Source organism: Agrobacterium sp. CCNWLW155, from assembly GCF_036888815.1.
GTDB lineage: Bacteria > Pseudomonadota > Alphaproteobacteria > Rhizobiales > Rhizobiaceae > Agrobacterium > Agrobacterium radiobacter.
In genome coordinates this window covers 1-115343 of record NZ_JBAKFW010000004.1, presented here as the reverse complement: position 1 = coordinate 115343, position 115343 = coordinate 1, and the positions used below count along the sequence as shown (strand labels likewise).

Below are 115343 nucleotides of genomic sequence, written 5' to 3'. Positions count from 1 at the left end.
TCGTGGTGGGATTTGATCCGGCCCATAACGCCCGCCGGCAAAGTGCCAAAGCCTCCCCGTCGTCATCCTCGGGCTTAACCCGAGGATCCACGATCCGACGCGCATGGATCCTCGGGTCAAGCCCGAGGATGACGTCGAGTATAAATCAATCCCTCAGATCGGCGGAATCTTTCCAAGCGGGATAAAGCCGCTGACCGTGGCGCGGCCGCGGTCCACCACGAGATCGACGGACGCCCGGTCACCACCTCCGGCGAGCGCGCCGAGCAGCTTGCGGGCCGTATCGATGGTGGATTGCAGCTGCGGAAAGGCCTGCTTGGCATTATCAGACCATGAGCCGAGCTTTTCGATCTCAAGCTTGAACTGGCCGGAGAGATAGCCCTCATTGTCGAAAGAGAAGGGGCCGCTGATGCGCATGGTGCGGCCCTCGCCAATATCGGCCACCAGACGGCGAAGCTCGCCGCTTGCGCCATAGAGACCCGACTTGTCGCTGCCATCCACCATGCCTGCCTTGCCCGCGAGCGTGACATCAACGATGGCATCGAGGCGGGGAAGAACCTGCGGCCAGTCCTTGATGACGGTCGCCGAATCGGTGAGCGTGATTGCGCCATCGAGATCGGCCCCGTTCTGGCGCAGATGCATTTCCGTCTTGACGGCATCAAAATCGATGGTCTGGCCGGTGACCGAGGAAACCGCCTGCGCCTTCAGTCCGTCGATGACGAGCGAGCTGCGGTCAATGCCCTTCAGTTTGGTGACGATGCTGGACTGCATGTTCTTCCAGGCAGCCGAAATCGTCAGGCCGTGGGCGGAACGGATTTCCGCGGGCGAATCGAGTTCCCAGACGATATGGCCGGGATTATAGACCTGCGCCGCCGAGCGAAGTTCGCCGAAGGAAGCGGAAACGCCGTTCTGGCTGTCATCCACCGTCACCTTCGAGCAGAAGAGGCCGATGCGGAAGGGATAACCCTTGAAGGCGATATCGCCGCATTCCCCGCTGACGCTGCGGGCCTGCGAAGGAGAAATGACGTTCAGCACCGTCTGCTTCAGCCTGTCGGCGGCATAAAACCATCCGGCAGTGTAAAGTCCGATGACCACCACAATGGCGATGGCGAGCCAGAGGAATTTTTTGGTCGTGCCGGATTGGCTTGACGCTGCCATATTGATCTCCGATGAACAGACTTCAGGGAATTTTGATTTGGCTTGGGATATGGACGATTTTTGGGTCTTTGGCTACGGTTCGTTGATGTGGAACCCCGGCTTTGCCTTCGAGGAGAGGCAGCAGGCGCGGCTGCACGGTTATCGGCGCTCGCTCTGCATCAGTTCCAACTTCTATAGAGGTACGGAAGAAAAGCCCGGTCTCGTTCTCGGTCTGGAGCGCGGCGGCTCCTGCCTCGGCGTCGCCTTCCGCGTGCGCGGACAAGACCGCGACCCCGTGATGGTCTATCTGCGCGAGCGCGAACTGGTGACCAATGTCTACAAGGAGCGGATGGTTTCCATCGCACTGTCAGATGGCAGGCGCGGCAGCGCCGTGACCTATGTGGCCGACCCCGCGCATGAGCAATATATCGGCGGTCTCGGCGTTGCCGAATCGGCGACCATCGTCGCGGCGGCAACGGGCCGGTCCGGGCCGAATACGGATTATGTCTTCAACACCGTGCAGCATCTGCAGGAGATGGGCATTCGCGACTCACTGCTGGAAAGCATTGCCAAAAATGTCGGCACGCTCGCCGCTCAGCCGGCCGTGGTTTCCTTGCCCTGAAGTTCAGCGATCCGCTTTACGGCAGTCGGCGGCAGCGGCAGGTGGGGATTGTTGCGCACGGTTTCCAGCAGCAATTCGTCGCTCGCCTTTTCCGTCACATCGATCAGACGCTTGAAGAACACATCGGGGTCCAGCCCCGGCTCGATGGCCGGCAGGATACGCACCTTGAAATGGCCGGGATAGCGCATCGTGGAACGGCGCGGCCAGAACAGGCCGGGATGCATGGCAACGGGAATGACCGGCACCTGCAGATCGCGGTAAAGCCGGGCGATACCGTAACGGTATTCAGGCTCGGCGCCCGGCGGGCGGCGCGTGCCTTCGGGATAGATGATGAGTTCGCGGCCGGCGGCCATTTCCTCTTTCGCCCGCTCCATGACCTTCAGCATCACCTTGCCGCGTGCGGCGCGGTTGACCGGTATCATGCGCTGTTTCATCACATACCAGCCGAACAGCGGAATCCACATCAATTCCCGCTTCAGAATGTAAACGGGGTCCGGCAGATTGGGTAGCAGCGCATAGGTATCCCAGAAGGACTGGTGCTTCGGCGCAAAGATGCAGCCGGTCTCGGGAATGTTCTCCAGCCCCTCGATCTCGAAGGTGGTGCCGACGATGGTTTTCATCAGCCAATGGTTGGACCGCGCCCAATTCTTGGGAATTTCGAATGCGATCTTGCGGGGCAGGATGAAATAGATCGGCGTCAGCACGATCATGCGGACAATCAGGTTGAGATAAAACAGCGTATTGAAAAGAAAAGAGCGCAGCTTGAGCATCAACAGCCTTCCCGGGATGCAGCCGTTCCGAAACTTTGAGCGCCTCGATGCCGGATGCCGATGCCAGACGCCTACACGAAAACAAGGGGCCGCAGCAAGGGTGTTCTCGCGGGTCAGGGCGAAGCGGTCGCCACCTTCGGGGTGGAGTGGTCGGCGGCTGCCTTGCGCAGCCCGTCGCCCTTGCCGAAGCCGGTGAGGTCGCGCCCGGCCGCGGCCACGAACTTCAGATATTCGTAGAGCATGGTTCTCACCACATCCGGCTCCACGAACCAGTTGGTGCGGGCGAGATCGGCGCTGATGACGGGATAGGCGATGAATTCCGTCTGCGGGCTGGCGCTGCGCAATTCATGCAGGCTGCGATGCATATGATAATTGTTGGTGACGACGACGATGGAGGAATAGTTGTGGTCACGTATCCAGCTTGCCGCCTCATTGGCGTTGCCGATCGTGTCTATGGCCTTGTAGCCCATATCCACGCAGCAGGAGAACATGTCGGATGACCCTTGAGTCATCTTGCGAATCTGCGAGCGGGTGGTGGCGGGGTTGACGCCTGATATCAACAGCCGCTTGCCCACGCCGTCCCTGAGCAGGCCGACCGCCTGTTCGATACGCTGATAGCCGCCGGTGAGCACAATGATGGCGTCGCCTCTCGCCCCTTCCGGCGGGCGCATGGAGGCTACGGAATCGGCAAACCACAGGAAGCCGCCTGAAAAAACACCAAGAAGAACGACGCAGAGCAGGATGAAGCCGCGAATAAAACGGCGCAAAGGACCACGCCGCGACAACAGGCACTTTCTGGCCGGCCGCGCCGTCGTCTGATCCTGGTCCATCCGACTCACAAACATTCCTCCTGAATACTCGCCGATTAAGGCAAGGAACAGGCATTTTTGTCCACCGTCTGCAGGTTACATCCGGCCTGTGACGGTTTCAGTTCTACCGCAGGATTCCGGTGGTATCCTCACGACGCGAGGCCGTCACTTTTCGATGGATCGGAGCGGACGCGGTCAATATCGTCGATGGTGCGGATGACGGTCATGCGCGCCGTGATGGTGGTGAGAAGCGCGATGATGATCATCGTCATGGCGATGCCGAGATAACCGCCGAGTCCGACCGAAAACGAGCCAAAAAGCGCGCTTGCCTGATCGCTTTGCGGTGTGGCGACCGTGCTCGATTGCCAGAAGCCGGCGACCAGGAACACGGCGGCTGCCAGTGCGCTGCCTGCCGCTGCCCCCTTGAGGCTGATCTTCAGGAAGTGCTTCTGGAATTCGCGCGCCACGAAGCTGCTTTCGGCACCGACGAAATGCAGCACCTCGACAATATGCCGGTTGCCGGAAAGCGCGCCGCGCGTGGCGAACACCACCGTCAGCACCATGGCCGTGAAAACGAGGATGAGGACGCCGACGCCGATCATGACTGTAGTTCTGGCCATGGAGACCAGCCTGTCGACCCAGGTGCGGTGATCGTCGAGAAATGCCTGCGGGATTTCCGCTTTCAGCATATCCCGCATGGCCTGGAAATCGGGCGGATTGCTTTCATCGATGGTGATGACGACGAGACGCGGAATGGGAAGTTCGGAAAGGTCGAGACCGCTGCCGAGCCATGGTTCCAGCAGGCGCGATGTCGCCGCATCGTCGAGGATCGTGCCATCCCGCGTGCCGACAAAGGTGAGCGCCAGATTACGCGCCTTGTTCAGCGCCGCATTCATGTCCAGCCCGTCCTCAGGCTTGATCTGAATGGTAATCTCGCGGGAAATCTGGCTCTGCCAGGTGGCGGCGGTGGCGCGCACCATGGAGACCGCGCCGAGCGTCAGACAGGCAAGGAAGGCCATGATGGCGATCACCACCATCAGCGCATTGCCCTGAATGTTGGAGGGCGGCAGGATGGGCGCCATGGGGCGGATGCGCATGGGCGGGCGCTTCGGCTGCGCGGCTTCCGGTTTCAGCTGTTTGCGGTTGATCTCATTCATAGATATCGAGCCGCCCTTCGGTGAGGATCATCCGGCGCGCATCGATCTGGTCCATCAGGCCAAAATCATGGGTGGCGATGACGACGGCCGTGCCCAGCCGGTTGAGCTCCAGGAAGAGGTTGAGCAGGCGTTTGGCCATGGGCGGATCGACGTTGCCGGTCGGTTCGTCGGCCAGCAATATTTCCGGCTGGTCCATCAGCGCGCGGGCAATGGCGGCGCGCTGCTTTTCCCCGCCGGAAAGAATGGCCGGCAGCACATTGATGCGCTCGCCGAGCCCGACCCATTTCAGAAGCTCGATCACGTCGTTGCGATAGGCGCTCTCTTCCTTGCCGCGCACACGCAGCGGCAGGGCGACATTCTCATAGGTCGTCAGATGATCCAGCAGCCGGAAATCCTGAAACACGATGCCGACACGGCGGCGCAGCATCGGCAGCTCGCTGCGCGGGATGCGCGACACGTCGCGGTTGAACATGCGGATATTGCCGCGCGTCGGCTGCAGCGACATCAAAAGCAGGCGCAGAAGCGTCGTCTTGCCTGCGCCCGACGGGCCGGTCAGAAACTGGAATGACCCCTTGGGAATGTCGAAGGTCATATCCCTCAGGATCTCGGGTCCCATGCCGTAACGCAACCCGACATTTTCGAAATGGATCAACGGACTTCCAGTCTCTTCGTTTCGTGGTGGTTCGCAAGCCGCTGGCGCGTTGGGTTCGGTGTCGGGGGTTAACCCGGATCCGGTGACCCGTGCGAGCCGTTTTTGCGAAGCATTAACCAATTAAATTTAAAACTTGGCAGGATTCGTTGCAATGCCCAGTTTTGCGGGCCGGAAAACCTGACCGGGGAATTCTATGGCTATGTTCCGTTCATCTCGCCGGCAAGCGGCATTCGATTTTGACCTCCTGATGCCGGAAACGCCGGTGCGCCGTTCGGCGCGGGCGGCAAATCCCGACCGCGACGTGGTAGACGCTGAATTTGTCACCATCAAGGAAAACCGTGCGCGCCAGCCCGGAAATGACAATCGTGGCGCAGCGCGCCGGCAGGCGGTAAAGCCGCCCATTACCCTCCCCATGCTGGGCCTCGCCTTCATCGGCTGGGTGGATCGCAGATTGTCGCGCCTTTCGGCGGATGCCTATTCGGCACTGGTGGCCGGCCTCGCTATTTTTGTCTTCGTATGCTCGGGTGGTCTCTCGGTCGTAGTACCGGAAAAGACGGCCGCCGCGGCCCCGGTCAGCCCGCTCGCCATTTCCCATGTTACCGTGACCCCGCAGGAAGCGGGCGGCATGGATATTCTGCTCATCAACGGCATCGTGGAAAACAATGGCGGCAATCTGGAAGAGGTGCCGGCCCTTCGCGCCGATCTCTTCGCCGCCAAGGGGCAGCTGGTGGCCAGCATGGTCATCGAACCGCCGGTGAAAGAGATGCAGCCCGGTTTCAGTCACGGTTTTTCGGCAAAACTGCGCCATCCCGGTGGAAAAACGCCAGAGATCAAGCTTTCCTTCGTCGAGGCGGGTGCGTCCGAACGCTGACTGTGCTAACGCCTGTCTTCTATTTTTACTGAAAGGTAAAATCGGCAAGGCGCAGCACAGGAGTAAGAATGCCCGTCGTCCGTGGAAAAAATATCGAGCCGCTTTATACCGCCGAGCAGATCGCCGAGCGCAATCGCGACATGGCCAAGCACATTGCCAGCGGCCCGACCAAGGATTTGCTGGTCATTGCCGTGCTCAAGGGATCGTTCATTTTCGCGGCCGATCTTATCCGCGCGCTGCATGACAGCGGCCTTGCGCCCGAAGTCGAATTCATCACGCTGTCGAGCTATGGCACCGGCACGGTTTCGCAAGGCGTCAGGATCGTCAAGGATATCGACAGCGATGTGAAGGATCGCGATGTGCTCCTGATCGACGATATTCTGGAATCCGGCCGCACGCTGCGTTTCGCCAAGGAACTGCTCTATGAGCGCGGCGCGCGCCACGTCACCATCGCCGTGCTGCTCGACAAGAAGGTGAAGCGCAAGGAAGATCTGGAGGCCGATTATGTCGGTTTCGAATGTCCAGATTATTTCGTCGTGGGTTACGGCATGGACGTGGCCTATGCCTTCCGCGAACTGCCTTTCGTCGGCGTCGTGACCGGCGACGCCTGACTACTTCTCCCGTGCCGGAACGGCACAGGGCGGAGACGCCTCATTAACCATTCACCCAGCCAAAGCCTGGGTGTTTACCTCTTGAAAAGAGGAGCCTGCGATGTTGCTCACGGCTGGAAATGATGCCCAGGAGCAATGATTGATGGCGAAGATTCTGATTACCGAAGATGAGGATGCATTGCGGGCTTTTGTCGCCCGCGCCCTGCGTCTCGACGGTCACGAGACCCATGAGGCGGCAGACGGCGAGCAGGGGCTGGAGAAGCTCCAGGAAACCAGTTTCGATCTTCTTCTTTCGGATATCCGCATGCCGGTCATGGATGGCATCGAGCTGGCGCACCGCGCCGCCGAAAGCTTCCCAGCCATGCGCATTTTGTTGATGACCGGTTATGCCGAACAGCGCGAACGCGCTGATGATCTGGCCGAAAAGATTGTCGATGTGGTTTCCAAACCCTTCGCGCTTCCCGATATCCGCAAGGCTGTCGCCCGTGCGCTCGCGGCGTGAGCGAAGGTTATAGAAATTTGAAAAGGGCGGCCGTCGGCCGCCTTTTTTGTTGACCAGACTTACCCGATGGTCTTTCCGCTTCCACTTCCGTCATCCCGGCCTTGAGCCGGGATCCAGCCAGCCCAAGGACTTGGGCTGAAAAAAGTCGTCTCGCCGCGCAGACGCGCGTCTGCTGGATGCCGGATCAAGTCCGGCATGACCGAGAAACTTTACTCTTTAAAACTGGCTGTACTGGAGCGCACTGAGTAAATCGGGCATGCGCCTCACTTGATATCCAGCAACCGCTCCAGATAACGCCGCTCGATTTCCCCCGGCGGGTTGTTGCCGAGCTTTTCACGGATAGCCTCGAGGATTTCGCGGGCACGCTGAACGTCGATCTCGTCAGGCACCTTCACCTGATCGCCGAAATCCGGGCCGGTGGTGCTGCGCGGACGGCCGAGCGGGTCGCGACCGTTCTGGCCGCCCTGTCCGGCCATGCCTTCCTGACCTTGCCCGGGCTGCTGACCCTGCTGGCGCATGGCCTGCATGATCTGGCCCATCATGTCCTGCGCGCCCTGTCGCAGCGCGTTCAGCGCATTGCCCTGGCCTTCGACAGCCTGTTCGCCCTGACCCTTGCCCAGTGCTTCACCGGCGCCCTGCATTTCCTGCTGCGCCTTGCCGAAGTTTTCGCCCGGTTCCATGCCGAGATCACGAAGACCCTGCTGCAATTCGCCGAGTTGCTTGCCGAGTGCATCCTGCTGGGCCCGCAGGTTTTTCAGCGCTTCGCGCAATTGTTCCGCAGTCATCTGGTCAGACTGTTGCTGCCCACCCTGCTGGCCATTTTCGCCCTGTTCGCCCTGCTGTCCCTGTTGCGGCGGCTGGCCGTTCTCGCCCATCTGGTGGTCGTCTTCGCTTTCGCCGCCCTGCTGCGGGTCGCCGCGCTGCATGCGGTCGCGCAGCGCCTGATCGAGCTTGAAAGTCTCGTCCATCAGCTTCTGCTGCTGCTGCAGGATTTCGCCCAGCTTGTCGATCTGCTGGCGCATCTTGCTGCTCTGCTGCTGCCCCTGCTGGCCCTGACGCTGCGGCCTGCCTGCCTGCAGATTGTTCATCATGCGCTGCAGCTGCGAGAGCATTTCCTGCGCCGCGTCGCGGTTGCCGGAGCGGGCGAGGTTCTCGATCTGGTTCATCATGTTTTCCAGATCGCGCTGGCGCAGCACGTTCTGCGCCTGCTGGTTCATGTTGGCTTGCGGCGCGTTCTGCATGCGCTGCGCAAGCTCGTTCATGAATTGTTGCATCGCTTCCCGCAGTTCCTGCATCAGCTTGGCGACCTCCTCGTCGGAGGCATTTCGCTGCAACGCTTCCGAAAGCGCCGTCTGCGCATCGCGCAGGCGCTTTTCGGCCTGCGAAAGGTCGCCATCCTCGATGCCGAGCGCGATTTCCCAGAGGTAATCAGCCGTATCCTTCAGCATCTCCTCATTATAGGCGAGCCGCATGCGGGTCTGCGCCGATTGCAGCAGGAGATAATGCGTGGTGTTGGGAATGGTCTCTTCCGGGCGCAGGCCTACCGCCTCGTTATAGGCGATGGCCTTCGGCATCTGGCGCGTGTCCAGTGAGAAAATCTGCCGCTGTTCGGCGATGGAGGCCGCCAGCGGTTCGGAGAAGTTACGGCCCGGCAGCACCATTTCATGCGCGGGGCTGCGGCCGGTCTGGCCGGCGCCGTCGGTCGCCACCAGCGTGATGCGCACGCGCTTGCCCGCCATCGGATGTTCGGTCAGGTTGCGGCTGGTCAGGCCCTTGATTTCGCGATTGTTCTGCCGCGGCAGATCGAGCTTGAATTCCGGCGCCGGGTAAAGTGCGGTTGCGCCTTCCGCTACGCCAAGCGGCTCGATGATCGCATGGGCTTCCTTCAGGCCGTAATCGTCCTTGGCCGTGAAGCCCACTTCCAGCGCGCCGTTGACGGCCCGGCGCGGCATGTTGTCGAAGGCGATGCTGGGCGGCTGGTCGGGAATGACGTTGAAGACCCATTGCTCGCCATTGGCGGTAATCATGCCGCTTTCGGTGACATCCATGGCGAAGGTGCGCGGCGCGACGGGCTGATCCGCCGAACGCACCGGCGCCTGAACGGCGACCTCGCCGCTTGCACTGTCGGCGCGCGCCGCTTCCGGTGCAAGCTTCTGCAATGCGCCTGCCATTTCCGGTTCGAAGGTCACCTCCTCGCCGCCATCGCCGCCGGTCATGCGGATCGTCAGCTTGGAGGATTGCGGCACGGAAACCGCGTCGCGGTTGGTTGCGTCACGCCCGGTCAGGAAAATCGGTGCGCGGCCGGTATAAGCGGGCGGCGTGACCCAGGCATCGAGACGAATATCCGGATTGAGCGGACCGACGACCGGCCGGCTGCGGAAAGCATCGGCAACGGTGCCCGCGCCGTTGGAATAGGAAAAACCGAAAGCAGTGACCAGAAGCAGTGCCGGAATGGCGCGCAGCGCCAGCCGGTCATAACGGGCGATATCGGGTTTCGGCAGGCCGGCATTGAGCGCGGCGATGCGCTCCGCCATGCGAATCTGGTGTTCTTTCCAGAGTGTGCGGGAAAATGGTGTGTCAAAGGCAGGTTCGTCTTCCTGCACGCCGACTGGCTGGTGCGCGAGACCGTTCCGATCCTCGAGGAGGCGCGACGCGTCATTATCTGTCGGCCATTTCAGCCTGAGGATCGGCAGAAGCGTGGCGATAAAACTGAAAACCAGCACAAAAACGATGCCAAGCCGCAGGAAATCCGGCATGTGTCGGTAAAGGCCGAACCAGGCGAGCGCCAGAAACACGGCGGCGATGGAGAGCGGCCACAGGGTTTTAGGTGCGATTTTCTCGCAGAGCAGCACGATTTTCGCGAAGAAGCGCTTGGCGGCAACCAGACGGGCAAGGTCCGGCCGCTGCGCGAATGCGCCGGTCGGGCGCTTTCTGCCTGTCCTGTCCTCTCCGGTTGTGGTCATCAATCCGTTCTCCCGGTTCTGGCCACGTCAAACGCCATTCCCGGAACGGCGAGCTGCTTGTATCCTGAGGGGCAAGGATAACATTCTTTGTGGCGAAGACGAGGGCAAGCGGATGCTCACCCCCATTTTTTAGGCAACTTCGCTTGATTGTGATCGGTCACGCGGTGCGACAGGCGAAATCAATCGAGCCAGACGGGTACGGAATCGAGAGCGATCAGCTCTTCATAGGTGCCGCGCGGGCGGATGACGTGGAACTTGTCACCTTTCACCAGCACTTCCGGCACCAGCAGGCGCGAATTATAGGTGCCTGCCTGCACCGCGCCATAAGCACCGGCGGAGCTGACGGCAATCAGATCACCCGGCTGCGGTGCGGCCATCTCGCGGTCCAGCGCCAGATAGTCACCGGTTTCGCAGACGGGGCCGACGATATCGGCCTTGATACGCGGCGCGTCTACAGCGGGCTGCGCGACCGGGCGAATGCCGTGATAGGCCTCGTAAAGCGTCGGGCGGATGAGGTCGTTCATCGCGCCGTCAACGATCACGAAGGTCTTCTCGCCGCCATCCTTCACATAGATCACCTCAGTCACCAGAATACCGGCATTGCCGACAATCAGGCGTCCCGGTTCGGTGATGATCTTACAGTTGAGGCTTTTCAGTTCATTCTTGACGATATGTGCATAGGCATCCGGCAGCGGCGGCGGGTTGTTGTCGTCGCGGTAGGGAATGCCGAGACCGCCGCCGATGTCGACATGACTGATCGTGTGTCCGTCGGTGCGCAGCGCCTCGACCAGTTCGCGCAGTAGCCGGAAGGCATCCTCGAAAGGCTGCAATTCGGTGATCTGGCTGCCGATATGCATGTCGATGCCGGTGACCTCGATGCCGGGCAGGGTGGCGGCATGGGCATAGACTGCACGCGCCCGCTCATAGGAAATGCCGAATTTGTTTTCTTTCTTGCCGGTGGAAATCTTGGCATGGGTGCGCGCATCCACGTCAGGATTGATGCGGAAGGAGACATGCGCCCTTTTGCCGGCCTTGACGGCGCGCAGGTTGAGGACTTCCAGCTCCGGCTCGGATTCGATGTTGAAGCAATAGATGCCGGCTTCCAGCGCGTAATCCATTTCCGCCACGGTCTTGCCGACGCCGGAAAACATGATGCGGCTTGCCGGCACGCCGGCGCCGAGCGCCCGGCGCAATTCGCCGCCCGACACGACATCGATGCCCGCGCCGAGCTTTGCCAGCGTCTTCAGCACCGCCTGGTTGGAATTGGCCTTCATGGCGTAACAGACCATGGCGTCCACATCGGCAAAAGCGCCTGAGAACACCTTGTAGTGGCGTTCCAGCGTCGCGGTCGAATAGACATAGAACGGCGTGCCGACCGCCTTGGCGATCTCAGGAACGGGCACGTTTTCGGCGTGCAGCACGCCGTCGATATAGCCAAAATGGTTCACGGCTTTTTACCCGTCAGAGGAGCTTGTCGAGAATGAACGGACGCTCAGCCGTTGCCGGCTTCGGCTCGCTTCCATCGGCGGCGCGTTTGTTGCGCATTTCGACCGGCGTGCTCGGCGGATCGATATCGCCTTTTCGCCCGCAGGCACTGAGAGCAAGGCTGACGGCGAGCGTCATGCCGATGGGAACGATGAGTTTGCGCGCGGTTTTTGAAAGCATGAGCCTGTCCAAAGGAAATATGTGCCTCTCTGATAACGAAAAACAGGGCGCTTGTGCACCCTGTTTCTGGTGATCGCAGCGTAACGCGATTTTATCAGTTGCGTCCACGCCACCAGGCGATCTGCTTTCGCACTTCCGAAGGAGCCGTGCCGCCGAAGCTCACGCGGCTGGCAACCGATGCCTCGACCGAAAGAACGTCGAAAACGCTGCTGGTGATGGCGGGGTGGATGGCCTGCAGGTCTTCCAGCGAAAGATCGGCCAGATCGCAGCCTTTCTTTTCCGCCAGCGCCACGGCATTACCGGTCACATGGTGAGCATCGCGGAAGGGCAGACCCGCCTCGCGCACCAGCCAGTCGGCGAGATCGGTTGCGGTGGAATAGCCCGAACCGGCTGCTGCGCGCATGCGGTCCTTGCGCACTTCAAGGTCGCGGATCATGCCGGTCATGGCGGCAATCGCCAGTTCCAGGCTTTCGGCGGAATCGAAAACCTGTTCCTTGTCTTCCTGCATGTCCTTGGAATAGGCGAGCGGCAGGCCCTTCATGACAGTCAGAAGCGCTACCAGCGAGCCGTTGATGCGGCCGGTCTTGGCGCGCACCAGTTCGGCTGCGTCAGGGTTCTTCTTCTGCGGCATGATCGAGGAGCCGGTGGAAAAAGCGTCCGACAGGCGGATGAAGCCGAATTGCGGCGTCGACCAGATAACGATTTCTTCGGCGAGACGCGACAGATGCGTGGCGCAGATCGAGGCGATCGACAGGAATTCCAGCGCGAAATCGCGGTCGGAGACGGTGTCGATGGAATTGCGGGTCGGCTCGCGGAAGCCGAGCGCCTTCGCCGTCATGTGGCGGTCAATGGGGTAGCCGGTGCCGGCAAGAGCGGCAGCACCGATCGGGCTTTCATCCAGATGCTCGATGGCGTGGCGCACGCGGGCGCGGTCACGGCCGAACATTTCCACATAGGCCATGCAATGATGGCCGAAGGTGACGGGCTGGGCTGTCTGCAGATGGGTGAAGCCGGGCATGACCGTATCGGCATTTTCTTCGGCGCGATCGAGGAAGGCGGCGATGAGCGCGGTCAGCATGCTCTCCGTCTTCTGCAATTCTTCCTTGACCCACAGGCGGAAATCGAGCGCCACCTGATCATTGCGCGAGCGGGCGGTGTGCAGACGGCCGGCCGCCGTGCCGATGAGGGTGGCAAGCCGCGCCTCGATGTTCATGTGAATATCTTCGAGCTTGCGCGAGAATTCGAAGGTGCCGGCCTTAATCTCTGACAGGATCGTGTTCAGGCCGTGAACGATCTTGTCTTTATCTTCCTGCGAAATAATGCCTTTTTCCGCCAGCATGGCGGCATGCGCCATAGAGCCGCGGATGTCCTGGGCGTAAAGCTTCTTGTCGAAGCCGATGGAGGCATTTATCTCTTCCATGATGGCAGATGGCCCGGAAGCGAAACGTCCGCCCCACATCTGGTTGGAGGATTTCTGATCTGTGCCGTCAGCCATGTTAAGTGCCCTGGAGTATTCGATGACAGAAAAAAGGCCGTTCAGGCTTCCTTCCGCCAAATTGGTTGCAATTGCTGCCGTGGCCGGTGTGCTCGCCGGTGCTGGCGCGGTCTGGTTCAGGCATATTGGGTCTGAGAGCCCGGTTCAAGGGGCAGCGGTGGCCGAGGGCGGTTTATGTGAAGGTGCGGCAAACCGCATCGCTTCGCTGAAGCCGTTTCTGAAAGGGCAGGTGGCGGCCATGTCGGCGGCGGACAAGCCGCGCGTCATCCCGCTGTCCTTCAAGGGACCGGAGGCTAAGGACATGACGCTTGCCGACCTCAAGGGCAAGGCGGTCCTTCTCAACCTCTGGGCCACATGGTGCGTGCCCTGCCGGGAAGAGATGCCGGCTCTGAACGCGCTGGAGAAGGAAAAGGGCGGCGAGAATTTTGAGGTCGTTGCCGTTAATATCGATGTCGGCGCGGATGAAAAACCGAAAGCCTTCATGGATGAATATAAGATCGACGCTCTGAAGCACTACCGCGACAGTTCCATGGGCGTCTTCAACGTTTTGAAAAAGGAAGGCCTCGCTTTTGGCCTGCCGGCAACCCTGCTGCTGGATGAAAATGGCTGCCTGCTCGCGGCCATGAACGGCCCGGCCGCGTGGGACAGCGAGGATGCCAAGGCGCTGGTGACCGCCGCGACGGGAAAATGATGCCGGTGGCTGGATCCATGAGTTGAGAGCCGCAACCGCCCTCAAGACAGGCCTGTCCAGCGGATGGGCCGGTGCAGACAAGCCGGCACCCGCCCCGTATAATGATCCTGCTTCCGCCATGGAATAGGTGCCGACATGGAGTTGCTTATCCCCCGGCTTGGTCTTGCCCTTGCCATCGGCCTGCTCGTCGGCCTTGAGCGCGGCTGGCGGGAGCGTGATGCGCCGGCGGGCAGCCGTACCGCCGGGATCAGGACCTATGGCATTGCCGGCCTGCTCGGTGGCATCTTCGGCATCTTGGCCGATGAGCAGGGCAATGCCTTCGCCTTTGCGGCGGGTTTTCTGGGATTCGCATTCAGTTTTTCGTGGTTCAAGCTGCGTGAGGCGCGCCATGACAATGATTTCAGTGTCACCGGCGTGGTTGCGGCGCTCTGCGTCTTTGCCCTCGGCGGGCTTGCGGTAACGGAACAATATCAGGCGGCGGCGGCTGGTGGCGCGGCCCTTGCGGCATTGCTTGCGGGCAGGGAAGTTCTCCACCGTCTGCTGAAACGGTTGACATGGATCGAGCTTCGCTCCGCGCTGGTGCTTGCAGTGATGACCGCCGTCGGCCTGTCGATCCTTCCAAACCGGACAATCGATCCGTGGGGCGGTTTCAACCCCTGGGAAATATGGCTGTTCACCGTGCTCAGCGCCACGATTTCCTATTGCGGCTATATTGCCGTGCGGTTGCTCGGCTCAACCCGCGGCCTGCTGGTGACCGGGCTGGCGGGTGCTCTGGTTTCATCGACCGCCGTAACCGCCAGCTTCGGGCAGAAGGCGAAAAGCGGTGAAAACGTCTGGCCTCTTGCCGGTGTGGCGGCGCTGGCCGCGGCTGTATCGCTGCTTCGGGTTCTCGCTATCGTCCTCGCCCTCTCGCTGACGACGTTTTCCCTCATCGCACCGGCAACGCTGACCGCTGCACTGGTTCTCGGATTGAGCGGCGCCGGCCTGATAAGGCTGCAGGACACGCAGCCCGGACAGGAAATCGACGCAAAAAATCCGTTCGACTTGGTGCCCCTTGCCATCTTCGCCGCGCTCTTTGCTGCAACGCGAACGCTGAATGCCGTTCTTCTCGTCTGGATCGGCACGGGTGGTTTCATCGCCCTCACGGCTTTGTCGGCCATATTCGATGCCGATGTCGCCGTTCTCAGTGCGTTGCGAGCCAACGCGCAGAATCTTTCGCCTGATATCGTGGCGAGCGCAATTCTCGCCGCTCTCGCCGCCAACGCGGTAGGCCGCGTATTCGTCGCTGCCGTTTCCGGAACGCTCGTTTATTGCGGGTTGCTCACGGCCGCATCCGTCCTCGCCGCCGGCGCTGGCGCGGTCATTTATCTGCTGATTGCCTGAGAGTTCAGCCGAAGGCAGAGACGATATTGGTCCGGGCTCAGCGCGTGGGGACCGGCGTCTCGCCGCGATAGTCGTAGAATCCGCGGCCGGACTTGCGGCCGAGCCAGCCGGCCTCGACATATTTGACCAGCAGTGGGCATGGGCGGTATTTGCTGTCGGAGAGGCCATCATGCAGCACCTGCATGATCGACAAACAGGTATCGAGACCGATGAAATCGGCAAGCTGCAGCGGTCCCATCGGGTGGTTGGCGCCAAGCCGCATGGCGGTATCGATGGCTTCCACCGAGCCGACGCCTTCATAAAGCGTATAGATCGCCTCGTTGATCATCGGCAGCAGGATGCGGTTGACGATGAAGGCCGGGAAATCCTCGGCGACGGTGATCGCCTTTTCCAGCGTCCGCACATAATCCTTGGCCGCGTCGAAAGTCTTTTCATTGGTGGCGATGCCGCGCACCAGTTCCACCAGTTTCATGACCGGCACCGGGTTCATGAAGTGGATGCCCATGAACTGCTCGGGACGATCGGTGGCGGATGCAAGGCGAGTGATGGAGAGCGAAGACGTATTGGTGGCGAGCAGCGCTTCGGGCTTCAGGACCGGGCAGACCTGCGCATAAATCTTGCGCTTGATCTCTTCATTTTCCGTCGCGGCCTCAATGACGAGATCCATGGCTGCCAGATCATTGATATCAGTCGATCCGCTGATCAGCGCCAGCGCCTGCTTGCGGGCGTCGTCCGAAAGCTTGCCGTTGGTGACCTGGCGGGCGAGATTGCCGTTGATCGTGGCGAGACCGGCCTCGATGCCTTCCTTGGAAAGATCGTAGATATGGACCCTGTAACCGGCGATGGCGGAGACATGTGCAATGCCGCATCCCATCTGACCGGCTCCGATGACACCGATGTTTTTAAAGGGGGCGGTCATAGGTTGGTCTCCTCTCAGGGATTTTGTCTGCGTTATTGCCGGCGATGTTACGCATATCGCCGAAAAAGAGAAGGCGGCGCGTTTAAAAAACGCGCCGCCTCCAATTTATGCTTAAATTACAGCGATTTTTCGAGTTCCGGCAAGGCTTCGAACAGATCGGCGACGAGGCCGTAATCCGCAACCTGGAAGATCGGCGCTTCTTCATCCTTGTTGATGGCGACGATAACCTTCGAGTCCTTCATGCCGGCCAGATGCTGGATGGCGCCCGAAATGCCGGCGGCGATGTAAAGCTGCGGGGCAACCACCTTACCGGTCTGGCCCACCTGCCAGTCGTTCGGCGCATAACCGGCATCGACGGCTGCGCGCGATGCACCAACGGCTGCACCGAGCTTGTCGGCGACGGGAAGGATGACTTCCTTGAACTTCTCGGAAGAACCAAGCGCACGGCCGCCCGAGATGATGATCTTCGCAGAGGTCAGTTCCGGACGGTCGGACGACGCCAGGGCATCGGAAACGAAGCTGGAAAGGCCGGGGTTTGCCGCCGCGCCGATGGTTTCGACCGTTGCCGAACCGCCTTCGGCCGCTGCCGCAAAGGCGGTCGGACGCACGGTGATGACCTTCTTGGCGTCGGTTGCCTGCACCGTCTGGATGGCGTTGCCGGCATAGATCGGGCGCTTGAAGGTATCAGGGCTGACGACTTCAATGATTTCCGAGACCTGGGCCACGTCGAGAAGGGCCGCAACGCGCGGCGTCACGTTCTTGGCGGATGCTGTCGCCGGGGCGATGATGACGTCATAGGAGGAGCTGAGCGAAACAACCAGCGCCGCCAGCGGCTCGGCGAGCGCGTTGGCATAGGATGCGTCTTCGGCGAGCAGCACCTTGGACACACCGGAGAGTTTCGCGGCAGCGTCGGCAGCGCCCTTGGCATTGGCGCCGGCAACCAGCACATGGACGTCGCCGCCAATCTGCGTTGCCGCCGTCAGCGTCTTCGCCGTCAGGTCGGAAAGGGTTGCGTTGTCGTGTTCTGCCAGAAGAAGAATGGCCATAAGAATATCTCCCTTTTCCGAAACCTTAGAGGACGCCGTCGGCTTTGAGCTTTTCGACCAACTCGGCAACCGAGCCAACCTTGATGCCGGCCTTGCGGCCCGCAGGTTCTTCGGTCTTCAGCACCTTCAGGCGCGGCGAAACATCGACGCCGAAATCGGCCGGAGCCTTCTTGTCGAGCGGCTTCTTTTTCGCCTTCATGATGTTCGGCAGCGAGGCGTAACGCGGCTCGTTCAGGCGCAGGTCGGTGGTGACGACGGCGGGAAGTTTCAGCTCGATCGTCTGCAAACCACCATCGACTTCGCGGGTGACCGCGACCTTGCCGTCTGACGGTACGACCTTGGAGGCAAACGTGCCCTGGCCCCAGCCGAGAAGGGCGGCCAGCATCTGGCCTGTCTGGTTGCTGTCGTCATCGATCGCCTGCTTGCCGACGATGACGAGACCGGGCTGTTCAGCCTCAGCGACACCCTTCAGCAGCTTGGCGACGGCGAGCGGCTCAACCGTTTCGTCGGTCTCGATGAGGATGGCGCGGTCGGCGCCCATGGCGAGCGCGGTGCGCAGCGTTTCTTCCGCCTTGGCCGGGCCGATGGAGACGACCACGACTTCTTCGGCCTTGCCGGCTTCCTTCAGGCGAAGGGCCTCTTCCACCGAGATTTCGTCGAACGGGTTCATCGACATCTTCACATTGGCAAGCTCAACGCCAGAACCATCCGATTTCACGCGGATCTTCACGTTGTAATCGACGACTCGTTTAACGGGGACAAGGATTTTCATCGGCGGCTTTCCTCAAACTCCTGTCCGCTTTGGCCAGTTGACCGCGCGGACCTCCAAAAACAGGTTGGCGACATGGATAAGCATTTTTCCCGCAAATACAACGGAGCAATCTTCATTATCACATGCACGTAAGGCATATCTTACGTTGACGTTAACGTAAATACTCTATCTCTCACGCAGGGTCTCATCTACCCCCGTCATAGCCCCGTTCGATTTGCGACAACCCTGCCGTTTGCGACGTATTCTTGAACTGCGCCGCCCTCGGCGCAACAATGGTGCGGTCAAACAGGGGCACGCCTCGCCTGCGCATGAAAACCACCAGGATCGCGCCTGCTATTATGCCGCCGACATGGGCGCCCCAGGAGACGTTTTCCTCGAGCCCCAGCGCCAGCATCAGGAACTGCTGGCCAATCCACAGAGCCAGCGGAATGAAGGCGGGCAGGGGAAGCGGAATGCGCATGAGAACCAGCACCCAGACGCGCACCCTGGGATGCAGCAGGAAATAGGCCGCGACCACGCCGGAAACCGCACCCGAAGCGCCGATCAGCGGTCCTTCCGACGTGGGTGAGACGACGCCGTGAAACAGCGCGCCGACAATGGCGCAGGCAAGATAGAAGATCAGGAAACGGAAATGGCCAAGCGCGTCCTCGACATTGTCGCCGAAGACCCAGAGAAACAGCATGTTGCCGGCCAGATGCCAGAAATCGAGATGCAGGAATGCGTAAGTGATGACGGTCAGATCGTCAGGCACCACCTGCAGGGCCGGTTCCAGATAGGCGTAGTCGAACACCACGGCCGGAATGAAACCAAGGCCGAGCGCTGCGGCATTGGCCTCGGTATCGCTGGCAAGCACGCCGGTAAACAGCCAGACCAGCACATTGACCACGATCAGGCCGATGGTGACATATTGCAGCCGGATATGCTTGAGGGAGTTCGCATCGTGCAGCGGTATGAACATCGAACGTCCTTCATTTGCGCAAGCGATGCGATCTAGCGGTTCTTGCCCGGAACCCACAATATGTCGGCCTTGCCGGCATCATTGGCGAAACGGGCCGCGACGAACAGGAAATCGGACAGGCGATTGGCATATTTCAACGCTGCCGGGCTGACGATCTCATTCTCGGAAACGGAAAGCTCTACCATCAGCCTCTCCGCCCGGCGGCAGACGGTGCGCGCCAGGTGCAGATTGGCCGCTGCCGCGCTGCCGCCCGGCAACACGAAAGAGGTCAGCGGTTCGAGGGCGGCATTGAGTTCGTCGATTTCATTTTCCAGCCGGGTGACCTGGCTTTCAACGATGCGCAGCGGCTCATAAGAAAGCGGCTCGCCATTATCGGGCGTGGCGAGATCGGCGCCGAGATCGAACAGATCGTTCTGGATGCGAAAGAGCATGGCATCCAGCCGTTCCAGCCCGCCCGTATGCAGTCGCGCGACGCCGATGGCCGAATTGGTCTCGTCCACCGTGCCATAGGCCTCGACGCGAAGATCGTGCTTCAGCCGGCGCGGGCCGGAAACCAGCGCGGTCGTTCCTTTGTCGCCGGTGCGGGTGTAGATCTTGTTCAGTTTCACCATGTCAGCGGCCACCGCCGGTGAGCCAGAGGGTGAGCATGATCAGCACGATGGCGATGGCCTGCAAGAGAAGGCGAAGCTGCATCAGCTTGTTGGACCGGTTGGCATCCTGCCCCTTCAGCATGTTGAAGAGGCCGCGTATCAGCACGATGACGACGAGGCCCATGACGATAAGGGCCAGAACGGTGGTGAAGCCGGACATGCGGTATTACTCCTCCTCAATCGAATCTGCGCAGCAGACGATAGAAAAGTCCGGCAGGCAAGAGCCGTTTCAGGATAAGCCCCTGTTTGGCTGGCACCGTGACGGGATAATGCGGCTTCGGTTTTGCCGCCGTCAGGGCGTGTTTCAGCACGGCATAAACCGCATCGGGACCAAGCTTGTGACGGTTGACTGGACCGGAGCCATCCATGCGCGCCAGCTGGCGTTTATATTCCGCCGCATGGGCCGAATTTTCGAGATCGATATGCTCGTTGATATGGGCAAGCGCCGTCGCGGTGAATTTCGAGGTGATGGGACCGGGTTCGATCAGGCTCACATGGATGCCGCTGCCCTGAAGCTCCATGCGCAAGGTGACGCCCAGCCCCTCAAGCGCGAATTTCGAAGCGGTGTAAGCGCCGCGATAACGATAGGGCACGAGGCCGAGAATGGAGGAGCAATGCACGATGCGGCCGACGCCGCGGGCGCGCATGAAGGGAATGACCCGCCGTGTCAGATCGTGCCAGCCGAAGACATTGGTTTCGAACTGGGCTCTCAGCGCTTCGACAGGCAGGTCCTCCACCGCGCCCGGCTGGCCATAGGCGCCGTTGTTGAAAAGCGCATCGATGCGGCCGCCGGTTCGGGCGGCGACGGTATCCACCAGCGCGGCGATGGTTTCGGGCTTGGTGTAATCCATGATCAGGGTTTCGATGCCCTGATTTTCAAGCGCGGCCATGTCGGCGATACGGCGCACGGTGGCGAAAACCCGCCAGCCGTCCCGGTGGAGCGCGCCGGCGCAATAAGCGCCGATGCCCGAGGAACATCCGGTGATGATGATGACGGGCTTTTCAGACATCTGCCGCTCCGGGAAACCGACTATCGCTCTGGCCCGTTTGACCGGCCCATGGAAAACGCATTGCGCAAAATCCTTCTCAGTGACGGAACCGAAAGCCGGGCTTGCGCGCTGTACAAAGCGAAGCTGATTTCCCATATTCGGGACGAAGTTACAAATGAAATGCCGATGAATGGAGGTGACATGGTTGCCGCAGTGCGCCTGGCAGGCAAGGTTGCCTTCGATGCCTATTCCCATTTCGCCGAGGATGACGGCTGGGCGATGGCGAGCCATATGGCGCTTTCCATCCTGCTGGCGTTGTTCCCCTTTCTGATCTTCGGTACGGCGCTTGCCGGTTTTCTCGGGGCCGACCAGTTTTCCGAAACGGCGGTGCATCTGATTTTCGACACCTGGCCTGAGGCGATTGCCGGGCCGCTGGCGGCGCAGGTGCAGCAGGTGCTGACCATTCCGCGCGGCGGGCTGCTGACGATTTCGGTGCTGGCCGCCGCCTATTTTGCCTCCAATGGCGTCGAGGCGCTCCGAATTTCGCTCAACCGCGCCTATCGTGTCACCGAAACGCGATGGTGGTATGTGACCCGCCTGCTCAGCCTGCTTTATGTGCTGATCGCCGTGGTCGTCTTTGCCGGCATAAGCATCGTGCTTGTTGCCGTGCCGGTTGCCACCTCTTTTGCCGAGCAGCGGTTCCCGTGGCTGACGGATGTGCTGAACACCATCTCCAGCCTTGGTCTTTACGGCACCATCGTGGTTCTGACGGCGGGGCTGGTGGCCGCGCATCTTTGGCTGCCCGCCGGCAAACGCCGTATCTGGGATGTCTGGCCGGGCATTCTCTTGACGATGATCTTCTGGGTCATCGGCGCGGCGATCTTTGCCTATTATCTCTCCACCTTCGCCAATTATGCCGCCACCTATGCCGGTCTTGCCTCCGTCATGGTGGTTCTGGTGTTTCTTTACATGGTCGGCGTCATCTTCATGCTCGGTGCGGAGGTCAATGCCGCGCTGATGAAATACAAGGTGCGGCAGATCATCCGCCGCAATATCGGCGGCAGCGGCGCGCGCCGGGAGCGGGCGCTAGAAGAGACCGACAAGCCGGCGGATATCTGAGGGCGTCGCCCCTTCCGCCCGCAGGGCGGAAAGGCCGGTGCTGCCTTCGCTTTTCGAAAGCTTGCGGCCGTCTGCACCCAAAATAAGCCGGTGATGGTGATAGGCGGGCTGCGGCAGGTCCAGCAGGTGTTGCAGCAGCCGGTGGATGGCGGTTGCGTGGAAGAGATCCATGCCGCGCACCACATGGGTGATGCCCTGCAGCGCATCGTCAACCACAACGGAGAGATGATAGCTCGAAGGCGCGTCGGAACGCGACAGCACCACATCGCCCCAGAGCGCGGGAAGGGCCTCGATCTGCCCGGTCTCGCCGTCGCCGCTCTCCTGCCAGAACAGGGGGATGCCGGCGGCGCGCATCGCCTTTTCCATGTCGAGCCGCCAGGCATGCGGCCGGCCGGAGGCCAAAAGCGCATCCCGCTCCGCCTTTGGCCTCTCCCGGTCTATGGTCGGGTAAAGCGGCGCGTCATCAGGATCGCGTGGCCAGAGCCTTCCCTCCGCCTCAAAAGTACGAACGACGGCCTTTGTTTCCCCACGGCTGAGAAAAGCCGGATAGGCGAGGTCCGCGTCGATCAGCATGTCCAGCGCCGCGCGATACTCATCGAAATGTTCCGATTGCCGCCGCACCGGTTCTTCCCAGTAAAGTCCCAGCCAGCCGAGATCATCATGGATCGCCTGCTCCAGCTCCGGCGTGCAGCGCGTCTGGTCGATATCCTCGATGCGCAGCAGAAAGCGGCCGCCATTGTCACGTGCCATGTCATGGTTCAGGAAGGCGGAAAGCGCGTGGCCGAGATGCAGCAGGCCGTTGGGGCTTGGCGCAAAACGGTAAACCGGTTTTTGACGGAGAGGCGAAGGCATGGTTTCTTCTGCCATGTTTTAAAGCGCCCCACCAGCCGGCTGGCGGCATATGGAATGACGGATATGAAAATCATCACCGGGATGGATGACATCAGCGAAGGGCTGGAGCATCTCGCCCACCTCGATCCGGCTCTCAGCCTCATTATCGAAAAAGCCGGTCCGCTGGAGCTGCGCATTCACGAGCCCGGCTTTGCCGGCCTTGCCCATATCGTCGTGTCGCAGATGGTGTCGCGCGCCAGCGCCAACGCCATATGGGCGCGTATCCTTACCGGCACCGGCGGCGTGGTCACGGCGGAAAATTATCTCGGCGCACCCGAGGAATTGCGCGCTGGCTTCGGCCTTTCCCGGGCCAAGGCGACGACGCTGGAAGGGCTGGCGCGCGCCGTCACGGAAGGGCAGATCGATCTTGATGGCGTGGTGCGCAAGGAAGCCGCTGCCGCCCTTTCCGAACTGGTTGCGCTTCGTGGTATCGGCCCGTGGACGGCGGAGGTCTATCTGATGTTCTGCGGCGGGCATCCGGATATTTTCCCGGTCGGCGATGTGGCGCTGAGATCGGCGGTGGCTCACGCGCTTGATCTGGAGGTGAGGCCGGAAGCGAAATGGCTGGCGGAGCGTGCGGCACTCTGGTCGCCTTGGCGCTCCGTGGCCGCGCGGCTTTTCTGGGGCTACTACGCCAATATCATGCGGCGCGCCATGGTGCCTTTACCCTGATACTCCCGCGGCGCTAGAAGTCGGCGATCCTGTAGGGCAGGGCTCCGCGCGAAAGATGATCGAAATGCAGCTTGCGTTTCAACGGCGGCACGGCGCGCTGCACGCAGTCCACCCTTTCGCAGACCCGACAGGAAATGCCGATCGGCTTGAAGGAGGCCGCATTGCCGAGATCGAGCGTATCGGCATAAACGAAATTCTGTGCATGGGAAATTTCGCAGCCAAGCGCGATGGCGTAACGTGGTCTTTCCGTATTGAAACCCGCGCCAGCTTTCTCGATTTGCGTGGCGATGGAAAGATAGCGCACACCGTCAGGCGTTTCCGCCAGCTGCCGCACGATCCTGTCGGAGCTTTCGAAAGCCTGATGGATATTCCAAAGCGGACAGGCCGCTCCGAAACGGGCAAATTGCAGCCGCGTGGCGCTGTGGCGTTTGGTAATGTTGCCGGCGCGGTCGATCTTGGCGAAAAAGATCGGCACGCCCTTCATGCCCGGGCGCTGCAAGGTGCTCAGCCTGTGGGCAACCTGCTCAAGGCTCGCGCCGAAGCGCACGGCGAGAAGCTCCAGATCGTGACGCAGTTCCTGAGCCGCCCGATGAAATCGGCCATAGGGCAGGATGAGGGCTGCGGCGAAATAATTATGCAATCCGATACGACAGATTTCCGCCGCTTCCACATTGCGGAATCCGGCACCGGCCAGCACTCTGTCCACCGTCGCGCCGGCGTGAAGCTGGGCGATCTGCAATGCAAGCTGAAAACAGCGGGTCGGCGCGGCCATGTAGGAGCTGAGAGCGAGCGTTTTGCCGGTGGGGTCGAAGTGCCGGATCAACCCGCCTGCCGCCTCCGTTCTTGTGATATGGATGCCGTAACGGTTGCGCAGTTGCGCGGCCAGAATGCCGTAGGTCTCGCCGCCTTCTATCTCCAGTTCTTCCGCCAGCTCTTCGGCCAGAAGGTCGATCTCGGCGACGTAATTGTCGACGAAGTGGAAGAAATCGCGCACCTCCTCATAGGGGGTTCTTTCCACCTGCGCGGTTCCGCGGCCCAGCCGGTCATCCAGCTGCACCAGCTGCTCGCTGTTCTGGCGATAGGCCTGATGGGCGCGCAGCAGCGCATGGGCAAAACCCGGCGCGTTCTGGGCGATCAGTTTCAGTTCCTGAAGGCCCGGTTCGTAGTTCATGAAGAGCGGATCTTTCAGTGCCTCACGCACGGCGGAAACCAGCCGGTCGCTTTCGCCGGTCGCCAGTTCCGCCATGTCGAGCTGGAATTTTTCCACCAGCGTCACCAGAACGCTGGCCGAAACCGGGCGTTGATTGTTCTCGATCTGGTTCAGGTAGCTCGCGGAGATGCCCAGCCGCTCGGCAAATTGCGCCTGCGTGGCGCGGGCGTTTTCGCGAAGGCCGCGCACCTTGCGGCCGATGAAGAGTTTTTCCGTCGCCATATTGCAACTTTGCAAAATTAAATATTGCAAATATTTATGGCACGCATACGCGCACGATCAAGGCTTCTGGCAGACTATTTTCTGGGTTATGGATCGTAATGACAACGCATGGAGGAAACATGCCCGGCATTCTGGAGCAGTTGGAAACGCGGCGGGAAGAGGCGCGGCTCGGCGGCGGCGTCAAGCGCATTGAGGCGCAACACGCCAAGGGCAAGCTGACGGCGCGCGAGCGTATCGATGTGCTCTTGGATGAAGGTTCCTTCGAAGAATACGACATGTACGTCACCCACCGGGCGGTGGATTTCGGCATGGCGGGCCAGAAGATTGCAGGTGACGGCGTCGTCACCGGCTGGGGCACCATCAATGGCCGGCAGGTCTATGTTTTCTCGCAGGATTTCACCGTGCTCGGCGGTTCGCTGTCGGAAACCCATGCGCAGAAGATCTGCAAGATCATGGATATGGCGGTGCGCAATGGTGCGCCGGTGATCGGGCTGAACGATTCCGGCGGTGCGCGTATCCAGGAGGGCGTGGCCTCGCTCGGTGGTTATGCCGATGTGTTCAAGCGCAATGTCGTCGCCTCCGGCGTCGTGCCGCAGATATCGGTCATCATGGGGCCTTGTGCGGGCGGTGCGGTCTATTCGCCGGCCATGACCGATTTCATCTTCATGGTGCGCGATACCTCCTACATGTTCGTGACCGGGCCGGATGTGGTGAAGACCGTGACGAACGAGATCGTCACAGCGGAAGAGCTTGGCGGTGCCTCCACCCATACGAGAAAATCCTCCGTCGCTGACGGCGCTTATGAAAACGACATCGAGACGCTGGAACATGTGCGGCTGCTGTTCGATTTCCTGCCGCTCAACAATCGCGAAAAACCGCCTGTCCGGCCGTTTCATGACGATCCGGCGCGGCTGGAAGCACGTCTCGATACGCTGATCCCCGACAGCTCCAACAAACCCTACGACATGAAGGAACTGATCCACGCGCTGGCCGATGAGGGAGACTTCTTCGAGCTGCAGGAAGCCTTTGCCCGCAACATCATCACCGGCTTCATCCGCCTTGAAGGCCAGACGGTGGGGGTTGTCGCCAACCAGCCGATGGTGCTGGCCGGCTGCCTCGATATCGACGCCTCGCGCAAGGCCGCCCGTTTCGTGCGCTTCTGCGATGCCTTCAACATTCCGCTGCTGACGCTGGTGGATGTGCCGGGTTTCCTGCCGGGAACGGCGCAGGAATATGGCGGCGTCATCAAGCATGGCGCAAAGCTTCTCTTCGCCTATTCGGAAGCGACGGTGCCGATGGTGACGCTGATCACCCGCAAGGCCTATGGCGGCGCTTATGACGTGATGGCATCCAAACATATCGGCGCGGATGTGAACTACGCCTGGCCGACGGCGGAAATCGCCGTGATGGGAGCAAAAGGAGCGGCGGAAATCCTCTATCGTTCCGAGCTTGCCGATCCCGAGAAGATTGCCGCGCGCACGAAAGAATATGAGGAGCGTTTCGCCAATCCCTTCGTGGCGGCGGAACGCGGTTTCATCGATGAGGTCATCATGCCGCATTCCTCACGCCGCCGCATCGCCCGCGCCTTCGCGTCGCTGCGCAACAAGAGCGTCGAAACCCGCTGGAAGAAACACGATACTATTCCGCTCTAATTTGCTGCAGGGCTGGAAAAATGCTTCGGCCACCTTACTATATGGATGTTCAGGCGCCCGGATTTCCGGATGTCCTCCCGAAACGTACAAGGACACATTTTCATGGCCGAAAATTCCTCCGCAGATAATTTCCCCGCCGGATATGAAGTGCCCAAGGTCTGGACCTGGGATAAGGGCAATGGCGGCCAGTTCGCCAATATCAACCGTCCGATCGCCGGTCCCACCCATGAAAAGGAACTGCCTGTCGGCAAGCACCCGCTGCAGCTTTATTCGCTGGCGACGCCGAACGGCCAGAAGGTCACCATCATGCTGGAAGAATTGCTGGCCGCCGGCCACAAGGGCGCAGATTATGATGCGTGGCTGATCAAGATCGGTGAAGGCGACCAGTTCGGTTCCGGTTTCGTCGGCGTCAATCCGAATTCCAAGATCCCGGCGCTGATGGATCATTCGACCCCTGAGCCCACGCGTGTTTTCGAAAGCGGCTCCATTCTCGTTTATCTCGCGGAAAAATTCGGCGCCTTCCTGCCGAAGGAGGGCAATGCCCGCACGCAGGCGCTGAACTGGCTGTTCTGGCAGATGGGCTCCGCCCCCTTCCTCGGCGGCGGTTTCGGCCATTTCTACGCCTATGCGCCGGTGAAGATCAAATATGCGATCGACCGTTACGCGATGGAGGTCAAACGCCAGCTCGACGTGCTGGACCGGCACCTCGCCGACAACCGTTATCTCGCCGGTTCGGAATATACGATCGCCGATATGGCCGTCTGGCCGTGGTATGGCAAGATCGCGCTCGGTCAGGCCTATGGCGATGCCGGTGCGTTCCTTGAAGCGGACAGCTATAAGAACGTCATGCGCTGGACGCTCGAAATCGGCGAGCGCCCGGCGGTCAAGCGCGGTGTGATCGTCAACAAAACCTCGGGCGATCCGTCCGAACAATTGCATGAACGCCACGATGCCTCCGACTTCGAAACGAAGACTGAGGACAGGATCGGCAAGGCATAACGAAAAGATTAGAGCGCTAAAAGCGCTCTAACTATTTGAATTGACGCATTTCCGGACGTAAAAGCGATTCCGCTTTTACTGGAAATGTTCTGGAAGGACTAAAGATGGCGAACCTGCCCGAAATGACCAAACACAAGGGATTTCCCTCCGGCATGCCGAGCACGGGCGTCCAGTTCACCATCCGTCGCGCCAACCCCAAAGGGGTAACACCTATCAAGATGATACCCCGCCGGGCGCGCAACGATACCAAGGAGCATCGCATCGATGCCGCCTTCCTGCACTCACTCTGGCACCATTTTGGTGCCGAGCCCTTCGAGCGCGGCAATCTCGACGCCGCCCGCCTCAACCTGCTTTTCGGCCGTGAGGTCATACCTGCGGAAAAGAATTTCGATCCGCTTTCCTATCAGGCGATGCTGGTCATCGATGAGCGCGTTGCCCGGCAGAATTTCCCGGAATCATTCGAGAATTTTTTCGAGATCTGAGGGCAGGCGACGGCATTTTTCCTGAGGGGGAGGAGGAACATGATTGTCGACATACTCCATATGGACCTGCAATGGCTGCGACGCTGGGTGAGGCAACGTCGCGGCGGTAACGCGGGCAGAGCATCGGGCAGTCGTGATCCAAAGCCAAAGATGACGCCGGAAGCTGCCCGGCTCGATCACCGGCAGATGCTGCGTTTCATGGCGTTCAATGCGGCGGTCGGCGTGCTGATCGGCGTCTGCGTCGGTGCAGCGCTGATTTTTCTCGACATTGGCGGTTTGGGCGCGCGCATCGGCCGCGCCGCAAATCCGGTTGTGCCGGTATTGCTGGTCGTCGTGCCCATCGCGTCCCTGTTCGGCGCGGCGGCCACCGCCTCGGCGATCCTGATGATGCCCTATGAAAAGAAATTCCGCGACGATGATGACGATGCGAGGGGAGAATAACCGCATGATCAAGAAAATCCTCATCGCCAATCGCGGCGAGATCGCCTGCCGGGTCATCAAGACCGCGAAGAAGATGGGCATCGCCACTGTCGCGGTCTATTCGGATGCGGACGCCAATGCGCTGCATGTGAGACAAGCGGATGAAGCCGTTCATATCGGCCCGGCTCCCTCGTCGCAGTCCTATATCGTCATTGACAAGATTCTCGAGGCGATCGCGAAGACCGGGGCAGATGCTGTCCATCCCGGTTACGGCTTCCTGTCGGAAAATGCTGCCTTCGCCGAGGCTCTGGAAAAGGCGGGTGTCGTCTTCATCGGCCCGCCTGTTGGCGCCATCAAGGCCATGGGCGACAAGATCACCTCGAAGAAACTGGCCGCAAAAGCGGGCGTTTCCACCGTTCCCGGCCATATGGGGCTGATCGAGGATGCGGATGAGGCGGTAAGGATCGCCTCCCAGATCGGTTATCCGGTCATGATCAAGGCGTCCGCCGGCGGCGGCGGCAAGGGCATGCGCATCGCCTTCAACGACACCGAGGCGCGCGAGGGGTTTCAGTCCTCGAAAAACGAGGCGAAATCCTCCTTTGGTGACGACCGCATCTTCATCGAGAAATTCGTCACCCAGCCGCGCCACATCGAAATTCAGGTGCTGGGCGACAAGCACGGCACCATCCTCTATCTCGGTGAGCGCGAATGCTCGATCCAGCGCCGCAACCAGAAGGTCATCGAAGAAGCGCCGTCACCCTTTCTGGATGAAGCGACCCGCAAGGCCATGGGCGAGCAGGCCGTGGCGCTGGCAAGGGCGGTCGGTTACCATTCGGCCGGCACGGTGGAATTCATCGTCGATGGCGAGAGGAATTTCTACTTTCTGGAAATGAACACTCGCCTGCAGGTGGAGCATCCGGTGACCGAGCTTGTTACCGGCATCGATCTGGTCGAGCAGATGATCCGTGTGGCATCAGGTGAAAAGCTTTCCTTCGCACAGGCGGATGTGAAACTGAATGGCTGGGCGATTGAAAGCCGGCTTTATGCCGAAGACCCCTATCGCAACTTCCTGCCTTCCATTGGCCGGCTGACGCGCTATCGACCACCGCGGGAAGGTGCGCAGGAGAACGGAACGGTCATCCGCAACGATACCGGCGTCTTCGAAGGCGGCGAAATCTCGATGTATTACGATCCGATGATCGCCAAACTGTGCAGCTGGGGCCAGGATCGCGAGACGGCCATCGACGCCATGGGGCAGGCGCTGGACCGTTTCGAGGTGGAGGGCATCGGCCACAATCTGCCCTTCCTGTCGGCCGTCATGCAGCATGAGCGGTTCCGGGCCGGAAGGCTCACGACGGGCTTTATCGCGGAAGAATTTCCGGAAGGGTTTTCCGGCGTCGAGCCGGATGAAGCCGCGGCGCGTAAGCTTTCCACCATTGCCGCCATCATCAACCAGCGCGTACAGAACCGCGCGGTCGAAATTTCCGGCACCATCGGTAATCACCGCCGCATTGTCGGCCATGACTGGGTGGTTTCATTTGACGCATTGCACCAAAGGGTCAGCGTTGAAACCGGTCCGGATGGCACGGTGGTCTGCTTTGAGGACGGGGCGGCTTTGGCCATCGATACCGGCTGGCTTCCGGGCCAGAGTCTGGGTCTGTTCACGGTGGCGGGCGAAGTTATCGCCGCCAAGGTTGATCTTGCCGGCGCGGCGGTTCGCCTGCGCTGGGGCGGCATGGATATTCTTGCCCGCGTGCGCAGCCCGCGCGTGGCGGAACTGGCGCTGCTGATGCCGGAAAAACTGCCGCCGGATACATCGAAACTGCTGCTCTGCCCCATGCCTGGTGTCATCACCGGTATTTCGGTGGGTGAAGGCGACGAGGTGGAGGCCGGGCAGGCGCTGGCGACGGTGGAGGCCATGAAGATGGAAAACATCCTGCGCGCGGAAAAACGCGGTCGGGTTGCCAGGGTGGCGGCAAAACCGGGCGACAGCCTCGCGGTGGACGAAGTCATTCTCGAATTCGAGTGATAGCCGCTGCCGTTTTCCGGAACGGATGCGGGCCGGAGCGGTTTACGGGGTCGGGCCTGCGGGCGGCCGTTCGATTTTCGTCACGATCACCGGCCACGGTGCTAGAATGAAATGCAGAAGGGGAGAGATGCATGTCGGGTGAAAAAACGGTGCGGGATTGGCTTCACCTTGCCGAAAAAGAGCTGAAGCGCTCACCGGACATACTCGTCTGGCACACGCCTGAGGGCATCGAGGTCAAGCCGCTCTATACGGCTGACGATCTGCAGAAGATTTCTCATCTTGATAGCCTGCCGGGCTTTGCGCCTTTCACGCGCGGCCCGCGCGCCACCATGTATGCCGGGCGGCCCTGGACCATCCGCCAATATGCCGGTTTTTCCACGGCCGAAGCCTCGAATGCCTTTTACCGCAAGGCGCTCGCCGCCGGCCAGCAGGGTGTTTCCGTGGCTTTCGACCTCGCCACCCATCGCGGTTATGACAGCGATCACCCGCGCGTGGAGGGCGATGTCGGTAAGGCTGGTGTGGCGATCGACAGCGTCGAGGACATGAAAATCCTGTTCGACGGCATCCCGCTCGAAAAAGTCTCGGTGTCCATGACCATGAACGGCGCGGTCGTTCCCGTGCTCGCCAGTTTCATCGTGGCGGGCGAAGAACAGGGCGTTCCCCGCGCCGCCCTTTCCGGCACCATCCAGAACGACATCCTCAAGGAGTTCATGGTCCGCAACACCTATATCTATCCGCCCGAACCCTCGATGCGGATCATTGCCGACATCATCGAATATACGGCGAAGGAGATGCCGAAATTCAACTCCATCTCCATTTCCGGTTACCACATGCAGGAGGCGGGCGCGACGCTGGTACAGGAGCTTGCCTTCACGCTGGCGGATGGGCGCGAATATGTGCGGGCTGCTTTGGCCAAGGGGCTGAATGTCGATGACTTCGCTGGCCGCCTGTCGTTCTTTTTCGCCATCGGCATGAATTTCTTCATGGAGGCGGCGAAGCTGCGCGCTGCGCGCCTGCTCTGGTCACGCATCATGGAGGAATTCAAACCGCAGAAGGCCTCGTCGCTGATGCTACGCACCCATTGCCAGACTTCTGGCGTCTCGCTGCAGGAGCAGGACCCCTATAACAATATCGTTCGCACCGCGTTTGAGGCCATGTCCGCCGTGCTTGGCGGCACGCAGTCGCTACACACCAATTCCTTCGATGAGGCGATTGCCCTGCCGACAGAGTTTTCCGCCCGCATTGCCCGCAATACCCAGCTTATCCTCCAGCATGAAACAGGCGTTACCAAGGTCGTCGATCCCCTGGCCGGTTCCTATTATGTCGAGAGCCTGACCGATGAACTGGCTGAGAAAGCCTGGGCATTGATCGAGGAGGTGGAGGCGCTTGGCGGCATGACCAGGGCCGTGGCGGAAGGCCTGCCGAAACGGCTGATCGAAGAGGCCGCAACACGCCGCCAGGCGGCGGTGGACAAGGGCGAGGAGGTCATCGTCGGCGTCAACCGTTACCGTCTCGAAAACGAGGAAGATATCGATGTTCTCGATATCGACAATGCCGCCGTTCGCGCCGCGCAGATCCGCCGCATTGAGGAGACGCGCCGTCGCCGCGATGGCAAGGACGTGACCTCCGCCTTGGCAGCACTTTCCGAGATCGCCCGCAGCGGCAAGGGCAATATTCTCGAAGCCGCCGTTGTCGCCGCCCGCGCCCGCGCCACAGTGGGAGAGATTTCCGATGCACTGCGTGCGGTCTTCGGTGACCATGCCGCCGTGCCGGAGGTGGTGACTGATATCTACGGCGAGGCCTATAAGGATGAGCCGGAACTCGCCACGCTCGCAGCCCGCCTCTCCGGCGTTGCTGAACGGATCGGCACCAAACCGCGCATCATGGTCGCCAAGCTCGGACAGGACGGGCATGATCGCGGTGCGAAGGTCATTGCTTCGGCCTTTGGCGATATCGGGTTTGATGTGCTGGTCGGCCCCTTGTTCCAGACTCCCGTTGAAGCGGCGGATCTCGCCGTTCAGAACAGGGTTCATGTGGTCGGCATGTCGTCGCTCGCCGCCGGTCACAAGACGCTTGCGCCGCAGTTGGTCGAGGCGCTGAAACAGAAGGGTGTGGAAGACATCATCGTCGTGGTCGGCGGCGTCATCCCGCGGCAGGATTACCAGTTCCTGCTCGACCACGGGGTTTCGGCGATCTTCGGACCCGGCACCAATGTCATGGACGCGGCCAACAAGGTTCTCGACCTGCTCGAAGGCGTCAGGCGGAACGCGTGAGGGGAAGATGGCCATGTTCGGAAGATTGAATCACGTCGCCATCGCGGTGCCCGATCTCGAAGCCGCCATTGCCCGATACAGGGCGCTTGGCGCAGATGTCTCCGAGCCGCAATCCCTGCCTGAACACGGCGTGACGGTGGTTTTCATTCAGGCTGAGAATACCAAGATCGAACTCCTTCACCCCCTCGGAGAAAATTCGCCGATTGCCGCCTTTCTCGAAAGAAATCCGGGCGGCGGGACGCACCATCTCTGTTTTGAGGTGCCGGATATTGACGCGGCTCGTGATGATCTCATCAAGAAGGGCGTTCGAATTCTGGGCGATGGCAAGCCGAAGATCGGCGCGCATGGCAATCCTGTTCTTTTCCTGCACCCGAAGGATATGGGCGGCGTGCTCTATGAGCTTGAGCAGGTTTCTCAGACACACGGCTGAAACATAAATCTCCTAGAGCATTTCCAGGAAAAGTGGACCCCGGTTTTCCGTCCGGAAATGCGGCAAGCACGAGTTGGAGCGTTTTCGCGATTCGAAGAAAAGCGAAAATGCTCTAGGAGGCTGACGTTGTGAAGCGCTGCCCATGGCGGTGCTTTCATTTGCGTTCGTATGGTTCGTTTGTTTTCTTTTGACATTCGTTTTGTTTTCGTTTTTATATAATTGTCTTTCCATAAGGGGTTTGTCCCCTGCATTGTCGCGGAGGCTTCATGTCCGGCGAAAACATTTTTGATCTTTTTGTCATCGGTGGCGGCGTCAATGGCTGCGGCATTGCCCGCGATGCTGTGGGCAGGGGTTATTCCGTGGCGCTTGCGGAAAAGGGCGATTTTGCCTCCGGCACATCTTCGGCGGCCACCAAACTCATTCATGGCGGTTTGCGTTATCTCGAACATTACGAGTTTCGTTTGGTGCGCGAAGCGCTGATGGAACGCGAGATCCTATGGGCCATGGCGCCGCATGTCATCTGGCCCATGCGTTTCGTTCTGCCCATTCAGAAGGGCGGAGTACGCCCGGCCTGGATGGTCCGGCTCGGCCTGTTTCTTTATGACAATCTCGGCGGCCGCAAACTTTTGCCGGCGACCCGTACGCTCGATCTTCGCAAGGACCCGGCGGGCAAACCTCTGAAGCCGGCTTTTGCCAGGGCTTTCGAATATTCCGACGGCTGGGTGGATGATGCCCGTTTCGTGGTTCTCAACGCGCGCGATGCGGCGGATCGCGGCGCGACGATCATGAACCGCACGCGGGTCGTTTCCGCACGGCGCGAAGGCGGGCTGTGGCGCATCGAGACGCTGGACGAAAAAACCGGTCGTTCGGCCACGCATAAAGCGCGCATGCTGGTCAACGCTGCCGGTCCCTGGGTGGACACGGTGCTTTCCGGCGTCTTCGGCCGCAAGGATGTTCACAATGTCCGGCTCGTGCAGGGCAGCCATATTATCGTGCGCAAGAAGTTTTCCGATCCGCGCGCCTATTTCTTCCAGAACCCTGATAACCGCATCATCTTCGCCATTCCCTATGAGCGGGATTTCACGCTGATCGGCACCACGGATCGCGATTACAAGGGCGATCCGGCCAAGGTTCGCATTTCCGAGGAAGAGATTTCCTATCTCTGCAACGCGGCGAGCGACTATTTCAGCGAACCCGTTCGGCCGGAAGACATCGTCTGGACCTATTCCGGCGTGCGGCCGCTCTTTGATGACGGCGCTTCGAAAGCGCAGGAAGCTACACGCGATTACGTGCTGAAGGTTGAAGAGACCGAGGGTGAGGCTCCACTCCTCAATATTTTCGGCGGCAAGCTCACCACCTATCGGCGGTTGGCGGAACACGCGCTGGAAAAGATCGGCGCGGCGATCGGCGAAAAGGGTAAGCCGTGGACGGCGGGCTCGCATCTGCCGGGCGGCGATTTCGGGGTGGAGAGATATGAGGTGCAGGTTCGGGCGCTCGTCTCCCGATATCCTTTCCTTGATGGACGCCATGCCGAGCGGCTTGTCAGAAACTACGGCACGAAGGCTGCAGAACTGTTGGGCAGCGCCACCGACGTGTCCAGCCTCGGCCGGCGTTTCGGCGGCACGCTTTACGAATGCGAAGTGCGCTGGCTGGTGGAGCACGAATGGGCCTTTGCGGCCGAGGATATTCTCTGGCGCCGCACGAAGCAGGGCCTGCGCCTGAGCAAGGACGAGGCCGCCGGTCTCGATGAATTCGTGGCCATGCTGACAGGCGGCAAGGAAAAGACCGAAGCCGTGGCGGAGCGAGCCTGAGCTTCCGCCAGGTTTTAGGTCAATTCCCCGAACTCCTCGGCGGTCTCTCGGGGCCGTCGGCGCTCAAGATGTAGTCGTCGGCAGCGGAAAGGGCGTGTTCCATATGTCCTTCGAACACCAGTTCCGGCTCATGGGGAGCGATTGCGATTTTTGGCATGCCACCGAAACGCACTGCCTGTGACTGTGCAAGTCCATCGCGCAGGCCGCTTTCCAAAAGATCGAAATAACGCGTGCCGGGACCGGTAATGAAAACCGGCATATGGCCGTGCAGGCTGAAGAGGCGTGAAAGACCGTTGCCGAGCGCCAGCCCGGCGGTGCGGAAGGCAAACCGCGCCATGCGGCCCCCGGCGCGGGCCGAAGCGGCGATCTTGTCGACCTCGGCGATCGGTACGAATTTTGCGGGTTCCGCCTGTGGCGGGGCCTCGAAAGCCGAGCGCAGGATGGCGTAAAATCCGGAATAGGCCTCAATGCAGCCCCTGGTGCCGCAACGGCAGAGAGCACCATCGGCTAGATGCAGCATATGACCGAAATTGGGGGCGCTGACTTCGATTGCGCCGCCCGTTGCGCGGGCAATGCCAAGGCCGATGCTGTGGCCGAGCGACAGGGTGACGAGCGCTTCCGGCGCCGGGGTTTCCCTTGCGTGCTCCCGCATCCAAATGGCTTTTGCGGCCAGCAGCGTCTCGTTGTTCAGCGTCACGCGGGTGCGGCCGTCTTGCGAAATAAGCTGCTGGAAATCTATCTTTTCGTTGCCGAGCACCGGCGACCAGACGAGCACTGCCGTTGCCGCATCCACAAGCCCCTTGCTGCTAATCGAGACCTGAAGAATGTCGTGGCGGTTGATGCGCGAGCGGTCCGCAAGTCTCGCAAGGCCCGCCAATATCGAACCTCCGAACGAGCCTTTTTCAGCCGTGATCCTCTGCTCGGTAAAGCGGTCCACCAGCTTTCCGGCATAATCGACCAGCGAATATTGCACGCTGTCCGAGGAGATGATGACGATGGCGACATGGCAGAAGGCACTATCAGGCCCGAAGAGGATACGAGGCCGCCCGCGGCCGGCCGTGGCAAGCTGCTCTTTCCTGAGAATGAGCCCCGCACGTTCGAGTTCCATGGTGATGGCGGAAACGGTTGCGGAGGCAAGCCCGGTGAAAGTCGACATGTCGGTGTGGGAAAGGCTGCCGTGCAGACGCAGTGCCGCCATCACCGACAGGCTGTTTTTCCGGCGCACCAGTTCCGTACTTGCAATGGCGGACATGGGCTGGGGCATGCTCCCTGAACGGCCTTTTTCCTGTCGTGCTGATCCCCTCTGATGGCGCATGCCAGAAGCAAGATCAAGGCACCCGGATGCTGCCCGCAGCCGTTGTTGACAGCATGGGGAATCTCTGACATTAATTTTCTCGACTGTCGAGAAAATTGTGAAACCACAGAGACCGACAGCTTTTTCCGGGCGTTTTTCCTGCATGGAGGTGCAGGCTTCGCCCTTACCGGGAGGACATCATGAATTCTTTTGCCAAGCTTTTGGCGGGTACGGCCGTACTCGTTTCCCTTCATACTGCCGCTATTGCGGCTGATCTCGTCGTTGGCGTTTCCTGGTCGAATTTCCAGGAAGAACGCTGGAAGACGGATGAGGCGGCCATCAAGGCAGCGCTCGACAAGGCCGGCGCGAAATACATCTCCGCCGATGCGCAGTCGTCCGCTGCAAAGCAGCTGACCGACGTGGAATCGCTGATTTCCCAGGGCGCCAACGCGCTGATCATCCTGGCGCAGGACAGCGACGCGATTGGCCCGGCCGTTGAAAAGGCCGTTGCCGAGGGTATTCCGGTCGTTGGTTATGACCGCCTGATCGAAAACAAGAACGCCTTCTACATTACCTTCGACAACAAGGAAGTCGGTCGCCTTCAGGCAGCCGAAGTCTTCAAGGTGAAGCCGGAAGGCAACTATGTCTTCATCAAGGGCTCGTCTTCCGATCCGAACGCGGACTTCCTTTTTGCCGGCCAGCAGGAAGTGCTGAAGGCCGCCATCGACGGGGGCAAGATCAAGAATGTCGGCGAAGCCTATACCGATGGCTGGAAGCCGGAAAATGCCCAGAAGAACATGGAACAGTTTCTGACCAAGAATAACAACAAGGTCGATGCAGTTGTCGCCTCGAATGACGGCACGGCCGGTGGCGCAATCGCCGCTCTCGCCGCGCAGGGCATGGCGGGTTCGGTGCCCGTTTCCGGCCAGGATGCCGATTTCGCCGCGCTTAACCGCGTCGCACTCGGCACGCAGACGGTTTCCGTCTGGAAAGACAGCCGCGAACTCGGCAAGGAAGCGGCCGGTATTGCGCTCGCGCTTGCTGGCGGCAAGAAGATGACGGAAATCAAGGGCGTCACCGCCTTTGACGGCGGCCCGAAGAAGGTCACGATGCAGTCGGTCTTCCTCAAGCCGATCGCCATCACCAAGGACAATCTGAACGTCGTGATCGATGCCGGCTGGATCAAGAAGGAAACGGCCTGCCAGGGTGTGAAGGCCGGATCCGTCAAGGCCTGCAACTGATCGACTATGTCCCGGTTCGGGCGCTGCGCCATGGTTCATGGCGCAGCGCCTTTTAAGATGTGAGGAGCACCGGCAGTTCATGGCCGATATGACCCAATCCAATTCCCCAGCGTCCGCCAAGACGGAAAAGACAGGCTCCATCGCGCGCTTCATCAGCGCAACGGAGCTTGATACCCGCCTGCTCGGCATGGTCGGCGCGCTTCTTCTGATCTGGATCGGATTTCATATCCTGTCCGGCGGCCTGTTCCTGACGCCGCGAAACCTCTGGAACCTTTCCGTGCAGACCGCGTCCGTGGCTGTCATGGCGACCGGTATGGTGCTCGTCATCGTCACCCGCAACATCGACCTGTCGGTCGGATCGATCCTTGGCTTTTCCGGCATGATCATGGGTGTCATGCAGGCGGAAATCCTGCCGCAGCTTCTCGGCTTCGAACATTGGGCGACATGGATCGTCACGCTTCTGGTCGGCATTCTTGTCGGCGGCGCCATCGGCATGCTGCAGGGCTCGATCATCGCCTTCCTCAACGTGCCGTCCTTCATCGTCACGCTCGGCGGTCTGCTGGTCTGGCGCGGCGGCACCTGGTTCGTCACCAGCGGCCGCACCGTGGCGCCGATGGATTCCACCTTCCGCCTGATGGGCGGCGGCACCAGCGGCTCGATCGGCGCGACATGGAGCTGGATCGCTGCCATTGTCGCCTGTGTCGCCATCGTCGCGGCAATCCTCAATTCCCGTCATCAGCGCCGCCGTTTCGGCTTTCCGCTGCGGCCGGTTTGGGCGGAGTATTTTCTGGTGGCGCTCGGCTGCTTTGTCGTCATCGGTTTCGTGGCTGTCGTCAACAGCTACCCCTGGCCGATCAACATCGCCCGCAATTATGCCGATGCCAATGGCATCACCTGGCCGGATGGCGGCCTGTTCATTCCGCACGGCATTGCCGTTCCGGTGCTGATGGCGCTCGCCGTTGGTGCAGTGATGACCTTCATCGCCACGCGGCTGCGCTTCGGACGTTATGTCTTCGCCATCGGCGGCAACCCGGAAGCGGCCGAACTCGCCGGCATCAAGACCCGCTGGGTCACGGTGAAGATATTCACGCTGATGGGCGTTCTCTGCGCCATCGCGGCGGCAATCTCCACTGCCCGCCTCAACGCGGCAACCAACGCCCAGGGTGAACTGGACGAACTTTATACGATCGCGGCGGCGGTCATCGGCGGCACCTCGCTTGCCGGCGGTGTCGGAACCATAGCGGGCGCGATGCTCGGCGCGCTCGTCATGCAGTCGCTGCAATCCGGCATGGTGCTGGTGGGCATCGATACGCCCTTCCAGCGCATCGTCGTCGGTGTGGTTCTGGTCGTCGCCGTCTGGCTCGACACCATCTACCGCGCCCGCGCCAAGTAAGAACCGAGGAGAATCCCAATGACGGAACAAGTCACGCCCCTCGTGGAAATGCGCAATATTTCCATTTCCTTCGGCGGTATCCATGCGGTGGAAAACGCCTCTGTCGACCTTTTCCCCGGTGAGGTGGTGGCCCTTCTCGGCCACAACGGCGCGGGCAAATCGACGCTCATCAAGATATTGTCCGGCGCCTACCGGCGCGATGGCGGCGATATCCTCATCAATGGCGAGGATGCGGATATCCGCAATCCCCGCGACGCCAAGAAATACGGCATTGAAACCATCTACCAGACGCTGGCGGTGGCGGATAATGTCGATGCGGCGGCCAATCTCTATCTCGGCCGCGAGCTGAAAACGAAATGGGGCACGTTGGATGATGTCGCCATGGAGGCCTCGGCCCGGGAGGTCATGGGGCGTCTCAACCCCAATTTCCGGCGTTTCAAGGAGCCGGTGAAGGCATTGTCGGGCGGCCAGCGGCAGTCCGTCGCCATCGCCCGCGCCATTCTTTTCGACGCCCGCATCCTCATCATGGACGAACCGACGGCGGCGCTCGGGCCGCAGGAAACCGCGCAGGTCGGTGATCTCGTCAAGGAGCTGAAACGGCAGGGCATCGGCATCTTCCTCATCAGCCACGATATCCATGACGTCTTCGACCTGGCGGACCGGGTATTCGTGATGAAGAACGGCAAGGTGGTCGGCCATGCCCGCACGGAAGATGTGACGAAGGACGAGGTTCTCGGCATGATCATTCTGGGCAAAGTGCCGTCAGGTGCTGTGGCAGGTCCGGGCGCGGTCGTGTCCTGACACCTGTCTTCGAATGAAATAAAGATATAAAGATTTCTTTATGTCTATTGACATTGTGATACCCGTAGTGAGAAATGCGGGTGTCATGGTTCTCCGGGCCTGATTATTTCAATCCCGGAGCTAAGAGGGAATCCGGTGCGCCGACGATCTGCAAGACCGGAGCTGCCCCCGCAACTGTAAGCGGCGAGCCTTTGTCCAAGACGTCACTGGGGTGAACTCCGGGAAGACGGACAAAGGCGACGACCCGTAAGCCAGGAGACCTGCCAGGACAAAATAACGTCCACGGGCGGGGTGTCCCGGTGGTTGCTGCAATGGTTCGGCAAAGGCCGGGCCTGCGCGCGTCCGCTTTACCCATGCCCCCACAACCATCTGGGGTATGACAATGTCAAACAAGACCATTCCAGTCGCATCGCTCGGTTTCCCGAGGATCGGCCGTCATCGCGAATTAAAGTTCGCGCTTGAAGGCTTCTGGTCCGGAAAGATTTCCGAAACGGAACTTCTCGAAACCGCCGCCAGGCTGCGCGCCGAAAACTGGGTGCTTCAGCAGGAGAAGGGGATTAGCCACATCCCCTCCAATGATTTTTCCCTCTACGATCATGTGCTCGATACGGCCGTGATGGTAGGCGCCATTCCATCCCTCTATGGAAGGGCGGGTGGAGATGTTTCCCTCTCGACCTATTTCGCCATGGCGCGCGGCAGCCAGAGCGACGGGCATGCAGGCTGCGGCCATGCGCATGAAGGACATTCGCATCATGGTCATGGCGTTCCGGCGCTGGAAATGACCAAATGGTTCGACACCAACTATCATTACATGGTGCCGGAGGTTTCAGAGGATCAGCATTTCGAACTCACCTCGCAAAAGCCGGTTGACCACTTCCTTGAGGCGAAGGCGCTCGGCATCCATACGCGTCCGGTCATTCTTGGTCCGGTCACGCTCCTGAAGCTCGCCAAGGCGCGCGAGGCAGCCTTCAAGCCGCTTGATCTGCTGGCGCGGTTGCTGCCCGTTTATGAAGAGCTGCTGCGCCGCCTGCATGCGGCCGGTGCGGACTGGGTGCAGATCGACGAGCCGGTCGCCGTGCTGGACCTTTCCGAGGGGGAGCGCCATGCGCTGGCTGTGACCTACCAGGCTTTGTCGAAGGCCGTGCCGGATTTGAAGATCCTGCTCGCCACCTATTTCGGTGGGCTTGAGGACAATCTCGAAGCCATCGCGGCGCTGCCGGTCGCCGGCCTTCATGTCGATCTGATGCGGGCACCCGCTGCGTTGGAGGCGGTGTTGAAGGCGCTGCCGGAAAATCGCGTTCTGTCGCTGGGCGTCATCGATGGCCGCAACATCTGGCGTGCTGATCTCGCCGCAATCGTCACCCGATTGGAACCCATCATCGCGTCACGCGGTGCGGCGGCGTTTCAGATTGCGCCGTCCTGCTCGCTGCTGCATGTTCCGGTTGATCTCGAACTGGAAACCGGTCTCGATGCTGATCTGAAAAGCTGGCTTTCCTTCGCCACCCAGAAGCTCGACGAGCTTGCCACGCTTGGCAAGGCTCTCGGTGAGGACAAGGCCGCTGTAACCCCGGAACTGGAGGCTGCCTCGAAGGCGGTCGCCGCACGCGCATCCTCGCCGAAAGTAACGGACGCCGCCGTGCAAAAGCGTATCGCGACGATTGGCGAGGCCGACAGGAAGCGGGTAAGCCCCTTTGCCGAGCGGCAGAAGCTGCAGTCGCAGGCCATTACGCTTCCGCTTTTCCCGACGACCACCATCGGTTCCTTCCCGCAGACGCCGGAGGTGCGCAAGGCCCGATCAGCGCATTCGAAGGGTGCCCTGACCGATGCGCAATATGAAAGCTTCCTGCAGAAGGAAACCGAAGCGACGATTCGCTGGCAGGAGGAAATTGGCCTCGACGTTCTCGTGCATGGCGAGTTCGAGCGCAATGACATGGTGCAATATTTCGGCGAACAGCTTTCCGGTTTCGCCTTCACCCAGCATGCGTGGGTGCAGAGCTACGGCTCGCGTTACGTGCGTCCGCCCATCATCTTCGGTGATGTGTCGCGGCCGAAACCGATGACGGTCCGCTGGTGGGAATATTCCCAGTCGCTCACCGACAAGCCCGTCAAGGGCATGCTGACCGGACCGGTGACGATCCTTAACTGGTCCTTTGTCCGTGATGATATCGCCAGAAGCCTGACATGCCGGCAGATCGCGCTCGCCATCCGCGATGAGGTCAACGATCTCGAGGCAGCCGGTGCACAAATGATCCAGATCGATGAGGCGGCTCTGCGTGAGGGCCTGCCGCTTCGGCACCGGGACTGGCAGGATTATCTCGGCTGGGCGGTGGAATGCTTCCGCATTTGCTCCAGCGGCGTGGACGACCGCACACAGGTGCACACCCATATGTGCTATTCCGAATTCAACCAGATTATCGATGCCATTGCGGCGATGGATGCCGACGTGATCTCCATCGAGACCTCGCGGTCAAAGATGGAGTTGCTGGATGCGTTTCGGACTTACAAATATCCGAACCAGATCGGTCCCGGCGTCTACGACATCCACTCGCCGCGTGTGCCTGATGTCGGAGAAATGGTCGATCTTCTGGCGCTGGCGCGGGAGCGGCTTGACGACCGGCAGCTCTGGATCAACCCGGATTGCGGCCTGAAGACCCGCAAGTGGGAAGAGGTCAGGCCGGCACTCGTCAACATGGTTGCCGCTGCCATCGAGCTTCGCCGCGCGGTGCCCTGATAATGAAGTGAGGCCCGGAAAAACCGGGCCTCACTCATGGCTTGCGCCAATAAAATGTGGAGGAAGATATGCAAATGACTCTCCGGCTGGATGGAGCCAGCCGGACAGGCAAGAACGTTCCCAAGCTTTCACGACTGGAGGCCGGCGCGGAAACGCTCACTCCTGCGGGTTCATGCCGTTACGAAAGCGTTCAATGCAGGTCGGCCTGTGCCAGGGCGCTGACATTGATTTCTGTGCTTACCGACGGCAGACCCTGCTGATTGATGTCCTGGGCCAGCGACAGCAATGCCATTTCCAGAAAATAGGTCGACATGCCCAGTTCCAGAGCCTTCGAGCGCTGGCAAAGATAGGAAACCATCCGCCCGAGCGCCAGAATCTCGTCTGCATTGTCCTGTTCAAGTATAGCTGTGGTAGACGCCACCATGATTCCCTCTCGACAGTCGACAGTATGAAAACGCTTTGATGTTGCGTTGTTCATTTTCGACCATATCGAGCGTCACGCGAGCGTCACACCTGCGTCAATTGTCGTTTTTGTCTGCCGGGGCGCTGGCATTTTCCGCCGCTTCAGTCGCCGCGAGCGATGTCACGAGGGCGACGATGCTTCTGCGCACGGCGGCGCTCTTGATGCGCGAAAAGGCCTGGTTGAGCGAAAAGCCTTCGTTCGAAGCCACGAAGGTCTGCATGGCATTGATCGTGCCGAGGGCCGGATTGGCCGGGTCGCCATCGGGCGTGGCATTGGCGAACAGGGAGCTGACATCCACGCCGAGGATCGACGCAATGGCCTGCAGACGGGACGCGCCGACGCGGTTGGCGCCCTTCTCATATTTCTGGACCTGCTGGAAGGTGATGCCCAATCGCCCGGCCAGCGCACTCTGACTCATGCCAAGCGACTTGCGGCGCATTCTGATCTGTGCGCCGACATGGACGTCGATCGGGCTGGGTAGTTTGGCCTGCATTACAAATTCCTCCGGTTGAGGTTCTTAAATCCGATGATTATCAATTAATATTGTTGAAGGTATACATTCAACACAATTTCCACGGGTATTATGAAGCTTTATTGACAAAATAGCACGGTTTTTTGTTCATAATCGCGTGTCCGGGCCGCGATTTATTATTTTTGTCGCGCAACGCAACGCACCGTTGCGGCTTGAAAGATGGCTCCATCCGGCCACACCGATGGCCTGAAAGCCGAATCTGTCCCAAATTTTCCGATTCATCGCGTCGAATTCCTCAAGCGCTTCCCTATCGCCGAAATGCGGAATCCAGACGAATGGCCGTTTCTGACCGGAACGTGTGACATTTTCAAGAAGAACGTTGTTGTAAAGCCTGGGCAGGCATTTGTTGGTATCGATGGCCGGTGAAACCGGGATGGGATTTCGTTCAATCGCAAAGCCTTGCCGCACAAGCGAAAGGGCCGAGGCGTCCAGCTTTCGTTTCAGATCGGTTGCGGCGCGGGCATTGCATCCGCCATGCGCGACGGGATCGGCAACGAGCAATAACGGCCGGCCCCCGCTTCTCAGACCGGTGACGGAAACGAACTGATCAACGTGGAAGCCGCATTGGTGCATTCTTTCGCCGGCAATCTCCGCTCCGCAAATTGGAGTCGCGGAAGGAGTCAGAGATGCCGGGATATTGCCGAGATCTCTCGGCCGATATCCGAAACTGAACACGCTTCGGCCGTCGAGAGCCTCAACCTTTCGCCATCGTTGCGACGGGATGGCCGCATTTCTTCCGATCCCACTGTCATCCTGCAGGCTAGAATGGCCCACCAGCCGAAAATCCGGGCCGACGAGCTGATTGCCCCCCGCCAAGGCGACATCGGAATACCTAGTTGCCGCTCCCAGATGCTCGGCCAGACTGACCCCGACGGCCTTTTCCGCCGCCAAAACAAACTCCGCACTGGCATATCCGTCGCGATCATTTCTCCGCACATGGAGCATATCCTGCAGCCATGGATGCGAAACGCTGTCGTTTCCGGCAAGGGGTATCAACTCGGTGGGGCAGTGGGTTGGCAGGCCGTCGAGCCAGCTTTGTGCCGGCGCAACACAGGCGCGATCGACCACGATAGCGGCAGCGATATCCGCAGGCAGGGCCGAAAGCAGGTTTCCGATGGGAATGAGCGGAGAAACGGTGTCAGCGGGTCCGTTGTCCGCAAAAAAGGCGGCAGGCAATGCGAACGCGATCGTGCGGATCAGCCCACCGCAATCGGGCACCAAAGGCAGTGCCGTGGACTGGACGGCGTTCAAGACGTCTTGTCCCCTGCCGTCTGCCGTGCGGTCAATTGCTGGAAAAACATCGTGTTCTGCAGTTTCCATGATGGCGGCGGGAATGGCAGCGTCTCGCCCGAGAGCACCGCCAGAAGCCTCGTCGCATCGTTTCTCTTGACGGAAACCGCATTGGCCGCGAGCAAATCTGCCGTCACAGAGCCGAGGCCGGCTTCGGCAGCGATGGAGCGCCATGTCCTGCGGGTAAAATGCAGGTTGCTGGCGGCACGCGCGAGCGCGCCATATTGCTCCGGGGTGAGCGTGTCGCGGCAGGTCGCAAGCGTCGCTTCGGCGTCGACCAGCGCGACTGTCAGCGGGCGGTAGGCGAGTTCGCCGGGTGCATGGCTCACTGCCACATCGGCATCGGAAAAACGTTGCCCGTCCCGATAGGCTTCGAAAATCTCACCGATGCCGATCATGCCGAAGGAAGCGCATTCCGCCGCCCGGAGCGCACCCATGCTGGCGGCGCCGAAAACGCTGACGCCGCTGGACAGCGCATAGAGGATTTCCTTGTGCCAGACGGCGGCGCAATCGCCGTAAAGCCCGTCGATCAGCCCGATTGCCCCGATGCCTTGCCGGACCGCATCGAAAATATCGCCGCAAGCTGCCGGACCGCGAATATCGAGGCCGGACATATGTTCGCTGGCGATGCCATGGATGGACGGGCCTGCAAAAACCACCGGCTTCATCCGAGGCCTCCGACAGTCAGCAAGTGATCGAGGGTGCGCTGCGAGATGTGCTGGAGCCCGCCGCCGGCCGGGGCAAGGCCACTTGCCAGAACCCGCACCACATGCAGGCCGGCTACGTCCGTTTCCAAAGGAAAGACATAGATATCCTCGATGCCGCCGGCGAAAAGGTGCGTCGCAAGCTGGCGCCATGGCGGCGAAGATGCGGCGCCATGGGCAAAATCGAGATTGACCGGCACCCTTTCCACCGGCGGTGCGCCGGAGGCCGAAGGCCCGGCCGCAACCATATCCCGCTGGTAGCGGAGAGGGGAAAGATCGTCTCTCGCGCCGCTGATATCGGTCAATCGCGACTGGATCGCCTCCAGCAGCGCAGCAATCGCAGCGCCATGCATATCAAGCCGGCAGGCCGCGCCCGCGGCGTTGCGGGTGGTCGGCCCGTCCTTAGCCTGAAGAGAGCGGGGCAGGCTCGCCATCACCACCGGCACGCCAAGCCCATTCGTCATGTCGAAAAAGGACGGCGGCAGGCCGATATCCGACAGGCGTCGAACAAGGTCGTCGAGGGAAGGATCGACGCCCGCCGGAATGAGGATCGGTTGAGGTGCGATGGCGCGTGTTTCGAAAGTGTCGACGAGGAAGCAGGCGTCATTTTCAATGAGTTCGAGCAGGGCATGAAGAACCGCATGGTCATGGTCGAATCCGGCCGCGAGCCCTTGGGAACTCATGCGGAAGGCCTGCCGGTCCCATGGGAAATCCACGCGGAAATCCATGCCGACGAGTTCATAAGGGGCTAAAACCTCCCGCTGGTGGCGAATGGATGTTCCCTTCACCCAGGCGCGTTCTTTTTGCGGATCAAGAGTGTCCGGATCGACCCGGCCAACGGTTTCGAAAGGAACCAGGGGAACGCCTTTGTCCCGCATCTCCTGAATGGAGCCGAAAATGGCGATATGTTTGCGGGTGTCTTCGGCAACCGCGCCTTCGATTGCCTCCATGATCGCCGATAGCCGGGCCTGTTCCGCGACAAGCCCCTTGCCCTGCGATACCGACAGCCCGCGTGAATTGGGCCGGGTCGCGAACCAGACGGGAATGCCGATGATGTCGAGGCCGGTCACATCGCCGACACGGGTAATCCCGAACCGCCGAAGCAGTCCGGGATCGAAGAACGAGGCGTCGGCATGCCTTGAAGCCGCTGTCGCTGACATGGGAGCACCGGCGCCGGTCAAGGCTGCGCGACCGCGATCAGGGTGCCGTGTTGCCGTCGTCGGCAAGGATGGCGTCGAACAGCTCGCCGGTGACGGAGCCGGCCGGGCCGACAGCCTTCAGGGCGGCTTCGATCGGCGCCTGTACCATGCGGTTGAAATCCCAGCCGGCGTCGCTCACTTCGCCGATAAAGGCGAAATCGGCTTCGGAAACCACGGCGCCACCGGCGACGAGGGCTTCGATGCCCTGAATCTGAACCTGGTCCAGTTCCGCTTCAGGCTGGCCGTTCTGACGAACGAGCATGGACTTTGCGGCGGCTGCCACGCGGGCATAACCATCCACGCCGGGATGGTTGGCTTCATAGGCGGCAATCGTCTCATGCGACACGGACGCAACCCGCAGCGGCGCCGTGCGAATGAAGAGAACGCCGAAACCCTTTTTTCCGACAATGAAGAAATGCGAGGACATAATATCTCCTATTTGATCCCAGCTAATCGAAGTGCGTGATAGAATTTTTCATTCGCTACCGGGTCCCGGTCTGGAGACAGGCTGCTGATCTCCCTCGCCGTCATACCCGGATAGTTTTCCTTAAGCCTGCTGCCGGTTTCGCGGGCGGCGACCAAATCGCCATGCAAAGCGTGGCTTGCGGTCAGAACGCGCAGCGCCGGCTCGTCATTTTCCATCCGCCCGCACAGTTCCACCGCCGTGCCGTAATCCTCGCGCTTGAACGCGATGCTGGCGCCGGCCCACCAGTAGATGTCGGGCGCAAGCGGATTGAGGTCGATGGCCTGCTGAAACTTCTCCCAGGCGATTTCCGCATCGCCGAAATGGGCGAGCGCATCGGCATGCTGAAGCAGGAGGTCGGCGGAGTTGGGCGCCAGCGCCTCCGCCTCGAAGAATTTTTCGGCGGAGATGTCGAAATCCCGCTGGTAGAGCGCCACCACCGCGCACATCCAGTGGCCGACGCCAAGAGCGGGGTCGATCTCGATGGAGGAATCCGCTTCCGCCTTGGCGCGATGCAGGAGATGGGGATCATTGCCGCCAAGCATCAGCCATTCCAGCTGCAGGCTCTGCGCCACGCGGGCGCGGGCAACCGCCAGGCTATGGTCGAGATCGACCGCCTTGCGGAACATCGAGCGGGCTCTTCGAAGAAGCGGCAGGTCGCATTTGCCGCGCAGAAGCTGCTGACCCTCCAGCAATTGCCGATAGGCCTCGCCGCTATGGTTGCGGTCGGGCTCCACCTGAAGCCGCTCGATTTCGCGGGCAAGTGCTGCGGCCACCTGTTTGGACAGCAGCCGGAAGGCGGCGTGGATATGCCGCTCGGTCAGGACTGCCTCCAGCGACCAGACGATTTCACCGCTTGCATCCTCGATCAAGGCAACCGACATGCGGGTTTCGTCGAACACGGTCGAAATGATGCGGTAATCCGCCCGCAGCATGGCGTAGCTGTCATCGGCCCGCTGATGCGCCAGTGCAAAGGTGCTGTGCGGCGAAAGGACGGTGAAGGTCCGGTATCGGACAAGGCTGTTGGCGACATCCTCGACGAAGGCCTGCATGACCGGCGAGACCGGTTGCCCGTCAACCCTTGCCGGACGAACGAATGCGACGCGGGGTTTAGCCAGGGATTTTCGGCGGTTGCCCTCTTCCGGCTCGGCGGCGACCGTTATCGTGGCGGTCAGACTTTGTATTCTCCGCCGCAGCGCCACGGTTTCCGCTTCCGGGGAACGACCTTCCTGGCGGAGCTGTTCCATCAGAAGCTGGTGCATGCCCTCGCAGGCGCTGATGTTTCCGATCCGCGCATAGGCCGCCATGGCGGCGCGGTAGGTTTCTTCGCGCTCCGGCTCGATCTTGCAGGCGCATTCGGCAAGCCTGGCGATATCGTTCGAACTGGCGCGACCAAAACGCGTCAATTCTTCCAGAAGCTGGGTGTAGCTGGAAAAGAACAGGTCCCTGAGACGACGGCGCTCGGAAAGCAGCCAGAGATAAAGATGATCCTGTCCGGCCTCCAACCCCTCCAGCAACTCGCCGCCGAATTCAAGCAGCGCATTGAGCCGCCGCATCGGGTCTTCGGCCCTTGCGCCGGCAAGGAAGATGGCAAGGTCGGTTCGCTGCGCCAGCTTGCCGGCCTTCAGATCGTTTCCTTCGGTCAGAAGGATCGCCTCATCCTCGTTGGGAAGCTTCTGCAGGCGCAGGATCAGCTGCCGCAGGTTGCCGAGAGCCCTTTTCTGCTCGACATTTTCCCACAGCAGCGATGCGGCGTGCTGGCGGGAAAGGGACTGGTTCGGCGCAAGGATGAGGGCGGCGGTGAGGGCGAAACCCTTGGACGGAAAAAATGCCTCCCGCACCGCATCACAGCGCGGGGTGCCAAAAAGCCGGATCGGTATCAGTTCAGCGTTCCCAGCCACTTTCGTCCCCTCATGAATCATCATCTAACAACGTGCCCGGGAAATTGAAAGTCATCATAGCGTTCCATTTGACGCTGGTGTGACGCGGCCTGCCTATTGTCGCAGACAGAAGCATGAATGACGGGTGGAAAACAGCGGACATGCGGCGGGCAGGCATCGGGATTTTTCGAAAGTGATAGCGTTTAACGGAAGCTACATGGCCTTCGAGCCGCGCATCGAACCTTATCAGCGTGCCGACGATGTCGGATATGCGGTGAGTGAATTCATGTGGTTCAAGGGCCGTCCGTTCTATCCGGTTTCGGCGCTGGTCCATGCGAAGGTCGCGCATGCCAGGCTGTCGGCGAAGAAAGGCGATGAGGAGGACGAGGATAATCTCGATATCCTCTTTCGTATGCCGTTGGTGGCGGGCGGGCATTTTTTCGAGATCGTGCTGCGGTCGAATGAAGGAACGTCCTACGGCGGCTGGGTGTGGGGAGAAGAGCTGGAAATCCTGAATGAATTCGTCAACGGCTATCGCGTTCTGGCGGGGAAGTTCGACGACAGGTTCATCCGGTTCGAATACTCAAAGCGGTTTCAGCGTTATCGGACGATCGAGCCGCTGCCGGTGGAAAAATCCGTCTTCCTGATCCAGCGGGAGACAAAGCCCTATGCGGGCGGGCGTGGTCTGCCGGGAGCCCTGGTGCCCTGATCGCGGGGACGTCTTTGGGGCGTGAAGGCGTGGACTGCACAGATTGCGGCATGCCCGGTAAAGCGCGGCTTTATCGGAGGTCGTCAGGGAATATTTTTATTTTTATTGTGTGGAAAATTATGATGCTCAATAGAGGTAAAGTGCGTAACAGGGGGATGTCACCGCAACTTGCGGCGGTGAATTGCGCTTCCAGCGACGATACGCTTTCCGATGCGGAGAGCGTTGATGACGAGTCGTGCCCGCCTCTGCGCAATGACAGGCTTTATGTTGTCAGCGAACCGATTTCCCGGACATTGCCCTCACCCGCCCTCGGAGATGATCAAGCGCGGGAGGAGACGCCGGCCAGGACCGAGATCCGCAACAGGGTCGTCGATTCCGATATCAGGGCGGCAAAATGGGCCTGGGCGATATTGGCGATCGCGCATTGCTGGCTGATTTATTTCATGGTGCACAATCTCGGGGGGTGAAACATCCGTCGCCACCCTTTGCACGCCCTCAGTCCGTTTCGCCAATACTGTGCAGGATCATTGCCGCCGCGCCGAAGGCCACGGGGTCCGTTGCGACGACCCCGGGCAGCAGGATTTGTGGCTGGATGACCTTAGCGCCGCTGAACGGGTCCGAAACCTCATAATCCAGCCACTTCGCCAGTTTTTCGCGCACCATTTTCGGTAAGGTGCCGCCGACATAGATGGCGTCGGGCGCCAATACCGCGCTGACGGCAAAGCCAAGGCGGGCAACCTGTGGCCCGGCCCGGTCCAGCCACGCGTCGAGCACGGCGGTGTTGCGGGACAGGTAGTCCGTCCAGATGTCAGGAGCCCGTCCGGAGGGTTTTTCGCCGACATGCTCGAGGCACCAGGCCGCCAAATCTTCGAAAGAGGGCCGTGAGTTTCCGCGACCACGCAGGGCGCCGATCTCGCCGGCATTGCCGAGAAAACCGCGATAAAGTTCGTTCCTGATGATGATGCCGCCGCCGATACCTTCGGATAGGTAGAGATAGGCGAAATTTTCGTGCCCCGCCGTATTGCCGAGCGTGAGTTCGCCCATGGCCGCCGCATTGGCGTCGTTTTCGATAATCACCGGGCAGCGCAGCGCCTCGCGCAGCATGGTGGAAAGGTCGGAACCCGCCCAGGAAATGACCTCGTCAGCAAGATCGAGCGACATCGCCTCGTTGCGAAAGCGGGTCGGCATGGCAATCGCCGCACCGATCAGGTCGTTGCGGCTAATCGCGTTTTTTGAAAGCAGCTCTTCGGATCCTTCCTCAAGTGCCCGCTGGACATCGGAAAACGCGTCATAGGAACCGCGCATCTGCAATTCGCCAACGATCTCCCCGCCGAAATTCAGCAGCGTCAGCATCACCGAATAACGATTGGCATGGGCGCCGAGGGCATAACCGACGGTTTTCTTGAGCATGAGGTCGATATGGGGAGCGCCGCGGCCTTCCTGCCGGCGCGCGCCTTCCTCGATAAGACCGCGTTCCAGCAGGTTGCGAGTCATCATGCTCACGGCAGCCGGTGTGACGTTGCAATATTCCGCAAGTTCGACCCGCGATGCCGAGCCCTTGCGCCTGATGTAACCCAGAAGTGCGCCCTGTGTCGCGCCGATACCCGCAAATCCGCCGTTTCGTTTCTCAGCCAAAGTTCTGCTCTCCCAGCTCTAGTGCCGGAAATGTCATAAAGCTGTAAATTAAGCAACTTAATTAAATAATCAGTTTCAACGGGAATGCACCTCATGTTTAAATCTCTTTCCCTGGCGGCCACGGTCGCCATCGGCGCACTTTTGCCGACCATTGCCTTTGCCGAAGACATCAACGTCAAACTCTGGACGCTCGCCGACAAGAACGCGCCCGCCCGCGTCACCAACATCGAAGCGGCGGCCGGTATCATGAACGCGCAGTTCAAGGCTGCCGGCGTCGACAAGCGCATCGTCATCGACACAAACAATAGCAGCGTGCAGGGCTGGGACGGTTTCGCTCTCGATACGCTGAAGGCATTTTCGGTAGGGCAGGGGCCGGATATCTACATTCTGCCGCATGAATGGATCGGCCAGTTCGCGCAGGACGGTTATGCCATGCCGATGGAAGACAAGATCGCCGCCGCCCCGTGGGTCTATGGCGATATTCTTCCGGTTCTCTGGAATTCGGCCAAGGGCGCCGACGGCAAGATTTACGGCATTCCACAGGACGCGGAAATCCGCATGTTCTTCTACAACAAGGACATGCTGCGTAAGATCGGCAAGGACGAGGCCTTTATCGAAAGCCTGCCGGCCAAGGTTGATGCCGGTGAATTCACGCTCGATGATCTGACCGCGCTGTCGAAGGAAGTGGTCGACAGCAAGGCCGCTCAATACGGCATGCTGCATCGCCCGAATGTCGGTATCGACTATCTGATGGTGTTTCAGTCCTATGGCGTGAAATTCATGGACGAAAAGACCGGCAAGCTTGTGTTCCCCAAGGCGGAAATGGTGAAGGCGCTCGGCTGGTACGAGCGCAACGCCAAGCAGGGCGTCACGCCGGTCGACAATACCGCCATGAGCTGGGAAGCCATCCAGACCGCCTTCAAACAGGAAAAGGCCTTCATCTTCCATCAGGGCGTGTGGGCCGTTGCCTGGCAGGTTGGTGACAAGAACGGCGCAACCTGGCCGACCGATCGCGAAGGATATTTCAACAAGATCGGCTGGATTTCCGCACCGGCAGCCGAAAAGGGCGGCAAACCGGCCAACCTGTCGCATCCGTTGCTCTATACCGTCAACCCGAAGAGCGCCAATGCCGATATTGCCGCCGATCTCGTGGCGCTGGCGACCTTGCCCTATTTCAACAACGAGCACGCCGTCACTTCCTATCACACGGCCATCAGCAACGCGCAGACGGCCATGCCGAAATACCGCGACAACTGGGTTCTTTCCGCCGCTTCGCCGATGATGAAGGACGCACAGTTCGTGCCTAATCACACCAAGTTCGGCAGCTACAACAAGGTGCTGTTCAGCGGCCTGCAGGCGGTCGAGACCGGCAAGATGACGGCCGAACAGGCAGTCGATTTCATCGCCGACGAACTCGAACTGCAATTCGGCGCGGATATCGAAATCCGCGAAGCCGCAAGCAACTGAGTTTTGTCCGACACCACGCCGCCCGGTTACGCCGGGCGGCTTTCCCGTGTTCCCACCGGTATATCCCAATGTCTCAGTTCCAGCTCAGGGCGCGTCGTCCGGCCCGGCCGATTTTTTATCTGGCGCCGGCTCTTGCCCTGCTCGGCGTCTTTTTCCTGGCGCCGATCGTCGTCAATCTGGTGATCGCCTTTACCGATATGGGCGCGAATCTGAAGGTCGGCAAATTCACGGTCGAGAATTTCCAGCGCATGGTGCAGCGTGATGTACGCTTGCCGGTCGTGCTTTTGACGACATTCATCTATGTCGGCGCAACGCTGTTTCTCTTCAATATCGGCCTCGGTGCACTTCTGGCGGTCACGACGACGGCGATACCCGACAGGCTGGGCAATTTCTTCCGCGGCCTGTGGCTGCTGCCGCGCATGAGCCCGGCCGTGCTTTACGGCGTGCTCTGGATATGGATTGCCGATCCGACCTCCTCCGGCCTGCTCAACCAGTTCCTCGGTATGCTCGGCGCACCGGCTCTCAACCTGCGCAACGACTTTCCGCTGTTTCTGGTGGTGGTGGCGAACGGCGTCGTCGGCGCATCCTTCGCCATGGTCATCCTGACATCGTCGATCCGCTCGATACCCTCGCATCTCGCCAATGCGGCGCGCGTCGATGGCGCCAGCGAATGGGGCGTGCTCCGCCACGTTATCGCACCGGCGCTTTCGGCTCCGATCCGTTTCATCACGCTCTATCAGGCGCTGTCGCTGATGACGACCTATGAATATATCCTGCTGATCACCGGCGGTGGCCCTGTCTACGACAGCACCACCTATGCGCTTTATATCTACCGGCGCGCCTTCGAAAACGGTGCTTACGCCTATGGCGCGGCGCTGGCGCTCGGCCTGATGGCCATCGGCGTCGCCGTGACCCTCGTTCAATGGCGCGTCAGCAACATGCGCGCGACCTTTGCCCCCGCCAAAATCGAGGTGCTGTGATGACGCTCGTTCAAAGCCACGCCCGGCGCGCCTCCGATCTGAAACCGGACTGGGCGCATCTTGAAAGACGCAGCCGCGCCCATCGTGTCGGCTTCCTTCCCGTCATCCTCGTGTTTCTCACGGTCGTCTCCGTCCCGGTTCTCCTGCCCTATCTCTGGCTGCTGGTGAAATCGCTGACCAGTTCCGACGACAATCTCAGCCGGCTGGTGCTGTGGCGCAGCGGCGCGATTGCCGCGCTGGCCTATTTCGGGGCGATTGCGATCGCGCTGTTTTCAGCACGCCTGCGTAACCCCGCACTGCTCTGGCTCGCGCTCGGCGTCGTGGTGGCGGCGCTGGTCTTCGTGCTTGTGCTGCCGCATCTGACCATCGAGAATTACAGCTTCCTGTGGAGCCGTGACATCGAGAAAACCGGTAATACCCGCATTGCGCTGATGCCGTCCGTCTGGACAGCCATGCGAAGCTCGCTGCTGTTTGCCGCTTCCCAGACCCTGATCGTTGCGCTGGTCGCCACGCCGGCCGCCTATGCGCTGTCGCGCTTTGCCTTTGCCGGACGTGAAAACATCCTGCGCGGACTTCTGCTGCTGCATGCATTTCCCGCACTGGCGCTGACTGTCGCGATCTTCGTGCAGCTGCATTATATGGGCCTTCTCAACAATCTCTTCGGTGTCGTGCTGGTCATGAGCGCGCTGGAATTGCCCTTTGCGATCTTCGTTCTCAAGGGCTTCTTCGACAATGTCCCCTGGGACATCGAGATGAGTGCCGTCACCGATGGCGCGACCCGTTTCCAGGCCTTTCGCATGGTGGTTCTGCCGCAGGTCAGAAGCGGGCTGATAGCTGTCGCCACCTTCACCTTTCTGCGTGGCTGGGAAGAATATGTCTTTGTCCAGACCCTGCTCATCGAAAAAAGCCAGATGACGATGAGCCTCTACCTCTTCTTCGTGGCACAGGACAGCGTGGGCGTGAATTACGGCATGATCGCCGCTGTCGGCATCATCTATCTGCTGCCGGTGCTGATCATTTACATCTTCACCCAGAAATACATCACCCAGATGAGTTTCGGCGGGATCAAAGGATAATCGCCATGGCCAGGATCACCCTCGACAAAGTCACCAAAAGCTGGGGTGACACCCGGGTTCTGCAACCCATGACGCTGACGATCGAAGACGGCGAATTCGTCGCCGTTCTCGGCCCGTCGGGATGCGGAAAATCGACCACGCTTTTCCTGCTCGCCGGGCTTTACGCGCCGACCGGCGGAGAGATCGCCTTCGACGGCCACAACGTCAACCGCATCGATGCGCGCGACCGCAATGTCGGCATCGTCTTCCAGTCCTATGCGCTTTATCCCAATCTGACGGTACGGCAGAACATCGCCTTTCCGCTGCGTTTCAAGAATGTGCCGCGCGAGGAGGCGGCGCGGCGGGTGGAGGAGGCGGCAAGCCTCGTGCAGATCAGCGCGTTGCTCGACCGGCGGCCCTCGCAGCTTTCCGGCGGTCAGCAGCAGCGTGTGGCGCTGGCTAGAGCGTTGGTCAAGGAACCGAATATCCTGCTTCTGGACGAGCCGCTCTCCAATCTCGATGCGACCCTGCGCATCACGATGCGGGCCGAGCTGAAAAACCTGCAGAAGCGGCTGAAGATCACCACTCTGATCGTCACCCATGACCAGATCGAGGCGATCACCATGGCGGACAGGATCATCTGCATGAATAATGGCGCCATTGCACAGATCGGTACGCCAGACGATCTTTATCGCCGGCCCAACAACCTGTTCGTCGCCGGGTTCATCGGCACGCCGCCGATGAACCTCTTGAAGGGGCAGGCGCAGGGCGAGCAGCTGCGGATCGGCGATGCCCGCCTCGACATCAATGCCCGTTGCGACGGTGAGATCACCTTCGGGCTGCGCCCCGAGGATATCACCCTTACCAAGCCAGCCGAAGCGTGGCTTGAAGGGGCGGTCGCCACCGTCGAGCCGATGGGGCGCGAGGTTTTCTACAGCATCGACACACCCGCAGGTGTCATCCATGCGCTGGAATATGGCGAGACGATAAGGCATGCGCCCGGTGAGCGGGTTGGCATCAGCTGCAAATCCGGTCTGACCCTTGTTTTTGACGCAGCCGGCAACCGCATTGCCGGACTGCACGCCGATCTTTCCCACAATTCGACCACGCCGGCGCGTCAGCCGGAACCCGTAAACTGACAGGACATTCCATGCCCAAAATTGTCTCCCATCGCGGCGCCAACCGTTTCGCGCCCGAAAACACCTTTGCCGCCGCCGATCTCGCTCTAGAGCAGGGTGCGGATTATATCGAGCTTGATGTGCGCGAGAGTGCGGATGGCATACTGTATGTCTTTCACGACGAAACGCTTGACCGCACGACCGACGGTACCGGGCCTATCGGCCATGCCCTGTCGAGCGAGATCGATGCGCTGGATGCGGGCAGCTGGTTCGGGGAAAACTTCAAGGGCGCTGTGGTGCCGCGTCTTGATGCCTATCTTCGCCATTTGCGCGGCCGCTGCGGCGTTTATGTCGAGCTGAAATATTGCGATCCCGTCAAGGTCGCCGCCCTGGTGCGCGATCTCGGCATGTTGCGCGATACTTTCTTTTTCTCCTTTTCCGAGGAAATGCGCCGCGGTCTGCAGGCCATCGCACCCGAATTCCGCAAGATGATGACGCTCGACATTGCGAAGTCGCCTTCGCTGGCGACGGCCGTGCACCATGCCTCGATCATAGAGATCACGCCGGCACAGATGCGGCGGCCCGGTCTTGTCGCGGCATGCCGCAAGGCCGGTCTCGAAATCATGGTCTATTACGGCGGTGATGACATCGACCTTCATAAAGAGATCGCATTGGCCGGGGTAGACTACGTCAACATCGACCGCCCGGACCTGTTCGATACGATGCGCCGTACCGCGCAGCTCCCTGAATTCGCATAACCTTCCTTCCCCTTGGAGATCATGACATGAGCAATCTTATAGGTACCGGCTTCAACGCCGGCTCGGACGATGGCGAACTGGCCACCCTTGAAAGCGATCTTCGCGCGCTTGCCGAAATTGGCTGCGACACCGTAGAAATCGCCGCAACAAGCCTCGATATGATCGCTGGCGGCCGGATCATCGAGGAGCGCGCCGACCGTTTCGTGTCGCTCGCAAAGCAGTTCGACTTCCGCTACACCGTGCACGGTCTCGTCTCTTCGAATTTCATGGACCCGGTGACATGCCGTTACCAGATCGATGCGGCCAAGGCGCTTGCCGTTCTCTGTGACCGTATCGGCGCAGGCATCCTCGTCCAGCACAGCGGCGCCCTGCGTGCCGACCAGATCGCCGAACGGGCCGATGCCGACAGCCGCGAGCGGGAAGCGCTTTTCGAACTGGCGGAGTTCTGCAGGCCCTATGGCGTGCGTATCGCCCTTGAGAATATCTTCTCCACCGAGCCCGGCCAATACCGCCAGACGCCGGCCGAAGTGGCTGCGACCGTGAAGGCTGTCGGTCACGACAATGTCGTGGCGCTGATCGACTTCAGCCATGCCTATCTCGAATCCACCTATCGTGGCCTCGATTTCCGCGATGAGCTTCGCGCCATGGCGCCGGTTGCCGGCCATCTGCATGTGCACGATTCCTTCGGCCGCCCGCAGGGCTTTTATCAGCCTTATTTTGCCCAGGAAAACACGGCGCTTGGCATCGGCGATCTGCACATGCCGCTCGGCTGGGGCGATATCGACTGGCAGGGCATCTTCTCCGAACTTTCGTTCCTGCCCGATACCGTGCTGATGATGGAAATCGGCCGCCGTTACCGCGCCGAGCAGCCGGCAAGCCTCGAAACGGCGCGGCATCTGATGTCGCTTAATGCCGCCCGCACCCAACTCGCAGCCGAGTGATGGCCTGAACAAGGTGTAATTCGATAGGCTGATGTTTGAAACACCGGCAGTCCCGATGCGACTGCCGGTGGTTTTGGTCTACGCTGCCCAGTCGGAGAGCGAATAGGCCCTGATATAATCGATCATCATCTGCGAGCCGTCGCTGAAATCAGCATCCGATGGTGTTCCCGCGGTTCCGCCGACGGCAAGGTTGACGACCATATACATCGGGTCATGCATATCGTCAGGCGTCTCCGTCTGTGCCACGGCGACATCGTCGAAATACCAGGTTATGTGTTCGGCATCCCACAAAACGCCATAAGTGTGAAACCCTTCCGTGCTCGGCACACTGACATTGTTGATGACCGATGTCTGTTCACCGGTGGCGTTGGAATGGGCGGACATGATGAGCGTATTGGGATTCTGGCCGCGCATTTCGATTACATCGAGTTCCGGCGGCCAGGAGCCGTCTTCGGGCAGGAGCCAGAAGGCAGGCCAGGCGCCCCGGTCGGTCGGCATATCGGCGCGAATTTCGAAATATCCATAGGTCTGGCTGAAGGAGGAATAGGTGTTCAGCATGCCGGAGGTATAATCGTAACCCTCGACTTCATCGGCAATCGATTGCGCGGTTTTCTCGGCGGTTATCGTCAGGACGCCGTTTGCAACGCTGAACGGATTGACCTCCGACGTGCCGGCATAAGAGGGGTTGATGTACCATTGCGCCTCACCATTCGTCGTCAGCGAGCTCCCCTTTTCGGGTGCCCACCAATATTTGGCGTCCCAGGTGCCCTGATTGCCGCTGTGCAGGGACAGCGCGTCGAATTCATCGGCAAAGGTCTGGGTGAGAGAGGATCGATCGAGGCTGAGCTCGAACTGGTCGGCCTGAAGGTCGTCTATGGTTTTTCCTGCAAGAACGATGGCCTCGCCATTTGAAAAATTGAGCCACAGGTCGCTGCCCTGCTGCGTGGCGTTGCCGGCCAGCTGATCGAAGGATGTGATACCGTAACCATTCAGCCGGATCGTGTCATTGGCGCTGAAATCCATGATGAGATCTGTACCGTTACCGCTCGTAAAAACGAAAGTGTCGGCCCCGCCGCCACCGATCAGTACGTCGTTGCCGGCCCCGCCATCGATCGTCTGGCTGCCCGATCCGCCGGTGATGATATTGTCGAGTGAATTGCCGAAGGCGTAACGACCGTCACCCGTTACCCTGAGATTCTCGAAATTGTCGGGCAAGGTGTAACTCATCCAGGTATCGATGGTGTCAATGCCCTCCCCGGCATTTTCGACGGCACGATTGATACCGGAATAGAGATAATAGATATCGTCGCCGGTGCCGCCCGCCATGGTCACGTTGACGGAGCTGTCACCCCACATGGAATCATTGCCGGCGGTGCCGGCGAGCCGCGGGCCGGAGCCCGTGGCGGAGAAAAATCCGGTGGAACTGCCGCTGTAATAGAGTGTGTCTCCAAGCGCATTCACTACTGTCCGGGCCATGAACCGTCTCCTGTCCGTTAGCGTTGGTGTCCTCACTCCTCCTGCTGCACACCCTAACAGGGCAAAAAGCCTCCTGTTAGGCCGAAATATAAGGGGTATGTTCCCCTGCGGTTGCATTCAGCCGTTGAACGGGCGCGTTGTCATCGGTCGGTTCCGCCTGTTATATGTCGGGTTTTGAACCATCTGCGCGCTCTTGCTGTACCCCTGCGGGTGATGGCAAGATCGGGGCGGATTGCAGATGTCCGCGCGGCATCTGAGGAATGGAGTATCAGGATTGAGCGTAGCCTTTACCAAGGAAGACAGCGCGGAAACCGCAGCCGAAACCGTTCTGCCGGATCGGGTAATCTCGCCTCATCCCAATCTGGTAACGCAGTCCGGGCTGAAGGCGCTGGAAGAGCAGTTGCGGCTGGCGCGCGAAGCCTGTGAGGCGGCCAATGCCATTGAAGACATCAATGAAAGACGGCGCATTTCCGCCAATCCGTTGCGGGATCTGCGATATTTCTCCGAGCGGGTCCGCACCGCGCAACTGATGCCTGATCCGCCAGCGGACGGCGTCGTCGCCTTCGGCAGTCTGGTGACGTTCAGCCGCGATGACGGACGAACGCAACGGTTTCGGATCGTCGGCGAAGATGAGGCCGACCCGGCTGCCGGAACGATGTCCTATGTCTCCCCGGTTGCAAGGGTGCTGACGGGAAAAATGGCTGGTGATCTGGTCAGTTTGGGCGGCAGGGAGATCGAAATCATCGAAGTCGCCTGACGCCCGGGCCGGACTGGGTAAAATGGGCCCTCAAAAATAAGGGCCTTCTTGTTGCTATCTGCCGTCAGACAATAAGGGGCTGAGGCCCGGATTACCGATAACGATTCCTTCTTCTCGGTGGCGAGCGTCATCTGCTGTTCCCAGCATCCGCATCACTGTGGTCTTCAGGAAGAGCCTGAAGTCCAGATCTATGGCGGCGTAGGCGAGGGCAAGCCCCACATGGGCCATGAAGACGGGATTGAAATTCAGCTCTTCGAACTGATAGCCGATAATGATCCCGATCGCCGAATAGACGAAAAAGCCGATCTTGCGTTTTCGGAAAATTGCATAAAACAGCGCAAAGGCGCTCATCATGCAAAATCCCAGGCCGGAAGCGTAGGCGGTGGCCATAAAGCCGTTATGGGGCGTACCGATCTTTGCGATACGCGCAAGCTCTTCATATCGAGCGGTAAATCCGATGCCCAACGGATGCAGGAACATGACCTGAAAACCGCCGGTGATCGTCTCCCACCGCTCATGCAAGTTGTTGCTGCTATTGCTGTCCTCGAGAAAACGTTTCGAAAATACCTCTCCCGCGAAGTCGAAAGCGCCGAGCGGCAGAACGGCGGCGATGACAAGGGCGCATAAAGCAAAGCCGAAATACGTGCTGAGCAGCATTTTGACCGAAAAATTCCGGACGTAAAAATAAAGTCCGATGGCGAGCACGGCAAACACACCCGAGCGGTTGAGCGTGAGCGTAAAGCTTGCCAGGTATATGAGCAGAAACACCGCAAACAGCGCGGGCCGTCTTTGGCGTTCGGCGAGATAGGCAGCGGCTGCTCCGGCCAGTGCGAAGGCTGGTCCAGCGGTGTTTCCCACAGGCCAGATGCCGCCTGCCTTTTCGACGCGCAAAAGCAGCGGCGTTATTTCACCTTTTGCCGCGAGTTCCAGGACGCCCGCCTCATCGAACATGAAGGACAATCCGAGGGAGGCAAGCTGGTCATGAATGACGATGTCAAGGAAAAGCAGGATCGTCACGGCTATGAAGCCCGCGAACATGCCCCAGCAGAACAGTTGGAGAAGGTTCTCCTTGAACAGCATGTAGGCAAAGAAGAGAAAATAGACCGCATAAAAATAGGTCATCGCCGTCGTATAAAATTCGCCATCGCCACGCGCGTCGGCAAACACGGCCGTCAGTGCAAACAGGACCGTCAGCGGCAGGAGGTAAAACAGGGCGATCGACGGTGTCAGGCAGCGAATGTAAAGCAGCGCAATGACGGGCAGCGTCATCAGCACCAGCATGTCGGTAATGTTGAGGAAACGCAGGCCGATATTGCTGGTCACCACGTTGCACTGAATGAAGAAACCGATGGAAAAAACGAATATAGCCAGAAAGATGCCGGGAATATTGATTGTTTTTGAGGGATAAAGCGGCATTGCCAAAACGAAACCCGGTAGGGCGGGCAGGCGCGATGCCGCATGATTTTTTCGTTTTTTCATTCGCGGCCTTTATCTTTTGTAGGCGGATTTCGACGGTCCTTTAGAGAGGTGCGTTACCGCGCGGCAATAAATATAATATGGCGACCATTAGTGGGCTCGATGACGTCGCCACGCAAGATAATTTTATCCGTTTCTCCATTGGACAAGATTGCCTTTCGGCAAAGCCCCTTCGACCGCGATGATGCGCTGAATGTGAACTGGCTCATTTGAGGTGGGCGCGCTGGTGCCGAATGCGGGAAGGATGCGCAGATAAAAATTATACCCGGTCGGGCTCATGTCTGGATCTATGGCGATCCCGTTGGCGATCGCCCACATCCAGCCGCTGTTACCGGAGATGTTGGCGCCTCCAAATTGGAGGGCGGAGCAAATGATCGTCCTGACTGCGCCGCCGCTTTTAGCAACCAGCATGATGTAAGGGAGACGTTGCTTCTCGTTGTTTTTGTAGAGCACGGCGAATGAAATCGTCCTGCCGATCATCGCTGCGGCCTCCGCATTGCGGAAGTAACGCGTGAGCCCGGCGGTCTGGCTGCCATTCGCATAGAGCGCGAGGCTGCTTGCGAAGGACGGGGAGAAGATGATTTCGGTGGTTTTGGTGGCCGAGCCTGGCGCAATCAGGCCCCAGCCCGTCGGAGCGGAGCCCGACCAGTCGGTAAAGTCACCATTCCCTATGAGATTGGCGGCAGGCAGCTTCGGCCAGCAAGGTGTCTGAAAACCGCTGTCGGATGCCGAAGCGAGGTAGGAATCGAACAGGGTTCGGGCAATGAGCCGCAATCCAGCATCGTTCGGGTGGATATTGTCCCGATAAAGGGCGGCGTCCTTGGCCTTCGCCAGAAACGCCGCATGCGTATCCACCAGCGTAAGGTTTGGATGTGCTCGGGCCAAATCGAGGATTGCCTGATAGACCTTGTCGTAACCCGTCCCATCACGCCACGGGTTCTGCGTGGTGATGAGCTGTGGCGTGCCCGGCCATTGCCATTCGGTCATGCCGAGCGGGCCGAGCAGGGTGGATCGCCCGGAGCTCAAAATGCCGCCAGGCACCTCGAAGGTCTGCATATTATGGCCCTGATGCAGGATGCAAAGATCCGGACGGGGGATATTCAGCGCCGCTGCGCGCTGTTCCGCGAGCATGTAACCCGCCATGCCGCCGGGTAGCGTTGCGAGATAGACCGCCAGCCTCGCCCCCTTACTGGCGCGCAGCGTGACCGGTTCCGCATAGGCTTTTGGCCCGGTGGCGGCATTCGTTTCCCATTCCGCCCAGCGGTGTAACACCACCGTCGTATCGTGCAGTTCGCCGAGCATCATCGCAAATTGCTGAAATGGTCCGGCTTCGGCATGGGCGGTGCTGTCGCCGTTCACGAACAGCGTGGCATTCTGACCCGCTGTCAGCCGGGCGCGCAGGACAGAGAACGCCGTCAAGGAAAGACCGATGGCACCCATGGTCCGGGGGCGGATGCCGAGCGTTACGCCGATCATGCCGCCACCTCTTCCGTTCGTGCCATATATATGCATATGTTGTATCCGAGCGCTGTCATCGTTCGTTCTCCTGGTCTGGCCTCAGGATAATTCCGCCATGAGGCACGGGAAAAAAATGCCGGGAGCGGGATGGCGATCAGCGCATAAAAACAAACGTCATGAATTTTTCTTGCATTTCGTCTGAAGTATAAAAATAGAATAATTGTATTTTACTTTTGCTATTTTTAAATTTTATTACTAATAAAGGTTCTGATGCTGGTATTTTTATCTAGCAATGTGCATTTCTCTGTAATCTCCGACGAAGATATCCCTGTCGCTATCGCGCAGGATGGTTCTTTTCGCAGGTGTGCTGTTCATGCCCGCAATCAAAACCAGACGCATCGTGGGTTCTCTCCTACGGCAGGGGAGACGCCATGACATCCGCTCTTTTTGTCAGCCATACCGGAGAGAAGGGCGGCGCCGAACTTTTTCTGGCTGATCTCGTCAAGGGTGGACCGCATTCCTGGCGCGCTTGTTTTCTCAGTGGTGGTGCGGCCGCAGATGATCTGGCTGACGCCGGGCGGCCTCCGGTCATGTTGTCCGCCGGAGAAAAAATGCTGTCAATCCGCCGCAATGCGTCGTTCGGCGCCCTGTTGCGCGGAGCGGCTGATGTGATGGCGGTCGCCCGGCAATTGAGCCGGGAGGCGCGGCATTATGATGTGATCTGCGCCAACTCGCAAAAGGCGCTTTTTGTCTGCGCGCTGGCCGCGAAGCTCAGCCGTCGCCCGCTCGTCTGGATTTTGCACGATATCGTCACCGATCCCGCTTTCAGCGCCACCAACCGTCGGGCTTCGCTGGCATTTGCGCGCCTTTTCGCCAAGCTGGTGGCTGTCAATTCCGAAGAAACGGGCCGGGCTTTCATCGAGGCCGGCGGCGAGGCGAATAAGGTTCGCATCGTTTACAACGGCTTCGATCCCGCCAGGGCAAAGGTCTACGAGCCGGGCAAGGCCGCGCGGCTGCGAGCGGAACTGGGCCTCGGTCCGCAACCGCTTGTCGGCCTTTTTGGCCGGCTGAGCGAATGGAAGGGACAGCATGTATTTCTGGAGGCGATTGCGGCGATGGAGGGCGTGCAGGCGGTGATCGTCGGGGGAGCGCTTTTCGGGCAGGAGGCCTATGAGGCGCGCATCCGCGAACAGGCGTCCAGTCTCGGTCTCGACGGCCGTGTCCGCTTCCTCGGTTTCCGCTCGGATGTGCCGGAACTGATGGCGGCGATGGATGCGGTTGCTCACACCTCAATTGTTGCCGAGCCCTTCGGCCGGGTGGTTGTCGAGGCCATGATGTGCGGGTGTCCGGTTGTCGCCACGCGCGGCGGCGGGGTTACCGAAATCATCCGTGACGGCGAAACGGGCCTTCTCGTGCCGCCGGGAGAGCCATCTGCGCTGGCCGCAGCGCTCGGCCGCGTTCTGTCCGATCCGGCTCTGGCGGAAAGGCTGGCGCAAAAGGGGAGGGAGGATGTGAGCCAGCGTTTCTCGCTGGAGGAAACCTGCAGGTCCGTTTCCGCGCTGCTGGAGGAGGCAGCGTGAGCTTCCGTTCGGTGATCGACAGGAACAGGCAATGCCGGCAGGCGGAAGGGCCAGGATGCGCATTCTCGTAAACATGCCGAGCCAATATGGCGGCAAGGCTTCCGGTGTCGCCCGCGTCACCTTCAGCCTGCTGGAGCGGCTGCTGGAGCAGACAGGTGACGATTATATTCTGCGCTCTCCGTGGACGCGGGCGCAACTGCCAGAAGGCCTGCGCGACAGCCGATTGCAGCTTATCGAGACTCCGCGGCCGCGCATCATGGTTTTTGACGTGGTGCGTCAGGCCGCCATGCTGCCCGCGCTTTGCCGCCAGCATGGCATTGATGTGCTGTTTAACGCCGATCCTTTCGGAAGTCCCCTCGGCGGCAAACGGCGTCTCACCCTTGTTCACGATCTTTATTTCAAAACCATTCCCGAACAGATCGGCTGGCGGGCGACCCTGACGACCGATTTCATCTTCAAGCTGACGATGGCCGGTTCGGATCATGTCATCTGCGTATCCGATGCGACACGGAAGGATCTGGCGCGTTTTTATCCTGCCGCTGCCAATAAGAGCCTTACCATTCATTCCGACAGTACGCTGAATGTCGATCCCGAGACTCTTGGTTTTGTACCGCCTGTTGCCGGGCGCTACATATTGGTGGTCGGAAACGCGACTTCCAACAAGAATTTTTCCCTCCTTGGCAAAGCCTTTGCCATACTCGGTAAAAAATGGCCGGATCTGCGTGTCGTGCATGTCGGCCGCGACGAGACGGAGGAAATCGCCGGCGCGCTGGATGATCCGGAATTGAAAACCCGGCTGATCCGGCTTTCCGGAATAGATGACCGGCAGCTGGCCGAACTTTACCGCCATGCCGCCTGCCTTTGTGTACCCTCTACCTATGAGGGGTTCTGCCTGCCTGTGCTGGAGGCGCAGCAGCTGGGATGCCCGGTCGTCTGCTCCAACCGTTCCGCAACGCCGGAGATCGCCGGCAATGGCGCCCTGACTTTCGATCCGGCGGACACTCAAAGCCTTGTTGACGCGCTTGAGCGGCTTCTGGGGAATCCGGAACTCGCAGACAATCTTCGCCAGGCAGGTTATGAGAACCGTAAATTATATTCGTGGCAGAAGGCGGCGGAGAGCTACGCGCAGCTTTTTCAAGCGCGGCGTTGAGACCAGGGGATGCCCAAGCGCCTTGTCTCGACAGTGACGGTTCATGCGTCGTTGGTTTTACGCACATCCGAATAGAGCTTTTCATAGGCTGCAACGACCCCTTCGGGTGCGACACCTTGCCGAATTCGCTCCCGGGTTTCAGGGGTTTCCTCGAGCATGGCGGGATTGCGCATGGCCTCCGCCATGCGCGCGGCCAGTTCGGCGGCATTGCCCGGCGCGAACAGGCGTTCCGGCCTGTCCGCGCCGATCTGTTCGGCAACGCCCGCAAGATTTGCGCCGATGACGGGTACGCCGCGCAGAATGGCTTCGGCGACGGTACGTCCAAACGCCTCCGGCCACAAAGGCGGGACGATGAGGCACTCTATGCCGGCGAAGAAATGATCGGCCTCCACATAGCCCGGAAACGTTACCGGAAGGCCGGCTGTCTTTTGCTGATAGGCCTCGATACCATCAGGCGCGCGGCCCGCCATGACCAGTCGCCAGCCTTGCGGCGGCAGGAGCTGCAGGGCCTCGATCAGCAGGTCCGCTCCCTTCGCCGCTTCGATGCGGCCCAGATAACCGAAGACGAGCGGCTCTCCCGGCGCGCGGGGGAGGCGCGGTTGTGGCGAAGCCGGTGGTGAAATCGCATTCCAGATCACGGTGCGGCGGTTTTTAGGCACGTGGGTGAAAAACCCGGCCCGCACATGACGCTCGACGATATCGTGACCAACGCTGGCAACCGCATCGACCGCGCATTGGCAACACCGGTGGAGGTAAGAAAAGGCGCGGCATTTTTTGCTGCTGCCATCGCAGATATGTCCGTCATGAAACAGCGAGCCGTTGGTGCACATGCTTGTGAAATCATGCAGCGAATGAACGAGCGGAATGCCGCGTTTGCGGATCATCGGCCAGATCAGCGGCGTCAGTTCCGAGAGAGAATGGGTATTGACCACATCCGGCCGGAAATCATCGATGACATGCGCAAGCCGGCGAACTAGGCGCGGATCCAGTTGCACGGCGATCTTGTAGTATTTTCGCTTCCATTCCGGTTGTTGCCCCCAGTCGCCGATAAAGAACGGCGTGGTGTGCCCTAGGCGGTGAATGGCGAAACCGTCTCGCTGTTCCGCTGCCTGCTCTTTACGGGAGATGGCGGCCACCGCGACCGTGTGTCCTTTATCCGCAAGTCCACGCGCGAGGTCTTCCACGAATATTTCCGCACCTCCCACCCGATCCGGAGCAAATAGCGAGGTTATCTGCAATATCCGCATGCTCAAATTCCTGCGCCCATGGCGTTAAGATCACGACAATTATGTTGCATCCGCGAACCAATGCCAAACTCCTGTCATGGCAGACGAAGCGGAGTTTGTGCCGTCCGGCTTGAATGGATCGGTGCCGGCATTGCAGCTTCGGCCGGAGATTGTCTCTGCCTTTTGCGTCCTTCCCGTTCCATTCCGGGCGGGTTCAGGCAAAGCGTGACGACCGGGGCGAGGAAAACGGCATAGGCCATGGCGAAGCCGGGAATCTGCAGCGAAAAATCAAGCGTCGAATGCAGCAGCACAAGCAGCAGCGCCGCAAGGCCGAGATGAGAGGCATAACGATAATTTCTGCGTTTCCGTACCCCGCGAATAAAGATCACCAGTTGGATGAGCACAAAAAAAGCGAGGTAAAACGGGAAGGCCGCGCCGAGTGTCAGCAGCCCCTCGGCATAGACATTGTGGGCATGGGTGACGACGGCGTCCACCCCGCATCGCGCGGCATGATAGGGCGCATAGATGTCCGTAAAGCTTGCCAGACCCGATCCCAGCGGCCAATTGTCGGCGATGGCGCGCGCGATGCCCGGCATGTAGCAGAAGCGCATGTCATCTTCCAAACGTGTTTCCATGCGAAGCGCCACCCGGTTGGCGAAAAGTGCAAACAGGGCGATGGCGATCGCGATCAGGAGCGCGGCGCGACGTCTCGTCCCACGCTGCCTGCGCCGGCCGGAGACCCCGTTGCGGCCGGTTCTGGCGGGAGAGTTGAACACGATCAGAAGGATCAGGAAAATCAGCGCTGCGAGGCTTGATCCGATCCCGGCACGCGATCCCGTCAGCATCAATGCGATGAAGCAAAAGCCCGCTAGTACCCCGAGAAAAGCGGCTCTGCGGATGAGCTTTTTCTGCTCAGTCGGCACGGTCAGGCGGTTTGCCACGAGCGCCTTTACCCTTTCCCAATCCGGGGCGAGGAGGCTTTTGTGTAATAATACGGCAAGCGTGAGAAGAATGAGACCGAAGAAGGTTGCGGCGGTATTGCGGTTGACAAAAACACCGGTGAGGCTGCCGAGATAAAAGCGCTTCTGGATGAAGCCGAGAACTTCTGGAAAAAGCACGAATTGCACGATTGAAAACAGCGCGAGCCAGCCCCCGGCGATTGCAAACCATCGCAGCGTCTTTGCCGCACGCTCGTCGGTATCGAAAATCACAAGGCCGGTCATGAAAACGCCGAAAGGCAGGGCGGCGCTCATGAGGCCGAGTCGGTCATCCGCAGGCGTCAGTGAGATCGTTGCGGCTGGCGCATTCTGCATGAACATGGCGGCGGTGGACCAGGCCGGGTTGGCGCGCGCGATGCCGGGCAGGGGGGATGCCTGCAGCAGCATCTGCACGATAAGCGCTCCCAACAAAAGGCAGGCCGCCGCAAGTACCTTGCTTGCACCGGCCTTGGGAGGTCCGAACAGGAGGATCGATGGCACCAGCAGGAGATAGATGCCGGCCGTGACAACGATGCGGCTTTCGATTTCCGTTGCGCCCCGATTGAGAAGCGCCAGCAGAAAGATCGCCCAGAACGCGACGATTGCGACCGGCCGGACACGGTCCCGAACTGCCGCCGATGGAGGCTGCGGGGAGGAGAGCGGTTCTGATCGGGCTTCGGTAAGCGACATGTCTTTGGGCTTTGTCGGAATTGTTTGTGGTGGTTATGCCCGAATGACGGACAGGGTTTTGTTCTCTCGCCGTTTCAGATCATGGCAGCGTCAGGCGTGTCGCGCCTTCCGATGGCGGCTTTGGGCAGACTTCCGCCAGGGTCCATCGCAGGATTTCTCCTTGCCTGCCGCAGACGATGGCCGTGTCCGCCTCGCGGGCCGCTTCGGTCTCGGGCAAGGTGTTTTTCGGAAATTGTTGCCACATCACGAAACGCCCACGGATCAGATTGGCATCGGCGGGCCCGTAGAGCTGGGAGAAATTCATCAGCACGGCGACTTCCATGGGCGAGGCGTTGCGCAGTGAACGAACCATGGCAAGACGCAGCCAGACATCGCCATTTGCGGGAAAACAGGAGAGCGAATGGCGAATAAAGGTCTCGGCAAAACCGAGGCGCGCCGCGCCGGAATCGGATGCCGGATCGGCGCCATTTGCATCGAGATCGGCCAGAACGAGCCTTAGCCCGGCTTTGACGATATCCGAACGGCAGATTTTTTCGGTGATGACGGGGTGAAGTTCAGCGACGGTTTTTGCAAGCAGTTCAGGTGCAAGACCGTTATTTTCATCGGCGATCCTTGCCAATGCGACGATATCGGAAAAACGCCGGCTTTGGGAAAATGCCTGCGCCGCGACAGACAGGACAAAGACGGAAATGACGAGGACCGGTACGACCGCGAGGATTTTCCGCAGGCGCATCACGCCGCCACGCCTAGTCATGGTAATATCGTGTATAGCGCGAATGATAATATTCGCTTGAACCATAGGCGCGATAAAGCTTCAGCTTTTCGGTGTCCACCTTGTTGAGGATGACGCCGAGGCACTTCTTGCGGATATGGACCTCATTTTCCACCGTGTTCCGCACCGCCCTGCGAGCTGTCTTGCCCCATTCCGTGACGAAGATGAAACCATCGATCCGTCCCGCCATGGCGCGTGCATCGACCACAGGCCCGAGCGGCGGCAGGTCGACGATGATGTAGTCGAAAGCGTTGCTGGCTTCAGCCAGCAGCTTGTGCATTTGCGCCGAGGTCAGCAGTTCGGAGGAATGAGGGACACGCTGCTTGACCACTGTGGGCAGGAAAGCGAGCCTTGTCTTTTCGTCACGAAGCAGCACATCCTGCACGCTGCGGCCTTCCAGCAATACTTCGAGCAGACCCTCGCTGGCGTGGCGCGCCATGGCGCGCGTGGCGCCGGGATTGCGGATATCGGCATCCAGCAGCAGGACCCGAGCGCCCTGCCCGGCGAGCAGCTGCGCCAGATTGATGGAGATCGTGGATTTGCCTTCGCTCGGCAAGGCCGAGACGACACCGACAATCCGCGCTCCGCTTTTGGCGGAAATGCCGAGATCAATGGCAAGTCTGGTGCTGCGCAGGGTTTCGGCGAAGGAGGAGAGCGGGTGGTCAACCGCGTAACGCGCAACGCTGGTGGGAAGCGTCAGCCCGGGATGGCCGCTTTCCGGAGCCTCTGTCGTCGGCTTGTTCGGGATCAGCGGGGTATTGCCGAGGAATTCCAGTCCGAGGACATCGCGAACCTGTTCGCCGGTACGGAAAAACCGATCGCGGAATTCGCGGAACATGGCGATACCGCCGCCGGCTGCCGCGCCCATGATCATGAACAGCGCCAGGATGATGGGCTTGTTCGGTTTGCTCGGAATCCTGGGCGGCATCGCCTTGGAAATCACGCGCGCTTCCGTCACGGGGAAGGACTGCTGCTGCATCGCTTCCTGATAACGCTGCAGGAACGTCTGGTACATGTTCTTGTAGGTTTCGGCTTCGCGCTGCAATTCGCGCAGCTGAACCTGTGTTTCGCTGGCCGAGTTGCTGATGTCGGTTGCTTTGGCGACACTCTCGGCAAGCGATTTTTCCTTCGCTTCCGAAACCTCCAGATCACTTTTGTAACTCTGCGCGATGCGGCTGATTTCCTGGAACATCAACCGCCGGTATTCTTGCATTTCATTGCGCAGACGCACGGCCTGAATATGGTTGCTGCCGAGGCGTCTCGTGATTTCCGCCTCGATCTTCGAGGACTCAAGGTATTTCTTGCGCAAATCGTTTGCGACGGAGCTGTCGAGAATATCGGTGACGACCCCGTCGACATCGTCGGTGGCGAGAATGTGCTCGATGCGCTGCACGCGCGCCCGCGCCTTTGCCGTCTCCGACTGCGCCAGAATAAGGGCGCTATTGGATTCGGCCAGCTGCTGATCGGAAAGCAGGCTGTTATTGCCGGTCGAGATCAGATTATGTTCGGCCCGGAATTTCTGCACGGCAAGATCGGTATCAAGCGCGCGCTGGCGCAGTTCCGCAATACGGTCGGACAGCCAGTCGCTGGCCCGCCGCGTCGCCTCGTATTTGGAGTTCAGCTTGTCCAGCAGGTAGGCCGAGGCCACGGCATTGACGATCTGCGCGGCGAGAACCGGCGATGTCGAATTATAGGTGAGTTCCAGCGCGTAGGTTCGGCCGATGCGCTTGACGCTGAGGCCGTTAAGCAGCTGGTCCGACAGCGATCTCTTTAGGGTTCCATCGTCAACAACAGACTCTTTTTTTGCCGGCGAGAACCATTGCGAAACGTTGACGAGCGAACGGATAGTGCCAAATATCGAGCTCAGAAGCGACGCACGCGTTGCCCTGAATTCCTGATTTTCCGTGAGTTTGAGACTATCGACAACGGCAAGCCCGATGGTTTCCGATTGCAGGACCTCGACCTGGCTCAGAATGGAGGCCTCATCCTCTATGACGCCGCCGATCGTCGAAAGCTGTTCGACAATCTGGCTATTGTTGCGGTCGATCAGCAGGGTCGCCGTAGCCGAATAGATCGGCACGGCCGTCGCGGCAAAGGCGAGGCCGATTGCCCCGGCAACCGCGATCGCGGCAAGGACGATGCGCCATTGCCGGCGGATTATCGCAAGAGCGGCATCGATGTCGATAAACTCGGCCGTCAGCCCGCTTTTATCGTAGTCGGCCATCGTCAGGGGATCGTGCCTTTGCAACAACTGTCAGCCTCGCTCTTTTCGGCAGGCGCAAGGCCCGCCAAGTCACGGTTGCATCACAGAACTGGCGGCAGCCTTCCCGGTGGGAAAGGCGACAAAGCCAAATTTAAACGGGGCTCGTGCTCGTCGGCGTGCTGGTGCTGCCGGTTGACAGCGATCTGCCACGGCCAGCCGGCGGGCTCCCGCCACCTGCCTGTGCGGTGCCGCCTGCGGCACCTGCGGTTCCCGAGCCGCCGATGCTGTTGGCGCTGGCCGGCGAGGATCCCGCGCCGCCGATCGGCGATGCAGCCGCCGCGGCAGCCGCAGGAGCGGCCGGGCCGGCAGCCGTTCCCTCGATATTTTCGCTAAAGGCAATGAGAAGATCGGCGGGCACGTTGGCGCCTTTTGTCTGCAACTGGATGGCGGCCGCAAGTATCGTATTGCCATTGCGCATTGCGGTGGCGTGGGCAAGTGCCAGGCCTTCGCCAACAACTTCGGAAAAGTCTTTGTTGCCGACCTTCTGGGCCAGTGCGACGATGGTTGGCAATTGGCCGGAATCACTCAGGATCAGGGCGGAAAGCTGTTCGGAAAACTGTGCCGCGCTGGTGGAAACCGCGATGATCGGAAAGCCGCTCGTCACTTTTCCGGTCACGTCGGCCGTTGCCGCATCCGTGCTGGAAGCAATGGTGACCAGATCCTTGATCATTCCCTGCGTCGGAGACTGCTTGAACAGTTCAGCCGCGGTAATGGAAACCGTGTCCGGATTGGTGGTGTTGACGCGGGCAAGAAATGCAGCGGTGGTTTCATCGGTGGCTTTGACGGGCGCGCCTGTTGCGGCGCTTTCGACCGAAGGGGTCTGCTGCGCGGCGGCCGGCGGCACGGAATCCACGTTTTGTGCGTTGGCGACAGTGGAAAAGAGACCCATGCTGGCAACAAACATCGCACCAACGAGCATCGAGCCGTTACGAATGCGGGGCATCCAACTCTCCAAATCTTTTAAAATACGACTTTAAATACATCCAACGTTGGGGATGGTTACCCAACATCTAAAATTTCTTTTTAAATCGCACAGCCCAAGCAAAGGATCAAGCGCTAAAATAAACCCGCAGCGGAAACCCTCAGCTATTGTTAACGGCCGCCGCCCTTGCCTTCTCTGGTTTATTCAGGACACGGCGACTTTCCGTGGCGATGTTATCAGCCGGTCACGCAGCCAGATATTGGCCGGTGTTTCGACAAGGACGTGGAAGGCGTGGGCTATGGCGACGGTGCTGACGACGATGACGAGATAAACGACGTTGCTCCACTCCGGCGGGTAAGTGACGCCGCCGAGCGCGATCTTGAAGCCCCGGAAAATAAAAGGGTGCAACAGATAAAGCGCGTAGGATGAATCGCCGAGTTTTGCCAGCGGCTGCGCGAAACGGGGCAGGGAGATGTTTCTGGTCAAGGTCGCCGCTGCCATCAGCAGAATTGCGCCGCCGCCGAAAACGAGCAGCCGCGAAAACGAGTAACAGCCCGGATCGCACTGGAACCCAATCCTGCTCAGATCGGTCAGCATCCAGATCGCCAGGCCGCACAGCGCCGTTGCGAGCCCGAGCAGGGGCGGCAGGCGGACGCCTCGCAGGAAGAGGACCGCAATGAACATGCCTGCGACGAATTCGAGAATGATCGGCTGAAACCAGAAGCTGAACGGCAGGCCGAGATCGAAGGTGAAGCCGACCATGACGGCGGTAAACAGCACGGCGGCTGTCGTGAATACCGCGCGCTCCAGCGGCAGGAAGATGAACACCGCAAAAACGATGTAAAAGAACATTTCGTAATTCAGCGTCCAGCCGAGATCGATCAGCGGAAACGGATAGGCGTCGCCATAACCCATGCTGTCATAGGGAATAAACAGATAGGATGTGAGGATCGACTGTAATGGCGGAAAGGCCTTGGCGCTGATAACGGTCACGCTGGCGGCCATGGCAAGCCGCAGGGTCAGCACAAACCAGTAAAGCGGGACGATGCGCAGGAACCGGCGCAGCAGAAAGGCGGAACGGCCGCCTGGCGCTGTAAAATAGGGCCGGGACGCATAAACAATGACAAAGCCGGAAATGACGAAAAACAGGTCGACACCGCCGCCCAGCCTCAGCAGATGCAGCGGGAAAAGCGTGAATTGCCAGTTCACATCAGCGTGCAACGCAACGATCATGGTTGCCGCGACGGCGCGCATTACCTGAAGAACATCGAGACGCTGCGCCCCGGCAGCGGGCGCTTCTTTAAAGTTTTTCATCATCGTCAATCTATAAAATAAAGATATATTTAGTAATATATTGCGCCCGCGGTTGCGGGGTAGAAGTCCATTATTCAAGCAGGCTAGCATGCAACAGCACGACGCGATACACACAATTTTGCGATGCGGCATTTCCTCCGCACCGCTCAGAAAACTTCCAGAACGGTAAGCTGGTCGCTGACCGAAAGCCGGTATTGCCCGCTTTCCTGCGTTATTGTCTGCTGGCTCACGGAGCCGTCATCGCGGAAACGGTGTGCGACAACGTGACTGTGCTGGCCGGCCACCGAAAATGTCGCAACCCGTTCGGCGGGCGGGTTTTCGATCCGCGCAGGCCATTGCCAGCCGGAAATTCCAAGCCAGACCGGCACGAGCAAAGCACCGTCCGGCCTTGCGAGATGCAGGGACAATCTTTGGGGATCGGCCGTGAGGAAATCGATCTGCCGTTCCTCCTGCCCGGTTTGCCGTTCTGCCTTGCAGAGGGAAAGAAGGGCGCGAACGGCCTCGTAAGCGGGGGTGCGGCTCAGATCATGGCGCAGGAGACCGAAGGAGGATTCCGGGTTTGTCTCATCCGCAGCAAAGCTTGAAACCATTTCATAGATATAGGACCGGCGGATACCGCTGATGAAGCACCAGAGCAGCATACGCGGCATATAGCGTGCCTTGATGCCTTCGGTGACGGGGAAATGAAAGGTCTCGGTTTGCAGCGAGGTATGGTAGCCCATCTCCGTGGCGAGCACCGGCCGGCCCGCTGCTATATGCGCCGAAGCGGCAACGGATTTTGAGAGCGCCCCCGGACCGGTCGTTTCGGGGTGCTCCATGCCCGCGTAAGGGTGGATATTGCCGTAGTCGCAGACATCCTTCAGGTCCAATGCCAGCGCCCTGTTCTCAAGGACATAGCTTGGCGCCGCAACGCGCACCGCGCTCAGTCGCGGAATCGAGCGGACGGCGGCGTGCAGGGCGGCCTGATGCTCCGCCGAAATGCGCGGGGCGTTTTGCGGATCCTTCGTCAGGTTCGGTTCATTGCTGCCCTCGAAAATATCGATACCCGCGTCGGACCAGTCGTAGAAATCCGCAAGCCTGTCGAGCGGCGTGGAGACATAAGGGTTGAGATTGTCGTAACATATGATGGTGAGGCGAAGGCCCGCCGCCACGATCCGGCGCAGCCGCTGAAAGACGGGGCTGTTTCTGGCGGCGATGAGCCCGTCATCACGCAGATGCCGGACGCCCAGTGCTTCGATCTCGGGCATGATCCGGTCGAACTGTTCCGGATAGACGCCTGTGGTGCGGGTGAAGTGGCCACACACCCCTATGCTGTCCAGAAAGGCTTCGGTATTGGCGGAAGCAGCCGGCTGCGCCCGTGCGGGAATGGCCTGCAAACCGGAGGCGGCGACCAATGCAAGGGGTGCGGCTGAAAGCAGGTTGCGCCGCGTCAGGCCACCCATGGCGATCGGCTGTTTTCCATTCATCTGCGCCTCCTGGTACGTCCGGAGAGAGTATAAGCAAGCGCCATCACATGGATGTCGCCGTTTAAATGACGATCACGGCTGTCCGCATCTCGAGATCAGAATGTCCTGGAAGTTTTTGGCATTTACGGTCGCTCAAAAATCCATGTGTCTGAAATAAAACAGATATTATCAAATGTAGTATTGTCATCAGCCGCAACGGAGCCGATTGCTCCCGCTTGCCTGCACTTTAAAGTGGCTAAACCGTAACATGAGAGCGGTTCTTTTCGCAACACCGCATGGCTTTTACCGCGCCGCGAAAAAAATCACTTGAAATGCCGCCAATTCCCGTGCTTTTTGAAAAGTAGATTTTCGTAATTCATATTTTCAAACATTAGTTCCGCTCCGGCTCTTTGTATTTTGCAGATGTCTCACTGGTCTCCGGGAATTTACGGAGACGACTGTGCCCGGGATGGACGCCATAGATTTTCGATGAAGGAAAATAGAGCGTATCCGCATGAGAATTCTCCATCTTAGCAGCCTTTATCCGCCGCATATCGTTGGTGGATGCGAACGCTCGGTCGAACATCTCGCCGAGGAACTCGTCTCCATGGGACATACGGTCGGCGCCGCCTGCATAGAGCGGCAGGCCGAACCGAAAACGATGCGCAACGGCGTCTCCGTCTACCGCATGTTCCACAACAACGATTTCTGGCTTGAGGATTGGCCGCAATATTCGCCGCAGCAGCGGCGCATGCAGAAGCTCAAGCAGCAATGGAATTTCGACGTCGAAAAGCAGTTCGAGGCCGTTCTCGACGATTTCAAACCTGACGTTCTCAACACCCACTCGCTGCTGGATGTGACGACGCTGGTGTGGCGGGCGGCGCATAAGCGCGGCATTCCGATCGTTCACACGATCTGCGAATATGATCTCCTGTGCGGCAATGCCGCCATGTTCAAGGGCGGCAAGCCCTGCGAGCACCTCCATCTCGGCTGTCAGGTGGTGAATTTCACCAAGAAATTCACGCAGCGTTATATCGGCGCTGTCGCAAGCGTCGGCACCGAAATCCTCAAGACGCACGTCAATCACGGGCTATTCCACCACATTCCGGAAAGCCTGCGCCGCGTCATCTTTTATTCCTGCACGGTTCCCGAGGGCGATCCCGTCGCCCGCCGGCAGATTGACCGCAGCGGCAGGCCGCTGACCTTCGGTTACATCGGCCGCATCAACACGGAAAAAGGCGTCGGCAACATGGTCGATGCCTTCAAGGAAATCGGTCACGGCAACTGGCGCTGTCTGGTCGCCGGTCATGCGATGGATGATTCCATCGAGCGTTTCACGGCCCAGGCCGGTGATCTGCCGATCGAGTTCGTCGGCTGGGCAAGGCCGAAGGAGTTTTTCGAAGAGATCGATGTGCTCATCGTTCCCTCCTTCTGGGCCGAGCCTTCACCGCGCACGATCTACGAGGCTTATGCCATGGGTGTGCCTGTCATCGGCGCAGCCTCCGGTGGCATTCCGGAGCTGATTGGCGAGAACAACCACGACTGGCTGTTCGAACCGGGCAACGCCAAGGATCTCGCTGCCCGTATTCGCCGCGTGCTGACGCTTTCGCGCGAAGAATTGCCGACGGAGGCCGATTTCGGAAACATCGTCGAGGAATCCACCTCGCGCCGGGTCGGCGAAAACTATGTGAAACTTTATGAGGACGTCCTGACGAGCCACCGGCAAAGCCGAACCCTGCGTGCATCTTAGACCGGCAACGGACCCCGTCCGTTACAGCGGTTTTCTTCGAAGGAGAGAGCATATGGTGGGAAGCAATAACGGCAGCCTCCGCCTTCCTGGCATGGGCGTCGACTGTTTTGCGGTCGCTGCGCCTGACGCGTTGATACGGCTGGTTTTGCGGGTGGTGGGTTGATGTCCGAGGCAACGTCGATAGGCAATGCGGCCCTGAAAGGCGTGTTCTGGTCCATCGTCCAGAACTGGGGCGGCAAGCTTTTCACCTCCATTCTCTTCATCGTCCTCGCCCGTTTCCTCAGCCCTACCGATTACGGCATGGTCGCCACCGCCGGGCTGGTGCTGATGCTGATCCAGATGCTGTCGGAATTCGGATTCGCGGATGCGATCGTGCAGAAACGCAATCTGGAGCCCAGCGACGTCAATCTGCCGTTTTATGCCTCGGTTGCGGTGGCGACATTGCTGGCCATTGCCGTCTGCGTGTTCTCTCCAGAACTGGAGCGCTGGTTTGAGGTCGAAGGGCTGGCGCCGGTCATCGTGGCGATCTGCATATTGCTGCCGCTGAACACGGCATCGATGTTTCAGGAGGTGAATTATCGCCGCGCGCTGGCTTTCAAGCCGCTGGCGATCAGAACCTTCATATCGAACATCATCGGTGGCGGCGTGGCGATTGTTTTCGCAATCATCGGCCTCGGTGTCTGGAGCCTCGTCGTTCAGACCTATGTCGCCACCATCGTCACGCTGATCTGGCTCTGGCGAAAGCCGCACTGGCTGCCGGGCGCCACCCTCAACCCCGGCACTTTCGTTGAACTGCTTCGCTTCGGTTCGTCGGCGCTCGGCCTTCGTATTGTCGATTTCGCGGCCACGCGCCTGATCGATTTCATGATTCTCGGACATTACGGGGTCGCGCTCTTCGGCCTCTACACCGTCGGCAGCAGGCTCTATCAACTTCTGATGCAATTGCTTCAGGCGGCGCTTTATGACGTTTCACTGACGGTGCTTTCACGCATATCGCACGAGCGGGAACGAATGGCGGCGCTCTACAAGCAGTCGATCACCATGTCGGCGATCTTCTCGACACCGGTCTTCGTGCTCGCCGCGGCATTGGCGCCGGAAATCTGCAACGTGCTATTTGGTGTGCGATGGCAGGGTGCCGACGGGGTGGCGCAACCGCTGCTTCTGCTTGGCGCGCTGCAATGTGTTCAGTTTCAAAACGCGCCTTTCCTTTCAGCGCGCGGCAAACCGAACAAGGTGCTGATTGCCGGAAGCATCAAGGCGGTTTCGACGATCCTGCTGATCCTGCTGGTTCCGACCGATAGCATCAGGGAAATCGTCATTGTTTATGCCGTCGGGCAGCTGACCTCCACGCCCTTCACATTTTTCTTCATCGCCCGGGAGCTTGGCATCGGGCTGTGGCGAATATTCCTCCTGCTTCTGCCGAGCTTCGCCTCCAGCGGTTTCTGCTTCCTGCTCGTTCAATGGATGCGTCCCGAGGTCAAGCTGCTGGGCGCCGGCGATTTCATATCCGGCATCCTGCTCGGCTCCATTTTCGGCGTGGCCTATCTTCTGCTTCTGGTGCTGACCGCGCGGAACGAGGCCCGGTCCGCCATCGCGCTCGTCATGGGCAAAATCATTTCCCGAAAGGAAAGCAAATGCGCAAGCTGATAAAAAAAATACTGCCAGCACCGCTGCGCCAGAGAGCCGTGAAATATATCGAGCGGCGAAAAAGGGATATCGCGTTTCGGCAACTCTTTGACGATCTGCAGGAATTGAAGGCAGGCATGAAACCCGCCGCTGCCGGCGACCGGCTAAGCCGGCTTTTGATCGTGGCCGGCGACCCCATCACCCTTTTCGGCTCGTTGGGCGATGATGCGATGATCACCGCGACGCTGCAACATGCCCGTGCGAGCAATCCCGATGTCGAGATAGACATTCTTGTTGACGGGATGGACCATGCCGATTCCGCTTACCAGAGGGGTTTTGTCCCCGTCGATATCTTTGGCAAGCCCGACTTCATAAAAGCCCTGGCACAGCAATACGCGACAAGAAAATACGACAGTGTCGTCGTTGTCGGCGCCGATGTCATGGATGGGTACTACCACCCACTGGTCAGCGCAAAACTTCTTGCGAGTGCGGATCTCGCCGCCGCTGCCGGAATAAGGAATGTCATTCTCGGCTTCAGCTTCAATGAAACGCCGCATGCCCCCCTGGCGATGTTCTATCGTTCCCTTCATCCGGAATGCTCGCTCAAGGTGCGTGACACTATCTCGCTCGAGCGCCTGCAAACCTTCGCGAAGACCAATGCGACGCTCGTTTCCGATTCCGCGTTCAGTCTCGTTCCATCGGAACCTGATGAGGGCACGCGTTCATGGATCGCGCGAAAGCGAGCCGAGGGATACCGGGTCATGGGTTTCAACCTGCATCCGATGCTGTTCAAAAACGCTGACCGCGCGCAGACCGAGGCGGTCATCAGGCACGCGGCGGAAGCGTTGCAATTTGCCGTCGATGCCCGGCCGGTGTGCTGGCTGCTCATCCCGCATGACTATCGCGACAATGTGGGCGATCAGGCCTATCTCAAGGCTATCGCCGAGCGTGTGCCTGCGTCCAGAACCGACAGGGTCCGTTATCTCGACGGAAAATGGTCAGCGCCCGTCTTGAAAGGCGTCGCCGGCCAGCTGGACGGCCTCGTCAGCGGGCGCATGCATCTCGCCATTGCGGCGCTCGGCAAAGGCGTTCCAGCGATATGCATCGCCTATCAGGGAAAGTTCGAAGGGCTCTATCAGCATTTTGGTCTGTCCGCTGCCGATCTGCTTTCTCCGTCTTCCTTCCTTACGCAGGATGGAATCAAGAGCGCACTGATCGAATTTATCGACCAATCCGACGAAATCCGTGAAAACGTCGGGAAAAAACTGCCGGAAATTCTGGCGATGTCGAAGAGGAATTTTCAGCTGTTCGAGACTTTCCCGGCGCGTGCTTCCGTCCTTTCATGAAAGTCGCTTTCGTCTCGGCATTTCCGGTCGTTCCCGCCAATGAAGGTGCGCGAAGCAGAATTCTGCAGCTGACGCGCGCCGTGCGCGGCCTAGGGCACGAGGTGCATTTCATCCATGTCGATGGCACGATTGCCACCGATTTCGATCTGGCGGGGCATGAGGCTGAATTCGGACCGGATCACCTGCACCTTGTTTCCCAGCAGGGGGCTAGCCTTAGGAACCGGCTTCCCGGCGATTTTGGTTTCGAGGTTGGCTTGACGTCGTTTCGGGCCCTTCGCAAGCTCCATCGGATGCTTGGTCGCGAGCGTGGTTTTTATAACCAGCTGGATGAATTCTATTATCCGGAAATGGGTCGGCAGCTTCGCGATATTCAACGCCGGCTGGGGATCGATGCCGTCATTGTGGAATATGCGTTTCATTCGAGGGCGTTTCTGGGCTTGCCGAAGGGCGTGCTGCGTATTCTCGATACCCATGATTCCTTCGCCGACCGGCACAAAGCCTTCATCAATACCGCCAACAAATATGGATACTGGTTCTCGGTGCCGCCGGCGGTGGAATGCCGGGCATTGCGCCGTGCGGATGTGGTTGTCGCCATTCAGGAGGAAGAGGAGCACGCGTTCCGGCAGCGGCTGGGGGAAGAGCCGCCGGCTCTCGCAACCGTCAGCCATATTCTCGATCTCAATGGAAAAGTGGAAGACTTCACGCCGAGCGACTTCTTGTTTCTCGGTTCCGGTAATGACGCCAACATCATTTCCCTGAAGGGGTTTCTCCGGAACATCATGCCGCTGGTAAGGGCTGCCCGGCCGGATATACGTCTGGTGCTGGCGGGCGGTATATGTGGCAAGATTGAAGATGAAGAGGGCATTCTCAAGCTCGGCCGCGTGGATGATGTGAAGGACGCCTTCACGCGCGCGCCGCTTTCCATCAATCCCATCACGCTTGGAACAGGCATCAATATAAAATTGCTCGATGCCCTGGCTGCCGGTGTTCCCACAATCAGCACCCGCACGGGCGCAAGGGGGCTTTCGGACCGATACCGGGGCGGCGTGGTCATTGTGGACGATAATGACCACAGGGGTTTCGCCGACGCGATCCTGCAGCTCGCCTCGAGCCACGATCAGCGGCAGGAACTGGGAAACAGGGCGTTTGAGGACGCCATTGAATGGAATCGCCAGCAAATGACGACCCTTGATAATATTCTGAGCGGCAGACGAATTGGTTGAAACCGCTAGTCTTGAGGTCGCGGCAACGCGCTTAACCAATCAGGTGTAAGCCCGCATCCGAAATTCTGAGAACGGTAAGCCTGCCCGTGGTGAATGCACCCGTGTCGATGCCGATCCGCTGCGGGCCGGTTTCCGGCTCGGTTACCGGTGTATGGCCGTGGATGACGACGAGGTCCAACCCGGCCCCTTGTGAAAGGAACGGCTCCCTGATCCAGAGCATGTCCTCATCGGTCTGCGCCTCCAGCGGCAATCCCGGTCTCAAGCCGGCATGCACGAAAATATAAGACCCTATCCGGGCATAGATCGGCAGGCTGGATAAAAGCTGGCGGTGGGGCTGCGGAATTGCGCCGAGCAGGGCATCCCTGAACGGCTGCAGTCTCAAGCGCCCCTTTTGCAGGAAATAGTCTATGTCGACCCCGTAGGACAGGAGCGTCTGGCGGCCGCCAAAGTCCAGCCAGTGCATGTTCTCCTGCGGATTTTCGAGAAAATCATGGAAGAGCTGCTCATGGTTGCCGCAAAGTGCAATACGGCGCAGCGGCGTCGGCGGTGGCTTCAGCAAATGTTCAAGAACGCCACGGGAATCGCGCCCGCGATCGACATAGTCGCCGAGGAGAACGACCAGCGCGGGAGAGGGGTCGGGCCCCAGATCGGCAAGGATTTTTCGCTCCGCCTGCAAAAGCAGGTCGAGGCTGCCATGCACGTCGCCAATGGCGTAGATCGGAAAGGAAGCCGGCTTGTCGCCAAGGTCGATTCTGCGCCGCCTCCGGTCGTCGCGGGAGGCTGGTTGTTTACGACCGCGAATCCAGTTGAGCACCTTGGGCATAGCTGCCGATACTGTCTCTCCTGCACAAGGTCAAGAGCGTTGAAAGAGGCTGCCGCATCACCCGCCAAAGCTGCGTTGACGCGATGCTGGGTCACCCGTCAAAACCCGCCGGACGAAGCAGCGAAAGGCGGCTTTTATAAAGCAGGATGCGTCAATCCTGCGAGGAGAGAATACCCTCTTTGATGTCCGAAAGATACGTTGCCTTAAACCGGCGGTCGGGCCTGTCGTCCGAAAGGGCGGTTTCAGCGTAAAGACATGTTCTAGAGTTTCAGCCAGACACGCGGGTCCTCGTGCGACTGGATCTTGATCCATTTCAGATCCACCGCTTTCCACGGCTTGACGACATTGGTGCGGTTATCCAGCACCAGATCGCCCTGGCTGGTGCTGACGACCAGAACGGCGTGACCTATGCCATCCGTCGTGCGGGCAGTGGCAATGCGCAGGGCGCCGGAAGGCCAGCCGGCGCGCAGGAGGCGTTGCCGCTTGGTCACCGCATAATCGTCACAGTCGCCGCTTGCCGGGTTCAGTTTCCAGTCGTCTTCGCCGTCCCCTTCACTGGCATAGATTATCGAGGTGTTGATCTCGGCGTTGATGCGCTGGAGTTCCGCGCGTTTCTGCTTGCTCAGCTCCACCGTATCGCGGTCACCAGTCCGGATACACTGGTCGGCGGCGCTTTCACAGAATTTGGCAAAGGCAATGGGCGCGATGGTCGGACGGCTCGTGGTCATGAAGAGGCCGGGCCGCGATGCGCCAGGCTTTTGGGCAAGGCCACCAAGCTGCACGGCCGATGCCGTTGTCGCAATGCTCGCCGCCATGCCGGCAGCGACGGCAAAAAACGTTGCCAGACGGATTGTTCTCTTCGCCATGTCCTTGCCCCTGCACAGTTGCCTTCTCTTGTGCTGGCACCATAGCGACCCATTCTTGCGGGCCGTTTAAGTCGATAGATTGCATTTTAATGAAATCTAATTTTGTTACAGCGCGTTGAAAAATTGGGTTCGCGCTCACTTGCAGCGGGTTCGACCTTCCGTATCGACAATACAGGTCTGTTGCGGGACGGCTCGTCGGAGTTCTCGCTGTGTATCGGGTGAAGCTCTGCTTGCCGGCGGCCGGTCGTAATTCCGGTAAACTTCGAAATTGCGTCCGCCGATCGTTCCCTGCGCCCCGCCGCGGCCATCCGGCGTCACTTCGAAATTCTGATATTGCTGCGCATGGGCACCAGCGGAGAAGCCGATCGTGGCGGCCAGAACACCGGCCGCAAGCCTCCTGCGCAATGCTGCTGCTTGCTGCCTGCCCACCGTCATGGCCGTTCCTCCATGGACGAAATAATGGATGACGCCGCCGCACATTTGCCATGCCCGGCGCGCATTGCTTTTTCAGCGTCCGTCGGGGGTAATCATATCACCGATATTGCATCCGGTGTGAGAAGGATTTGTGTCTGGCAAAGGCCGAATCGCCTCCCTGCCGCATCAGCCAGCGGTGTCACGTCGCCAGGAGGCGTCACCGTGCCGCTCGATCGTCAGGAATGCGAAAAACGCCATTCTGGGGCTCAAAAATTAAGCTCTTTGCCGCTGCATTTATAGGCTTCACAATCCTGTAACAACGGACCTAATATACAAGTGCAGATGCCGAATCGCTCAGGAGAAGCCCTTGACGATTGCAGTTTCACCACAGGCCCTGCCGGCGCTCGTTCTGAACGCAGACTACAGGCCACTGAGTTATTATCCCTTGTCGTTATGGTCCTGGCAGGACGCGATCAAGGCTGTCTTTCTAGACCGTGTGAACATCATTGCAGAATATGATCACGCGGTGTCATCCCCCAGCTTTTCCATGCGGCTGCCGAGCGTCGTCAGCCTCAAGACTTACGTGCAGCCCACCCGCAACCCCGCCTTCACACGCTTCAACGTTTTCCTTCGGGACAAGTTCGAATGCCAGTATTGCGGCACGCGGGACGAATTGACCTTCGACCATGTGATTCCCCGCGCGCATGGCGGTGAAACCACCTGGCACAATGTCGTTGCGGCGTGCTCTCCCTGCAACCTTAAAAAAGGCAGCAAGCTTCCCAAGCAGGCGGGCATGTTCCCGGCGCAGAGGCCCTTCCAGCCCACGGTTCAGGATTTGCACAATAATGGGCGGCTGTTCCCGCCCAATTATCTGCACGAAAGCTGGATGGACTATCTTTACTGGGATACCGAACTGCAGCCCTGATCTTTTCAGGACTGCAATGCGGCTTTTCCGCTTACCGGCTTTTCCGGCTCGCGCCAAAAAAGGCGACTGCCGCAAGTGCAACGCTTGCGATGACATTCCAGCCCGCGAAGGAAAGGCCGAGCACCCGCAAGGCCGCGTCGTTGCAGGAGGGCGCCTTGATGGCGTTCAGATTACCCAGGAGATCGCCGGCGTTGGTGGTGATGGAAGGCGCCCCGGTGGCGCAGGTAATCGGCCCTGCCCAGAAACCCCATTCCACGCCGGCGTGATAGACGCCGAGCCCGGCGCCGATCAGCATCGCCACGCCGATAAGGGCAAGAAGCACCCGGGTGATCTGAACCGGCAATTTGAAGACGCTGGTCGCAACGGCCAATACGCCCAGCGGAATGGCGTAATAATAGGGATCGCGCTGCAGCAGGCACAGCGCGCAGGGCGTATAACCGCCAATATGCTGGAAACCGAGGGCGGAGCCGACGGTGAAGATCATTCCCGCCGTGACGCCGAGAGCGGCGAGCGTGCGGCTATTGTCGGCGGTGGTCGCATTGGCCATGTTGTTTTCCTCAAACTTCGCGAAGAAGCAGATATCCCGGACGGGCTTTCAAAAAGGCGGGCGTGATGGCGAAATTAAGTCGCCGGTCCTCACGGGGTGTAACGGGATTCGTCTAATCCAGTCCGCCGCATCTGGCAAATGAAAGCCTGGCAATATTCGGGGTGCGCGCAAGCAAAGTTTCGTGAGCTTGCCGGCCGGCGTGAGACCGTTAAAGGGTTCACTTGGAGGCGCTTGGTGCGGCCCCTAACGAATTTCCCTGGCAGAAAGCATTCATTGAAATAATTGGGCAATTTTAAGTTCGTGGACTTGGTCGGGATTAGGTAGGCTCGTCAGCGATGCCATCCCGAACCTGACGCTCAAGGCGGCGCTTGGCTGCTGGCCCTAACAATCACGCTCCGTTTGCTTGTCGCAGTAATCGCTGCGTGGTGATGATGATGCGCCTTTGGTATGTCTGTAAGAGTGCTATTGTGGCCTATCCGTTCCTATAATTTTGTCCGACTTCAATGTATTTTACCAGAATGGTCCGCTGCCGGTTTCCTTGGATAACGAATAACGTGTTCCGAGACATGGCAGGATTCGACGGCGAATATTCCGCCGCGAGTATAAGCTTAAAGCGGCGAACGTGGAGTCACTGTTGCCAAGGCGGCCTGTAACCTTGACGTCAGGCGCATGAAGGGCGCAGCTGGGCTTGGGAATACGCGACGATCCCAGCCAGTCCTTTGCAAGGGATGCAGAAACTTATTCCCTTGGTTTCCAGGACAGAATGTGTTGCGACCAGTTAACAAGCTCCGAGACCTCGATCTCGTTCAAGGTCATCCTTGCTGGTCCTAGAAGTGAGAATTTCGCGAAATAGCTGTCGCGATCTTTGGAGCCGTATGCGCTTCCTTTTTCACCCGGTGGGGTGGCCAGCTTTCTTAGCGTGGCCAGTTTGACGTAACCTGAGACGCCGTTAACAGATAACGCGGCACAAAGCGTGCCCCTGCTGTCGTAAAAAGGGTATCCAAGTTGAACGCGATCATGATCAACTCGCTTTAGCTGGCCGTTGTGAACGTAGGTACGATGTTGCTCCAGCACCCTATCTGTCATTATTGAAAAAATTTCGCGAGCTGCATCGGAATCCAGCAATGTATTGACGAGCTGTATCAGGTCAAAGTTGGAATTTACTTTCCTAGGTCTCATCGAGGAATCAAAAGGGGATGCACAGAGTGCGGGAAGATCGCCGTCAAATGATCGTATGGTTAGAACATCATAGGCTGACTCAGGAAAGCCCTCAGGCCAAGCAAACATTGTCGTAAGTTTTGTGACTGCTTCGAATTCGTGCCTGAAATCAAAACGAACCGGGAAAAATTGTTTAGTCGTTTTCTCCGTCAATTCCCTGAAGAGCTTTGGGATCGCTTCCTCAATCTGTTGATCGTCGTAATCCTTAGACATGATGACTCCTCAAATCTTCAACGTGACGAGCACGGGGAGGTGGTCGGAGATACTTGTGTCAACCGCGTTGGCTTTAGGCGACAGCAAGCTTGTCGATCCTATTCTTGTCAAAAATTTCGGTGTTCCGGTGTCTAGTACGGGAATTAATGAAGGCCTGATGAGCACTTGATCGAGAGCATGCCAAATCGCTGAATCCGAAAGGTCGCCTCCATTGTAGTACGACCCCGGTTGTTGGGTATCTGTTTGATCGCCAAGAGCACTCCACATTGCATTGTAGAACATCGGAATTATCTTTTTAGATCGCCCGCTTCCCTTCTGTCGGCTCCGCATTCGCAACGCAATGTTTCGACACATCACAGAGTTCAGCGCGTCCGCCGCAACCATTGATTCACTGTATGGGTCGGCGTTGAAGTCTCCAATCAGCACTGACTTATTGGTTGAGTATTGCAGTTCCTAGGATTCTACCTGCTGACGTAGATTGGCGGCATCGACAGCAGAATAAGACGTTGAGTTGATGTGCCCCAATTTCGACGGACGATGGACGAACCATAACAAATGCGTTTCGAGCGTCTGTCCAGTTCCTCGATGCAACAGAAAAGGCCAAGCCTTTTCTTCCTCAAAAGTTGATACTAGCTGCCCGGACCGCAGCCTCTGAACGCATATGAATTTCTTATAGTCACTTGTTTTTACGATGAAATCAGTACCCAGCGCACTTTGTAGGGTCGGGGCGGTGATCTTACCAGTTTCGCTGAGCCCAAGTATAATATCGCCATTTGGACCGGATAACATCCGAGACGAAGTCACTTCGTGAACAAGGTCGGTCACATGCTTAACTGTCGCCCGCTTTCCGAGATTCCAGTATACAATTGCTAGCATTGATCAACGGCCCCCTATTAAGATCGGCTGTACCAAGAGCTTGTAAACATTGTTTTAATCGCGGAACTAGACGTACGTGATTGGTATCGTCTAAAGACTCCGTTAAGCCTCGCGGGTTGATCTAGAACCTAAAAAAAGCCCGCTAAAGCGATCCATGGATTTCGGTGTCCTAAATATCTACACGCTCGATATAGCTGTCGGTAAACCTCCGTTGACTACCGGCTTCCCCCGTAGCTGGTACAACGCTACCATTGCTCCATGATCACCAAGTCGACACAGCGACCTTATAAACGTTGGCTCTAAGGCCACGGGACCTTTTTCCGCGAAGATCGGTGTAAATCACAGGTACGAAAAGTTGTATGAGCGCCCCGATAGGCTTTGCGTGCAAGAAGCTCGTTCCCGATGGCTTCTCACGGGTTTGAGCGCGGGGGTCCAGGTTTATTTTCTTGAAAATTAAGGTTTAGCCGGTTTGTGCAACGTACGCGCGAATTCGCTTGTCAGAAAATTTCGCTCGGATAGACTGTAGGTTAGTTGGTTCGGTAGATGATTACATATCCTCAGCAATTCCTTGCCGTGCGCGTGCAAGAACTAAAAACTAACCCCGAAGTCGTTACTCTCTGTGCAGGATATCAGTCAGAGAAGTGGCGCGTTGAGCAATTTGCCGAAGACTTGATGCAGTGGCTGCCCTATGCCGCATTAAGCCAAGAGGACCAGCTTTCTTTCGGCATTCATAATTACAGAGAGCTTGTACAGCGGGCTGCGTACCATATCTACAGCAAAAAGAGCGAAACACGCGGCGAAATTGGCGAGCTTTTGCTTCACCAGGCTTGCGTCCAGTATCACAATGCCGCGCCAGTTATTTGCAAACTGATTTTAAAGACGTCTCCGAACGACACCGTCAAAGGTTTTGATGGAGTATTTGTTGTCTCGTCAGATGAAGACTTCGAGGTCTGGCTCGGTGAAGCAAAATTTTATTCGGATGCGAATAAGGCGGTCCAGGCTGCTGTCAAATCGATAACAGAACATTTCCTGGACGCCTTCATCAATGCTGAGAAGGCGATGATTGTTGGGCACATTACGCCGTCAACGCCGTTCTCCGAGCAAATTGGCAGACTCTTCAAATCGCAGACGTCAGCGGACGAGTTATTTGAGAAGGCTGTTTTCCCGGTGCTAATCACCTATGAATCGGCGTCTGTAAACACGGCCAAGTCCATCACCGATGCCTTTAATGAAGGTCTGCGGAAGGAAGCCGTCGCGATCAGCAGTCAGTTCGGAGCTTTTTTGGAGGCTAGGAACATCAAAATTCAGCTCATACTAGTACCGCTGCTTAGTAAGCAGCTCCTGCTCGACGCTTTCGATAAAAGATTGGGAGCGCACCTGCCTTGAGCCCTGACGAAATACTCCATGCTATTGCAGCAAATAATGTCGATGCCGATGTCCTGTTTGAATGCGCCGCATGTGTCGGGTCGCGTATCGCCGAGTTCGGCCGGGCAGACCCAACCAGCATGGAAATCACAATCCGGCTTCTAGACGCCAACAATCGAGGCATGCTGCCGTTTTATGCTTCCGACATCGTCATGCATCTTACCGAAGCTATTGGGCTTTTCCCCTATTTGAAAGACTGGGAACCCACACCGGCGCTCAAGAAGCTCGTGATCGGTTCTCATCGCGTCATCAGTGAAAAGCCTTTCACCTTCCATGCTGAACAAATGGAAATCTTTCTTTCATTGCTCGATGGAAACAACGTCGTATTAAGCGCGCCGACGAGCTTTGGGAAATCTGCCATCCTTGACTACTTCATCATTGAACGGAAGCCGAAAACGGTCGTGATCATCGTTCCTACCATTGCGTTGATTGACGAGACGCGCCGTAGGCTCATTCGAAATGTGGGCTCGGATTATCAAATTCTCTTCCACAAGGACGACGTAAGGGAGAGTCAATACGCGATTTACGTTATGACCCAAGAACGAGTCCTTGACCGTACTGACATTAAGAAGGTGGACTTTTTGTTTATCGACGAATTTTACAAGTTGCATCCGGATCGCGATGACCCACGCTACCAATTTTTGAATCTTGCCCTTTATCGGCTTTCTAAAATTTCGCGCCAGGTTTTCATGGCAGGGCCACACATTTCCGGCATAAATTTTGGACAGGATTGGGCCGGAAAGTTCACGTTTGTTCAGACCAATTTTCGAACTGTGGCTGTCGATATCATCGACAGAACCAAGCAAGACGACCGCGTAGCTACCTTCCTTGAGGACTATCTCGAAAACAAAGATCAGTTGGCGATTGCCTTCACCGCTTCTCCAGGAAGCGCTCGCGAATTGGCGAAGGAAATAATCAAGCGCGATGACACACCAGGCTCCGCTGAAGCTCTCGCATTAGCTGAGTGGCTCGCCACGAATTATAGCCCTCATTGGGGATTGGTCGATTGTCTTCGACGGGGAATTGGCTTGCATCACGGGAGGCTGCCGCGTGCTATTGCACAGCGTGTGATAGATTTATTTGAACGCGCTGAACTTAAGTTACTTATCTGCACTTCAACCCTTATTGAAGGCGTCAACACGTCGGCCGCGATCATCTACGTTTACGACAAGAAAATTAACACGACCGACTTTGACTTCTTTTCGTTTGCGAACATCCGTGGGCGTGCGGGGCGTATGATGCGGCACTTTGTTGGTAAGGTCTTTCTGTATCACGACCCGCCTCCTGAGGTTGAAACAATAGTCGATGTCCCGATTTATTCGGACCCCGACAACGCTAGTGAGCCAATTCTTTTTGGTGTGAGTGAGTATGATATTGCTGAGGATGGGGTCGAGCGCCGCGAGGAGATCAAAGAGCGCTCTCAGCTTTCATCGATAATAATTGAACGCTACGGTTCTTTCGGCCTGGATAATCTAATTAACCTACGAAACGCAGTCGCTTCGACTCTAGGAGAAGAACCATCTCTCCTGCAATGGAGCGGCTTGCCTTCCAAAGACCAGCGCAACTGCGTTTTTGAGTTGGTTTTCGAAAATTTGATTAAGCAAAACCGATTGAAAGTCGGAGCTAGGAGCGGCCGACAACTTAGCTTCTTCGTTGAACAACTTCGTCGTTCAAAGTCACTCAGGAGCTTCCTTTCCTTCCTGGTTAAGCGTTCGTTCAAAGACGAAACTGAGGAACGCCGTGTCGACGCGGGCTTCGAGTTTCTTCGTGGCTGCGATTACACTGTGCCGACCGCTGTCATGGCATGCGAATCTATCGTGAATTCGCTTGTGGAAGACTCCGTCGATTGGTCATTCTTCGCAACTCAGATTGAAAACTATTTTAGACCGAGCTGGGTGAAAGCACTCGATGAACGAGGTGTCCCTATGCCGCTCGCTGAAAAGCTACGTGATGCAATTCCAGCGGACGCGACGATTGGAAGAGTTCTTAAAACTGTGCTGGAAATCCGAGAAGGCCAACGCGCGTTCGCGTTGGAGGATGTGGAACAGGGATTAATTACGAATTTCGCGTAGGGTTTGATATACGCGACGTGCGCTTCTCAGCGCTCATAGTCATCAGAAATGTACGACCTATCCTCAGCGACAGGTACGGACGAGTATAGACGAATGGGTTACTGCGGTAAATTGTTTGGGAACGCACAAGCCACAACGATAACAAATTACCATTTCCCTTTGCTTCAGAGTCCTGAACGCTCGATATCAGGTCGACGGTAGATTTTAGTCCCCTTACGACTGGTTTCGTAGGCAGGATAAATGCCCAATTTCTCAAGTTGCTTACGTACAACAATTGCTGCTTCGCCTCGTTCTTTTGCAAGGACATCGAGCAAAATATGTTCTTGCGAAAACCTTTTCAGATCGTCTGAACGCACCACAAGAATATGGCTCCTGATCTTTTTGTGCGGGACCTTCATTGTAGGCACGATCCCAAGGTCGAAAAGATCGTTGATGGTCTCTCGGCGAGTTTCCAACGCTACAGCAGCACTCGCGCGATCAAGGAATTCCCCGCCGAACCCTGATGCAGAAAGCTCGTCAATCTCAGTCGGGTTGACCATGATTTTATCGAGCCGAAATTCCGGTCCTGATATTTGCACGTGGGCCAGCTTGCCATTCAGGATGAGCGCGATGATCTCAACGAACGTTCGATGGCAAATTTTGGTAGTGACCAGTATGGGGACGAGATCGCCTTCTGTTGGGGTGGGCGAAATTTGAGCCTCGATGCGGTCACGAAATCTCTGAATCTCGTCAACCGATACCCATCGGTATACGCGCGCCGTTCCCTCGCCATTCGTTGAGAATTGTAAATGTCCCCCGTTCAATAACGCTTCCATTTGCGTCATCGCGCATCCCAAACGTTCGGCGGCTTGCGTTGTTGTCAGCTGTGAAGCGGCAGCAATCAGCAATGAGTGGGCCTCGTCTTTGCGGAAAACGACGCTCCGGCTTCCGAACGTCGCGATGACAGCTTTTTCACCGCCCTGGTTGATCACGACATCACGAACCCGATCTTCAGGTAATCCGTATTCCTTTGCTGCAGAATACACGGTGTGAACCCGTCTGCGGCTGATCACTGTCAGGAACGTCTCGCCCTTATCAAGTGGAAGATGTTTCTCGGCATGATCCTGAAACAGTTCCCTGATCGGGCCGTAATCACCGTCGGGAGCTTCGTCTCGCAGCCATCGCAATGGCAGCGAATAGACCATCGGATACTTGGAAGCTTTGCCAACCATCTTCACGATGTACGACGTCAGGAAATCCCAGACGGCCTCTCGCCCTTCAGCAGCGATTGCATATCCTGACGCCAGGCACTCGGGGTTCGTCATGCCGCCCGGCACGCGATCAGAAATCTTTCCTTCGGTTGCGAAGTGATGAAGCCCTCCGAGAACTGCGCACAGTTCAGCGGCAACGTAGAGTGGCAGCGTGTCGAGATAATAAGCGGCAGGTGGTTCTAACAGTCGCGCTGAAAAGTACCGATCATGCGGTGATGCGCCAGACGCCACTGCGTCCTGCGCGTTGATATCTGTAAGGGCTTTCAGATCAAGAGTGTCAAAATCTTCTGGAAGATCGACAAGCGGAACTCCGTGTCGCGAGCACCTAGAGATCACGCTTAAACGCCAAGTTGCCCGCATGTAAATGCGGGTTCTAGGATGACCTGTCCCGTTTCGAATGTCGTCCGAAAAGCAGTGCGGACAGTACCTGCGGTGAGTTGCCCTCAACTGTGTACGCTTCACTAGCGCAGCACCAAAAGCAACGATGCCATCTCGCCTGATGGCGAACGCCTGCAGGCGTGCTTCCGACACGCCGCTCCACCGAGCTACCGCATCGAGTTCGTCGCGATCCATTGCAATGATTCCGCCCTGACGGGTACCGGTAAAGTCGCAAAACTCAGCGAGAGAATGAAAGCCATTCGCCAACACCAACCGCGCTACAAAACTCTCCGCCGTCTCGTCGTCAAAGGGCAACACGACATGTGGAAGTCGGCCAAAGTTGCTCATTGAGCAGTCTCCTTTCCACCTAATCCATGTCAGACAGGGAGTGCGAAGGGTTGATGTTCCTCCAATCGGTAGTCGTGAATGGGTTGTCAGCTGCGAGGTTCCCGCGCCGGGATTTGTACGCGGCGGCAAAGTCCCCAATGGTCACGTTTGTCCCGGCGCTATCCAGGACGCGAAAACACGCTTTCTGGGTAATCTTGATCATGGTCCCAAATGCACCCTTAGACGCCACGATCAGCCGGGCAATCAGCTCGTCTTCCTCAGTCCACCCAATCTGTAGCCCTGCGTCGTCTTCCACGATTTGGCGCACGACCTTGCCGATAGCTTCCGCGTTTTTCTTTGTGGATTTCACGAGATGGAAGCGTTGGACCTTCGCTCGATTGGCAACCTCATCGCTCTCCATAAAGCGTTTCATCTTGGGCGTACCGGAAAGGATCAAGTGAAGCGGCCAATCGTCGATCTCCGTTAAGCCCTTCACAAAATCTTGCACCTGCAGTATCGCGCCTTCAGTCCCACCTGTATTCACGTGTTGCATTTCATCGAAGTGCAGGTACCTGATCCCTCGAAACTGCAGTTGCCGGGCAATCATAGCCCACCGCGAAACCGCATTCTGGTTGGCTTTGGCGTACAAATTCCATTTGTTCAAAACGGTGTCGGCCAAGCTTTTGGGTGAGCAGTCGGGCGGACACCTTATGCTCAACAATGGAACCACGCGCTTTCCGAACTCATCTTCGTACGGCTGGAACGCTTCCATTTGTTTGAAGAGGCGTGCGAGGGCGGTACTTTTGCCAGTGTCAGAGTTTCCGATTACGAAGAGAATACGATCTTTCGATCCGCCTCCCCTCTCGCAGCGCTTCGCGTTATTGACGAGATCGGTCACCATGTACTCAAGCTCTCTGTCTTTGAGCTGAAGGTAGTATTTCAGCTCCATATGGAGCTTGCGGTCCTCAATGGACATGTCGCTGAAATCGCTCATTACTTGTAATCTCCGAGCTGGGAATCTTCGTCGTCCTCATCAATGTCGGCAACAGCCTCATCTACCTCAGGGATGATGGGGACCTCGGGCTCGACAGCCTTCTTTTTCGGGGTCTTCGTGGCCAGGATTTCAGCAGGAAGCTCTTCAACATGCCCCTGAAGCAAAGGAGTTGCCTGAGCAGCAGGCGTTGCTAGGAGTGCCAGCTCACCGGCTTCTGCCTTCGTGATCGCGCGACCTTCGAAGAGCCTCGCAGTGGCGCGAGACATGTCTTCGGCACTGCGCATATGTGGGGAGATACCGCTACGCAGAGCAGCAGCATCTACGACGCCGTGTACCCAGTTGATGCCGTCATACATGGTGGGCGCGGAGCGCGCTGACCGCTCTTCGTTTAGCCGCTCAAGTTCCTTTTTCGCCAAATACCATTCTTCAAGGCCAATATACGGAGGTACTCCAATGCAATTTCCGACCGTCAACCATCCATCCTCGGTGTGGACGGAAATCGATTCCAGGTCGCGAGGGTGGAAGCGGACGGGGAAGAGCTTCTTCGAACCGTGCTTACGGCGGTAAGACTGGAGTTCATCTGAGTTGTATGGAATGCCGTGAAGGACGATGCCTTCGCTGCGGATGATCTTTTCCTTCTTCACTCCGAAGATGTGACGTTTTTCGTGTCGACCAGGAACTGGGCGCATCGGATAGGTACGCTTCTTCAATTCCCACGCCTCATAGGGCGTCAATCCGTTCAGGCGGGCACTAGGAGTGTTCATGAACACATCGCAAAGCCAGCGATAAACGATCACCATGAATTCGTCGACGATGAGGGTTGCATTGGCGACGGAATCGTAGTCGCGTCGTTCGACGACGTTGGAAAACGTGCGACCATCGAAATACGACATCAAGTCCTTCGCGAATGTCTTGAATAGCGATTCGATGAATGGCCGTTTCCATGCTTGACCTGCTGGTGGTCGGGTGAGAGACACGTTGCTCATAAGGAAGGCATCGCGTGTGATGTCAGCGATGTAAGGCGTTCCGTTATCGGTGAAGACGTTCTCCGGCCGCACTTTAGCGGCCCAAGGCGTCTTTGCACCCACCAGGTTCGAAATGTGCGTCTTGTCCGACATCACCATTTCGAGGGCCTCGACTACGGCGGAAGCACAAGGCTTCCGAGTTGCCTTCAGCGCCAAAGGCATGGCGGTCGCGGCGTCAATTGCACCCACGAACCAAATGCGCTGGGGTTTGTCTGCTGCGGCTTTTTCCAGGATGGTCTGAAATTTGGCAGGAAGACGCAACCAGACGCCGGTTTCCTTCATCAGGGTAATGCAATCGACATTCCAGTCGTCGAATTCGACCCGCTCACCAGGGCGAACGACGTCGTAAGAATCCATTTTCGGCTTGAAAACCGCGTGGGCGTACGCCTCGCCTTCGTGAGCGGCGAGAATGTCGAAGGCCCGCAGCTGTTTAATCATATTCTCAAAGCGCTTACGCTCGACAAAAATCAGTTTGGATTGGTCTTCAGTTCGCGCTTTGTTGGCTTCGTGGATACGGGCGTTCGCGATTTTCCGTGCCTTGGACATCGGTACTTTGCGTTTTGAAGCAAATTCGGCAGCAGCCTGTCGCCAGATCGCATAGCTTTCGGCGCATTCGACCTGCAGGTGACGGCGTTTCGGCCCCTTCTGCTGGGGAATGAGTGCACGCACATCGTCTCCACAGCTTTCATATTTGCTAACGTAGGAGTTGAAGCTGCGAACTGTTGGCACTTCAAAGCCGTTGGTCTTCTTACCGGCACGTTTTTTTCGTACTTTCCCAGTCTCTTCGTTTTTTTCCTTCTGAAGCAGCTGATACTCGACGGTCCAATTCAGCAACAGCTCTTCCATGGAGCGCCCGCCAGGCATTTCCGCTGCTGGTTTCAGGCTGCGGGGCACATACTGCCCAACCTCGACACACCAGGCACGGTGTTTCAAGACGAGGAATTCGTGGTAGCGAGCAACGGCAACGCCGTCGGGTTTAAACTCGTCGACGGTTTTGTTGCCGAACCGCTCGTAAGCCTTCACACCCGTCTCAGTATAAAAACCAGGGTAAAACTGTGCGCGACCCTCATCGATTGCGAGTTCGATTTCAGCATGTTTGATGCGCCTGTGCGTCATCGGATCGTTCTCGTGAAAGAACAATGTATCCGTCGCGCGGTACGAAACCGCGATGAGGGGGGTGCCCTCATAAACGAAACGGTCGCTCGGCGTCATGAGGGGGATCGAAGGTGTGCTTTCCGGAACGGGACGCAGTTCAAGCTTGCCGTTGGCGTCAGAGTTGTCAGTCATAGTGTCCTCTTTGGACATAGCTTCGCCGTGCTCCGAAAGTGGCTCGAAGTGGCTGGGATGGGATGGGTTGTGGGCTAAGGGGCGATTAGATTTCGACCGTGAACCAGGTCAGCTCATTGATGAGACCCGGCTCGGGCTTTACGTACCCGAGATCGATCAGCCGCCATATCGCTGCGGTGCGAGACGGGCGGTCCATGCCAGGCGTGTACATCTGGTAGAAGCACACCTTGGTCTTGGCTCGCTGCTGAAGCTCATCCAGCAGGGTTTGAACGTGATGGTTGTCGTGCAACTCTCGATAAAACAGGATGCTATCGGCGTTGCGTACGACCCACCAAGGAACATCCTGCTCGGTCATGATCGTCAGTTTATGAAAACGATCACGATACTCGGGCAGCATACCCTTAAAGACGGCCTCGACTTCCGCCCTCTTTTTCTCCTGTTTGACGGCAACAGCCTCCCAACGGCCGCGTGTATCACGGACGCAATAGTCGACGGTGTGTTTGTGAAGCACACCGTCCTGGTCGTGATACTCAACTGTCATGAACTGCGAGCGTACCTCGACGACGCCAGGCTGTGCCTTAAGGACCGAAGCGACCTTTTTCTCGGTGCCGCTTTCGTGCTGCACCTCGCGATTATTGAAAACGCTCGAACCGTTGGTGTTCAACAAATGCTTGGGGGTAACGTTACGCACACCTTCGTGGCGCAACGGTTCAACCCACAGCAGGGGCTCGCCGTCGATGAAAGTGGGGGATTGGGGATTGCTTACCATCGTGACGTACGCATCCCGACGATTGCCTGCTTATCCGCGTCCGATCCGGTGTCCTGGAACACCTCAAATCGGGAGCGAATGTCCTCTCCGGCACCGGAGCGCAATTCGTTCAGAATGGCACGACGCACCAACACATGGTGCAACACATTTTTTGATGGGCGCATAGATACCTCCTGGGCGCACATGGGTGGCAGCCCATCCGGAGGTAAAGGACGCGATGTCTTTACGTCAGATGGAGCTGAGGAAGGTCTTTCCTAGAATGACGATGCGTATCATCGTGGGGCTCCGTGTTTGAAACTGGGACAGAAGATAGTCAGGGGCGGTACCGCGAGTCTAGCAGGGAAAATTGCCAACCATAGTTATGGTTAACAGGACGCGAATATTTAGCCTTTACCTCGGCTAATAGCTTGTCATAACTTTTTGTTGGTAGGACGCATTTTCCCAGCCTTGCGGAATAATTTCAGGAGTTTTTGCTCCAAGGGAGGTGTGTAAACTTAATTTCGTTTCGTTAGCATATTGAAGTTGCAACTTTCGGATGATATGTTTTTTGTTGGCAACTTAGGATGGATATGCGCAAAGGCTGAGTGGATCGAAAAGCGACTTGTTAGCATTACTTGGAAGAATGGAAAGACGTCGGTTGTGGACTTAGCCTCCGCCCTGAACCGGAGAGTGTATATACCTCTGCGTGAAGATGACGCTCTGTTCGCGACGCCATGGATGACTTGGGCATGACGCTGGATGAAATGGCTGCCGCCTTGGAAATCTCCAGGAGACAAGCCGCCGACGGTAGAAATGCAAAGCCGATTCCGGGAAATGTTGCATACGCGACCCGTTATCTTGTTGAGGCTGCGCACAAAAACGATAGCCGTTCCAAAACGATGATTGCGTAGTCTCGGACTATCATTTTGAAGGAAGGTCCTCGACAATAAAAAGCAAACGCGGGCGTCGAGTACCAGCCACTAACGCAAATGTGGAATCGCTAAACTTTTACGGTCTCCTCATTTCGTGGCCATGACCGCTGGTGGATGCAGACCTCAAAACGTTAGAATGCCGGGGCCGGAATCAGGTGGCCTGCGGACGCATTTCAGATGATCCACTTGTGCAGATCGGGAAAATCTTCGGGGCAGTACGTCATGATCCTATCGTACAGGAGTTGGTCACCGGTGTTGTGGTACCCTAAGGAAAGATAATAGTTCCCCCGTTCACTCTTTGCGAAAATCACCCACTCTCCCGTAAGTTTTCCATTGGAGCTGCGGTTAGTAAGGGGCTCAAAGATGGCCCGGCATGCCAACTCGTTACACATCTGCTCCGTGACGACAGTGCCCGCCGTTTGGTCCATGATCTCGTTTGCAAGCTTTTCCAGCCCGTCACTGCCAAGTCCTTGAATGACGTTTGGGATTAGTGCCTGGGCAGAATAATAGTGTTTGTGCCAGAGGCCCTTGAGAGGTGGATGATTGAACGGGGTCGCCTTCTTCACCCCAGTATGCGGCTCACCGGCCTCCAAATCTCGTATCGCACTCATCACCGCGACGCAGTTAAGGTTCTGAACGGTGTACCCCAGATACATGTCCAACCAGAACAGCTTGGAAATCCGAATATCTAGGTCGTCGTCTACAGCGAGCCATGCACGAAACTGAACGAGCTGCTCGTCAGTCGCTGTGACCCTCATCCCGTCAAGAGTTCGTAATATGGGCACGTCGCACTTCCAATACAGTCTTCCGAAAAAACTCGGCATAGTGACGTTGAACAAGGGTTTGTTTTTTGGACGCGACGAAGGCGGGGAGGTGTCCAATCAATTCACGGCCACTTCATATATCCACTGCCTTTTGACCAGGCAGCAATTGCAATCCTAGCTGTTTAAGAAATTCGTTGTGCTTGCTGCGCGCCGCACTGATTCTGAGTTCAATCGCTTCCAGCGTTTCGTGAACTTCCTCAAGATCGATTTGCTCTTCGGCCTCTGTCAGGCTGACATATCGCGAGATGTTTAGGTTATAACCGTTTTCGTCCCGGATCGTCTCAATTGGCACCCGCTTTGAATAACGGTCCTCTTCTTTCCGAAACTGATACGTCTCTACGATTTTATCGATATGCGTGGGAAGAAGTTGGTTTTGTCGTTTGCCCTTCTCGAAATTCCCTTCGCCGCTCGCGTTAATAAACAGCACGTCATCTGGCTTTTTGCACTTCTTCAAAACGAGAACGCAAACGGGGATGCCGGTGGAATAGAACAGGTTGGCGGGCAAGCCAATGACGGTATCGATATGGCCGTCATCCAAGAGCTTTTTGCGAATATTGGCTTCTGCACCACCCCGGAACAAAACACCGTGCGGAAGGATGATAGCCATAGTTCCCTGATCGCTCAGATAATGGAAGCCATGCAGGAGGAAGGCAAAATCAGCCGCTGACTTTGGCGCTAGCCCATGGGACTTGAACCGTACGTCGTCCGCTAGCGCGTCGGAAGGCTCCCAGCGATAGCTGAATGGCGGATTGGCAACGATTGCGTCAAAATACGGTTTCCTGGCCGGATTTGCCTCACGCAATTTGTCCCAATCGTTGAGCAGCGTGTCCCCGTGAAAAATCTCGAATTCGGAATCCTTTACCCCATGAAGCAGCATGTTCATCCGGGCAAGGTTGTAAGTGGTGATGTTTTTTTCCTGACCGTATATCCTGCCGATGGTGCCCCCGTCTTTGGTTATACGGTTCCGTACGTTGAGCAACAACGACCCGGAGCCGCAAGCGAAGTCAAAAACGCTATCCAGGTGCTTTTTCTTGCCGAGGGCCGGGTCCTGGCCGTCTAACGTTACAATTGCTGAAAGGATGTCTGAGACTTGCTGTGGAGTATAGAACTCTCCGGCCTTTTTCCCTGATCCGGCAGCAAACTGACCAATAAGGTATTCGTATGCATCACCAAGTATATCGTGTTCAGAGGAAAACTTGGATAGGCCTTTGGCTATTTCAGTAATAATGCTACAAAGCTGTTTATTCTTCTCTTTTGGTCTCTTTCCAAGCTTTTCTGAATACAAGTTTATTTCAGAAAAAAGTCCTTGAAAACTTTGTCCAAAGGAATCGTCTTCGATATGCTTAAATGCTTGTCGAAGTGTTTCTAACAAATCATCATCGTGCCGACGAGCCATGTCTGCGATGTTTCCCCAGAGGTAATCTGGCTCAATCACATAATGCATGCGACGGCGCATGAGCTTTTCAAACTCGTCCACATCGTCAGGATTTTCCTCGTACCAGCGTTGCAACGGTGTTATGTGACCGTTCGGCCTAGGATACTCCTTGCCCAATTCCTTCTTAGCTGCGGCCTCATAATTATCCGATAGGTATCTCAGAAAAAGGAAAGACAGCATGTAATCGCGGAAATCGTCGGCATTCATAGCGCCGCGTAACTTATCCGCAATGGCCCATAGGATTTTACCGAGTTCTTTTTGTTGTTCGTCGGTCACTTCGTAGCCTCCCGCTGTCCTATTATCTCTGGCAGCTCGAAGCGATAGCGGTCGATGAATGCAGAGTAGATTTTCTTGAACAATTCTCTCGTGTCGGACACCATTTCACGGGGCTCGTACACAGAATATTTCCCGTGGCTTAAAAGGTTCAGCGCGCGCGCATAAAGAACTTCATCCTCCAATCCGTGGATGCAGCTTGAAAAATCCTTCGAACCAAAGAAAAGCGCCGTCTTTTCCATAATGCTGCGGAGCATATTGAAGTGATACGTATATATTTGGTCTCCATCGACGGCCTTTTTCAGCTCGCCCAACGTTGCGACATGATGAAAAAAAGGCGTTTCGTCAGTTCCCCGAAGTGTGTAGATATCGGACCCATTGGCACGGTGGTAGAAATGAACCTTCGTGCCTTGATGCTTCAATTCGTTCACCATCACATTGAAAAAAAGCCCGTGATGGGTGGATACGATGCCCTTAATTTTTCCTTTGCCGCGCTTCAGTAGCTGAGCCAAATCGTTGGCTACGCCGATGGCGTTGTTGTCATCCAACGATGAAATGGGATCATCAATATATAGGTTTTTGACCCAAGCGTAAGAGTCATGCCCGTCGATCACCAACTCGCAGATAGCGAGGAACATGCACCAGATAAAGAGATTTTGCTCGCCCCGAGAAACTTTTATGTTGTCTGCTCTATCGCGAGAGAATCGCACTTTCCATTCTTCATAGTCGATCTTGAAGTCGAAATCAGCGTACCGCTCAAGGTAGGCGAAAATCTTCTCCTCTAAGGCAAGCTCTTTGAAGCCAGAAAAGAACGCCGATTGGGAGTTGATAACCAGATGGCGATCCTCGTCGCCTTGTAGGTCGTTGTGCCAATAGAACAAATCTTCCGTAAAAGCGTTAAAATAAAGCGTATCCTTGCCCGTAGTTTTTCTCTTAGCGCACTCTTTAAACTCCATCGAGAGCCGCGTCTTCCCAGTTCCATTATAGGCGAACAGAAGAACGTAATCGAAATCCGTCAAATCGCTCCGAATTCGAGTCACCACATTATTGAGTGATTTGTAATCGTAGATTTTTGGCTGCTTAGCCATGCTGCGCCTCGCCTACGGCGGGAAATAATTGTTGCAACAGCGCCTTTTTGTGCTGGCGTAGTCCGATTAGCTTTTCCCTTTGTGAGGTGACGAGGAGGTCCACCGAATATAGTAAATTAGCGATACGTTTTTGCTCACGCCAACCTGGAATAGGCAGCATTACAGATTTGGCTGTAATCGCTGTTAGTTGAGGAACACTTGTTACTTCTTTTGGTATCAGCGCGCGAAAATTCCAACATTCTTTTAGGAAGTACGGTTCAATCCCGTTTCGGCAAGCTACAACAATAAGCCGCCCTATTCCCATAAATGGTTTTTCACGTAAAAATGCGGTTCCGATATTACCCCTCGCCGTAATAGTTATACTATTAGAAGGATATTTACTTACTGAGTAATATCCGTACAGACCATCATTCTCTACAGCATTCGAATAAACTGGATAGATATGTTGGTCGGATGTAGCTTTTGAAAAATATTCGGTATTTAAATCCCCAGACGCGACTATACTAGCCGCGCAATCCCCCAGAGGTCTGATCTCCCACTCAGGCTCATCTTCAAACTCTGGAAAACGACGCTTCGGAAGAGTTTCGCCCGCAGCAGGGAGAAGTTCTTGCACCAACCCTTTCTTGTGGCGCTGGAGCGCTTCAAGCTTTTGCTCTTCCCCCGAGATCAAATCGCCAAGCGACGTTAGGCAATCTGCGATTTTTTGCTGCTCGGCTTTATTCGGGGGAAACCAGACCGGATATTTTTTGATCAGATCAATATCCCCACGCGGCATTTTGACGCCTTGCGCGCCTTTCATAATGTAATCAATGAAATTGTCGCTGGCGAGCAAAGAGGAAATAAATAGATCAGTCAAAGTATCTTTATTTCTAATGACTATAATATCATTTGATGCGCAGCCGACTCTATTTGACCTCCAAATTTTCTTTAGGTATGGCCTAATATTTGAAACTAGAATGTCGTTTTCTTTGTATTTCGTCCCTGAGCCCGACGATGGTTTATTGAAGGCTGTAATGACGCCCGAAAAATTAGGAAGTATATTTTCTGTGCTAACGTAATCTTTCAGCAAAATCTGGTCAAATGGCACTTTTTCATTCACAAAACTGGCAACACTAGCCAGGTCCAGTTTCTTCCAGGACGCATCATTCCCGAATTCAGAAAAACGTAGATTGGGCTCGTTGACGGAATTGCTGCTCATCTTATTGCGCATAGGCGTTCAACCCCACTATCTCGCGGCCACCACTCAACTTATTGAGCAACGGCGACAAGTCGTCCACTAGCTCAAGCTCTTTTTTATTCTTGGCTTTCCAGCCTAGCTCCAAGGGCTTAAGCAGTTCACTTAGCTGCTCACCGTCAAAAATCATACGGCGGAGAATTCCGTCCACAAAGATTTGGAGCGGGGCAGTTTCCAGCCCATGCTTTTCGGCAATCGCAGCAAGTTCCTTAGCGCTCTTTACTTCCTTGAACCTGCCATAACCCTCGCGGATTTCCTTCTCGCTCAGGCCTTCGCCTTCCTTCAGGGTGTAAATGTATGCCTTGATATCCTCGCGCTCGTCCATGAACTTGGAATCAGACGCAATGAGGCCAATGAGCTGCTCTCGGCTTATGCTGGTTCGGTTCGGTTGCTGGGCCGAATACTTCGCGATCAAGGCCATGATGTAATCGTAATCAATGATGGTAGATGCAAAGAGAACAAACTCAAAATCCAACTGCTGAACGTCGGGCGGAGCATCCCCTCCAACCTTGTCCTGCAAGGCTTTGAGTTGTTGCGCAGTGGTGATGTAAACGCCTTTGAACCCCTGCAACTTTTCCTTCGGAATCACCCGCTCTATCGCTTGCTTTTGCTCTTCGTTCAAATCGGTATACTGATCGAGTTGGGTTTTGAGGCGTTGCACTTCCTTGAACAGGTTGACGAACTGACCACGCGCGGCGTCACCCTTCAGATTCGTGACATCTTCCGGCTTGCTTCCCAGGCCTTGCGAATTCATGAATTTGCCGAGTTCATGCACAGCGCTATTCAGCTTATCAATCACGGCAGACGCTTGATCGACCAGCCAAATCTCCTTGGCGCGGTCGGTTTGGCCGCCTGAGAATAGGGCGATGGCATCATTCACCGCGTCCTGCTGTTGCCGGAAATCAAGGATGTTGCCGTAGGGTTTCGTATCGTTGAGCACGCGGTTGGTGCGCGAAAACGCTTGAATAAGGCCGTGATATTTAAGGTTTTTATCGACATACAGAGTATTCAGGAATTTGGAATCGAAGCCCGTCAATAGCATGTCGACGACAATGACAATGTCGATTTTCTCGGCGTGTTTCAAATCTTTGTTTGGGTACTGCTGATCTTTGATGCGCTTTTGAACGTCTTGATAGTACAGATCGAATTCGCCGATGCGATGATTGGTATTATAACGCTTGTTGTAATCGGCGAGGATGTCGCTAAGTGCAGCCTTCTTTTCCTCAGGTGCAACCGAGTTGTCCGCCTTTTCCTGCGGTAAATCTTCTTGAATCTGTTTTATTTCGGGGCTGCCTTCAGCAGGCGGGGAGAAGACGCAAGCGATATTAAGTGGCAGAAAATCTGGGCTTGCCGCAGACTTTTCTACCTGGATGCTCATAAACAGCTTGTGATATTCAATTGCATCATTGATGGAAGCGGTAGCCAGAATGGCGTTAAATTTTCGCCCGTTGGTGGCAGCATCATGCTTTTCCAAGATGGCTTCCACGATTGCCTTCTTAGCCAACGCTTCACCTGGCGTCGGCTTGGCTTTTCCTTCCGGCTTGTAATAGTCGATATGAAATTTCAGGACGTTGCGGTCATCAATCGCGTCTGTGATCGTGTAGGCGTGAAGCTCGCTCTGAAAGATATCAGCCGTGGTCCTATAGGAGGCCTGACCACCTTCAATTTGCTGATAGCTGGCGTTTCGCTCGAAGATTGGCGTTCCCGTGAAGCCGAATAGCTGAGCGTTCGGAAAGAATTCCTTGATAGCCCGGTGGTTCTCGCCAAATTGCGAACGATGGCATTCGTCGAAGATGAAGGCGATGCGCTTGTCGCGGAGCGGCTCAAGTCGCTCCTTGTAATTCTGCCTGTTGGTTCTATCCAGAGCCAAGCCAAGTTTCTGAATGGTGGTGACAATCACCTTGTCGGCATAGTCGCTGGAAAGAAGGCGCTTCACCAGCGTCGAAGTATCGGTGTTTTCTTCGACGCAACCTTGCTGAAAGCGATTGAATTCTTCGCGGGTTTGTCGGTCGAGGTCTTTGCGATCCACTACGAAAAGGCACTTCTCAAGGTCCGGGTTGTCCTTAAGAAGGGTGGAGGCCTTAAACGAAGTAAGTGTTTTACCGCTACCGGTGGTATGCCAGACGTATCCGTTTCCTGTCTGCTGGTGAATGCACTCTACAATCGCCTTCACCGCGTAAATTTGGTATGGGCGCATCATCAAGAGTTTCTGCTCGCTGGCGACCAACACCATATATCGGCTGATCATCTGCCCGAGCGTGCACTTGGCAAGAAACTTCTCTGCAAATTCGTCAAGTTGGCCGATCTTTTTATTCTTCTCGTCAGCAAACTGGTAGATTGGCAGGAATCGTTCATCTGCATCAAAACTGAAGTGGCGATTGTTGTTATTGGCGAAATACCATGTTTCAGAGCGGTTACTGACAATGAACAACTGAAGGAAGCACATCAATGTCTTCCCGTAGCCGTTGCCAGGAACGTTTTTGTAGTCAATGATCTGCTGCATTGCCCTGCGAGGGGTGATTTGCAGCGATTTCAGTTCGACCTGAACGACAGGTACGCCGTTGATCAGCAAAATCACATCATATCGATGATGGCTATTTTCGGTGTTGATGCGGAGCTGGTTGGCAACTTCATACGTGTTTTTGCACCAGTCCTTGATATTTACCAATGTGTAGTTGAGCGGTGTCCCATCGTCCCGTTCAAAGCTGTTGCGTTCGCGTAATGTACGAGCAGCGGTATATACGTCCGGCGTGATAATCGATTCAAGAAGACGGGAGAACTCGTTCTCCGAGAGTTTAACCTTGTTCAACGCCTCAAATTTATCCCGGAAATTTCTTTTCAGCCCATCGAGGTCCCGAATATCTTCACGGTATGAGTATTTTAGGTCTCTCAGTTTGCCGATTAGAATCTGTTCTATCTGCTGCTCATTCATGACCGACTCGCTTCGTTTCTTCCCTTTGAACGATCCACTTTCCAGCTCGCTCCTGCAAAGGCGCGATGAGCCGCCAACCTTTGCAGCCGGGAATTTCCCCTTAGCAACGAGCGCATACGTCGTCTACTCAGCGATTTCCCGGATTGCGATTACGTTATCGCCCACCACCCAAGTCTCAACTTTGAGTCGCGAACCTAGCATGAACGACGGCAGAAAAAATGGAAAAACAGGAGACGGAATTTGCTATTGGGACAGATAGAAAGCGGACGAACGCTTCTCTGGTGATGACGTAATTTTGAGTGACCTGAGGTTGCCAGTCATGCCTTGATGAACACTAAGGCGGCTGTGAGACGCCTCTCACGCCGAAGCAAATGTGGAGTTTCGCGCGGAGCCGAGGAGCGGATGCATTCGGCCCTAATGTATATGCTTTCCGCCATCGGCCGTGGGAACGACCAACCGGACAAACCGGTCGAACATAGCCGTTTTTCGGATCAGGCGGTCTTCGAGCCGAACATGGGGCTTCTGCTTGAGGTGCCCATCATCGACGAGCCCAAGCCAATTCATCGGCCGCACAATCTCGTGCGCCACGAACAGGCAGGCTTCGAAACGACCACTGACGCTTCCACGTGTAGGAAACAGGTCTATCGGAATGATCAGTTCCGAAAAGTCCGCGACAGTGGTCCAATCGCTCAGCCGATTACCGATGATGCGCATGAAATGTTCCAGGTTCCAGAACAATGCGTTGGCCTGAGGATCGTCGCCTATTGGGGAGCGCAGCATGTATTCTGTCAGAACCACCTGAAGGTCGCCATAGCGTCCGATCATGGCGGTGCCCGCCTTGGTCAGCTTTGCTTGCCCCTTATAATGCCGGATCAGCCGAGTGTTCAGCAGGATTTCGTGGATCAGGAAGAGCGGTGGAAAATCCGGCTCGTTCAGGACTTTGTTTACAGCGTAAAGCTCCGCCGGTTCATACCCGGGCCACTGAAACTCTTCGGCTGCCCACTCAACGCATTTCCGATAAAAATTACCGAGTTTGGTGATTTGAATGCCATCATGCTGCTCCGCATATCGCAGGAGCTTCATGGTGTTGATGCACATTGGTGACGCCAGAAGCTCTTGCTCTGTCAGCGAAGCTTCGAAGAACAACACAGGACAGAAATTTGAAGCTTTTAGCAAATGGTTCTCCGTTGAGGCTTGGCAAATGAAAGTTTCGATCTTCAGCCTGCCCGCCTTGTTCAATGCCACTTTCTTATTTCTTCGTCGTCAAACAGACAATCTTCCAGACATTTTAGGTAATGCACGCCGTGGAAACGATGATTTACTTCCATTTTGTCGCCCAGACTCCGACGACAACCGTGCCGGAAGAAGGCTACAGGAAGTAATAGCTTGGCTAACTATCCCCTTCTGCGGCGACAGCCTTGACGAGCGCACATACTTTGGCCCGCACTTTCGGGTCAGTGATTTTAGCAAAAGCCTGATTGAGTTGGAATCCTTCCGGCGAGGCGAGAAAGTCTATCCTATTGCTCGGGGTGGAGCTTCCCGCGTCGTGTGTCGCAACCACCTGGCGAGGAGCGTCTGCAAAGAAAAACGACACCGGCACCTCCAGAACGTCTGCTATCCTCTGCAACCGGCTCGCGCCAACGCGGTTTGCCCCTTTTTCGTATTTTTGAAGTTGCTGGAAAGAGACGCCAAGATGGCCAGAAAGTGCTGACTGGCTCATGCCCAGCATTTTCCGGCGCAGCCGGATGCAAGCGCCGACATGAGCGTCAATCGGATCGGGGGAGAGTTTCTCTATCATTTTTCTGTAACGCGTGAAATTTGGAGTGCGAATAGTCGTGCTCGTTTAGCACACGAATATTTTGAAATGCCAGCCAAGCGCCTGAATAATTGTTCTGAGGTGCATGTCCGCTTCAGACTGTTTTGTGATGTTGTGAAGCAAAGGCACCATTCGAACCGAATTTCGCGCTGATTGAATTGGCCCGCTTTAGGAAGGACGGCGAAACAAAATGAGACCAGAGGAGATGATCAACGCGCCACCCCAGAAAACTTCCGATGAAGGAACATCGTTCCATATGAGGAATCCGAAACCAATGGCCCAGATTAACATCGTGTATTCAACAGGAGCAACAGTGGAGGCAGGCGCAAGTCTGAAACCTTCATAAAGAAAATACTGCCCGAGGCATCCTACAGCCCCAAGCAATATTATGAGATATAAATCTTCAAAAATTGGATAAACCCACACAAAAGGCATAGCAAAAGAACAAAAAAAAGCGAATATAACGCTTCCCCAAATCATCTGATTTAGAGAGCTTTCCTTAGCGCTCGCCTTCCGAACTAGTATCGCTGATACCGCCCAAAAAAACGAGGCACATAAACACAGCATGGCAGGCTTTAATTCCGCTCTCCCGGTAGGGTTGACCGCTACCAACACCCCTGCAAAGCCGATTACAACGGAAACCCAACGAAGAAAACTGACATTTTCGCGCAAGAAAAGAAGAGACAGAACAACAACGATAATGGGCGCGGAAAAATATATGGCCGTCATCTCCGCAAGTTGCAAATCTCTCGACGCAGTGTAAAATGCCAACCAAGCTCCAAATGTACACAGCGATCTAGCTAAAATTATCGATTTATTTGAGTTTATCGAAATAAACTTGTTCCCCCTGTATTTTGAATACAGGAAAACGAATAAAATTATCAAAATGCTCCGCATCAACAAAATCTGAGGCACTGCGTAGCTGGCGACAAGCAACTTTACAATCGCGTCTTGCGTCGCCAAGAAAGCATATCCTGCAACCGCAAAACTGATGCCGCGTATTGTGTTATTTTCGGAAGCCAGAATCTTCCCCTCCTTTGTCACCATTATCCTCACACTCCCGAAACCTTATGCATTCTTATTTGAGAGACTCACAAAATCTCTTTATCCGTTTACACCCTTCAATCAGATCGCGGTCTGCTACTGCATACGTGATACGAAAATGCATAGGCAAGCCGAAAGCCGCTCCTGGCACTACCGCCACGCCTGTTTCATCCAGTAGCTCGCTTACAAAGTCATCATCGTTGGCGATCAGCTTCCCGGACGGTGCTCGACGACCTATCGTGTCTTCACACGATGGAAAGACGTAAAATGCTCCTTCTGGGACTGGGCATCGAAGTATTGGTATTTCCGCGAGCATGTTTACAACAAGATTGCGCCTTCTCTCATAGTCATCCCGGAATTCTCCCAGCAAGACTTGCGGGCCAGTTAGCGCTTCGACTGCAGCCCACTGAGAAATAGTGGAGGGCGATGACGTCTGCTGCCCTTGGACTAAATCCATAGCTTTGATAAACCAGGAGGGGCCCGCGCCATAACCCAGACGCCAACCCGTCATTGCGTATCCCTTCGATACTCCGTTAACTATTAGTGTTCTCTCTCGAATTTCAGGACAAACTTGAATGATATTGAAAAATTTCCTGCCGTCGTAGACAAGATGCTCATATATGTCATCTGATAGAACCCAAACATGATGGTTCTCTAAAATTACCTCCCCCAAAGCCCTTAATTCACACTCGCTATACATCGCACCGGAAGGATTCGATGGCGAATTGAGCAATAGCCATTTAGTTTTTGGTGTTATTGCAGCTCTCAAATCTTCAGCTGTTATTTTGTTATGCTCAGCATTCGAAGGGTGCACAAAGACGGGCTTTCCACCACACAACAGCACTATTTCCGGATATGATACCCAATATGGCGCGGGTATAATTACCTCGTCATCGAAATTTAGGCTAGCCATAAAAGCATTAAACAGTACCTGCTTGCCACCAGTTGAGGCTATTATCTCGTTTGGGGAATATGTTATTTTGTTGTCTCGCATTAATTTCAAACATATAGCCTCCTTTAGTTCTGGCATCCCAGAAACGGAGGTGTATTTAATTTCTTTGTCTCGAATGCACTCAATAGCGGCTGACTTTATATTGTTGGGTGTGGTGAAATCGGGGTCACCCGTGCTTAAACTAATTACGTCCCGTCCTGCAGTCAGCAACTCGCGGGCTTTTTGACTGATTGCCAACGTGGCGGAAGGCTTAATCCGCAAAACAGAATGCGAGAGAAACGTCATAGCAACCCCCAAAACGTGCGAAAATCCTCGATACAGGCCTTCGCTTGATACCGCATAGATGTCGCATGTTACCTGATCTGGGGTGACACTATAATGACAACCCAAAGTCGCATAATTCACTTCAGGCCGGACAACTAGAGGACTGTGAGGGTGTCCATTATCCTCGCATGCACGGGAGGACCGGTGTGTGAATGCGATCACATTTAGTCAACAGAAGAAATATAGGTGTATTTTCAACGCTTACCAATTATCAGTTGAGAATAGGAAGGGCATGTCACAAAACTTTCACTCAAAGATAGAATTCTACCAGCTGAAACAACCATGCAGGATGTGCAAATTGCTTTAATTCCGATCTCCATTAACTGGTATCAAAGGTGATAAGATGAGCATTTCAACGGCAACTTCTGTTTCAGACTCTCGCGACCAGGCTGCAGTTCCCTCTCCAGCGAAGAGCAATTCACTGATTAATGTTCACAACGAATGGGACCCGTTAGAAGAGGTGCTTGTTGGCACAGCCATTGGGGCACAGGTTCCTACGGGAGACAAAGGACTTTTTGCTATCAGGTATTCGGACTACGCCGACATCGATTCCATGCCTACAGGGCCTCGAAGCAAGCGTATCGTGGAAGAAACAGAGGAAGACCTTGATGCCGTTATACGGGCGTTAAGGCAGCAAGGTGTAACTATTAGAAGGCCAGAACCAACTGACCACACTGTTGTGTTCAAAACACCCGATTGGGAGGCCGACGGTATGTATAATTATTGCCCCCGCGATATTATGCTGCCAATAGGAAATACAATTATCGAAACTCCGATGTCCATGCGCTCGCGTTTTTTTGAGCCTTTTGCCTATAAGAATCTTCTCATCGAATACTTGAAGAGCGGAGCCCGATGGATTTCTGCGCCCAAACCTCGGCTTTTAGACACGATGTATAACGCTACCGATCCGGAAAGCTTTGCGCTACTTGAAAATGAGCCCGTATTTGATGCCGCGAATTGCCTACGCATCGGGCGTGATATTCTTTATCAGGTCTCCGACACTGGCAACAAGCTCGGAGCAGAATGGTTGCAGAGCACGCTCGGATCAGATTATCGTGTCCATGCATGCGATAATCTATATGCGAATACCCACATTGATACTACTATTTCCTTGCTACGTCCCGGCCTCGTTTTGGTAAATCCCAGCCGCATAAATGAAGATAATTTACCCTCGATATTCAAGAAATGGGACGTTCTGTATGCGCCCGAGCCCATCGACGTGGGCTACACAGAGGTTGCATATGGTTCCGCGTGGATTTTCTCCATGAACCTCCTCATGGTCAATCCCAGCCTCGCGATGGTCGACAAAAGTCAATTGCCGTTAATTAAGCTTTTAGAAAAGCACAACATCGACTGCATCCCGCTCCAACTGCGTCACGCTCGCACATTGAGCGGTGGGTTTCATTGTGTGACCTTGGATGTCCGCCGAACAGGAACCCTGGAAGACTACAGCTAAGGCATCTACGGGGCGCTAGGGGCATTTAATCAGGCCCCTAGCAACGTTAACTATGCGCGATGTCAACACGCTCTACCGAACCCGGTAGACGGAATCTTAGGTGTGCCTCGATGAATATCAGACCACATGATCCGAAAATGTACGATGCCGTGATTGAACAGATCGTGGAGTACGCTCTGGATGAAGAGCGCTTTTCTTCAAGCGCGTACAGCATAGCGTCTATTTGCCTTATGGATACCCTTGGATGTGGCGTCGAGGCTCTCAAATCTCCAAACTGCATGAGTCTGCTTGGGCCGACGGTACCGGGATTAGAATTGGAGAAAGGCACGCGTGTTCCTGGTACAAATTATAAACTCGATCCAGTGACTGCAGCCTTCAATATCGGGGTCATGAATAGATGGCTCGAATTCAACGACACATGGTTAGCTGCTGAATGGGCTCACCCCTCCGATAACTTAGGCGCAATACTGGGTGTGGCAGATTGGTTGTCACGCGAGCGCGTCGATCAAGGGGGCGACGCCATAACATTATTCCAAATTTTGGACTGCATGGTACGCGCATACGAAATACAAGGCGTTCTGTGCCTGGAAAATGCGTTCAACAAACTTGGAATTGATCACGTCATATTTGTCAAAATCGCCTCAACCGCTATCGCGTGCCGCTTGCTCGGCCTGAACAAGGAAAAAACGGCCGCAGCAGTGTCTAACGCCTTTATTGATGGTCATCCCCTTCGCGTATACAGACATGCCCCGAATGCCGGGACAAGAAAGTCATGGGCTGCAGGAGACGCAACCAGCCGAGGCGTGAAGCTGGCATTGATAGCTCGTCGTGGCGAGATGGGTTATAAGCAAGCATTGACCACGCCTAAATGGGGCTTTTACGACGCCACCTTCAGCGGAAAAGAAATTTCCATTCCCCTGCCATTCCGGGAAATGGTGATGGAAAATATCTTGTTCAAAGTTCCATTCCCCGCCGAATATCATGCCCAGACGGCCGTAGAAGCCGCAATCAAAGCACATAATATTCTGAAAAAAATGGGGGGTAATTATGATGATATTTCGTCTATTACCATCCGCACACAGAGACCTGCGATAGACATCATTGACAAGCAGGGGCCGCTTACTAATCCGGCGGATCGCGACCACTGCATGCAATACATGGTTGCCGTCGCTTTGATTACAGGTGGATTGAAGCCGGAAGACTACGAGGACTCCTTTGCATCAGACGAACGTATTGATTCATTACGCGTTCGCATTCAATGTGAAGAAGAGCCGTCTTTCACAGAGGCTTATTATACACCAAGCAAACGCGCTATCGCCAATACTCTGAAAATTACGCTCAAAGACGGAAGTAATATAGAAGACATTACCATCGAGTATCCAATTGGTCATAAAGTCAGACGCGGCGAAGCGATTCCGCTTTTAATTGAAAAATTTAAATCCAATATGCAGAGCATGTACTCCGAGTCCCATACAGATGAATTAATTTCAGCTTTCCTGAACGTCGAGTATCTATCGAAGCTTTCCGTCACCGAGTTTATGGACCTTTTTGAAAACGTGAACTTCAAGCGTCCCAGCAACAAGGGCGCGGATCAATGAAGCGAGTCTTACTGATAGGTTGTGGAGCGGAGATCGGCATCAATCTTCTCCTCCTGAATCAACCGGCCAGAGATGGTTTTGTAATCGATACTGTAATAACAAACTCACCCGCAATCGATAAGCGGTATCCAGACCTGTCCCCCATTCACGGCATCTATGCGCGCGCTATGCTCGCCCAGCCAGCGGTGAACAATTCCGTCTCCATAAAATCTGAAAAGACTATTTCTTTTGCGGGACGTGACGTCGATTTCCATTTCCTGAATGTTCATCAGGACCCTATCGAACAAATAGGCAGGTTCGACGGTGCAATTCTTGCGACATCCAAGGAAGACGTCGAATCCGAGGAGTTAAATGAAAAAATTCGCTCAATTTCGGATGTCGTACTAGGTGTCGCTGAATCAGACCGCTTTCCGAGCGTATATCCCTGTCTGCTGGGTATGAGAGAGAGCATACCTACAAAAAGTTCTGATTTCGCGTTAAACGGTATTTATTGCATTGGCTCTTGCCAGACAAACGGCATGCACGCTTCACTTAGACTCGTTATAATGGCCTTATCCCATCTCGGGCGAGATGCAACATCGATATTGTCTATCGAAACCGACATAATTCATCCCGACACGCCCACCGGCACTTTAGGAACAAAATCGTTCGAGGGGCGGCTGCAGGACTGCAGAGACAATTTACGGCCGAGTTTTTCACAAATATCAAAAAGCTTGAAAAAAGTTATGCCGTGGGCGTCGATGATTAATACCGTTTCGCTCAGGGCACCAATCCATGCCCCTGGATATCAGATAAATCGCTTTATTATCTCTGATCAAAACAAATTGTCGGCAGAAGATATAGTTCGAGCGAGTGATATATCTTACAAAACTCATCCAGATATAGTAAAATGTAACAATATACCACTTGGAAGTAGGGCTTACAGCTTTGAAGCGCGATGCTCGACAATTCTTTCAGACAACCATCATCTAATTTTTAGCAGGCCGCCTTATTTAAAAGATCAAGGCCTGACGCAGCTTGTCATCCAATCGTATGTCAACAACACGATTGGATATTCCGCGAATGTCCTAAATGCGGTAGCGCACGTGATGACGGAGAAAGACAATGCCGAATTCTTTTTCTAACCGGGTTATCACGACGCAGATAAATCACATCAACGACGCAACCGAAACGGCACTGGAGCAGCAAACAAAGATTGCTCTAAACGCCCTCGTACGAACAGAAAACGAGCGTCGGCAGAACCACATCGTAGAGATTCTCAGGTCTGGCCTTGTCATAAAAATCGTCAAGCCTGGCGGTGACAATAACAAACTAGCGAAGGAAATAGACGCAATATCTGAGCTTTGTAGAAAATTTCCAGATTTTATAGTGCCTATATTAAGTCATGGAGATTTGATGGGCAGAAAATATTACATAATGGAGCGGCAAAAAGGGGCATCACTGTCTGATATAATTTTCTCTGAAAAATACACCACGGAAGAGAAGAGGCGTGTGGTTTCTTCTGCTCTGGATTTCACATTCAGCGTAATTAACCAGGAAAGACGCGATCTTAAATACGCAGCAAAGAATTATTCAGAGATTATATCACAAGAGTGGAAATCAATTCTGCTCATGACAGGCGGGGAGGCATTTGCCAACACTTCGTTCTCGCTGGAAGGAATGTGCGCAGGCAAAAGGATCATTGACCTCCTAGATTATATAATGGGCCTCATGGAAAATGTTCCTGCCCTGCAGAACGATATCAGTCATCAAAACTACCACTTTGGAAATATTATAAAATTAGATAATTTTGACATGTTTCGCTTGATTGACCCAGATACCTCTCTTCCCGAGATCGACCCTCTGTTTGGCTTGGCACGTTTCGCGTTCTCTTTTTGGCACGAACTCGCTACAGAACATAAACATGGCGTCAGGGGCAATCGATCCGGAAAGGAAACTCTTCTTACGCTCCTGCTTCATGAACATATGACCATGATTTCGTCCATTCCTGCGATCACTAAAATGCAAGTATATAGACAAATCTGCGCTCCTGAAGATGCGGAGTTATTTGAAGTCTTGCTGTTTTACTGTTTCCTGCGAAGCATACGCATAAATTGGGAAAATTTTCACTCCAATCAGACAACGGCGCAGGAAATTTTAGCGGTGGGTTGCTTAACCTTTTTTGCGCATCTGAACTAGGCCGTGAATTCATAAATCGAGTGGTATAGGCCATGGAAATTGGCTAATCGTAACGCATGCTGAAGTTTGTCAAATTGCAACTCGGCCAAGGTTGGGTGGCCGATTCAAATTCCCCAGAGCCGCAGGTTTCAGTTGAGGCCTCCTCCGTCAACGTCCGCTTCCGCTCGTACAGGGTCGTGGACGACAAAAAGCCGACGGGTATTCTCAGGGCGTTGGGCCTGTTTTCGAAGTCCAGCTCGAAATTTGAAGAGACATGGAGCACTTTGAGATTTGCTGGTTGCAGCCGCTGGCGTTGGGACAGCACCAATGATCATGAATGGTATAAAGTAGACGGCCATGGACGCCACAGCGGAGCTGCGCCTCGTTGGGGCGAATTCTATGAGCTAATCGGTCCCGACCCCGACCCCGACCACGATGCCTTGTCTTGGGAAAAGATCGGAGCAGACACCACCACTTCGCGGCATTTTCTATATTATTTCCGCGATGAAACGCTCGAATTCATGGCCGAGGATTGGTCGTTTTTCCCAAGTTGACGGACTAGATCGGCGCTCCCACTCCAGTTTCGGGACTTTCCTGTCGCCGCATCACCTGGTTCAAATTCAGGGATGAGCCGTTATGATCTGACAATCGACTTTAAATGGCGCATGATGTTGCCACTCCTACCTAGAGCAGATCCTGTTCAATCCGGGTCATAGCCTGCAGCCCGGAAGTAGTTTGCGCATTCTGCGGATGTGAAGCGGGGGATCAATGTGCCGACCGTATCCCATAGGGCGTCGATTTTCCGCTCCGCCCGAGCCCGTAGCATAGCTTTCAATTTCGAGAATGCGTTTTCGATGGGATTAAAGTCGGGACTATAGGGTGGCAGGAACATGAGTTTGGCGCCGGCGCGCTCGAT

General features: G+C 57.1%; 100 protein-coding genes and 1 riboswitch. Of the genes, 44 read left to right on the top strand and 56 right to left on the bottom strand.

Annotated elements, in window-relative coordinates; translation table 11 throughout:
• Window positions 1–153 precede the first annotated feature (153 nt).
• Window positions 154–1155 (bottom strand): DUF2125 domain-containing protein, encoded by a 1002-nt coding sequence (locus tag V6S97_RS15040; RefSeq protein WP_080866936.1) that lies wholly within the window; start codon window positions 1153–1155, stop codon window positions 154–156.
• Window positions 1156–1204: 49 nt separating this feature from the next.
• Here V6S97_RS15040 and V6S97_RS15035 point away from each other — a divergent pair, with 49 nt between their 5' ends.
• Complete coding sequence (locus tag V6S97_RS15035; protein ID WP_003509900.1) at window positions 1205–1756, top strand: gamma-glutamylcyclotransferase; 552 nt, start codon at window positions 1205–1207, stop codon at window positions 1754–1756.
• On the opposite strand, the gene V6S97_RS15030 is transcribed toward V6S97_RS15035, so the two are convergent.
• The 4 genes from V6S97_RS15030 to ftsE form a co-directional block, all read right to left on the bottom strand.
• On the bottom strand, window positions 1729–2526 hold the full coding sequence (locus V6S97_RS15030) for a lysophospholipid acyltransferase family protein (RefSeq protein WP_003509902.1): 798 nt from the start codon (window positions 2524–2526) through the stop codon (window positions 1729–1731). The two genes, V6S97_RS15035 and V6S97_RS15030, sit on opposite strands and share 28 nt — an antisense overlap.
• A gap of 113 nt (window positions 2527–2639) precedes the next feature.
• Window positions 2640–3356 carry a YdcF family protein gene (locus V6S97_RS15025; protein WP_334427541.1) on the bottom strand — a complete coding sequence of 239 codons (717 nt, stop codon included), beginning with the start codon at window positions 3354–3356 and terminating at the stop codon, window positions 2640–2642.
• A 128-nt stretch (window positions 3357–3484) separates the two neighbouring features.
• Window positions 3485–4492 (bottom strand): cell division protein FtsX, encoded by a 1008-nt coding sequence (locus V6S97_RS15020; RefSeq protein WP_003509918.1) that lies wholly within the window; start codon window positions 4490–4492, stop codon window positions 3485–3487.
• Window positions 4485–5144: a cell division ATP-binding protein FtsE gene (gene ftsE, locus V6S97_RS15015; RefSeq protein WP_003497447.1), complete on the bottom strand. Its 660-nt coding sequence runs from the start codon at window positions 5142–5144 to the stop codon at window positions 4485–4487. The genes V6S97_RS15020 and ftsE overlap by 8 nt, the downstream gene beginning before the upstream one ends.
• Before the next feature lie 199 nt (window positions 5145–5343).
• Between ftsE and V6S97_RS15010 the strand changes: the two genes are divergently transcribed.
• From V6S97_RS15010 to V6S97_RS15000, 3 genes are all read left to right on the top strand, one after another.
• Window positions 5344–6015, top strand: coding sequence for a DUF3426 domain-containing protein (locus V6S97_RS15010; RefSeq protein WP_065695115.1), 672 nt, complete (start codon window positions 5344–5346; stop codon window positions 6013–6015).
• 68 nt (window positions 6016–6083) lie between these two features.
• The gene (hpt, locus tag V6S97_RS15005) at window positions 6084–6626 is read left to right on the top strand and encodes a hypoxanthine phosphoribosyltransferase (RefSeq protein WP_003509922.1); all 543 of its coding nucleotides are present in this window, start codon (window positions 6084–6086) and stop codon (window positions 6624–6626) included.
• A 142-nt stretch (window positions 6627–6768) separates the two neighbouring features.
• Window positions 6769–7128, top strand: coding sequence for a response regulator (locus V6S97_RS15000; protein WP_003509924.1), 360 nt, complete (start codon window positions 6769–6771; stop codon window positions 7126–7128).
• Window positions 7129–7391: 263 nt separating this feature from the next.
• Here the strand turns inward: V6S97_RS15000 and V6S97_RS14995 are convergent, their stop codons facing one another.
• The 4 genes from V6S97_RS14995 to argH form a co-directional block, all read right to left on the bottom strand.
• Window positions 7392–10091, bottom strand: a complete 2700-nt coding sequence (locus V6S97_RS14995; protein ID WP_112295534.1) for a TIGR02302 family protein — start codon at window positions 10089–10091, stop codon at window positions 7392–7394.
• A 179-nt stretch (window positions 10092–10270) separates the two neighbouring features.
• Entirely contained in the window at window positions 10271–11539 is a 1269-nt protein-coding gene (lysA, locus tag V6S97_RS14990) for a diaminopimelate decarboxylase (RefSeq protein ID WP_334427304.1), read from the bottom strand.
• A 13-nt stretch (window positions 11540–11552) separates the two neighbouring features.
• Complete coding sequence (gene lptM, locus V6S97_RS14985; RefSeq protein WP_003509930.1) at window positions 11553–11756, bottom strand: LPS translocon maturation chaperone LptM; 204 nt, start codon at window positions 11754–11756, stop codon at window positions 11553–11555.
• A gap of 94 nt (window positions 11757–11850) precedes the next feature.
• A complete protein-coding gene (gene argH, locus V6S97_RS14980; protein ID WP_003509932.1) occupies window positions 11851–13251 on the bottom strand; it encodes an argininosuccinate lyase in 1401 nt (466 codons plus the stop codon).
• Window positions 13252–13273: 22 nt separating this feature from the next.
• Here argH and tlpA point away from each other — a divergent pair, with 22 nt between their 5' ends.
• Together tlpA and V6S97_RS14970 are read left to right on the top strand one after the other, a co-directional pair.
• Window positions 13274–13942, top strand: coding sequence for a thiol:disulfide interchange protein TlpA (tlpA, locus tag V6S97_RS14975; protein WP_003509934.1), 669 nt, complete (start codon window positions 13274–13276; stop codon window positions 13940–13942).
• 135 nt (window positions 13943–14077) lie between these two features.
• Window positions 14078–15325 carry an MgtC/SapB family protein gene (locus tag V6S97_RS14970; RefSeq protein ID WP_003509936.1) on the top strand — a complete coding sequence of 416 codons (1248 nt, stop codon included), beginning with the start codon at window positions 14078–14080 and terminating at the stop codon, window positions 15323–15325.
• Between the two features lie 37 nt (window positions 15326–15362).
• On the opposite strand, the gene V6S97_RS14965 is transcribed toward V6S97_RS14970, so the two are convergent.
• The 7 genes from V6S97_RS14965 to V6S97_RS14935 all read right to left on the bottom strand — a co-directional run bounded on the left by V6S97_RS14965 (window position 15363) and on the right by V6S97_RS14935 (window position 20680).
• Window positions 15363–16244 carry a 3-hydroxybutyryl-CoA dehydrogenase gene (locus tag V6S97_RS14965; protein ID WP_003509938.1) on the bottom strand — a complete coding sequence of 294 codons (882 nt, stop codon included), beginning with the start codon at window positions 16242–16244 and terminating at the stop codon, window positions 15363–15365.
• Between the two features lie 116 nt (window positions 16245–16360).
• Complete coding sequence (locus V6S97_RS14960; RefSeq protein WP_080866932.1) at window positions 16361–17290, bottom strand: electron transfer flavoprotein subunit alpha/FixB family protein; 930 nt, start codon at window positions 17288–17290, stop codon at window positions 16361–16363.
• A gap of 25 nt (window positions 17291–17315) precedes the next feature.
• On the bottom strand, window positions 17316–18062 hold the full coding sequence (locus tag V6S97_RS14955; protein WP_080864778.1) for an electron transfer flavoprotein subunit beta/FixA family protein: 747 nt from the start codon (window positions 18060–18062) through the stop codon (window positions 17316–17318).
• A gap of 184 nt (window positions 18063–18246) precedes the next feature.
• Window positions 18247–19020 carry a rhomboid family intramembrane serine protease gene (locus V6S97_RS14950; RefSeq protein ID WP_003509590.1) on the bottom strand — a complete coding sequence of 258 codons (774 nt, stop codon included), beginning with the start codon at window positions 19018–19020 and terminating at the stop codon, window positions 18247–18249.
• Between the two features lie 32 nt (window positions 19021–19052).
• Window positions 19053–19631 carry a cob(I)yrinic acid a,c-diamide adenosyltransferase gene (locus V6S97_RS14945; protein ID WP_003509589.1) on the bottom strand — a complete coding sequence of 193 codons (579 nt, stop codon included), beginning with the start codon at window positions 19629–19631 and terminating at the stop codon, window positions 19053–19055.
• Window position 19632: 1 nt separating this feature from the next.
• Entirely contained in the window at window positions 19633–19830 is a 198-nt protein-coding gene (locus tag V6S97_RS14940) for a twin transmembrane helix small protein (protein WP_003497428.1), read from the bottom strand.
• A gap of 16 nt (window positions 19831–19846) precedes the next feature.
• Window positions 19847–20680: an SDR family oxidoreductase gene (locus tag V6S97_RS14935; RefSeq protein WP_087745915.1), complete on the bottom strand. Its 834-nt coding sequence runs from the start codon at window positions 20678–20680 to the stop codon at window positions 19847–19849.
• A 180-nt stretch (window positions 20681–20860) separates the two neighbouring features.
• On the opposite strand from V6S97_RS14935, the gene V6S97_RS14930 reads away from it, so the two are divergent.
• Entirely contained in the window at window positions 20861–21778 is a 918-nt protein-coding gene (locus V6S97_RS14930; protein WP_031234460.1) for a YihY/virulence factor BrkB family protein, read from the top strand.
• Here V6S97_RS14930 and gluQRS read toward each other — a convergent pair.
• Window positions 21746–22645: a tRNA glutamyl-Q(34) synthetase GluQRS gene (gene gluQRS, locus V6S97_RS14925; RefSeq protein WP_334427295.1), complete on the bottom strand. Its 900-nt coding sequence runs from the start codon at window positions 22643–22645 to the stop codon at window positions 21746–21748. The two genes, V6S97_RS14930 and gluQRS, sit on opposite strands and share 33 nt — an antisense overlap.
• Window positions 22646–22684: 39 nt before the next feature.
• Between gluQRS and V6S97_RS14920 the strand changes: the two genes are divergently transcribed.
• Window positions 22685–23341, top strand: a complete 657-nt coding sequence (locus V6S97_RS14920) for a DNA-3-methyladenine glycosylase family protein (RefSeq protein WP_162266787.1) — start codon at window positions 22685–22687, stop codon at window positions 23339–23341.
• Between the two features lie 13 nt (window positions 23342–23354).
• Here the strand turns inward: V6S97_RS14920 and V6S97_RS14915 are convergent, their stop codons facing one another.
• Window positions 23355–24773: a helix-turn-helix domain-containing protein gene (locus V6S97_RS14915; RefSeq protein ID WP_060724949.1), complete on the bottom strand. Its 1419-nt coding sequence runs from the start codon at window positions 24771–24773 to the stop codon at window positions 23355–23357.
• 119 nt (window positions 24774–24892) lie between these two features.
• On the opposite strand from V6S97_RS14915, the gene V6S97_RS14910 reads away from it, so the two are divergent.
• From V6S97_RS14910 to V6S97_RS14875, 8 genes are all read left to right on the top strand, one after another.
• Complete coding sequence (locus V6S97_RS14910; RefSeq protein WP_080864779.1) at window positions 24893–26425, top strand: acyl-CoA carboxylase subunit beta; 1533 nt, start codon at window positions 24893–24895, stop codon at window positions 26423–26425.
• A gap of 102 nt (window positions 26426–26527) precedes the next feature.
• The gene (gene yghU / locus V6S97_RS14905) at window positions 26528–27424 is read left to right on the top strand and encodes a glutathione-dependent disulfide-bond oxidoreductase (RefSeq protein ID WP_003509582.1); all 897 of its coding nucleotides are present in this window, start codon (window positions 26528–26530) and stop codon (window positions 27422–27424) included.
• Between the two features lie 104 nt (window positions 27425–27528).
• A complete protein-coding gene (locus tag V6S97_RS14900) occupies window positions 27529–27906 on the top strand; it encodes a hypothetical protein (RefSeq protein ID WP_003509581.1) in 378 nt (125 codons plus the stop codon).
• A gap of 39 nt (window positions 27907–27945) precedes the next feature.
• Window positions 27946–28347, top strand: coding sequence for a hypothetical protein (locus V6S97_RS14895; protein ID WP_003509580.1), 402 nt, complete (start codon window positions 27946–27948; stop codon window positions 28345–28347).
• Between the two features lie 4 nt (window positions 28348–28351).
• Window positions 28352–30355, top strand: a complete 2004-nt coding sequence (locus V6S97_RS14890) for an acetyl/propionyl/methylcrotonyl-CoA carboxylase subunit alpha (protein ID WP_334427287.1) — start codon at window positions 28352–28354, stop codon at window positions 30353–30355.
• A 131-nt stretch (window positions 30356–30486) separates the two neighbouring features.
• Entirely contained in the window at window positions 30487–32628 is a 2142-nt protein-coding gene (gene scpA / locus V6S97_RS14885) for a methylmalonyl-CoA mutase (RefSeq protein WP_334427285.1), read from the top strand.
• Window positions 32629–32641: 13 nt separating this feature from the next.
• Complete coding sequence (mce, locus tag V6S97_RS14880; RefSeq protein WP_003509577.1) at window positions 32642–33058, top strand: methylmalonyl-CoA epimerase; 417 nt, start codon at window positions 32642–32644, stop codon at window positions 33056–33058.
• Between the two features lie 266 nt (window positions 33059–33324).
• Entirely contained in the window at window positions 33325–34869 is a 1545-nt protein-coding gene (locus tag V6S97_RS14875; RefSeq protein ID WP_111793810.1) for a glycerol-3-phosphate dehydrogenase, read from the top strand.
• A 19-nt stretch (window positions 34870–34888) separates the two neighbouring features.
• Here the strand turns inward: V6S97_RS14875 and V6S97_RS14870 are convergent, their stop codons facing one another.
• On the bottom strand, window positions 34889–36121 hold the full coding sequence (locus tag V6S97_RS14870; RefSeq protein ID WP_334427283.1) for an ROK family transcriptional regulator: 1233 nt from the start codon (window positions 36119–36121) through the stop codon (window positions 34889–34891).
• Between the two features lie 242 nt (window positions 36122–36363).
• On the opposite strand from V6S97_RS14870, the gene xylF reads away from it, so the two are divergent.
• The 4 genes from xylF to metE all read left to right on the top strand — a co-directional run bounded on the left by xylF (window position 36364) and on the right by metE (window position 42329).
• On the top strand, window positions 36364–37404 hold the full coding sequence (gene xylF / locus V6S97_RS14865) for a D-xylose ABC transporter substrate-binding protein (RefSeq protein ID WP_003509574.1): 1041 nt from the start codon (window positions 36364–36366) through the stop codon (window positions 37402–37404).
• A gap of 79 nt (window positions 37405–37483) precedes the next feature.
• The gene (locus tag V6S97_RS14860; RefSeq protein WP_003509573.1) at window positions 37484–38797 is read left to right on the top strand and encodes a sugar ABC transporter permease; all 1314 of its coding nucleotides are present in this window, start codon (window positions 37484–37486) and stop codon (window positions 38795–38797) included.
• 18 nt (window positions 38798–38815) lie between these two features.
• On the top strand, window positions 38816–39598 hold the full coding sequence (locus tag V6S97_RS14855; RefSeq protein ID WP_003509572.1) for an ATP-binding cassette domain-containing protein: 783 nt from the start codon (window positions 38816–38818) through the stop codon (window positions 39596–39598).
• Between the two features lie 69 nt (window positions 39599–39667).
• A riboswitch (cobalamin riboswitch) is annotated at window positions 39668–39880 on the top strand.
• Between the two features lie 100 nt (window positions 39881–39980).
• Window positions 39981–42329 (top strand): 5-methyltetrahydropteroyltriglutamate--homocysteine S-methyltransferase, encoded by a 2349-nt coding sequence (metE, locus tag V6S97_RS14850; protein ID WP_003509571.1) that lies wholly within the window; start codon window positions 39981–39983, stop codon window positions 42327–42329.
• 190 nt (window positions 42330–42519) lie between these two features.
• Here metE and V6S97_RS14845 read toward each other — a convergent pair whose 3' ends face one another.
• From V6S97_RS14845 to V6S97_RS14815, 7 genes are all read right to left on the bottom strand, one after another.
• Window positions 42520–42753 carry a hypothetical protein gene (locus V6S97_RS14845; RefSeq protein ID WP_003509570.1) on the bottom strand — a complete coding sequence of 78 codons (234 nt, stop codon included), beginning with the start codon at window positions 42751–42753 and terminating at the stop codon, window positions 42520–42522.
• A 94-nt stretch (window positions 42754–42847) separates the two neighbouring features.
• A complete protein-coding gene (locus V6S97_RS14840; protein ID WP_003509569.1) occupies window positions 42848–43285 on the bottom strand; it encodes a helix-turn-helix domain-containing protein in 438 nt (145 codons plus the stop codon).
• 126 nt (window positions 43286–43411) lie between these two features.
• The gene (locus tag V6S97_RS14835) at window positions 43412–44575 is read right to left on the bottom strand and encodes a hypothetical protein (protein WP_003509568.1); all 1164 of its coding nucleotides are present in this window, start codon (window positions 44573–44575) and stop codon (window positions 43412–43414) included.
• Window positions 44572–45282 carry a TfuA-like protein gene (locus V6S97_RS14830; protein WP_003509567.1) on the bottom strand — a complete coding sequence of 237 codons (711 nt, stop codon included), beginning with the start codon at window positions 45280–45282 and terminating at the stop codon, window positions 44572–44574. The genes V6S97_RS14835 and V6S97_RS14830 overlap by 4 nt, the downstream gene beginning before the upstream one ends.
• Window positions 45279–46478 (bottom strand): YcaO-like family protein, encoded by a 1200-nt coding sequence (locus V6S97_RS14825; protein ID WP_334427276.1) that lies wholly within the window; start codon window positions 46476–46478, stop codon window positions 45279–45281. Before V6S97_RS14825 ends, V6S97_RS14830 begins: the two co-directional genes overlap by 4 nt.
• Before the next feature lie 37 nt (window positions 46479–46515).
• The gene (locus V6S97_RS14820; RefSeq protein WP_003509564.1) at window positions 46516–46944 is read right to left on the bottom strand and encodes a hypothetical protein; all 429 of its coding nucleotides are present in this window, start codon (window positions 46942–46944) and stop codon (window positions 46516–46518) included.
• An 8-nt stretch (window positions 46945–46952) separates the two neighbouring features.
• Window positions 46953–48905: a BTAD domain-containing putative transcriptional regulator gene (locus V6S97_RS14815; protein ID WP_162691914.1), complete on the bottom strand. Its 1953-nt coding sequence runs from the start codon at window positions 48903–48905 to the stop codon at window positions 46953–46955.
• A 172-nt stretch (window positions 48906–49077) separates the two neighbouring features.
• Here V6S97_RS14815 and V6S97_RS14810 point away from each other — a divergent pair, with 172 nt between their 5' ends.
• Both V6S97_RS14810 and V6S97_RS14805 read left to right on the top strand, forming a co-directional pair.
• The gene (locus V6S97_RS14810) at window positions 49078–49569 is read left to right on the top strand and encodes a hypothetical protein (RefSeq protein ID WP_003509559.1); all 492 of its coding nucleotides are present in this window, start codon (window positions 49078–49080) and stop codon (window positions 49567–49569) included.
• Between the two features lie 50 nt (window positions 49570–49619).
• Entirely contained in the window at window positions 49620–50036 is a 417-nt protein-coding gene (locus V6S97_RS14805) for a hypothetical protein (RefSeq protein ID WP_223567331.1), read from the top strand.
• A 28-nt stretch (window positions 50037–50064) separates the two neighbouring features.
• On the opposite strand, the gene V6S97_RS14800 is transcribed toward V6S97_RS14805, so the two are convergent.
• On the bottom strand, window positions 50065–51204 hold the full coding sequence (locus V6S97_RS14800; protein ID WP_003509555.1) for an ROK family transcriptional regulator: 1140 nt from the start codon (window positions 51202–51204) through the stop codon (window positions 50065–50067).
• A gap of 93 nt (window positions 51205–51297) precedes the next feature.
• Here V6S97_RS14800 and V6S97_RS14795 point away from each other — a divergent pair, with 93 nt between their 5' ends.
• The 6 genes from V6S97_RS14795 to V6S97_RS14770 all read left to right on the top strand — a co-directional run bounded on the left by V6S97_RS14795 (window position 51298) and on the right by V6S97_RS14770 (window position 57523).
• The gene (locus V6S97_RS14795; RefSeq protein ID WP_334427272.1) at window positions 51298–52671 is read left to right on the top strand and encodes an ABC transporter substrate-binding protein; all 1374 of its coding nucleotides are present in this window, start codon (window positions 51298–51300) and stop codon (window positions 52669–52671) included.
• Between the two features lie 68 nt (window positions 52672–52739).
• The gene (locus V6S97_RS14790; protein WP_003509551.1) at window positions 52740–53651 is read left to right on the top strand and encodes a carbohydrate ABC transporter permease; all 912 of its coding nucleotides are present in this window, start codon (window positions 52740–52742) and stop codon (window positions 53649–53651) included.
• Window positions 53651–54727 (top strand): carbohydrate ABC transporter permease, encoded by a 1077-nt coding sequence (locus tag V6S97_RS14785; RefSeq protein ID WP_003509549.1) that lies wholly within the window; start codon window positions 53651–53653, stop codon window positions 54725–54727. The genes V6S97_RS14790 and V6S97_RS14785 overlap by 1 nt, the downstream gene beginning before the upstream one ends.
• Window positions 54728–54732: 5 nt before the next feature.
• Window positions 54733–55845, top strand: a complete 1113-nt coding sequence (locus V6S97_RS14780; protein ID WP_003509548.1) for an ABC transporter ATP-binding protein — start codon at window positions 54733–54735, stop codon at window positions 55843–55845.
• Window positions 55846–55856: 11 nt separating this feature from the next.
• Entirely contained in the window at window positions 55857–56582 is a 726-nt protein-coding gene (ugpQ, locus tag V6S97_RS14775) for a glycerophosphodiester phosphodiesterase (RefSeq protein ID WP_003509547.1), read from the top strand.
• Between the two features lie 26 nt (window positions 56583–56608).
• Window positions 56609–57523, top strand: coding sequence for a TIM barrel protein (locus V6S97_RS14770; protein ID WP_003509546.1), 915 nt, complete (start codon window positions 56609–56611; stop codon window positions 57521–57523).
• A 78-nt stretch (window positions 57524–57601) separates the two neighbouring features.
• Here the strand turns inward: V6S97_RS14770 and V6S97_RS14765 are convergent, their stop codons facing one another.
• The gene (locus tag V6S97_RS14765) at window positions 57602–58999 is read right to left on the bottom strand and encodes a family 16 glycosylhydrolase (RefSeq protein WP_035213495.1); all 1398 of its coding nucleotides are present in this window, start codon (window positions 58997–58999) and stop codon (window positions 57602–57604) included.
• Window positions 59000–59273: 274 nt separating this feature from the next.
• Here V6S97_RS14765 and greA point away from each other — a divergent pair, with 274 nt between their 5' ends.
• Window positions 59274–59756: a transcription elongation factor GreA gene (gene greA, locus V6S97_RS14760; RefSeq protein ID WP_003509544.1), complete on the top strand. Its 483-nt coding sequence runs from the start codon at window positions 59274–59276 to the stop codon at window positions 59754–59756.
• Between the two features lie 54 nt (window positions 59757–59810).
• On the opposite strand, the gene V6S97_RS14755 is transcribed toward greA, so the two are convergent.
• Together V6S97_RS14755 and V6S97_RS14750 are read right to left on the bottom strand one after the other, a co-directional pair.
• Window positions 59811–61235, bottom strand: a complete 1425-nt coding sequence (locus tag V6S97_RS14755; protein ID WP_003509543.1) for a hypothetical protein — start codon at window positions 61233–61235, stop codon at window positions 59811–59813.
• Between the two features lie 123 nt (window positions 61236–61358).
• A complete protein-coding gene (locus V6S97_RS14750; protein ID WP_334427538.1) occupies window positions 61359–62708 on the bottom strand; it encodes an SGNH/GDSL hydrolase family protein in 1350 nt (449 codons plus the stop codon).
• 413 nt (window positions 62709–63121) lie between these two features.
• On the opposite strand from V6S97_RS14750, the gene V6S97_RS14745 reads away from it, so the two are divergent.
• On the top strand, window positions 63122–64270 hold the full coding sequence (locus tag V6S97_RS14745) for a glycosyltransferase family 4 protein (RefSeq protein ID WP_334427266.1): 1149 nt from the start codon (window positions 63122–63124) through the stop codon (window positions 64268–64270).
• Between the two features lie 55 nt (window positions 64271–64325).
• Complete coding sequence (locus V6S97_RS14740) at window positions 64326–65420, top strand: glycosyltransferase family 4 protein (RefSeq protein ID WP_003507109.1); 1095 nt, start codon at window positions 64326–64328, stop codon at window positions 65418–65420.
• Window positions 65421–65461: 41 nt separating this feature from the next.
• Here the strand turns inward: V6S97_RS14740 and V6S97_RS14735 are convergent, their stop codons facing one another.
• The 7 genes from V6S97_RS14735 to V6S97_RS14705 all read right to left on the bottom strand — a co-directional run bounded on the left by V6S97_RS14735 (window position 65462) and on the right by V6S97_RS14705 (window position 75050).
• Complete coding sequence (locus tag V6S97_RS14735; RefSeq protein WP_334427264.1) at window positions 65462–66667, bottom strand: glycosyltransferase family 4 protein; 1206 nt, start codon at window positions 66665–66667, stop codon at window positions 65462–65464.
• 74 nt (window positions 66668–66741) lie between these two features.
• Window positions 66742–68313, bottom strand: a complete 1572-nt coding sequence (locus V6S97_RS14730; RefSeq protein ID WP_003507105.1) for an O-antigen ligase family protein — start codon at window positions 68311–68313, stop codon at window positions 66742–66744.
• A 79-nt stretch (window positions 68314–68392) separates the two neighbouring features.
• A complete protein-coding gene (locus V6S97_RS14725; RefSeq protein WP_003507102.1) occupies window positions 68393–69046 on the bottom strand; it encodes a hypothetical protein in 654 nt (217 codons plus the stop codon).
• Between the two features lie 13 nt (window positions 69047–69059).
• Entirely contained in the window at window positions 69060–71309 is a 2250-nt protein-coding gene (locus V6S97_RS14720) for a polysaccharide biosynthesis tyrosine autokinase (RefSeq protein ID WP_003507100.1), read from the bottom strand.
• Window positions 71310–71439: 130 nt separating this feature from the next.
• Window positions 71440–72291: a hypothetical protein gene (locus V6S97_RS14715; protein ID WP_003507098.1), complete on the bottom strand. Its 852-nt coding sequence runs from the start codon at window positions 72289–72291 to the stop codon at window positions 71440–71442.
• A 183-nt stretch (window positions 72292–72474) separates the two neighbouring features.
• Window positions 72475–73587, bottom strand: a complete 1113-nt coding sequence (locus V6S97_RS14710) for an acyltransferase family protein (protein WP_035213068.1) — start codon at window positions 73585–73587, stop codon at window positions 72475–72477.
• A 143-nt stretch (window positions 73588–73730) separates the two neighbouring features.
• Window positions 73731–75050, bottom strand: coding sequence for a hypothetical protein (locus tag V6S97_RS14705; protein WP_003507093.1), 1320 nt, complete (start codon window positions 75048–75050; stop codon window positions 73731–73733).
• Between the two features lie 493 nt (window positions 75051–75543).
• Between V6S97_RS14705 and V6S97_RS14700 the strand changes: the two genes are divergently transcribed.
• The 4 genes from V6S97_RS14700 to V6S97_RS14685 all read left to right on the top strand — a co-directional run bounded on the left by V6S97_RS14700 (window position 75544) and on the right by V6S97_RS14685 (window position 80974).
• Window positions 75544–76779 (top strand): glycosyltransferase family 4 protein, encoded by a 1236-nt coding sequence (locus tag V6S97_RS14700; RefSeq protein ID WP_003507091.1) that lies wholly within the window; start codon window positions 75544–75546, stop codon window positions 76777–76779.
• 162 nt (window positions 76780–76941) lie between these two features.
• A complete protein-coding gene (locus V6S97_RS14695; RefSeq protein ID WP_003507087.1) occupies window positions 76942–78426 on the top strand; it encodes a lipopolysaccharide biosynthesis protein in 1485 nt (494 codons plus the stop codon).
• Entirely contained in the window at window positions 78414–79751 is a 1338-nt protein-coding gene (locus V6S97_RS14690) for a polysaccharide pyruvyl transferase family protein (protein ID WP_003507085.1), read from the top strand. Before V6S97_RS14695 ends, V6S97_RS14690 begins: the two co-directional genes overlap by 13 nt.
• Complete coding sequence (locus V6S97_RS14685) at window positions 79748–80974, top strand: glycosyltransferase family 4 protein (protein ID WP_003507083.1); 1227 nt, start codon at window positions 79748–79750, stop codon at window positions 80972–80974. Before V6S97_RS14690 ends, V6S97_RS14685 begins: the two co-directional genes overlap by 4 nt.
• 31 nt (window positions 80975–81005) lie before the next feature.
• On the opposite strand, the gene V6S97_RS14680 is transcribed toward V6S97_RS14685, so the two are convergent.
• The 3 genes from V6S97_RS14680 to V6S97_RS14670 all read right to left on the bottom strand — a co-directional run bounded on the left by V6S97_RS14680 (window position 81006) and on the right by V6S97_RS14670 (window position 83098).
• On the bottom strand, window positions 81006–81797 hold the full coding sequence (locus V6S97_RS14680) for a metallophosphoesterase family protein (RefSeq protein ID WP_003507081.1): 792 nt from the start codon (window positions 81795–81797) through the stop codon (window positions 81006–81008).
• Between the two features lie 260 nt (window positions 81798–82057).
• Window positions 82058–82663, bottom strand: coding sequence for a transglutaminase-like cysteine peptidase (locus V6S97_RS14675; protein WP_020811385.1), 606 nt, complete (start codon window positions 82661–82663; stop codon window positions 82058–82060).
• Window positions 82664–82798: 135 nt separating this feature from the next.
• Window positions 82799–83098 (bottom strand): hypothetical protein, encoded by a 300-nt coding sequence (locus V6S97_RS14670; protein ID WP_162996185.1) that lies wholly within the window; start codon window positions 83096–83098, stop codon window positions 82799–82801.
• Window positions 83099–83444: 346 nt separating this feature from the next.
• On the opposite strand from V6S97_RS14670, the gene V6S97_RS14665 reads away from it, so the two are divergent.
• Window positions 83445–84002, top strand: a complete 558-nt coding sequence (locus V6S97_RS14665; protein WP_003507075.1) for an HNH endonuclease — start codon at window positions 83445–83447, stop codon at window positions 84000–84002.
• Between the two features lie 31 nt (window positions 84003–84033).
• Here V6S97_RS14665 and V6S97_RS14660 read toward each other — a convergent pair whose 3' ends face one another.
• Both V6S97_RS14660 and V6S97_RS14655 read right to left on the bottom strand, forming a co-directional pair.
• A complete protein-coding gene (locus V6S97_RS14660) occupies window positions 84034–84549 on the bottom strand; it encodes a disulfide bond formation protein B (protein WP_060724916.1) in 516 nt (171 codons plus the stop codon).
• A gap of 738 nt (window positions 84550–85287) precedes the next feature.
• Window positions 85288–85980, bottom strand: a complete 693-nt coding sequence (locus V6S97_RS14655) for a hypothetical protein (protein WP_334427254.1) — start codon at window positions 85978–85980, stop codon at window positions 85288–85290.
• 1419 nt (window positions 85981–87399) lie between these two features.
• On the opposite strand from V6S97_RS14655, the gene V6S97_RS14650 reads away from it, so the two are divergent.
• Window positions 87400–88242, top strand: coding sequence for a HamA C-terminal domain-containing protein (locus V6S97_RS14650; RefSeq protein WP_334427252.1), 843 nt, complete (start codon window positions 87400–87402; stop codon window positions 88240–88242).
• A complete protein-coding gene (locus tag V6S97_RS14645; protein ID WP_334427250.1) occupies window positions 88239–90353 on the top strand; it encodes a DEAD/DEAH box helicase in 2115 nt (704 codons plus the stop codon). The genes V6S97_RS14650 and V6S97_RS14645 overlap by 4 nt, the downstream gene beginning before the upstream one ends.
• Window positions 90354–90517: 164 nt before the next feature.
• Here V6S97_RS14645 and V6S97_RS14640 read toward each other — a convergent pair whose 3' ends face one another.
• From V6S97_RS14640 to V6S97_RS14625, 4 genes are all read right to left on the bottom strand, one after another.
• Window positions 90518–92329, bottom strand: coding sequence for a TniQ family protein (locus tag V6S97_RS14640; RefSeq protein ID WP_334427248.1), 1812 nt, complete (start codon window positions 92327–92329; stop codon window positions 90518–90520).
• A gap of 19 nt (window positions 92330–92348) precedes the next feature.
• Entirely contained in the window at window positions 92349–93302 is a 954-nt protein-coding gene (locus V6S97_RS14635) for an ATP-binding protein (RefSeq protein WP_334427246.1), read from the bottom strand.
• Entirely contained in the window at window positions 93302–95614 is a 2313-nt protein-coding gene (locus V6S97_RS14630; protein ID WP_334427243.1) for a Mu transposase C-terminal domain-containing protein, read from the bottom strand. Before V6S97_RS14630 ends, V6S97_RS14635 begins: the two co-directional genes overlap by 1 nt.
• Before the next feature lie 85 nt (window positions 95615–95699).
• Complete coding sequence (locus tag V6S97_RS14625) at window positions 95700–96383, bottom strand: hypothetical protein (RefSeq protein ID WP_334427242.1); 684 nt, start codon at window positions 96381–96383, stop codon at window positions 95700–95702.
• A gap of 728 nt (window positions 96384–97111) precedes the next feature.
• On the opposite strand from V6S97_RS14625, the gene V6S97_RS14620 reads away from it, so the two are divergent.
• The gene (locus V6S97_RS14620) at window positions 97112–97273 is read left to right on the top strand and encodes a hypothetical protein (protein ID WP_334427240.1); all 162 of its coding nucleotides are present in this window, start codon (window positions 97112–97114) and stop codon (window positions 97271–97273) included.
• A gap of 194 nt (window positions 97274–97467) precedes the next feature.
• Here the strand turns inward: V6S97_RS14620 and V6S97_RS14615 are convergent, their stop codons facing one another.
• From V6S97_RS14615 to V6S97_RS14575, 9 genes are all read right to left on the bottom strand, one after another.
• Window positions 97468–98079, bottom strand: coding sequence for a hypothetical protein (locus V6S97_RS14615; protein WP_136902949.1), 612 nt, complete (start codon window positions 98077–98079; stop codon window positions 97468–97470).
• A 112-nt stretch (window positions 98080–98191) separates the two neighbouring features.
• Window positions 98192–99829: a type I restriction-modification system subunit M gene (locus tag V6S97_RS14610; protein ID WP_334427234.1), complete on the bottom strand. Its 1638-nt coding sequence runs from the start codon at window positions 99827–99829 to the stop codon at window positions 98192–98194.
• A complete protein-coding gene (locus V6S97_RS14605) occupies window positions 99826–100914 on the bottom strand; it encodes an AAA family ATPase (RefSeq protein ID WP_334427232.1) in 1089 nt (362 codons plus the stop codon). The genes V6S97_RS14610 and V6S97_RS14605 overlap by 4 nt, the downstream gene beginning before the upstream one ends.
• Complete coding sequence (locus tag V6S97_RS14600) at window positions 100907–102112, bottom strand: restriction endonuclease subunit S (protein ID WP_334427230.1); 1206 nt, start codon at window positions 102110–102112, stop codon at window positions 100907–100909. Before V6S97_RS14600 ends, V6S97_RS14605 begins: the two co-directional genes overlap by 8 nt.
• Window position 102113: 1 nt before the next feature.
• Window positions 102114–105080, bottom strand: a complete 2967-nt coding sequence (locus tag V6S97_RS14595) for a type I restriction endonuclease subunit R (RefSeq protein ID WP_334427228.1) — start codon at window positions 105078–105080, stop codon at window positions 102114–102116.
• A 414-nt stretch (window positions 105081–105494) separates the two neighbouring features.
• Window positions 105495–106325 (bottom strand): hypothetical protein, encoded by an 831-nt coding sequence (locus V6S97_RS14590; protein WP_334427226.1) that lies wholly within the window; start codon window positions 106323–106325, stop codon window positions 105495–105497.
• Window positions 106326–106470: 145 nt separating this feature from the next.
• Entirely contained in the window at window positions 106471–106878 is a 408-nt protein-coding gene (locus V6S97_RS14585) for a helix-turn-helix domain-containing protein (RefSeq protein WP_334427224.1), read from the bottom strand.
• A gap of 186 nt (window positions 106879–107064) precedes the next feature.
• Window positions 107065–107943, bottom strand: a complete 879-nt coding sequence (locus tag V6S97_RS14580) for a DMT family transporter (RefSeq protein ID WP_334427222.1) — start codon at window positions 107941–107943, stop codon at window positions 107065–107067.
• A gap of 31 nt (window positions 107944–107974) precedes the next feature.
• Complete coding sequence (locus tag V6S97_RS14575) at window positions 107975–109177, bottom strand: pyridoxal phosphate-dependent aminotransferase (RefSeq protein ID WP_334427220.1); 1203 nt, start codon at window positions 109175–109177, stop codon at window positions 107975–107977.
• A 382-nt stretch (window positions 109178–109559) separates the two neighbouring features.
• Between V6S97_RS14575 and V6S97_RS14570 the strand changes: the two genes are divergently transcribed.
• The 5 genes from V6S97_RS14570 (at window position 109560) to V6S97_RS14550 (ending at window position 114981) form a co-directional block, all read left to right on the top strand.
• Window positions 109560–110672, top strand: a complete 1113-nt coding sequence (locus V6S97_RS14570; RefSeq protein WP_334427218.1) for an amidinotransferase — start codon at window positions 109560–109562, stop codon at window positions 110670–110672.
• A 110-nt stretch (window positions 110673–110782) separates the two neighbouring features.
• Complete coding sequence (locus V6S97_RS14565) at window positions 110783–112270, top strand: bifunctional 2-methylcitrate dehydratase/aconitate hydratase (RefSeq protein ID WP_334427216.1); 1488 nt, start codon at window positions 110783–110785, stop codon at window positions 112268–112270.
• A complete protein-coding gene (locus V6S97_RS14560; protein ID WP_334427214.1) occupies window positions 112267–113394 on the top strand; it encodes a hypothetical protein in 1128 nt (375 codons plus the stop codon). The genes V6S97_RS14565 and V6S97_RS14560 overlap by 4 nt, the downstream gene beginning before the upstream one ends.
• Window positions 113375–114448, top strand: coding sequence for a hypothetical protein (locus V6S97_RS14555; RefSeq protein WP_334427212.1), 1074 nt, complete (start codon window positions 113375–113377; stop codon window positions 114446–114448). Before V6S97_RS14560 ends, V6S97_RS14555 begins: the two co-directional genes overlap by 20 nt.
• A gap of 56 nt (window positions 114449–114504) precedes the next feature.
• Window positions 114505–114981 carry a hypothetical protein gene (locus tag V6S97_RS14550; protein WP_334427210.1) on the top strand — a complete coding sequence of 159 codons (477 nt, stop codon included), beginning with the start codon at window positions 114505–114507 and terminating at the stop codon, window positions 114979–114981.
• 146 nt (window positions 114982–115127) lie between these two features.
• Here the strand turns inward: V6S97_RS14550 and V6S97_RS14545 are convergent.
• The coding region (locus V6S97_RS14545) for a transposase (protein ID WP_334427208.1) at window positions 115128–115343 on the bottom strand (216 nt) is incomplete at its 5' end.

Coding starts and splice junctions, on each gene's coding strand:
- V6S97_RS15040 (WP_080866936.1), bottom strand. CDS start 1,155: ATGGCAGCGTCAAGCCAATCCGGCACGACCAAAAAATTCCTCTGGCTC.
- V6S97_RS15035 (WP_003509900.1), top strand. CDS start 1,205: ATGGACGATTTTTGGGTCTTTGGCTACGGTTCGTTGATGTGGAACCCC.
- V6S97_RS15030 (WP_003509902.1), bottom strand. CDS start 2,526: ATGCTCAAGCTGCGCTCTTTTCTTTTCAATACGCTGTTTTATCTCAAC.
- V6S97_RS15025 (WP_334427541.1), bottom strand. CDS start 3,356: ATGGACCAGGATCAGACGACGGCGCGGCCGGCCAGAAAGTGCCTGTTG.
- V6S97_RS15020 (WP_003509918.1), bottom strand. CDS start 4,492: ATGAATGAGATCAACCGCAAACAGCTGAAACCGGAAGCCGCGCAGCCG.
- V6S97_RS15010 (WP_065695115.1), top strand. CDS start 5,344: ATGTTCCGTTCATCTCGCCGGCAAGCGGCATTCGATTTTGACCTCCTG.
- hpt (WP_003509922.1), top strand. CDS start 6,084: ATGCCCGTCGTCCGTGGAAAAAATATCGAGCCGCTTTATACCGCCGAG.
- V6S97_RS15000 (WP_003509924.1), top strand. CDS start 6,769: ATGGCGAAGATTCTGATTACCGAAGATGAGGATGCATTGCGGGCTTTT.
- V6S97_RS14995 (WP_112295534.1), bottom strand. CDS start 10,091: ATGACCACAACCGGAGAGGACAGGACAGGCAGAAAGCGCCCGACCGGC.
- lptM (WP_003509930.1), bottom strand. CDS start 11,756: ATGCTTTCAAAAACCGCGCGCAAACTCATCGTTCCCATCGGCATGACG.
- argH (WP_003509932.1), bottom strand. CDS start 13,251: ATGGCTGACGGCACAGATCAGAAATCCTCCAACCAGATGTGGGGCGGA.
- tlpA (WP_003509934.1), top strand. CDS start 13,274: ATGACAGAAAAAAGGCCGTTCAGGCTTCCTTCCGCCAAATTGGTTGCA.
- V6S97_RS14970 (WP_003509936.1), top strand. CDS start 14,078: ATGGAGTTGCTTATCCCCCGGCTTGGTCTTGCCCTTGCCATCGGCCTG.
- V6S97_RS14965 (WP_003509938.1), bottom strand. CDS start 16,244: ATGACCGCCCCCTTTAAAAACATCGGTGTCATCGGAGCCGGTCAGATG.
- V6S97_RS14960 (WP_080866932.1), bottom strand. CDS start 17,290: ATGGCCATTCTTCTTCTGGCAGAACACGACAACGCAACCCTTTCCGAC.
- V6S97_RS14955 (WP_080864778.1), bottom strand. CDS start 18,062: ATGAAAATCCTTGTCCCCGTTAAACGAGTCGTCGATTACAACGTGAAG.
- V6S97_RS14950 (WP_003509590.1), bottom strand. CDS start 19,020: ATGTTCATACCGCTGCACGATGCGAACTCCCTCAAGCATATCCGGCTG.
- V6S97_RS14945 (WP_003509589.1), bottom strand. CDS start 19,631: ATGGTGAAACTGAACAAGATCTACACCCGCACCGGCGACAAAGGAACG.
- V6S97_RS14940 (WP_003497428.1), bottom strand. CDS start 19,830: ATGTCCGGCTTCACCACCGTTCTGGCCCTTATCGTCATGGGCCTCGTC.
- V6S97_RS14935 (WP_087745915.1), bottom strand. CDS start 20,680: ATGTCTGAAAAGCCCGTCATCATCATCACCGGATGTTCCTCGGGCATC.
- V6S97_RS14930 (WP_031234460.1), top strand. CDS start 20,861: ATGGTTGCCGCAGTGCGCCTGGCAGGCAAGGTTGCCTTCGATGCCTAT.
- gluQRS (WP_334427295.1), bottom strand. CDS start 22,645: ATGGCAGAAGAAACCATGCCTTCGCCTCTCCGTCAAAAACCGGTTTAC.
- V6S97_RS14920 (WP_162266787.1), top strand. CDS start 22,685: ATGACGGATATGAAAATCATCACCGGGATGGATGACATCAGCGAAGGG.
- V6S97_RS14915 (WP_060724949.1), bottom strand. CDS start 24,773: ATGGCGACGGAAAAACTCTTCATCGGCCGCAAGGTGCGCGGCCTTCGC.
- V6S97_RS14910 (WP_080864779.1), top strand. CDS start 24,893: ATGCCCGGCATTCTGGAGCAGTTGGAAACGCGGCGGGAAGAGGCGCGG.
- yghU (WP_003509582.1), top strand. CDS start 26,528: ATGGCCGAAAATTCCTCCGCAGATAATTTCCCCGCCGGATATGAAGTG.
- V6S97_RS14900 (WP_003509581.1), top strand. CDS start 27,529: ATGGCGAACCTGCCCGAAATGACCAAACACAAGGGATTTCCCTCCGGC.
- V6S97_RS14895 (WP_003509580.1), top strand. CDS start 27,946: ATGATTGTCGACATACTCCATATGGACCTGCAATGGCTGCGACGCTGG.
- V6S97_RS14890 (WP_334427287.1), top strand. CDS start 28,352: ATGATCAAGAAAATCCTCATCGCCAATCGCGGCGAGATCGCCTGCCGG.
- scpA (WP_334427285.1), top strand. CDS start 30,487: ATGTCGGGTGAAAAAACGGTGCGGGATTGGCTTCACCTTGCCGAAAAA.
- mce (WP_003509577.1), top strand. CDS start 32,642: ATGTTCGGAAGATTGAATCACGTCGCCATCGCGGTGCCCGATCTCGAA.
- V6S97_RS14875 (WP_111793810.1), top strand. CDS start 33,325: ATGTCCGGCGAAAACATTTTTGATCTTTTTGTCATCGGTGGCGGCGTC.
- V6S97_RS14870 (WP_334427283.1), bottom strand. CDS start 36,121: ATGTCCGCCATTGCAAGTACGGAACTGGTGCGCCGGAAAAACAGCCTG.
- xylF (WP_003509574.1), top strand. CDS start 36,364: ATGAATTCTTTTGCCAAGCTTTTGGCGGGTACGGCCGTACTCGTTTCC.
- V6S97_RS14860 (WP_003509573.1), top strand. CDS start 37,484: ATGGCCGATATGACCCAATCCAATTCCCCAGCGTCCGCCAAGACGGAA.
- V6S97_RS14855 (WP_003509572.1), top strand. CDS start 38,816: ATGACGGAACAAGTCACGCCCCTCGTGGAAATGCGCAATATTTCCATT.
- metE (WP_003509571.1), top strand. CDS start 39,981: ATGTCAAACAAGACCATTCCAGTCGCATCGCTCGGTTTCCCGAGGATC.
- V6S97_RS14845 (WP_003509570.1), bottom strand. CDS start 42,753: ATGGTGGCGTCTACCACAGCTATACTTGAACAGGACAATGCAGACGAG.
- V6S97_RS14840 (WP_003509569.1), bottom strand. CDS start 43,285: ATGCAGGCCAAACTACCCAGCCCGATCGACGTCCATGTCGGCGCACAG.
- V6S97_RS14830 (WP_003509567.1), bottom strand. CDS start 45,282: ATGAAGCCGGTGGTTTTTGCAGGCCCGTCCATCCATGGCATCGCCAGC.
- V6S97_RS14825 (WP_334427276.1), bottom strand. CDS start 46,478: ATGTCAGCGACAGCGGCTTCAAGGCATGCCGACGCCTCGTTCTTCGAT.
- V6S97_RS14820 (WP_003509564.1), bottom strand. CDS start 46,944: ATGTCCTCGCATTTCTTCATTGTCGGAAAAAAGGGTTTCGGCGTTCTC.
- V6S97_RS14815 (WP_162691914.1), bottom strand. CDS start 48,905: ATGATGATTCATGAGGGGACGAAAGTGGCTGGGAACGCTGAACTGATA.
- V6S97_RS14810 (WP_003509559.1), top strand. CDS start 49,078: ATGGCCTTCGAGCCGCGCATCGAACCTTATCAGCGTGCCGACGATGTC.
- V6S97_RS14805 (WP_223567331.1), top strand. CDS start 49,620: ATGCCCGGTAAAGCGCGGCTTTATCGGAGGTCGTCAGGGAATATTTTT.
- V6S97_RS14795 (WP_334427272.1), top strand. CDS start 51,298: ATGTTTAAATCTCTTTCCCTGGCGGCCACGGTCGCCATCGGCGCACTT.
- V6S97_RS14790 (WP_003509551.1), top strand. CDS start 52,740: ATGTCTCAGTTCCAGCTCAGGGCGCGTCGTCCGGCCCGGCCGATTTTT.
- V6S97_RS14785 (WP_003509549.1), top strand. CDS start 53,651: ATGACGCTCGTTCAAAGCCACGCCCGGCGCGCCTCCGATCTGAAACCG.
- V6S97_RS14780 (WP_003509548.1), top strand. CDS start 54,733: ATGGCCAGGATCACCCTCGACAAAGTCACCAAAAGCTGGGGTGACACC.
- ugpQ (WP_003509547.1), top strand. CDS start 55,857: ATGCCCAAAATTGTCTCCCATCGCGGCGCCAACCGTTTCGCGCCCGAA.
- V6S97_RS14770 (WP_003509546.1), top strand. CDS start 56,609: ATGAGCAATCTTATAGGTACCGGCTTCAACGCCGGCTCGGACGATGGC.
- V6S97_RS14765 (WP_035213495.1), bottom strand. CDS start 58,999: ATGGCCCGGACAGTAGTGAATGCGCTTGGAGACACACTCTATTACAGC.
- V6S97_RS14755 (WP_003509543.1), bottom strand. CDS start 61,235: ATGAAAAAACGAAAAAATCATGCGGCATCGCGCCTGCCCGCCCTACCG.
- V6S97_RS14750 (WP_334427538.1), bottom strand. CDS start 62,708: ATGATCGGCGTAACGCTCGGCATCCGCCCCCGGACCATGGGTGCCATC.
- V6S97_RS14745 (WP_334427266.1), top strand. CDS start 63,122: ATGACATCCGCTCTTTTTGTCAGCCATACCGGAGAGAAGGGCGGCGCC.
- V6S97_RS14740 (WP_003507109.1), top strand. CDS start 64,326: ATGCGCATTCTCGTAAACATGCCGAGCCAATATGGCGGCAAGGCTTCC.
- V6S97_RS14735 (WP_334427264.1), bottom strand. CDS start 66,667: ATGCGGATATTGCAGATAACCTCGCTATTTGCTCCGGATCGGGTGGGA.
- V6S97_RS14730 (WP_003507105.1), bottom strand. CDS start 68,313: ATGTCGCTTACCGAAGCCCGATCAGAACCGCTCTCCTCCCCGCAGCCT.
- V6S97_RS14725 (WP_003507102.1), bottom strand. CDS start 69,046: ATGCGCCTGCGGAAAATCCTCGCGGTCGTACCGGTCCTCGTCATTTCC.
- V6S97_RS14720 (WP_003507100.1), bottom strand. CDS start 71,309: ATGGCCGACTACGATAAAAGCGGGCTGACGGCCGAGTTTATCGACATC.
- V6S97_RS14715 (WP_003507098.1), bottom strand. CDS start 72,291: ATGCCCCGCATTCGTAACGGCTCGATGCTCGTTGGTGCGATGTTTGTT.
- V6S97_RS14710 (WP_035213068.1), bottom strand. CDS start 73,587: ATGATGAAAAACTTTAAAGAAGCGCCCGCTGCCGGGGCGCAGCGTCTC.
- V6S97_RS14705 (WP_003507093.1), bottom strand. CDS start 75,050: ATGAATGGAAAACAGCCGATCGCCATGGGTGGCCTGACGCGGCGCAAC.
- V6S97_RS14700 (WP_003507091.1), top strand. CDS start 75,544: ATGAGAATTCTCCATCTTAGCAGCCTTTATCCGCCGCATATCGTTGGT.
- V6S97_RS14695 (WP_003507087.1), top strand. CDS start 76,942: ATGTCCGAGGCAACGTCGATAGGCAATGCGGCCCTGAAAGGCGTGTTC.
- V6S97_RS14690 (WP_003507085.1), top strand. CDS start 78,414: ATGCGCAAGCTGATAAAAAAAATACTGCCAGCACCGCTGCGCCAGAGA.
- V6S97_RS14685 (WP_003507083.1), top strand. CDS start 79,748: ATGAAAGTCGCTTTCGTCTCGGCATTTCCGGTCGTTCCCGCCAATGAA.
- V6S97_RS14680 (WP_003507081.1), bottom strand. CDS start 81,797: ATGCCCAAGGTGCTCAACTGGATTCGCGGTCGTAAACAACCAGCCTCC.
- V6S97_RS14675 (WP_020811385.1), bottom strand. CDS start 82,663: ATGGCGAAGAGAACAATCCGTCTGGCAACGTTTTTTGCCGTCGCTGCC.
- V6S97_RS14670 (WP_162996185.1), bottom strand. CDS start 83,098: ATGACGGTGGGCAGGCAGCAAGCAGCAGCATTGCGCAGGAGGCTTGCG.
- V6S97_RS14660 (WP_060724916.1), bottom strand. CDS start 84,549: ATGGCCAATGCGACCACCGCCGACAATAGCCGCACGCTCGCCGCTCTC.
- V6S97_RS14655 (WP_334427254.1), bottom strand. CDS start 85,980: ATGTCTAAGGATTACGACGATCAACAGATTGAGGAAGCGATCCCAAAG.
- V6S97_RS14650 (WP_334427252.1), top strand. CDS start 87,400: ATGATTACATATCCTCAGCAATTCCTTGCCGTGCGCGTGCAAGAACTA.
- V6S97_RS14640 (WP_334427248.1), bottom strand. CDS start 92,329: ATGAGCAACTTTGGCCGACTTCCACATGTCGTGTTGCCCTTTGACGAC.
- V6S97_RS14635 (WP_334427246.1), bottom strand. CDS start 93,302: ATGAGCGATTTCAGCGACATGTCCATTGAGGACCGCAAGCTCCATATG.
- V6S97_RS14630 (WP_334427243.1), bottom strand. CDS start 95,614: ATGACTGACAACTCTGACGCCAACGGCAAGCTTGAACTGCGTCCCGTT.
- V6S97_RS14625 (WP_334427242.1), bottom strand. CDS start 96,383: ATGGTAAGCAATCCCCAATCCCCCACTTTCATCGACGGCGAGCCCCTG.
- V6S97_RS14620 (WP_334427240.1), top strand. CDS start 97,112: ATGACGCTGGATGAAATGGCTGCCGCCTTGGAAATCTCCAGGAGACAA.
- V6S97_RS14605 (WP_334427232.1), bottom strand. CDS start 100,914: ATGGCTAAGCAGCCAAAAATCTACGATTACAAATCACTCAATAATGTG.
- V6S97_RS14600 (WP_334427230.1), bottom strand. CDS start 102,112: ATGAGCAGCAATTCCGTCAACGAGCCCAATCTACGTTTTTCTGAATTC.
- V6S97_RS14595 (WP_334427228.1), bottom strand. CDS start 105,080: ATGAATGAGCAGCAGATAGAACAGATTCTAATCGGCAAACTGAGAGAC.
- V6S97_RS14585 (WP_334427224.1), bottom strand. CDS start 106,878: ATGATAGAGAAACTCTCCCCCGATCCGATTGACGCTCATGTCGGCGCT.
- V6S97_RS14580 (WP_334427222.1), bottom strand. CDS start 107,943: ATGGTGACAAAGGAGGGGAAGATTCTGGCTTCCGAAAATAACACAATA.
- V6S97_RS14575 (WP_334427220.1), bottom strand. CDS start 109,177: ATGACGTTTCTCTCGCATTCTGTTTTGCGGATTAAGCCTTCCGCCACG.
- V6S97_RS14570 (WP_334427218.1), top strand. CDS start 109,560: ATGAGCATTTCAACGGCAACTTCTGTTTCAGACTCTCGCGACCAGGCT.
- V6S97_RS14565 (WP_334427216.1), top strand. CDS start 110,783: ATGAATATCAGACCACATGATCCGAAAATGTACGATGCCGTGATTGAA.
- V6S97_RS14560 (WP_334427214.1), top strand. CDS start 112,267: ATGAAGCGAGTCTTACTGATAGGTTGTGGAGCGGAGATCGGCATCAAT.
- V6S97_RS14555 (WP_334427212.1), top strand. CDS start 113,375: ATGCCGAATTCTTTTTCTAACCGGGTTATCACGACGCAGATAAATCAC.
- V6S97_RS14550 (WP_334427210.1), top strand. CDS start 114,505: ATGCTGAAGTTTGTCAAATTGCAACTCGGCCAAGGTTGGGTGGCCGAT.